Source organism: Hornefia porci, assembly GCF_001940235.1.
GTDB classification, from domain to species: domain Bacteria; phylum Bacillota; class Clostridia; order Peptostreptococcales; family Anaerovoracaceae; genus Aminicella; species Aminicella porci.
In genome coordinates, this window is record NZ_MJIE01000001.1 from 2,475,934 (window position 1) to 2,591,276 (window position 115,343).

A 115,343-nucleotide genomic window follows, 5' to 3' on the forward strand; every position below is an offset into this window, starting at 1 on the left:
TGTTCTCCAAGTTCTGAACCATCTGGACTGCTCCCCAGCGGTCGAAAGCTATCTCGCGAATATTGAAGCGCTCGCCGAGGCGTTCGATGAATTTCTCGATATAACCATAATGGATGACGTTGCCTTCGGTAGTCTGCAGCACGCCTTCCTTCTCCCAAGTATCGTAGGGCACATGATCGCGTCTCACGCGAAGATCCAGCGTATCCTCTGGCACCCAGAAGTACGGGAGGATCACATACTTGTCGTCTTCATCCCGTGGCGGGAACACCAGCACAAAGGATGTAATATCCGTAGTGGAGGACAGGTCAAGACCGCCATAGCAGACACGGCCTTCGAGGTCGTCCTCATTGACCGAAAAGGCGCAGGCGTCCCATTTATCCATTGGCATCCAGCGGACAGCCTGCTTTACCCATTGATTAAGGCGCAGCTGCCTAAAGGAATTCTCTTCACCGGGGTTTTGCTTTGCCGATTCGCAGGCCGCTTCCACCTTGTCGATACCGACCGTGATACCGAGAGATGGGTTTGCCTTTTTCCACACCTCCGGATCAGTCCAGTCCTCGTCAGGTTCCGCACCGTAAATGACCGGATAGAAGGTTGGATCGACCTTCCTGCCGTCGAGGATGTCCTGCGCTTTCTGGTGGACTTCATAGCAGATGGTGTTTGTATCATTTCCAGCAGTGGTAATCAGGAAATATAGCGGCTGCATTCTGGCATCGCCGGAGCCCTTTGTCATTACATCAAAGAGTTTCCTGTTCGGCTGGGTGTGCAGCTCATCGAATACCACGCCGTGGATATTAAAGCCGTGCTTACTGTAGGCCTCAGCGGAGAGCACCTGATAGAAGCTGTTGGTAGGCTCATAGATGATCCGTTTCTGGGAGGCCAGTATTTTGACGCGCCGATTAAGCGCCGGACACATCCTCACCATATCCGCAGCAACATCAAAAACGATGGTGGCCTGCTGTCTATCTGCAGCGCAGCCGTAGACCTCGGCACGTTCCTCACCGTCACCGCAGCAAAGGAGCAGGGCGACAGCGGCAGCCAGCTCTGACTTTCCCATCTTCTTTGGAATTTCGATGTAGGCCGTATTGAACTGACGGTAACCATTCGGCTTCAAGACACCGAACAGGTCGCGGATGATCCGTTCCTGCCAGTCGATGAGCTCGAAGGGCTTTCCTGCCCACGTGCCTTTGGTGTGGGTGAGCTGCTCGATGAACATCACCGCGAAGTCCGCCATCTGCTTGCTGTAGTGAGAAGTCTCTGCCATGAAGCGGGTCGGCTTATAGTTTTTCAGTTTTCGCATTGGCACGGTGGCCGCCTCCTTTCAGGGCAAAATAAAAGACCGCTTAAGCGATCCGGTATCAGTACGAGAGAAAGAGCCTTCTGGCTCAGTCTCCCGGAATATTCATATTCAGGGTTTAATGTTTAGTTGTGGTTCTCCAGCAGGATGCAAAGCGCCATCTCTGCTTCTTTGCAGGTGGGATGAATGTCCCAGCCTCTGTCGTAGTTGCAAACGGTCTCGCCGTCAATCTTGATCATGAGCTTGCTGATCCTGCCTCCGTTAATGCCGTAGGTCTCACTTGGCTCGTCGTAGTGTTTTACCCAGTAGTGACACTTGGTGTATTTTTCCTTGTCCTTGGCATCCGGGATGCCGATAACTCCTTCGCTCCACATTTTCCTTACGCCTCCTTTACCGTCATCTTGAAAGCCGGGATGAGGGCGTGCTCGTCGCTTCCGAAGTGGGTGTAGTGCTCCTTGACCTTTACAATTCCGTCCAGTGTGCAGCCGAGCTCCTCAAACTTTGCAATGGTCTCGATAAGGCTTGAGAAGGTGGAGCTGATGGTGAATTCCTTCACTCCGAGCTTCCGGCAATCTGCAAGGATCGCTTCGATGTCGTAATCCCAGATGACTTCGGCGAAGTTCGGCAGGTCGTTTCCGGCTTCCTTGCTGTAAAGGTAGGCCTGTCCCAGCGTCCAATGGCATCCGATCTCTTCCCAGCGCATTCCGGGCTTTGCGTTTTCTATGGCTTCGATTGTGTACTTCATGGTGGTTCCTCCTTGTGGTTGTTTTCCCTTTTGGTATGTACATATATCACTCTGAACGCCTGTAATAGCAAGCTATTTATCGAAATATATGTGACAATCCTGCGGGAAGTTTTGAGGCCTAAATTGTGTAGTTTATGCCTCGCCGGTCAGAATGAAATTCACGTATTCTTTCCGGTGATCCTCAAGGTATAAAACCAGCTCGTAGAAGTCTCTCTCATAGGCCAGCCGCTGCACCGTGTTTACATCGAACATATTGGTAAGACCAGTGTCCCGGATAGCAAGGATCTGCTCCTTTACCTTTTCATCCATCTCAGTCCACCACCTTCCGCACACGGTCGATGCCGTAGATGACATTCAGACCGGAGCCGTTGTCCCAGTTCACCATTAGGCTGCCGGTATCGTCGACTCCCGTAACGGTTCCCTTGGTGCCGATAGGCGGAGCCTGCACATCGTCCATCTGGAGAAGCTCCACGCGGGTGCCTGCCGGGTAGCGGGAGCGGAGCGCTTCAAGCTGCTCTTTTGTGATCATTCGCATGCTGCCACCTCCTTTTCCGGTGCGCCGTTCTTCCAACTGGAGTTGCCGGAGAGATTCTTAAGGAGAATCTTGCGCTCTGCTTTATACTCGTTTCCGATGAAGCCAAGTCGCAGGAGGAAGCAGCGGAATGCGTACTTCTCGTTGTCGACTTCCTTCTCGGTGGCGCTGATGCGCTTCAAATCCCGGCTCATTTTGCCAAGGGCTGCAATGAAGTGGGTGTAGGCCTTGACCTCTTCCGGCTCCGGCATCTCAGTAAACCAAGGGAAGCTGACCGTATCCTCTGTGACCTCGATGCCAAGGTCGTCAATGCCGAGAGCCTTTTTGATGAGGCTTTCCTTGGCTGTGAGGAGGTTGGTGAGGTTTCCGACCGCCACCTTGTCGAGCGGGAGGCTGACGGTAAGGCCAGTGGCTTCATCGTCGCTTTCGACCTCTTCGGTATCCTCCGGTGTGAAGCCATCCGCGATCAGGTTGTGGATGATGCGTTCCAGCTTGTCTGCGTCCTCGCAGGTTACGCTGCCTTCCTTGTCGACCGTGATGTCGCCGATCTCGTAAGCGCAGGTCGGCATACGCATGTAGATTGCCTTGTCGCCGGTGAGGTTTTCAATGGCTGCGACCAATGCTTTTCTGTCGTTTCCGGTTACGTTGTAATTTGCTTTCATGAGTGTGTTCCTCCTTTGAAAATGTGGTTGTTGCTGTGCCTTTCGGCATGTATATACATCACTCTGAAAGCCTTATTTATCAAGCGATTTTCGACATTTTCTGAGGTAGAAAATCGCCGAAGAATCCGGGCAGAAATTGTGTACTATACACCCGCCGTCGGAGAGGTCTCGACTTCCTTTGCCAGAGCGGAATAGAGGAGCTTTTCGCCGTTCCTTATTACATACACATTTTCCTCATCGCCGGTATCCTCCACGTAACGGCGAAGGATGACAGAGGCGTATTTCGGATCGAGCTCCATCATGTAGCAGATACGGTTTAACTGCTCACAGACCATCAGTGTGGAACCGGAGCCACCGAAGGTATCAATAACTACAGAATTCTCCTGAGAGGAGTTCTGGATGGGATAGCCCAGAAGATCGAGCGGCTTGCTGGTCGGGTGATCCTTATTGCGCTTTGGCTTATCGTAGTTCCAGATGGTGGTCTGCTTGCGGTCGGAATACCACGGGTGCTTGCCGTTTTGCAAAAAGCCGTAGAGCACAGGCTCATGTTGCCATTGATAATCGGAGCGACCGAGCACGAGGCTGTTCTTTACCCAGATACACACACCGGCGAGATGGAAGCCTGCGTCAATGAATGCCTTTCGGAACGTGAGCCCTTCGGTATCCGCATGGAAGCAGTAAGCGGCTCCGCCTTTTTCAAGGTGGTCAGCCATGTTCTTAAAAGCTGCCAGCAGGAACTTGTAAAATTCCTCGCCCTTGAGCGAATCGTTCTGGATCGTAAGGCCGTCCGAGGCTTTGAAGGAAACGCCATATGGAGGATCGGTCAGAACAAGGTTTGCCTTCTTGCCGTCCATGAGCTTTTCCACATCCTCCGGCGAGGTGGCATCTCCACACATGACTCTATGCCTGCCGACCGTCCAGATGTCGCCGGGCTCCACGAAGGACGCCTTCTCAAGGGCAGCGGTGAGGTCAAAATCATCATCGGTGATGTCCTTCTCATTCCCGGTGCCGAGCAGTTTATCCAGCTCATCGGCATCAAAGCCGAGGAGAGATAGGTCAAAGGACTGATCCTGCAGGTCAGATAATTCGACCGACAGCATTTCCTCATCCCAGCCTGCATTGAGCGCCAGCTGATTGTCTGCAAGGATATACGCACGCTTTTGTGCTTCCGTCAGGTTCTCGGCAAAGACGCAGGGCACGGTTTCATATCCTTCCTCGCGGGCAGCCGTAATGCGACCGTGGCCGACGAGGATGTTATAATCTGCGTCAATGACCGCAGGACTCACAAAGCCGAACTCCCTGAGAGAAGCTCGGAGCTGTGCGATCTGCTCCTTGCTATGTGTCCGGGCATTCCGGGCATAGGGCACCAGTTTATCAATAGGTACCTGTTCCAATTTCTGTGTGTTCATTTACATATTCCTCCTGCTTCGAAGCAGCTGCTCCATCACGCTGTCCTGCGGGCTGCCCTCAAAGGGCTCGGTGCAGTTTTGCTTCACAATGTCATAAATCTCGTACCAGAGCAGGTTGGCCTGCTTCTGAAAGTTCATTAAAAGCTGTGTGAATGGACTCGCAATGGCAGCGCCGGTGGTCGGGTGCTTTCCGAGCATGCCGTATTTGCTGACCGCTTCGGAGCACTGAATGTACCGGGCAAAGGCCTCAGAGTAGCTTTCGAGCAGGCGCTTGTTTACCAGCCTCTCGCAGCCACGTTCCTTGAGCCACAGCCATGTTTCCTTATAGATTTCATCTGCGCCGAGGGGCTTGCCGTCCTTCTGCAGAGCAGAGAGGTAATCGTCCGGACTTGGCATATCCATGCCTTCCAGCTCTACGCCGTCACCGATGTCGTCAACATCGAAGTCGGTCATGTCTTCTGTGAAGTCCGGCAGCTCCATACGCTTTGCAGGTGCGCCTTTCATAATTTTGTCGGCGAGGGCGTCCGGCTTGGAGCCAGCTTTGACACGCCGCCCGCCGCGATAGGTTCCGTCTTTCGCCATGTCGATCACTTCCATTTCTGTGGTGCAGGGTTTAATACCCTGTTTGAATTGCAATTTTTGCGTAAAAGACCCCGCGCCGTTTTCCGGGGAAAAGGGTCGTAGAGATTTTGACCGCCCTACCGGTCGCCGCGCTCGCGGTGAATCTTCTCGTGACACGAACGACAAAGACTCATGAGGTTGGACTCGTCATTCGATCCTCCCTCAGCAAGCGGCACGATGTGGTGGACTTCCTCGACCGCGACGTAGCGTCCTTCCTTTAAGCACTGTTCACAAAGCGGGTGCTTGTGGACGTAGCGGTCACGGATTCGTTTCCAAGCTCTGCCGTAGCGTTTGCCGGGAGAGTAGCTGCGCTGGAACTTCTCATAGTGCTGTTCCATAACCTTGGCGTGCTCCTCGCAATAAACGCCGTCCGTCAGGTGTGGGCATCCGGGATAGCGGCACGGTCGTTTAGGTTTTCTTGGCATAAGCCGTGCCTCCTTTCAGGGCATAAAGAAAGCCCTGCAGGATGATCCCGCAAGGCTCGTGGGCTGCGCGTGCAGCTGTATCTTTATTCTTTTCGCTGATTATATACTACCATATTGGGCGGGTGGACATCTTAGGACAAAGCAGGACATTTCGGGCGCATTTCAAATTACAATCGGATCATCTGGGAGCGTCACATGAAGGAGCGCCTTGCCGTGCCAGCGACGAATGGTGCGGGCGTCTGCACAAAGCTCCATTCCGATCTGCTCCCACGTATAGTTGTGGATATACCGGTACTTCAAAACCATGCGCTCGTCGGTATCCGGAACTGCCTCAATAACCTCCCGTATCTGTTTCTTAAGGTCAGAGAGCAATTCCAGCTCACTGGCGATTTTCTTTTCCAGCGTCCAGAGCTTCTCAAGCGTTCGGACAAAGGGTGCTTCCGTATTACGCGATGTCTGCACGCGGTCTTTATCATATTGGATAGCCGACACGCTGCCTGCCATTTCGCGCAGGTTTTGTGCTTCCATCGTGTCGGACTTGATTCTCTGATCAAGGCGGTAGGCCTGATGCAGGTATTCTTTTATGGTCATAGGCTTTTTGCCTCCTCTCGTAGTTTTTGTATGAGATACTCGCCGTCAACACTCGTTAAGGCCTTGTACCAGCCGGAGCGGAAGAAGCGTTCACACTCCATTGCATCCGACATGGCGGACTGATTACTGGGCTTCTTTTTCAGGCGCTTCAGGGCGTCCCGGTAATCCTTCACGGCCTGCAGCACGATGGCGTTTGCGAGATTTTCATAAGGATCAAGCATCAGGTCACCTCAAGGTCTGCCTTGACCGCATCAATCAGCGCGGTCTGCGTCATTTTCTTTTTGGATAGCGCCTTTACGATCCTCTCGTCGATAGTGCCCTTGGTGATGATGTGCTGGATCACCACAGTCCGGGATTCTTGGCCTTGCCGCCAGAGACGTGCGTTTGTCTGCTGATAGAGCTCCAGCGACCATGTGAGACCGAACCATACAAGGGTGGAGCCTCCGGCCTGCAGGTTTAAGCCGTGACCGGCAGAGGCCGGATGGATGACTGCTACAGGAATCTTTCCCGCATTCCAGTCAGCAATATCGCGGCTGGTCTTGATTTCCCGGACATTGAAGCGGTTCTTGATGCGGGAAAGGTCGTGCCGGAACCAGTAGGCTACAAGAAGCGGCTTTTCATTGGCGGCCTCGATGATATCCTCCAAAGCGTCCAGCTTCCGGTCGTGAAACTCGATAATCTCACCGGTGTCGGCATATATGGCACCGTTCGCAAGCTGGGAGAGCTTCCCGGTAAGCGAGGCTGCATTGGCAGCAGTCACTTCACCGTCAGGGAGCTGCAAGATGAGCTCCTGCTTCAAATCCTCATAGCGGCTACGCTCGGAATCGGATAGCTGGACTTCATATTCGGTCGATACCAGCTCCGGCATCTTCAGATGGTCGGTGGATTTCATAGAAATCGTGATATCCGAGATTTTCCGATATATGGCATCCTCCGCATAGGGCAGCGGTTTGTAGGAATAGATGATCTCACCGTTCCGCTTGTCCGGCTTGAAATAATTAGTCCGGTACTGTGTGATAAAGCGTCCGAGGCGCTCGCCCATATCCAGCACTTTGAACTCTGCCCACAGATCCATGAGACCGTTGGAAGAAGGTGTTCCGGTGAGGCCGATAATGCGATGGAGCTTTGGTCTAACCTTCATCAGGGACTTGAAGCGTTTGGATTTATGATTTTTGAAGGACGACAGCTCGTCGATAATCACCATATCGAAGTCGAAGGGAAAGCCGGACTCGTCAATGAGCCACTGCAGGTTTTCTCGGTTGATGATCGTGATATCCGCTTGCTGCAGTAGGGCTTCTTTTCGCTCCTTAGGTGTCCCGACTGCGACCGCATAGGTCAGACCTCTAAGGTGGCTCCATTTCTGGATCTCCGCTGGCCATGTGTCGCGGGCGACTCTCAAAGGAGCCACTACAAGAACACGGTGGACTTCAAAGCTGTCAAACAACAGGTCAGATACTGCCGTCAGGCTGATGATCGTCTTACCAAGTCCCATATCTAAAAGGACAGCAGCCACGGGATGCTTTTTGATATAACGGATGGCGTAGTCCTGATAATCATGAGGATTGAAGTTCATGAATCATTCCTCCAATCTGCTCCGGGTCGTCAATGACATAGACTCGGTAGCCAAGTTCCCGAAGCAGCCTGTGGCGTGAGAGCTGGAGCGGGCGTGGCTTTTTGCCGGGAGCCTTCAGCTCTGCGAAACCGATATGGCCGTCAGGTAATAAGATCAGACGGTCGGGCATTCCTGCGAAAGAGGGACACACCAGCTTAAGCGCAATCCCACCGGACTTTTTCACCGCCGTCGTTAACTTGTTTTCTATCTGTTTCTCGTTCATAGGTAACCTCCGTCAGGTGCGAATTTCCGGCGATGTGCAAGGTGTATCAATGGTATTTACAGAACTTTTTCTTAGAGCATTTTTTATAGGCCTAAGAGAGTTTTTATATAAGACCTTGATACACCTTGTCATCGGTACGGATTACTGGAGAAAATCTTCCTCTGCGCCGCTGTCTTCACGAATCTTTAAGCCCTTGAAATAGCGCTTCCGGTTCAGCGTCAGCCGTTCAAATCCGGCCTTCTCCAGAGCAAAGTAGAAATCTGCCGTGCTGCGCACATACTCATTGCAGTCCAGCGAGTAGTTGCGGTATGCCTGATAGAGAGCCGAGGAGCTTTCCTTATAGGAATCATCCACCTCGCACTTTTCGTCTAAGAAATGCCCGAACCAGTCATTCTGGCTGCGATATTCCTCGATGGCCTTAGTCACGCAGTCCGGCACCGGGATCTGGTAGCCGAGCGCAATGACTTTCTTTGCACCCTCGATGATCCATGAGAGAATGCTTTCACCCGCGTTCTCATACAGATACTCTCCGTAATTCTTGATGTCGGCCTTGCCCTCAATCTTGGCATTGAACGGGATCACGATAAGCCTGCGCCAGATACCGTCATCGGAAGCGGAGACGCGAGGCAGGTGGTTCGTATACAGCACCAGAGTATGGCAGGGCTTGAAGGAAAACGGGTCTTTATACTTTTTCTCCGCGAACACATCGTCCGTGGAGCAGAGCTGCTTGACCGTGGAGTCGTTGAGCCTTGCGCCTTCCTGCATTTCTGCAGCGATCAGCAGGCGCTTGCCCTTGACCTCAGCCATTTCAGGTTTGATGTTTCTGCGGCAGCCGACGGTCAGGGTGTCTGCGGAGATGTTTCCGCTGTAAAGACCAAGCACGCGGGAGATGGCATTCCAGAAGGTGGACTTGCCGTTGCGGCCATCACCATATGCGATGATGAGGGCTTCCACGAATACTTTCCCGATTGCAGCAAGGCCGCAGATCATCTGAACATAATCGATGAGCTGCTGATCCTTCTGAAAAATGAGATTCAGGTTGTCCAGCCAGAGCTGGGTTCCCTTGACGCCGGGTGAGACCGAGGTAATTTTCGTAATGAAGTCATCTGCGGAATGTTCACGGGCACCGGCACAGCCTAAGCGAAGGTCATAGGTCGCTTCCGGTGTACAGAGCAGGAAGCAGTCCGCATCCAGATCCCTTGGCGAGATTTCCAACATCGGATGGGATTCCTTGAGGGTTGAAGTGATGTTCTTGGAATCACGCCTGCGGATAGCAAAGCTCTGATAGGCTTTTGCGGCAAGGAACTCCTGATAGGTCTTCATCTGTTCATCGTTCATGAGCTGTTCGGCCTTGGTCTTTGATGTATTGTCGAGGATTTCCTGAGCTCCGCAGTTTTTGAGCTTCTGCAGCGCTTCACACATGAGCCGGTTCGACTCGTTCAGCTGCCTGCGGGTAAGCTCATGGGCGACAGCCTGAGCGCCGGGTTCCGTTTCCTGCCAGTAATGGTCGCTGTAGCGGATGAAGTGGGTGGCCGGTGAGTAGCGCAGCTCGTTCGCAAAATACTTAGAGAGCACTTCGGCCTGTCCGACGTCGGAGAAGTCCTCCGGCATATAGCTATTCTCGTCGTTATAGATTTCCGGAGGAACGTATCCGTCCTCGCGGCTGATTTTTGAATAAAAGCGCTGGGCACTATGCCAGATTGTGGAGAGCTCACTGTTGTCGAGAGGCGGCACGCAGGTTGCGGCCTTCTCCAGAAAGCTCTGGTAGGCCTTTTCTGTGTCGCCGTACTTCTTGATGACGATTCCAGCGAAGCGGGACATGGTAGCGTTACGGCTTCCTTCAGGGATCACGACATCCTTTTCATGGCCGCCGGGCAGGTCAGCATCGAACTCGACATCATTCAAAAATTCCGTGAGGTTCATGCGTCCGGGATAGAGCTCCACATCCGGTTCCTGCGTCCCGAAAAAGAAACGCGCCGCATCCAGAGCCTTGGTATCGAAATACGGGAATATGGAATTGACCAGCTTCTTCATGTCGCTGTACAGGGTGGCGTCCGTCACGCGATCAATGGGAAACAGAACATGGAACTTCGGTCTTGCGGGCTTCCCGTTTTTCTCACGCTGATTAAAACGGCTGTAGTGGATTGCGATGCTGACACCGGGAAAGGCCTCAAGCACATCTGCCGGTGTTACCCAGTCCTTTGAATCTTCTGAGTGGTCATTGTCACAATCTACGGGCAGGCAGTCGGCTGAGAGGAAGTTGTCGTTGTTGCGGTAGTGGTTTTTGTATTCCGCGCACACATAGTCGTGGCCGACAGCAGCTTTCAGTGAGTCTACGTCCATGACTATGGTCTTGTGCGGATAGGAGCAGTTTCCGGGATTGCCGGTAAAGTCTGCACTATACAGGGTAAGCATCAGTCATACACCTCCTCCGATTCTTCCTTCAGCACCTTTGTGATAAATTTCAGTGCGCGGATCATGGTTTCCAGCTCACAATCGCCTCCGAGGGTTACTTCAAAACCGTTGCAGCCGTAGCGATCCATGATGGGCTGTACTTGGATATCTGTGCAGCCTTCGTCCTCGATACGGAAATACGTGCGACCGCCATGACCGGTGTCGCCTCCCTTATAGCCGGTTGTCCCGGCCTCGACCTGAAGGATATTTGCACTAACAACGTCGCGGGTGTAAGTGGTGATCTCCGTGCCGTCATAGAGCTTTCTGCGTCTTTCTGTTACTTCATACATAGCGTTCAACCTCCTGACATTCTTCTGTGAAATAGCGCAAGCGATAGTCCTTCCACTTGGCGCGTTTGATTTCTGCTTCCATCCCGGATGAAATACGGCTTCCGAATACCCAGACCTCCGCACACTTGCTCATGAGGGCATTTCCAAAGAACAAGCCGAGCTCACGCTCATCCGGATTGTCATCATCAAGGAACTGCGGAAACAGAAGGTGTGGTGCGATGGGGATATATCCCTTGTCTACGGCAAAGCGGCTGTAACGTCTGGCGTTCTTCACATTGCCTTCCACATTTCCGGAAAACGGAGAGCAGATGTAGACGATAGGACGAAAGGCGCGTAGGGATTGCTTTTCGTTTTCTGCAATCCGGGATAACGCTTCACCGGCAGTTGGGTCAGGATAGCCCTCGCTGTTTTGATAATCGTTACTCACTGGGGAGTCCTCCTTTCCGGGCAGACTTAAAGGCGTCCACCTCCAATTTCCACTGGAGATGAACGCCTGATTTGAGCGGACGATTTTAATCTTTTTTGTAGAAGGGCGTGATGTAACCGTCGGCGCGGAGCTTCAGACCTTTTGCCCACGGTGGAGTCCTGCCCATCTGATCACAGAGCGCATCAAGGGACATGCGCGGATCAGCTTCGATTACAAGCTCATCGTGGATATGCATAACGATGCTGCAGCAACGCAGGGTTTTCATGGCATAGCAGAGAATGTCGCGGGAGGTGGCCTGCACGATGTTTTCCACGAATTTCGGGCCGTATGAATCGAGCCGTTCCCATTTTTTCGTGCTGCCGATGCCTTCGTAGGTGATGCATTCGCCGCCGAACTTATTAGTTCCGACTTTCGGTTTCACGTAGGCGAGGTTCCGCCCGGAGGGGAGAGTGATAAAGAGTATTCCGGAGCGACAGGAGAAGGTAAGCCCGTAGCTTGAGGTCATATGCTTATACTTCACGGCCTCCATAACAGCACGATCAACGTCCCACCAGAATTTCACGATATTCGGATTTGTTTGTCGCCATGCATCGACCAGCGGAGGAAGCTCATCTTCAGTCAAGCCCATCTCGATAGCACCCATCGCTTTGAGGGCACCGACCGAGCCGCCATAACCGAGAGCAAGTTCTGCGATTTTGCCTTTTTGACGTAGATGGCCATTGATACCATGCTTCTCGACCGGAACATGGAACATCTGTGATGCACTGGCGCAATAGATATCGCCGCCATTCTCGAACACCTTCTGCCTCCACATTTCACCGGCATACCAAGCGATGACGCGGGCTTCAATAGCAGAGAAGTCTGAAACATAAAGCTGCATGCCGTCTTTCGGAATGAAGGCCGTCCGGATCAGCTGAGAGAGCGTGTCCGGGACATCCTCATATAAGAGCTTTACAGCCTCGAAATCTCCTGATTTTACAAGAGCGCGTGCATCAGCCAGATCCTCCAGATGGTTCTGAGGGAGGTTTTGTAATTGAATGAGTCTGCCTGCCCAGCGCCCGGTGCGGTTGGCTCCGTAAAACATGAACATGCCGCGAGCCCTGCCATCGTCACAAACTGCCCGTTCCATCGTCTGATATTTTTTTACGGAGGACTTGGCAAGCTGCTGGCGGAGTTCCAGAACGGTCTGCAGCTCCGGAGGTGCAGTTTTGATAAGTTCTGCCACGACCTTCTTTCCGAGGCTGTCTGTTGCGAGGCCGTTGCCCTTGAGCCACTGTTTCATTTGCTGGACGGAGTTTGGATTGTCGAGAGCCGTCATATCCTTCATGGCAGCCGTCAACTCCGAGCGGGAGCGGGTGTCCATTTCGATGGCTTCCTGCACCAGATCCATGTCGAGACGGACACCACGGTCGTTGATTTCCTGATCGATGTGGTATTCATCCCAGACATCATCCGACACCGGAAACTTGGCAAGACGATCCTTGATGCCGATTTCGGTCTCCACATCGCGGATGTTGTATTTTTTGAAGGCTTCCCACTTATCCGGCGCATGGAAAGGGCGGTTCCTTGTTCGACCGCCATTTGTTTTCGTTGGAGCACAGGGCACGGAGAAGTATTTTATCAGGTCTTTTCCATCTGTGAGTTTCTGCTTCTCAAGACCGAGGACAGCACCGACGCCTTCCAAGGAAAGCGGCAGACCCATTGTGGCCGCCCACACCATAGAGCAGCGCCAGCTCTCCGGATTTAGGAATCGGGCGCAGTCAATCGAGAGAGGGTGGTTGTCATGGAAGGGGTCAAGGCTCATTCCCAGATCACGGAGATATCGGGATAGGCAGATCCGTTCAAAGTTTGCATTGAAAGCCCATTTGATGACGGAATCATCAGTCAGGCCGTCTATGATTTCCTGCGGCAGGCGTTCTCCCTGCGCAAGGTCGATGACAGCCACGTCGGAGCCATCGGCGCTGTAGCCGAACAGCAGGATTTCAAAGTCCGGCGATTCGGCATATTTATAAACGCCGCACTTGGGCAGATTCACGCTGCTGTAGGTTTCAATATCGATACTGAGTGTTTGCATAGATTTCACCTCAATTCAAACAAGCGGCTTAAGATTGCTCCTAAGCCGCCTGCCGTTTATGATTTACTCCAAGGACTTCATGCGCTTCTCGTGGTATTCACGTTCATGTTCGGCCTGTTCCTTTTCGCGCTTCATGCGTTCCTCGTGGTACTTGAGGTCACGGGCGGCAGATTCCTCCTCACGCTTCTCACGCTTGCGGTCATTGAAGAAACTCTGGATGGACGAGATCAGGAACACGATGCTGAATACCAGCCAAGTGGCGATCAGCGCAGTAATCAGGATTGTCTGTAAGGTAGTCACTGTCATAATCGCACCTCCATCAATTCAGGAAGTCTTCATCGTCATCGCTGGCGAAGTCAGACTCTGCACTTGCCTTGCCGCCGAGAGGCTCACCGTCACGTATCTTCTGCAGGTTGTTGAGCCCGCAGGCGATTCCCTTGTTGCCGGAGCTGTTGAAGGCGTAAAAGGTGATGCTGGCACGGCCATACACACCGGAGTACACCTCGGAACGGTTGAGGATCGGGTTCAGGTCTGCATCCACGATGCCGGGAGCAGAGGTGGCATTGGCATTCACGAAGTAGGCGTTCTTGTAGGCCTCGTCATCCGGACGTTCAGCGTCGCCGTCACGAAGAGGAGTTTTCAGAACAGAGAGCGCCGGTACAGACTTGCCGTTGCCCTTGAGCTTAGCTTCGCCCTCCTTGTAGGCAGCTTCGATGGCGGCCTCGATCTTGGCGATGGTCTTGGTATCGGACTTCGGGATGATAAGGCTCACGCTGTACTTGGGAGTGCCGCCGTTGATGGATTTCGGCTCCCAGACATTTGCATAGCTCCAGCGGGTGTCGACACCGGTGATAACCTTCATGGGATTGCTGATTTTTACATTCTTACTCATTGTCGTTTTCCTCCATAAAATCATTTTTGGCTGTGTTCATGGCCGGGCGCTTGTCGCTATCCGGCACAAGTGTGGGTTTGCCCTGTGGCTTTTCGATATAAGCCGTCAGGAGTTCATCAAAGCGGGACTTGCCGAGGAGCTTCTGCATGGCGGTGACGCCGAGCAGCTTTTTCTCATACGGGTCGAAGCCTGCTTTCTCGACCGTTTCAATGACAGCGGCCTCATTGCTGTATCTTCGGTTGGCACGTCCTTCGACGAGCTTGAAGCCAGTCCACTCCTTACCGGAGAGAGCTTGCTGCAGGGCATATTCCTTGATGTCGGATGCCCAGCTGACCAGCTCATCCACTTTGCCGAGGATAACCTCGATCTCGGTGTCCGTGAGCAGTGGCGGGAGCTTGAAATCATGCTGCGCGAGTTTCAGGTTAGCTTCGGCTCTGGCTCGGCACTCGTTCTTGGCCTTGCAGAAGCCGCACCATTCACCACACAGGAAATTCCCATCTCCGGCGAAGGCCAATTCTGCGGTGGGCTTCAATACTTCGTCTGCCCAGCGGTAGAGCGCGTCTTTGCTGATCTCGAACGTGCTGATGTTTTGCCGTCTCGGCTGGTAGATGGTCATGGAAACCTGATCGATGTCGTAGATGCCATCGAAAAGCTCCAAAGCGCCGAGCGCGTAACACTGCATCTGCGGGTTTTCATCTGCTGAGACCAGAACGCCGAGACCGTGTTTGTAATCGATGATCCTGAGTGTGCCGTCTGCAATGATGATGCAGTCGGCTGTTCCGAAGCCCTGTTCTACCCAGCGGGAGAAGTCCACACGCTGCTCGATCAGGACGACCGGGTCGCTGCATGTTTCCTTGGCGGCTTCGACCTGCTCCAGAACGTATTCGGCATAGCCGCTGGCGCAGTCCTCCATCTCTTCGGAATACCATTTGAGGCTTTTGGTCGGGTCTTCTGCGGGAAGTCCAAGAGCGGACTTGATCTTGAATTCGCCAAGCGCATGGGCGTCGGTACCTTCCGCAGCGTAGTCGCTTCCTTTATCCTCATAGGTTTCGCAGAGCCTTGCTGATGGCGGGCAGTGCAGCCACCTATCGGATGAAGATGCGGAGAGGATCGCGTGTGCTTTAGCTGCCATTGCCGATTACCTCCGCGTCCTTCAACAGGGCTTCATAATTTGCCGGGTCTACGGCTGAGAGCTTTGCGGCACCGTACTTCTGGAGCAGGGTACGAACCTCTGCGGTATGACCGGCACGGGACTTCTCGGCAAGGACGGCTCTTACATCCTCCAGCTTGATCTCCGGCTTGGGTTCCTCCTTCTTAGCAGCACTTTTAAAATTTTGCTGCTTAGAATTGTCGTCTCCAGAAAACTGCTGGTAGAGCCAGTCGGCTGCGGCATTAATAGAAGCAGCAGCGGTGCGGAGCTCTTCGATGGTTTGTGCCATTTCTGCCATCTTTGACATTTTCTTTTCCTCCTTCCTCGGATTGGCTTGCGGCAAGTACCCGGAGGTTCCTTGCCAGTCTGGCGGATACGTGATTGATGGAATTCAGGAGTTTGATCTCCTCATTCACGTTGCCGCCGGTGTCTGCATAACTGCGGTACATCTTGTTCACCTCGCTTTCTAAAGGCTGTGTTCTCTTGCCTTCACCTTCCACTGGAGATGAACTGTCGATTTGAGCGGAGGATTTTATTAAAAATTTCCGACCACCATCCGAAGGAGGAACAGTGGCCGGAAAGGGGGTGTATTTTACTTGTTTTCTTCCTTATGAAGTTCTGTGTAATAGCGCTTCATTTGGTCAGCGAACGTGCGCTGCGGGCGACCGAGTGTCTCTGCAATTTTACGATCAGAAATCTTCGGATTGTTGAGTCGCATCTGGATAATGCGGTCTGCATCAGGATCAAGTTCGCGGAACCGGGCAATGAGGTGTTTGAGCAAATCGCGGTCAGCAATAATATCTTCTATAGAAGGTCTGCTGTCCGGAATGTAATCTCCAAGAGTGCCGTTGCCGTCCGGAAGCGGCTCGTCGAGAGAAGTGGTATCGGGAGCGTGGTATTCGCACAGGTCGCACTGCCCGTCGCATTTCCAGAGATAGCGTTTGGTGCACATGCAACGTCCATGATATTGCTCGCGTTTTTGTGTTGCCCAGATATCTGGGTAGAGGGCGCGATACTGCTCCTCTGTGATAGGGGTGAGTGTGACCTTGAAGGGATTCTCCGGGTCACGAAGTGGAAAGTAGCGTTCTTTTGCCATGATTTTGTCCTCCTTTGGCATTGATTTGCTTTGAGCCAAGGGAGAAAAATCTCAGACAGAAGAGCTTGTTCATAATCTGTCTATGGAAATTCGAACGATTATGTGTTATACTGTTTTAGTGGGGTTTGTTGGGAGTTGTAGGCTACCCATCTTCCCCCGGAAATCGACCGTGCTTCTCTCTTGGCTTATAAGCTCAGTGAGAAGTAGGAACAGTCGATATTCATGTAGTCGATTGAGTCGAATGAGTCGATTCAGTCGGAATTTCAGACAAAGAAGGAAAATCAATGCCAAACAAGGAACCATATAGACTTTGTGGCGGGACTTTCTTCGTGCTGGTATCCAATGCAAGGAAGCCCATGCCCAGCAAAGATGAGTTATATAAAGGAACTGTTAGTGGGTTGTCGGAACCGGAAGCGCTGCTGTCGCTTGCGAAGACGCTGATCCCGGATATCCCACAGCCATTACAGACTGAAATGAAGTCACTTAAGGACAACACCCGTGATTTCAAAGCATGTATCCGAAACGGCGGTACGTTTTATCGCTTTGGTGATGCGGCAGTACTGAAGACCTTTGATGATCGGGTCAAAAATCAATACGAGATTCCACTGGCGGCAATGGTCGAGTTTATGGATGGATTTCTTGACGTACGTACAAGTACAAAAAAAGACGAGTACCTTATAAAAGGCCTCGTCGAGTTATTAGATGCAGATACGACTATTGATGGTAAAGAGATATTTTATGTCCGTGAAGATGGTGGCACCATGACGAAGGATCAGATCCTTTCGGCAAAGGAACTCTGCGTGCCGTCCTTTTTACTTGGACTGTGGCATTACGCTTTAACTGTTGTTAAAGATAATACCGTAGGACAGAAAACATATGATGAGTTCTGTCCGAAGCGGGGTGGTTCCGAGCGTGTTTATACAAAGATGCTTGGAGAGAACAGTAGCCGAGATATTAAACCTACATATTGCGACTCGCCAGCATTAGATGATCTCAACTGGAGGTCAGCACCTGAAGAGAGGATTTATGAAGATACAGAACCGGAGATTGATGAATCTGCGTTTCAAGATCAGACAGCAGCTCCGGGCACGGTAGTTAATAATAATCCGTTCTTCCTCAATATTTCAGGAGGTACAAATACGGTATACGGCCATGTAGACAAGGTCGAAATAAAAAATGGAAGGAGTGAAGTAGATGAGTGATGGGATCATTCCTTCAAAGGCGCAAATGCCCGCTTCTGGTGCTCCGTCCAGAATTGATATAAATGGTGGTCAGAATACCGTTTACGGACAGATTGGCACAGTTCAGGACAATAGGAGCAATGTCCTGATTGCCGGTGGGCAGCATCAACAAGGTATGCCGTTGCGGACAAGCTGGGAATATGAATATTACAATTTGTTCGTTATCGGCGGTGAGACATTTTATCAGTTTTCTCAGGGTGATTTTGTGGTACCCAAGGAAGATGCTTTGACGCGATTTGTCTCAGAGGATATAGCTGAGGAGATACAAAAGCTTGATAAAGCAGCTATGGATAGGGTACAAGGATTTTTTTGTATCTTTGCTCCGAGAAATGCCGACTATGCAGAGCCCGGAAATAACCAGAACGCTCTGCTTGGTGTAATCACAGGGATTCAGCGTCAGGATGAGGGATTCAAAATAATGTATCAAACACTGAACCCAATCCCACAGACAACAATACATAGTTTGAGTAATGTACTTTGCATAGAAGGAAAACCGACCATAAGCGAGCTTGACACCACGCACTGGTCGGTAAAAAAGGTGAATTTAGTAGAAACTCTCAAGGCTGCCGGTATCAGCTGCTGGCTGCCGGGATAACAAATAATCGTAGCAATAGTCAAGAGACATTTGGAGGTTATACGATGAGTAACGAAGTTGAAATCAATGCAACTGAAAAATGGGTAAATTTGGAAGATATAGCTGAGCACTTGAGTGTCAGTCAAGATACTGTCCGTACATGGATCAAAGAGGGCAAACTTCCTTTTTATCGTGCCGGGAAAAGATATAAATTCAAAATCTCCGAAGTAGATGAATGGGTTAGGAACGGTAAGATTACAGAATAAGCACCGAGGAGGCGGACGGGTATGAGCGAGAAAATGAAATCGGTGATCAGAAAGATCACATTAAACGGAGCTACCTTCGATAACGAAGTGATAGAGCCGACATATGTAAATTTCTTTTACGGAAGAAATGGTGTGGGAAAATCAACAGTCGCCAGAACAATAGAGGGCGACGATGGAGTGGTATGGCAGGACGGTCGTTCTGCATCTGATTATGATGTCCTTGTTTACAGTCAGGACTTCATCAATCGTAATTTTGAAACATACGGTGACCTTAAAGGTGTATTCACGGTTAGTGAGCCCAATATCAAGATCCAGAAACAGGTGGAAGAAAAGACTGCTAAGAAGGATGAATTGGATAGACAAGCTGGTGAATATACAGAACAGAGCGGTCAGAAAGTAACAGCTCAGCAAAATGCAGAGGATACTTTCCAGAAAGCATGCTGGGATAAGACCAGAGATATTTGCGGGAAATTTCCTGATGCCGTAAAAGGCACAGGCCGAAAGAATTTGTTTGCAAGTGCGGTTCTCGCCGTAAAGACACCGGCAGAGCAAGATCTCGATAAGTTAGCAGAGCTGTATCGTGTTGCTTACGATTCACAGGCACGTACTTACAGCCAATTCTCAAGGATATCGGCAGCTCCGACTTATGGCAGGCTTCCCGGAAATGACCTGATGGATAAGGTTGTGGTGAGTAGCAGCAAGACACCTTTTGCAAATTTCATTAAGGCGTTGAATGCGTCAGACTGGGTACGCCAAGGACATCAACACTATTCTAAAGAGGCTGCAGGAAAGTGCCCGTATTGTCAGCAGAAACTTCCTGCAAATTTTGAAGCTGAGATTGCTGCGTGCTTTGATGAGCAGTATCAGCAGGATATCAGTGAGCTTACCCGGTTCCAGTCTACATATACGCGGGAGACCTCGGCAATCATCGATAAGCTGAAAGCAAACCTGAGTGATCCTATGCCTGCACTGGATCTGACTGACTACCAGAGCAAGCTGTCTTTGCTGGAGAGCAATATAAAGATCAATGAGCAGCGAATTGCTGAAAAAGTAAAAGAGCCGACATCCGTGGTTTCCCTTGAGGACATCGACTCTCTTCTCATTGAGATCGGACAGATCATAGATGAGATAAATAAAAAGATAAAGGCCAATAATGATGTTGTTGGAGCCCAGCAGCAGAAGAAGGAAGAGTGCAAGACCGCCGTATGGGCGCACATTGCTTTCATTCTTCAGTCCGATATTACGAGCTACAAGACAAGTCTTGCCCAGCTCAAGAAGGATGCAGAGGATCTGAAAAACAAGGCGTCTCAGGCTCGTAAGGATTCACGGGCACTCGCGGAAGAAATCGCCGAGTTGAACAAGCAGACTGTAAATACCAAAGCTGCAATCGACAGTATTAATGCCCTGCTTCGAGATTCTGGTTTTCAAGGCTTCAGTCTCCGTGAAAAGGCCGGAGTAGCAAATGTCTATGAGGTTATTCGTGAGGACGGATCTGTTGCAGAAAACCTGAGCGAGGGCGAGCGTAACTTTATAGCATTCTTGTATTTTTACAATCTTGTTAGGGGCAGTCAGAGTAGCGAGGTAGTGAAAGACAAGGTCGTGGTTATTGACGATCCCGTTTCCAGTATGGACTCCAGCGCGCTGTTTATTGTTGGCGCAATTGTCCGGGAGCTTATTACCATCTGCAACAATAATGCACAGATCGTCGATGATAAGATCACCGGCACGTATATCAAACAGATATTTATCCTGACGCATAATGTCTACTTCCATCGCGAGGTGACATACCATCAGGTTGAGAAATACAGAAGCGTTTCCTTCTATGTTATTCAGAAGGTACATAACGTTTCGACCATTGGCGCTCCTAAGACACGCCAGAATCCAAACATTCCATCTGAGTTGGAGAACTACAATCCGGTGCAAAACTCCTATGCAGCACTTTGGAATGAGCTCAAGGAGATAGATTCTCCGATATCGCTTCTTAACGTTATGCGAAGGATTCTGGAATACTACTTCATGCAAATGTACGGCTACGAAGGGGACGATCTGAGGAAGCTGGTGCTTGATGATCATAAAGAAGACTTCATCATCCCTCCGGAGAAGGAGGGCGACAAGCCGGACAACATGAAGTTCAATCTGGCGTCTGCGATGCTTTCCTATATCAGCAATCCGACAGGCATCAACGACGGACTGAATCTGACGGAGGATTACGCGGAAGTGTCTCAGTATAGAGAGACCTTCAAACAGATCTTCTATGCTCTGCATCAAGAGCAGCATTACAACATGATGATGGGCATAAAAGAATAGAGTCCGTATTTTGGGACAGCTAAAAGATCATAATGAAGATAACGATAGAAAAGCGAGGTAATCTGCAATGGCAGCTAATACAGTGATCGACGCGATGTGGGATGATTCCCCGGTCGATGTTTCAACAGAAGTAAACTTTATCTGGTCTATTGCCAACAAGCTGAGAGGCACATACCAGAGTGATAAATATAAGGATGTTATCATTCCGATGACGATCATCCGTAGATTTGAGTGCGCCTTGGCTCCGACAAAGGATAAGGTCGTAGCACAGTTCAAGGCTAATCCGAACTTCCCGGCAAAGGCGATGTATCGCGTGTCCGGGTTCCAGTTCTACAACACCAGCGAATATACGCTGGAGGAGCTGTGTAATGATTCGGATCACCTTGCATCTAATTTCAAATCTTATATTCAGGGATTCTCCACAAATGTTCAGGAAATAATTCTGTCCGCTGAGAAAGGTCTGGACTTCAATAAACAGATCGACAAGATGGATAAGAACAATCGTCTCCTGTCGGTTGTGAAGGCTTTCTCGGAACTCGATCTGAATCCGCGTACTATCGATAATGTAAAGATGGGATATATCTTCGAGGAGCTTATCAGGAAGTTTTCTGAAAATGCCGAAGCCGGTGATCATTACACTGGACGCGATATTATCAAGACGATGGTAAATATCCTACTGGCCGAAGGCTGCGATGACATTTTCGATGACGGGAAGGTAATTACAATTTTGGATCAAGCTTGTGGTACGGGAGGAATGCTCTCCACGGGATACAACTTCATTAAGCGCTATAATCCTTCGGCCGATGTGCGTCTCTTTGGGCAGGAAATCAATCCGGAGTCCTATGCTATGTGTCTTGCAGAAATGCTCATCAAAGGACAGAACGCAGAGAATATCTGCTATCAGGACACGATGGTTGCAGACCGTTTCGCAGGCACAAAGATGCGCTTTGTTATAGAAAATCCGCCCTTTGGAACTGCGTGGGGCGGCAAGGACGCAGCAGAAGGCGTAGAGGATGCTGTCAATACAGAATACCAGAAAGGATTTAATGGCCGTTGGGGTGCAGGACTGCCGGGCTCCGGTGATATGCAAATGTTGTTTCTTCAGTCTGCTATAGACAAGATGGATGACAACTACGGGCGAGCTGCTATTGTTGAGAATGGTAGTCCTATGTTCAACGGACAAACAGCATCAGGCGAAAGCCAAATCAGACGATGGATGCTGCAGAATGATTTAATTGAAGCTATAATCGCCCTCCCAAACGATTTGTTTTACAACACTGGTATTGCCACTTATATCTGGGTGCTTTCCAAGAATAAGCGTGCCGAGCGTAAGGGAAAAATCCAGTTGATAGATGCCACTCAAATCTATCACAAGTTGCGTAAGGCGCTGGGTGATAAGAAAAATGAGATTTCTCCTGAAGACCGAGCCGCTATTACAAAACTGTACGCTGATTTCGAAGAAAATGAGTTGTGCAAGATTTATAACAACGAAGAGTTTATTTACCGTGAGTATACGGTAATGCAGCCGCTCCAAAGAAGTTATGCTATTACCGAGGAGCGCATCGAGTCAATGCTTTCAAAAGGGGCTCTTTCTTCTCTGTATGATGAATCAAAGGTGAGTGAGTTGGAAGAAACTGAGGAACTTTCCGGCAAAGACCAGAAGAAGCTGGAGAATTTCCAGAACAACAAACCGGTCTACGATGCCATAATTGAAACACTTCGTGCTGCAGTATCCGATAGCATCTACAATTCGCCGTCGGCTTTTATGCCTGTGCTGACAAAGGTGCTGGCGTTAGTTACTTCAGACAAGAAGCTTCTTGAGAAGATTGCAGACGGTCTATCTGTCATGGATAAGAATGCGGAGATTCAGCGTGACAAGAAAGGCAATGTACTCTTTGACAAGGAAACCAAGGATACGGAAATCGTGAAATATGAGGAACGCATAGAGGATTACATGGCTCGCGAGGTGCTACCTTATGTACCGGATGCTGTAGCTTTCTTTGAAGAAGACCTCAGCAAGAAGAAGCCTGTAATTAAGACTGGCGCTGAAATTCCATTTACACGCTATTTCTACAAGTATCAGCAGCCGACTGCCAGTGAAGAACTTGAGAGCCACTTTATGGAGTTGGAACTTTCTGTTTCTGAACACGTGGCAAAGCTGTTTGATTAAGGTGGTGCGACTATGGAAAATATGAAGTATAGCGGGATTAAAAGCATAGGACTGATACCGTCTGATTGGCACACCGAACGAATTAAAAACATTTTGAGTTTACGCAGTGAGAAGAATAGCGGAGATCGGGAGCTCTTATCTGTTTATCTCGATAAAGGTGTTATTTCTTATAGCGACTCTACAGGAATGCAAGTACATAAGCCAAGTGCAGATTTATCAAATTATCAAAATGTCCATGTTGGTGATTTCGTTATGAACAATCAGCAGGCATGGCGTGGATCGGTAGGAGTTTCCAAATATGATGGGATAATCAGTCCTGCATATTTTGTGTTTGATTTGAGTGACAATTGCGATCCGGATTATATGAATTTTCTTTTAAGGGACGGATCGATGGTTCAACAATACGAAACTTCTTCCAGAGGTGTCGGAACTATCCAAAGGAATCTTTATGTATTGTGGTTCATGGAATCAATAGTGCCTATTCCTCCAATTACAACACAAAAAAGAATCGGAGCTTTTCTTGTAGATAAGTGTATGAAGATTGACGCTGTTGCAGCGGACATCCAATCTCAGATTGATGTTCTGGAGCAGTACAAACGTTCCGTTATTACTGAAACAGTTACAAAAGGATTGAATCCCAATGCAGAGATGAAGGACAGTGGAATTCAGTGGATTGGAGAGATGCCTATGCACTGGGATTGCATTCGTGGAAAGTACATCCTTCAATACCTGCAGAAACTGGTCAAAAAGGATGACGGCGTTATTACCTGCTTTAGAGATGGAGAAGTGACGCTTCGAAGCAATCGACGTGAGGACGGTTTTACGATGTCAGATAAAGAAATCGGTTATCAAGGCATCGATATTGGAGACCTTGTCGTACATGGTATGGACGGCTTCGCCGGTGCAATCGGCATTTCCGATTCTCGTGGCAAAGCGTCTCCGGTTCTCAATGTTCTCGGAACCGACCAGAACAAACGATATATTATGTACTACCTGAGAAGTATGGCTTATAGTGACGTGTTCCTTGCTTTGGCAACGGGAATAAGAGTTCGGTCATGCGATTTGCGGTGGAACAAGCTGGCGGAGCTGATGTATCCGGTGCCTCCTATAGAGGAGCAGGAAAAAATCGTAGAGCACATTGATTCGGTAATAAAGAAGACTGATGAAGTTATCGCCGATAAGAAAGAACAGCTCGAAACAATTGAGGAATACAAGAAGTCACTAATCTATGAGTATGTGACTGGTAAGAAAGAGGTGCCGGTAGCATGAAAGTAGAATATTCATACTATGGTGATATGCCGAGTTTGATTATAAAGGGCACCGATTTTGTAAAGGCGCTCAAGGATAGAGAAGAACTAAATCTATTGGAAATTGCGGTTGATGGGTTCTGCGCAAAATTCAGCGTAGTTTCTCATTTTGACGAGAGAGTAAATGATGCTATCAAACTGTGGTTGGATAAGACCGGTAATGTAATTTATACAATCAAAGAGCGCTGGCTTGGTAGAACACTAATGGATAGCTGGTGTGAGGTTTATGTTCTGAACGGGACACGCCTTGTTGAGGTCGTGTTCAGCGATGACAACGGCAGAAACTTTACACTAAGAGACACGAAGGAGGCGGGCATAGATGATTGATAATCCTTCAAGTGAAATATTAAAACAAGAGCAGAAAGAGCGTATCGAAGCCTATGCAGAGCGTCTGGCTGGCCACGCCTCTATTCTGTCAGAAAAAGAATATCAGCATTTCATTATGGAACGGCTGAACAAGGACAACGGCTATGTGATCCGAAAAGCGGTGAGCTATGACCGTCTCTTTGCCGTTGACCGGGAGATGCTGTTCAAGTTTCTAAATGCCACACAGCCTGACGAAATGGCTGCACTTCGGAAAATCTACAAGGATGATCTGGAAGATACGATTGTCAGCCTGATTAACACCGAGGAGACAAAAGCTCGCGGGAGCCTTCTTAATGTACTGAAACATGGTATTGAGATTTCCAACATGAAGCTGGAGCTCATGTATACCAAACCTGCCACGGACTTTAACAAAGACCTGCTGGCCAAGTATGAGCAGAACATCTTCTCTGTGATGGAAGAGGTCTGGGCAAGCGATGATGAGAGGATTGATCTTGTAATATTCCTAAACGGCCTCGCCATCATGTCCTTTGAGCTAAAGTGCAATGCCGCAGGACAGGCTGCTGAAGATGCAATCTTCCAGTATCGCACCCAGAGAAATCCCAAGACGAGACTCTTCCTGTTTAAGGCGGGTGTGCTCGTTAACTTTGCAATGGATCTGAACGAGGTCTATATGACCACAAAGCTTACAGGTGAGGACACCTTCTTCCTGCCGTTTAATATGGGCAATGGCGAAGGCGTAAATGCAGGTAAAGGCAATCCGGTATTTGAAGATCGGTACAGCGTTTCGTATATGTGGGAGGATATCCTGAAGAAGGATACTGTTCTCGACCTGATCTCAAAATTTATCTTTATTGAAACAAAGGAAGAAACTGACGAACTCACTGGAAAGACGAAGAGAAAGGAAAGCATCATCTTCCCGCGTTACCATCAGCTCGATGTAATCAGGAAAGTGCTGGCCGACGTTCGAGAGAATCGTACAGCGCAGAATTACTTGATCCAGCACTCGGCAGGTTCCGGCAAGACAAATTCGATTGCATGGCTTGCACACAGACTCTCCTCCCTGCACGATGCCGATAATAAGATCATCTTCGATAATATAGTCATCGTTACAGACCGTGTCGTTGTAGACCGTCAGCTGCAGGCAGCAGTCATGGGCTTGGAACATAAGGCCGGTCTTATTCGCGTTATGGACGATAAGTGCAATTCTGCCGATCTGGCGACAGCGCTGAAAGGTAATACAAAAATCATAGCTACGACTATTCAGAAGTTCCCTTACATTGTGGACAGTGTAGCAAACCTGAAAAAGAAGCACTTTGCGGTAATCATTGACGAAGCGCATTCATCGACCGCTGGTAAGGATATGGCGGCTGTGACAAAATCCCTTGGCTCCGATTACAGCATTTCCGAAGACATCGTTGAGGATGTCGAGGATGTAATCACAAAGGAAATCGGAAAGAATGGAAAGCAGCCAAACGTATCTATGTTTGCATTTACTGCCACGCCGAAGCCGACGACGCTTCAGCTGTTCGGTCGCGTTAATACAAAAGGCCAGCGTGAGGCATTCCACATCTACTCTATGAAACAGGCAATTGAAGAAGGCTTTATTCTGGATGTTCTATCGAATTATACGACATACGATACCTTCTATCGTATAAACAAGGAAATCGAAGAAGATCCTCGTTGCAAGACCGTGGACGCCAAGAGACAGATTGCCAGATTCGTGGAACTACATGACACGAATATCTCACAGCGTATTGAGGTTATCGTAGAGCATTTCAGGCAGAGTGTGATGACCGAGCTCGGCGGCATGGCCAAGGCAATGGTTGTTACGGCTTCTCGTCAGGGCGCGGTGAAATATCGTCAGGCGCTTGAAAGCTATATTACCAAGAAAGGCTATACAGATATTCACGCACTGGTGGCGTTTTCCGGTAAGGTAAAGCTGCCGGATGATGAGCAGGAATACAGTGAGCCTTCAATGAACGGTTTTCCGGAGGATAGACTTACAAAAGAATTCGATAAGGACGAGTACAATGTTTTGCTGGTAGCTAATAAATACCAGACTGGTTTTGACCAGCCGAAACTCTGCGCGATGTATGTCCTGAAAAAACTCAAAGGAGTATCAGCTGTGCAGACGCTTTCAAGATTAAACCGTATCTGCCCGCCGTTTGAGAAGCATACCTTTGTATTGGACTTCGTAAATACATATGACGACATCAAGGCTGCGTTTGCGCCGTACTACACGACGACGCTGCTCTCGAACTCTGTGACACCGACTGCCATTTATGATTTGGAAGCAAAGCTCGATGCTTATGCTGTACTCGATCCTGATGATATCGACAAGGCAAACGAACTGCTTTACAAGCCGAAGGTCACTGGGAAGGATAAGCAGAAGCTGACATTCTATTTTAACAAGACAAAGAATCTTATTGAGAAATACGAGCTGGTGAAGCAGGCTGAAATCGTCGCTATGATGCGTCACTTTGTACGTTTTTATGAGTTCCTGCTTCAGGCTTCCTGCTTTGAGGATGTTGATTTGCACAAGAAGTATAATTTTGTTCTTTACGTATTAGCGTATATCAACATCAAGCATCCCGGCGGTGGTTACGATTTGGACGGCAAGATAAAAGCAACAAACTTCGTGCAGAAAAAAGCCGAAGAACACGTCAAGTCCGATCTGGTTGCTCAGCCGGTTATGAAGCTTCCGACAGCAGAGAGCTTTAATTTGACGGAGGCAAAGGAAGAACGGTTGTCCCAGATTATAGCGGAGATCAATTCACGGACAGGTAAGTCCTATGATAATGACGTGGCCGTTAAAGCGATGCTGCAGATTCGGGACATAATGCTGAAATCAGAAAAACTGAAGACCAGTGCAAAAAACAATAGTGAGAAGGATTTCGAGTTCTCTTATTTCGATAACATCGATGATGCATTGATTGAAGGGCTTGATCAGAATCAGGACTTTTTCTCGCTCCTGCTCGGCAATGATGAGATAAAGCGTGAGGTGCTTGGCATCTTCGCAGAGGAAATATATAACAGCCTGCGTAAGGCATAAAGGAGGCAGCGGCAATGTTTGACAAATTCCGTCTGAAGGACGTACTCGTTGATTATAAGTTGGACTTTGTATCAAACGAGTGGGCAAATGAAAAATACAAATGGGAAGCCATCAAAGGCTTTCAGGATAATTGGGATGTGAACGCAGAGGATTTCGCAGGAATGCTTCATCGATCTCTGGATAAGACATTCAATCTGCTTGCATCCATGAATAATTTCCCGCGCCGGATGATTGAGGGATTTGCCAAGACCGCGCCGGAGGAAGTACGCGCGATGTTCATTGCGCTCTATGATGAGAGCAAGGATGTGTATGACCGCATTAAGGGCTTTAAGGATCAGGCCTCTATCATGCTTGAAAAGTATGGGAACGGTGCAGCACAGCACTACCAGTATGAAAATGCTATCAGTGTGTATTTGTGGCTCCGTTATCCGGACAAGCACTATATCTACAAATATGGTGAAGTAAAAACAGCTGCGGATGAGCTGGGGAGCGATTACACATTTAAGAAAGGCGCTTACGCAGAGAATATCAGAAATGCCATAAAGCTTTATGATGAAATCTGTGACGAGCTGAAACTGGATACAGAACTTGTGAATCTATTCCGTTCTCAGTTGACAGATACTTGTTACCCAGATCCGGAGTTAAAAACTCTGGCATTGGACGTTGGTTTTTATATCAGTCGTTACTACTCGCAGAAGAGTAGTGATGAAACACCCGTCCTTCCGGGAGAATGGTTCCCTGAAGATTATGAGCCCGGTCTAACGGTGGATGACTGGATTGCGCTTCTCGGCGATAAAGACGTGTTTACAGAGAATAGTCTGGAAATCATGCGCCGGATGAAAGATTACGGTGGACAGGCCACATGCACCCAGCTTTCCATCAAGTATGGCGAGACGAAGAATTTCTATAACAGCGGATCGGTAGCTTTGGCAAGAAGAATTGTTGAGAAAACTGGCTGCCCTGTTATGGAACGCAACAGTGAAAATGCCCGCTGGTGGACAGTTCTGTATGTTGGCAAGAGTGCTGGAAAGGATGAAGAAGGTAGCTATATTTGGAAATTAAGAAACGAGCTGGCTGAGGCACTTGATAAGATCGATTTGTCTCAGGTTCAACTTTATGCTGTTCCCGAAGGTGGAGATGATGATCACCACTACTGGTGGCTCAATGCCAATCCGAAGATCTGGAGCTTTTCCGGAATCGCTGTGGGTGAGGTTCAGGATTACACGCTCTACAACGAGAACGGAAACAAACGCAGAATATTCCAGAACTTCCTTGACGCTAAGCCCGGCGATATGGTTATCGGTTATGAATCATATCCGGTGAAGCAGATTGTAGCGATTGCCAAAATAAGCGCAGAGCAGGACGGCGAAAAACTGTATTTTGAGAAGACGGAAGGTCTCACATCTCCAATTGATTATCAGACACTTAAAGCGTGTCCGGAGTTGGAAAAAATGGAATACTTCGTCAATCCGCAGGGCAGCCTGTTCAAGTTAACGAAGGGTGAATTTGATTTCATTATGGATATGATCCGTGATGAGAATCCGCTGGCTCCGGAAAAGGCTATTGATACTTACACGAAGGATGACTTCCTCGAAGAAGTTTATATGACCGAGGGACGCTATGATCAGCTTGTTGCTGTCCTCAGAAATAAGAAAAATATTATCCTTCAGGGAGCTCCGGGTGTTGGTAAGACTTTTGCTGCGAAACGCCTCGCATACTCCATGATGGGAGAAAAAGACGAGGGTCGAATTGAATTTGTGCAGTTCCATCAGAACTATTCTTACGAGGATTTTATGATGGGCTATAAGCCGGTCGAGGATGGCTTTGAGCTGAAGAATGGTATTTTCTATCGATTCTGCCAGAAGGCAGCCAATCAGCCAGACAAGGATTACTTCTTTATCATTGATGAGATCAACCGTGGAAACATGAGTAAGATTTTCGGTGAACTCCTTATGCTTATCGAAAAGGATTATAGGGGTGTCAAGGCCACTCTTGCCTATAACGGGCTTCCGTTTGCAGTGCCGGAGAACCTCTATATTATCGGCATGATGAATACAGCAGACCGCAGCCTTGCGATGATAGATTATGCCCTGCGTCGTAGATTCAGCTTTTTGGAAATGGAACCGGGCTTTGATTCTGACGGATTCATTCAGTACCAGAAGAGCCTGAACAATGAGACTTTCAATGAACTTGTAGAGAAGGTCAAAGAGCTGAATAAGAAGATTGCGTCAGACAAATCGCTCGGAAAGGGCTTCTGCATTGGACACAGTTATTTCTGCGGTCACGATACTTGCACAGAAGAATGGCTGCATTCCATCGTAGATTTCGATATTCTTCCGATGCTCAGTGAATACTGGTTTGACGATACGGCGGAGCTGCAGCGCTGGGAAAACATCCTTCATGGAGTATTTCAATGACAAAGGATAAGAGCATATTCATCAAGAATATCTACTACATGCTCTCTTATGCCTTCACCACATTGCAGCAGTCGGATGACGATAAGATCGCCACGGAGGAATTTGAGAACATGCATAACCTGTTCGCGGCGATTCTCTCAAAAGGAATCGGGCGGCAGCTAAAGCAGGGGCTTTACCGGGAATACATGAACCGGAAGGAAGACCTGCCCGTCATGCGCGGCAAAATCGATATGCCGGGCACGATAAAAAACAAAATTGAAAAGAAGCAGCGCCTTACCTGTGAGTTTGACGAACTTTCGGAAAACAATCTTCTGAACCAGATACTGAAAACCACGGTCATGATCTTACTGCGCCATTCTGAAGTGGATGCGGAGCACAAAAATGATCTGAAAAAAGAGATGCTTTTCTTTTCCAATGTGGACGAGATTGAGCCTCTGGGGATCAAGTGGTCATCCATTCGGTTCCAGCGCAATAATCAGAGCTATCGGGTGCTTCTCAGTATTTGCCAGCTTGTGATTGAAGGGATGCTGCTGACGACAGATGACGGTGAATACAAACTGGCCTCCTTCGTGGATGACCAGAGAATGAATCGGCTATATGAGAAGTTCATCCTTGAGTATTACATCAAAGAGCATCCGGAAATAAAAGCAAGCGCCTCACAGATACCGTGGGCACTTGACGATGGTGTAGGCACGCTTCTTCCAGTAATGCAGAGCGACATCATGCTCGAAAGTAAGTCGGGAGATACGGTGCTCATCATCGATGCGAAATACTATACGCATACACTGGCGGAGAACCGTTTTAACGCCAGAATGCTTCATTCCGCCAATCTGTACCAGATCTTCACCTATGTCAAAAACAAGGATACTGATATGGGTGACGGAGAACATGCAGTGTCAGGTATGCTCCTATATGCAAAGACTGATGAGGAGCTGCAGCCGGACAACAGCTATCAGATGAGCGGAAACAAGATCAGCGTCCGGACGCTGGACTTGAATCAGGAGTTCCCGGAGATCGCAAAGCAGCTCGATGACATAGTGGCAGAGCATTTTGAATAGCAGAAAGAGTGAGTAACGAATGTACCAATTTGATGAGCCTCTTATCAGAGGCACAATGCTAAAAAGGAAAAGTCAGTTTACCGCTGTCGTTCAGATTGACGGCGAGGAGCTGATCGCGCATATACCGACCACTAACAGGATCGGTGACGTGGAGAATAAGAATCTGCCCTGTCTGCTTTCCTATCATCCAGATCCGAAACGCAAGCTGCATTATGACATTGAGGCCGTGCTGCTGTCGGACGATGATAACTGGGTAGGCATCAATCAGATCCTCTCCAACAGGCTGGTGGAGCATTTCTTCCGGGAGCATGAACTTGATAAAATTGTGGCGGAGTATGACGATATACAGAGAGAGGTCAAGCTCGGTATTTCCAAGCTGGACTTCAAGGTCGGAGATACATACCTTGAGGTAAAAACGCCGCTCACTACCATCAATGTGAAATATGGAAAGACCATCAAGACGCTGCCGCCGAAGCCGTTCTCATCGACAGACCGGATGGTGAAGCATGTGAACGAGCTGGCCGGTTCTCTTTCGGAACACGAGAGAGCAATCTTCCTGCAGGTGTATCAGTATCGCATCACCGAACGCAAGGAACGACTGCGCTCGACGCATTATGAGGAGGTCTCTGAGACGATCCACAGGGCTGCCGAACAGGGCGTGGAGTTCTGGGAAATCCAGATGGACTTTCGATCTGAGGGCGTGAGTCTTTATAGCGTGGAAAGAAGCACAGATTTATAGGAGGCAGCAGTATGCAGCACGAATGTAAGATAACAGTTCTGGAGACGAAGGTATTCCCGGATCTGCAGGAGAAGTATCTGGCTGATCCGAAGTCCGGTGCCTGTCCTTTCTTTAAGGCAGGAGATGAATTTATCTTGAAAAGAACGCCGCAGCAGGATGACTTTTATCATCTGATGGACGGCAAATTCTGCGGTGAAGCATGGGATGCCATCAGCCGGTATGTCTATACGGCCTTACAGGGCGGCTCGATAATGAAGAGCTGGACAAACGATGACCGTATGATGATCGCTTGCTGTAATGATGGTACCCGGCCTGTCATCTTCAAGATCGAGCGGATCGACATCCCGGAGACTGACAAAGAACGGGAGTGGCTGGAAAAACAGAACTTTAAGAATACAGTAGATGATGCCTATACGGGGTGAGGACATAACATGCAGATAATCACTTATCAGGAAAAATACAAACAGCAGGTCATTGACCTGATTCTGCACATACAGAACTACGAGGCGAAGATCAATCTTTCGCTTGAAGAACAGCCTGACCTGCTGGACATCCCGACCTGTTATGAAAAGGATGGCGGAGAGTTCTGGCTGGCCGTTGAGGATGATACGCTCATTGGCACCTTGGCGCTGATGAATAAAGGAAACGGTAATGCGGTTCTTAAGAAGGGCTTTGTTAGAGCGGACTATAGAAAACAAGGTATTCTTGGAAAGCTTTATGCGACGCTTCAGGAGTTCGCAAAGGAGCAGGGACTGACTACCTTTGTTTTTGATACTCCGTCCGTGGCCACGAACTGTCACAGCTTTTTTGAGAAGCGTGGCTATCGGCGAATAACAAAAGATGAGCTTCCTTTCCCGTATGAATACCCAGACAGGGATTCGTATCTGTACATGATGCAGATATAGAGTCGAGTGGATGGGAAATCACAGCTTTTCGGACATATTCCCTCAGAGCGATGAGTGGAGACGATTGGAAAATATGTGCGGCTGCATATATATAGTAGGGACAAGCACATCGACCTGTTTCCGAGAACGTCCGCGGCCCGTAAAATGGCTATTTTGAGGTCAAAAAAGCCGTAGATTTATTTCCGAGAACGAACGGGCTGATTTTCCGAGGATTTGACATCCATCTGGAGCAATCGAGCCATGTCGAGACTGTCTGTTTGCTCACAAAAGTACAGAAGTAAATAGTGAGAAAAGGCTTGAAATAAAGGATTTTTGAGTGCTTCGGAATAAAATAACGGAGCCTCAAAATTCCACTTCTTTGAGTGTTAGGAAACATATCAACGGTTAAATTCTCATAGGGTTGAGTTGACGGAATGAAAATGGGATAGTTGGGTTGATAGGATTGATGTGAAGAATAGACCTGTTTGGGGTCTTATTTTTTTTGACTTTGAGTAGGAGCGTGCGAGAGTAGAACTGATTGAAAAAATGGTGCAAAAAACAAATTTACTATTAGAATTGTTCCATCAAAGATATTAAGTGGTTCGGTGTAGAAAAATATAAAAGCGATGGTTGAGAAAACCAGCCAATCCATGCTTTTTGCCACCGTTTAACAATGCTTAATAAAAATCAAAAAATCCAAAGTTTGTAGAATTGAGTTTACAAACTTTTAGTTGCTTCCATATCGACAGCTTGATGTCATGTGACTGACCATCATTGATAAGTTCATCATATTATTGCTGTACTTCTCAATGAACCTCTTGATTTTACATTTGCCATCAGGTATAATGTGATTGCGAACTTGCATAATAATATAGACAAGTTATCAATGGAGGCTGCTATGGAGATTAAAAGAGATTCCTATCTGAAGCAGTTGATAGGCTACGCATGGGACGGACAGGTGAAGGTTATTACCGGGGTGCGCCGGTGCGGAAAGTCTTATTTGCTGCGTACACTGTATAAAAACTACCTATTGGAAAACGGCGTAAAAGAAGATCATATTATCGTCATCGAGCTTGACCTTGCGAAGGACATCCGCTATCGGAACCCATTGGAACTGACAGCATATGTGAAGGAACGCATTGGTGATAAGGAAGGGCAGTTTTATCTGTTCGTGGACGAAATTCAGATGTCAGACGAGGTTCCAAACCCCTATAACCCAAGTGGAAAGCCCATCACTTTTTACGACGCGCTCAATGATCTGAAAACTCTCTCCAACCTTGACGTCTATGTAACCGGAAGCAATTCACGGATGCTGTCCAGCGATATTCTGACCGAATTTCGCGGTCGTAGTGACGAGGTGCGCGTACACCCGCTTTCTTTTGCGGAGTATTATGCCGCAGTCGGAGGCGATAAAGCGGATGCCTTTGACAACTATGCCTTTTACGGCGGGATGCCGCTTATTCTCTCAAGGCCGGATGATGAGGCACGGATGGCTTATCTGAAAGCACTGTTTACAGAGGTCTATATCAAAGACATTGTGGAGCGGAAAAAGATCACCCGCATAGATGTACTGTCTGATATCCTTGACCTGCTCTGTTCCTCTGTGGGGTCACTTACCAACCCGAACAACGTGGCAAATGCGATCAACTCCATGCAGAAGCTGAAGAGCAAGGATCAGATCGCCCCAAATACCGTGAAATCCTATATGGCCCATCTGGAGGACGCCTTTCTTTTCAGTGAGTGTAAACGCTATGATGTGAAGGGCAAGAGTTATTTTGAATATCCAAACAAGTACTATTGCGAGGATATCGGACTTCGGAACGCCAGGATAGGATTCCGGCAGCAGGAAATGACGCACATCATGGAGAACATCATCTATAATGAACTGGTCATTCGTCGTGCCAGCGTGGATATTGGAATCGTATATTCCAACGATAAAGATGAAAAAGGAAAACAAAAACGGATCGCAAGGGAGATTGACTTTGTTGTCTCCAAAGGCGGCAAAAAGGTGTATATCCAGTCTGCCTATGCCATGGAGAATCCAGAAAAAATCAATACCGAGATGAGGCCGTTTTCCCTGACTGGCGACTCATTCCCGAAAATCGTGGTGCGTCACGATGTCAGAAAACGGTGGTATGACGATAACGGCGTGCTGAACATAGGAGTCATTGATTTTCTCCTTGATGACAGCTTGTTTTGAATAATCGCACCTTTGCCTCTTGTTCAAAGCTGGCGTATGCTAAAAGTCACTAAAAGAACAGGAGGGAAACGATGATCTTCTTTACAGCAGATACGCATTTCGGCCATGCCAACATTATTCGTATGTGCGGGCGACCATATTCAGATATTGAGGAGATGAACGAGGCATTTATTACGTTATGGAACAGTCGTGTGAGCGGCGGCGATACCGTGTACATCGTTGGAGATATGTTCTTTCGCTGCACCGATCCGGAGTCGATTTTGCAGCGGCTCAAGGGAAAGAAGCGGCTGCTTCTCGGCAACCATGACGGCTCCTGGACGGGAAAGGTGGACCTTTCCCGGTATTTTTCCAGCGTGGATACCCTGCTCGAAATCTCTGATGGCAAGCACGGTCTGACCCTGTGCCACTATCCGCTTCTCACATGGAAGCACGCAAAGCGGTCCTATATGATCCACGGGCACATCCATAACGATACCAGCGCAGATTACTGGCCGCTGCTCTGCAGGCGTGAACGGGTGCTGAACGCCGGTGTGGACATTAACGGGTATCAGCCGGTTACGTTTGACGAGCTGCTGGCGAACAACCAACAATGGAAGAAGGAGAACGGGGGTGAATGGGAATGACGTATCTGACAGGTGATACCCACGGCAACTTTACACGTATCGAGGCATTTTGCCACCAGATGGAGACAAAAAGATCGGACACGATGATTATCCTGGGTGACGCCGGTTTCAATTATTACCTTGGGAAAAAGGACATCCGGGCAAAGGAATATGCCAGCAGATTTCCCATCACGCTGTTCTGTATCCACGGCAATCATGAGGCACGCCCTCAAACCATTCCCTCTTATCAGGAAGGCGAGTATTACGGTGGAAAAGTTCTTTACGAAGAAGATTTCCCGAACCTTCTTTTTGCAATAGACGGTGAAACCTATGAGTTTGACGATTATCAGTGCGTCGTGATAGGCGGGGCCTACAGTGTGGATAAGTATTATCGGCTTAGCAAAGGGTGGCGCTGGTGGCCGGACGAACAGCCTGACGAGGAAATAAAGCGCAAAGTAGAAGCAAAACTGGATATGATGAGCAACAGGATCGACATTGTTTTGAGCCACACCTGTCCCCTGAAATATGAGCCTAAAGAAGCCTTCCTCCCCAGCCTCGATCAAAGCACGGTGGATAAGAGCACGGAGATATGGCTTGGAGAAATCGAGGCAAGGCTCGATTACAGGAAGTGGTACTGCGGCCACTACCACACACGCAAAAGCGTTGAAAAAGTGCAGTTCATGTTTGAGGATTTCGATGTGATTTCTGTTAAGACACTGAAACCTCAAATTTAACGTATATATGAATCCTGCTAAATTACGTACATAATAAGGCTTCCAGATCAATGCATAGCCCTATAGTGCCTGAAATACTGGCTTTGCGCAATATTTTGTATTCGAAACCCTTGATTTAGCACTACATATCTGGTACACTTATTACGTAATTAACGTATATATTCGAGGTACCAAAATGAGCATTCCGCAATCGATCAAGGAGAAAAAGCCTGCACAATTCGGAGCGGTGGAGATCCGCCGATTCGGTGACGACAAATATTATGTCTACCAGATCTCATCCAAATGGGATCCCGAAAAGAACCGTCCGAAGAAGGTAACTGGCAAAAGCATTGGCAAGATCACCGAGGCTGACGGGTTCATCCCTAATGCCAACGGACTGAGGCTGATGGCAAAGATGCACATCGCCCCTGATGTGGCACCAGTAGTAAAGAACTATGGCGCATATGAGTTGATGCAGCAGCTCTCTCCTGATCTCAGTGATCAGATCAAGACATTCTTCCCGAACATGTTCCGGGAGATAAGAACGATCTCACTGATCAGACTCGTGGACAGGGTCTCGTCTGCAAAGATGATCCAGCCGGTTTTCCTTGACTCATATATGAGTGACATTTGCGGGGACATCGCAGCATCTGAGACATCCGTGCGCAGATTCGTTTCTAAGCTTGGCACCATGCAGGATACCATCGATGCATTCATGAGGTCCCGTGTCATGCCGAGCACGACTCTGCTGTTTGACGGCACTTCGATCTTCTCAAGGTCGCAGGACTCGCTGGCGGTCAAAGGATACAATCCTGATCACAGCCGGAACACTCAGGCTCGCATGCTGTATGTTTTTGAGAAGGATACTCACATGCCGGTCTTCTACCGCATTCTTCAGGGATCGATAGTTGACAAGACGGCATTCATCGATACGGTAAAGGCGTCCGGGTGCAGGGACTGCATCATCATTGCAGATAAGGGTTTCTACTCAAAGAGGAACCTTTCTGTGCTGATGGAGGCTGGGATGAAATATATCCTGCCTCTGCAGGACAACACCGTGAATGTTGAAAATTCCTTCTATGAAGACAAAGACGACAACAAATTCGATGATGTGTTTTCCTACAACCACAGGCCTGTCTGGTACCGAAAGAAATCCAGCGGTAACAAGGGCAACTTCATATACACGTTCCGTGACGACATACGCAAGGCAGAGCTTGTCGAACGCTATGTGGTCAAGGCTGAGAATGACTACGGCGAAGAAGACCGTAAGCCAAAAGATGTCCTCAAGCAGATCCGTATGGGATACTTCTCATTCTGCAGCAATCTCGACGTGGAGCCGCAGGAGATATATCTTGCGTACAAGCAGCGCTGGGATATTGAGCAGTGCTTCGATTACCTGAAGAACAGCGTCATCTGTTCTGCATCTCATGCACGCACAGATGATTACTTCCGTGGCTGGGCGTTCCTGAACCATATAAGCCTGTTGTATTATTATGGCTTGCTCAATGCACTCAGAAGCACCGGGCTTGACGAACGCTATTCAGCCGAGGATGTCCTGAAGCTGGTAAAGAACATCTACAAAGTCGATGCCGGCGATGCCGAAGGGTACCGCGTTTCAGCTATCCAGAAGAAGACTCATCGTGTGCTGAACACACTCGGAGTCGACCTATTACGTGAAAACTAATGTTTCAGTGTTAAGAACAAAAAGTGCCACATGTAACAGATTGGCTGGTTTTCAGATGAGGATCAGCCAGTTTTTATCTTCTACAGTAAAGATTTTAATAGTTATGAAAGTGTGTGACGATCTGGCAGAGCCAAACTGCTGCACTTGAAGCTGTAAAAAAATATGGCTCTTCATCAGCATGTGTGGGTGACTGAAGTGCCGTGACCCTTGAAAACAATTGAAAAAGCATACAATTTCCTGTAGGATATTTTTTGCAACAAAAATCTCTTACGTAAAGGAATCTGTATGCTTACCAAAACAATACTCAAAAAAGCACTGAATGTCAAGCACACTGCCATCGATAATGTAACTTTTGGTTCGGACGATTCGATTATCGTCCGTGTCCGCCCGACGAAGGGCGAACAATGCCGCTGCGGCAAATGCGGCCGGAAAGCTCCGAGATATGATGCCGGCAGCGGGATCAGGCGCTGGCGGACCTGTGACATGAACACGCATAAAACGTATCTGGAGTCAGAGGTCTATCGGGTCAACTGCCCCGAGCATGGTGTTGTTGCCTGTGCTGTTCCATGGGCCAGGCACGACTCGGCATTCACATACGATTTCGAGCATATGACTGCATGGGTCGCGGTGAACTGTTCCCGTAAGGTAACGGCTGAGTTCATGCGGATCTCATGGAACACTGTCGGTCCGATCATCAGTCGGATCCGGCAAGATGCGGACTTCGATCCAAAGAGCCGTTTCGATGGACTGGTGAACATCGGCGTCGATGAGACCAGCTACAAGAAGGGCCACAAATATATTACGGTCATTGTGAACCATGATACCGGCAAGGTCATCTGGGTTCACGAAGGACATGGAAAAGGTGTCTTCTCCCTGTTCTTCAAGCAGCTGACAAAGGAGCAGAGAGCTTCTATACAGCTTGTTTCCGGCGACGGCGCCAAATGGATCCAGTCCTGTATAGATGAATACTGTCCCGATGCCGAACGCTGCATTGATCCCTTCCATGTTGTCCAGTGGGCCATGGAAGCTCTGGACAAAGTCCGCGCTGCCGCCTGGAACGATGCCCGTAAGAAGGTCTCTTCTGAGACGAAGCGCAAACCGGGAAGGCCATCCGGGGATACGCCAAAGCCGGATACCACAGCGAAGGACATCAAATCCAGTAATTTCGCTCTTGGAAAGGCTCTGGAGAACCTGACCGAGAAGCAACGGGCGAAGCTTGAACTGATTGCCAGGAAAGACAACCGCCTGTACCGGGCATACTTTCTGAAGGAAGAACTGCGGCTGGTGTTCCATTACGGATTGGATGCAGGGAAGGAACAACTGAATCGCTTCATCAAGTGGGCACAGCACTGCAGGATCCCGGAGTTCGTGGAACTGCAGCGAAAGATCCGCCGGCACTACGATGCAATTCTGGCAACTCTGGAGCACAAGCTGTCCAATGCGCGCATTGAGGCAGTCAACAACAAGATCAAGCTGACGATCCGTATGGCTTACGGATTCAGAAACATTGACAACATGATGGACATGATCATGCTGCGATGCTCAGATATCGAGGTGAGTCTGCCGTGGAAAGGTCAGATTCTGACCCACACATGTTGTTGATGCCTCATATATGCTTAGTGCAACAGCCCCTTCCTTCGTTTTAATCTTCTTTAAAGAATTCTTTTTCCAGCCCTCTGACCAATCCAGCCACATCAGCGCATTGAACTGTTCCTCAGGGAACAGAGACAATAAAGAGATCATGTTGACAAGATGGGTTGCTGAGAGTAGTATAATGATAGGTGGGATATCCCACATATAGCTTGGAGGTGAATACTATGGAGGCGATCAAAGACTATACGGTGCATATCGATAGTAAGAAGAGAGTTACGCTTAGAGGTGCACAGTACCAATATTATAATGTCAAGGAATACAAGAACGGATGCATCATGTTGGAACCGCGGGAATTGACTGTTCCGGAGGGTATTTCGCAAGAGACTATAAGAGACATGGACAGGGCAATTGAAAACTTCAAAAAAGGGAAGGTTTCCACTGCTATTGATCTTTCTGATTTCTAGGAAGGGATACCCGAATGGGATACGCAATACGAATGGGAATTCCAGAAATGGAAGAGTTATGGAATTCTTTACAAAAGCAATATAGGGATGGTTCCATTAATAAAAAGGATAGGGAGCTGTATAAGAAATGGGGTAATGCATTAAAGAAATTGTCAGAGGACCCTATGTATCCCAGTCTTAGATCTCATGAAATAGAGGATTTATCAAGACGCTATGGAATGAAGGTCTGGCAGTCCTATCTGGAAAACAAAAAAGTGGGGCAAGAAGAATGTATTGGGTTTATGGACCAGATCGTCAGGAGATAACGATCATTGGTCTTGAGCCTCATCCTGAGAATACTAAAAATGGAGCATATGACAGGATAAAACTGTCAGGGCTGTGACATTTAAATTGTGTAACAGCTTTTGCAATAGAAGCGAAAAGTTGTTTAATTGCGAGCACTGACCGATATGGCCGGCGCTTTTTTCATGTCTTTCAGCACATCTATTATGCTGGGAGGCAGAATGCGGGCAATTGGATGGGAAGACTATGGACAACTTTACAGATATTGTCCATTGATGGAATGCTGTGAAACATTGTTTATTGACGCGGTTCATATCATTTGCTAATATTCCTATATGGACAAATGCCCATATTTTATAAGGAAGCAAGTCGAAGTTATATCATTGAGTTTCCTTCCAGAACGCTCCCTGGTCTGGAAAAATTTTTTATAAGGAAAGCACGAAAACAGAATCATGAAATTAGATCAGATGAATCACAACCGGAATTTTACCAGGCGCCTGCTGAATGATTGTACCGAAGCACTCATAGATTTATTACAGAAAAAGTCCCTTGAAGAGATCACGGTTGGTGAACTGTGCGCAAAGGCAAATTATCCCCGTTCAACATTCTATAACTATTTCGAGGATATCTACGTTTTGATGGATTATTGCTGGGAATCCATCACTGAGTCCATGCAGATTACGGATTTTCAGAGCATCAGGCATGATGAACGGACCCTGGTATTATTCAGCCGTGTCTACGATTACATAGATTCGCACCGCGACAGCATTGAAAAGCTTTTGAAACATAATGTTACTGACGGGGCAATGCTCCAGTCTCTGGACAGATATATCCGCAAGCTGGTTTACCGAATGGTAACGGAATGTCCTCTTTCCTATAAATTTCCGCTGCCCAATGACTTTGTTGCCCGACATTACAGCAATACCGTCCAGATGATTCTGTCCGCCTGTTTGCTAGATGATCAGATATCTAAAGCCGAGGCAGCTTCTTACATAGATTATCTGCTCGGAACACTTGAAAAGGAGAACACACACGAATGATTATTTATTTCAGTGCCACAGGCAATTCCAAATATGTTGCGGAGCAACTGGCAGAGGATAGAGAACGACTTATTTTTATTCCGGATGCCGTCGATCAGGGAAACTATGTATTTACGGTTGAACCAGATGAAAGAGTGGGTATTATTTCTCCGACTTGCTGTTGGACGCTTCCTGGCATAGTTGAGGATTTCCTGAAAAAGATGGAAGCTTGTCATTGAACGTGATAAGATTACAACAGAAAATGCGAATCTTACGCATGGACACGGAAACCTGAATCTGAAAACATTCAAGCCGTTTGCAAAGAATCCGCCGATAGCAAAAGTGTTCCGAGAAATCGGACTTGCTGATGAACTGGGAAGCGGCATGCGTAACAGCTATAAGTACACGAAGTTGTATTCCGGCGGAGAGCCTGTCTTCACGGAGGCAGATGTCTTTACGACGATTATTCCTCTATCCGAGGTTGCAACGGCTACGGTCGGTCCGACTAACTCAGGTACCCCACAAGATACCCCTTAAGTCGCCCCACAAGATACCCCTCAAGATTTGGAACAAAGGCTGTCACAGTTGACTGAATTTTGTAGTATGCCGCGGAGTAAACGCGAGATGATGGATTATGTTGGCCTTACGGACAGTAAAAATTTCAGAGAGATATCTTGTTCCTTTACTTGAGGCAAGAAAAATAGAAATGACGATACCGGATAAGCCGAACAGTAAGAACCAGAAATATAAAAAAGTGAACATTGAAGATTAAAAAGCAATCATTGGAGACAGAAACCATATATTGAACAGGGGAAGCATGTTGAAGCCGTAGCTCTGATGTCACGGGCGAGAGCGAAGTGAGACCGGCGGCACGTCTCATGCAAAGCCTGCCCGCGAGGAACAAGTATGATTTAGAGGTAAAGAAGATATGAATGAATTTTATAACAAGCTACAAAAGCAATTGGAGCGGATGACTGAAAAGGAAAAGGACTCGTGGATTCTGTCGCAGGCAAAGATACTTCCTGATTGGAAACAGGAGGATTTTTACAAAAGTATCTGCGGAACTAAAAAGATTATCAGTATGCCGGAACAAGACGATATTAAGACATTTTGCGAAAAGGTTAAAAACGGAGATATTTTTGTAGAGTATGAAACTCATTATGTTGAGTTTGATGATTATGGTCATTTCCACGACGACTGGGAGCATGATTTTTACGACCCGGAACATGCCATGAGTTTTATCTCATCTGTTATCAGCGGCTGCCATGACTTATGTGTTCTGGAAGAGTATGAAGATGCATTCAAAATACTGGATGATATCATAAGGCTCGAGTTTGTCATTGTTGATCACCCTGATACGGATGATACCTGTGCAGACGAATATATGGATTTGGACATGGCAATTCATGAGCGGATACTGGAACTTAACAGAGATGATCTTCTAAAGGATTATATTAAGTCGTGCAGAGAACACTCGAAAAACCAAGATTATGTAGCAGAGAAAATTGTTGATGCCTTTGAGATGACACTGTTTAGGAATTGCAAGACAGACTACTGCATTACGATTACTGAAAAGGACCCTCTTTTGACAGAATTAAAGATGAGGTTGGAAGAAGAACAGAAACGACTTGAAAAAGAGTTCTGCGAAAAGAGTAAGCAGGATAAATACTACTGGGATGAATTCAGAGACAGGGAGCGTATTCGGCACATAAGTACGCTGGTTGAGTACTTTTCGATTTGCGATAAATGGAAGTAATACAATGAGATTTTCATATCCGGCTATTTCACAACAAAAGAAGGAAAGGACCATTCCGTCATTTCCCCCGATCCGGAAGGCAGCTGCACCTGTGGAGACGACATGAATGACGCCTTGTACATGACAGGCGATGTTCGCACCTTCACATTATTCAGTTATGAGAAAAAAGGAGAAATTATAATAAGGCAAAAAACCTTTCCGCTCCAGAATGGCTTAACGAATCCGCTACGGCTGCGGAAAAGGATTGTCATCACAGGGCAGCCCTTCCTTTGTTAAGCTGTAAACATTTTGTTAATTTTAACGACAATGCGTTGATACCAGGTATGATTTTGCATATACTGTAACCAGAACCTGCTCAGTTAAGCCGATGGAAAGAAGGCGACATGGTGGGCAGACACTGAGTTGTTGAGTTATGCGGAGTATTACGAGTTATACGGAGTATCAGGATCAGCATATGAGGGAAAGAAAATTCAGCGTCCCCTCCGGCGCGATGACGTTTATTTTGCTAATGGGAATTGTCAGTCTGTTTTCGGACATGACTCACGAAGGGGCCCGGAGCATTCTGGGAGAGTATCTGAATCTGACCGGCGCATCGGCGGCAACCATCGGCTTTGTTTCCGGCGTCGGTGAGCTGTGCGGATACTCGCTGCGGCTGCTCTCCGGTTTCCTTGCGGACAAAAGCCGGCGCTACTGGACGCTGGTGATTTTCGGTTATACTCTGCAGGTGCTTGCGATTCCGGCTCTGGCGCTGGTTCCGGAGAACGGCTGGATTCTCGCCTGCGGGCTGGTGATTCTGGAGCGCATCGGCAAGGCGGTGAAGAAACCGGCGAAAAACACACTGGTGAGTTTCGCGGCCAGCGAGGTGGGAACCGGGAAGGGTTTCGCGTATCAGGAATTCCTGGATCAGCTCGGCGCATTCCTGGGCCCGGTGATTTTATTTGTCATTACGCTGATCAAGGGGACGGGAGAACTTTTTTCCGCCTATCGCCTGTGTTTTGCCGCTCTTGGGATTCCGGCGGCTGTCACGGTCGCACTCGTTCTTTTTGCACAAAGGAAATACCCCCATCCGGAGGTCTTTGAAAAGGATGAAGAGGAACAGACTGAGTTCCGCTTCCGCCCGGCTTTTGTGCTCTACATGGCTGCGATCTGTCTGTTTGCGTTCGGTTTCGCGGACTTTACGCTGATTACTCTTCATGCAGCCCGGACGCACGCTTTTCCCACGGCGACCCTGAGTCTTCTGTATGCGGGAGCGATGGCGGTAGACGCATTCGCTGCCCTGTTCTTCGGCTGGCTGTTTGACAAAATCGGTCTGCGCGCGCTGATCCTTTCGACCCTGTGCAGTGCATTCTTTGCGGCGTTTATCTTTCTGAGCGCGAATCCCTGGTCGATGGCGTTCGGGATTTTTCTCTGGGGCATCGGCATGGGCGCGCAGGAAAGCATCATGAAGGCCGCCGCCAGCAAAATCATTCCCAAGTCCATGCGTTCCACCGGTTTCGGCATTTTCGAGACAGGCTTCGGCATCGCCTGGTTCCTGGGCAGCTGGCTGCTTGGCGCCCTGTACGACATCGCACCGCTGTATCTGGCCGCAGTCTCCGCCGCCGCCCAGCTTCTGGCCGTTGTGTTCTATCTGCTCTGCATCCGCCAGAGCGCTGCCATGAAGCAATAACCTTCATCAATTTACTGCCACGAGGAGACAGCATCCACCAATCTATGACTACGAAGCGATAACATTCACCAATCCGCCACCGTGAAACTGCATCATTCACCAATCTACGACCGCAAATCGATATCGCAATAAGACGATTTGATTTTAGGCACAAAGCATATTACATAGCGCTTCGCGCTGATAGCTTAGCCAGAGAACGTTTCGTTGATTTTCCGATGAGTTTACGACGATTTTCCGAACAGGCGACTTTTTGAACGAATATATGGTAAATAAATACCATGTAAAAGCTCCGGCACGGTAAACCCTTGTATTCTAATTGCCAATTATTTGAAAATAACGTATAATATGAATAGATCTCCTTTAAAGGGTATCGGTTGAGTGAGTTTAAAACTGCGGTAAATCAGAGCAGGGCGGAGATAATATTGAGAATTGTGGATAAGCATGTTATGTCGTTATGGGCAAAAAAAGAGGAGAAAAATGGGATTTTTTTCTGGCTGCCTCTGATGGTCCATCTGAAAGATACTATGGATGTGTCCAGATGGCTTTTTGAACACTGGCTCAGTGATAGTCAGCGGGAACTGTGCAGAAAAGGCCTCAAAGGCATGGGAAACAGGGAGGCAGTAACCCCTGACCTTGCAAGTGATCTAGCCTCATTTCTGGGAGGGATACACGACCTTGGAAAAGCCACTCCGGCATTTCAGACAAAAAAAGGGTTCAGCAATTCAAAAACACTTGATGATGAACTGAAGGAAAAGCTGGAAAGAGCAGGACTTTCAGGAATATCCACCGTCAATCTGCGGTATGCGGGTTGTTCTCCACATTCTCTCGCTGGAGAATATCTTCTGAAAAAATTCGGGATTGGTGACGATATAGGCTCTATTATCGGAGGACATCACGGAAAACCAGTCGACAGTCTCCGGGATATATTGAATCAGAGTGAATATGAAGCAAATTATTTTCAGTCCAATGATTTACGAAGTTCGGTCCGTGCTTTGTGGTTAGCCGCTCAGAAGGAGACATTTGAATGGGCGCTGCGTGAAAACGGCTTTTCTGATAAAGATGATCTTCCGAAGATCCCGGAACCCGTGCAGGTTATATATGAAGGCCTTATTATCATGGCCGACTGGATAGCGAGCAACTCCGATTATTTTCCGTTGATAAATATAGATAGAGAAATAACGGAAAATCCTGAAAACCGCCTTCGGATGGGTATAAGTAAATGGGCTGGGGATACTCCTCTTCAAACAGACTCATATCCGGGGAAAGATCAGCTATTTATTGATAGATTTGGATTTGCCCCAAGAGAGTTTCAGAAGGCAGTATACGAAACAACAGAATCGATCAGAAAGCCCGGAATCATGATTCTGGAAGCGCCTATGGGAGAGGGAAAGACGGAAGCTGCTCTTGCGGTGACAGAACTGATGATGACAAAGACAGGATGTAGCGGACTATTCTTTGGGCTCCCCACCCAGGCAACATCTAACGGAATGTTCAGCAGAATTGAAGAATGGCTAGGCAGTCTCGCAAAGTATCATGATGCCTTTCAATCTCTCAGACTTTCCCACGGAAAAGCGGCTTTGAACGAAGATATGAACAGGCTCCGGAAGCATGCGGACCAGGTCAATACCGACGGATCACACGACGAGAATGTTTATATTAACGAGTGGTTCTCCGGAAGAAAAAAGGCCATGCTAGATGATTTTGTCGTAGGAACTGTAGACGGATTTCTACTTTTGGCGCTTAAGCAGAAGCATCTTGCATTGAGACATCTCGGATTCAGTAAAAAGGTAGTGATTGTTGATGAAGTGCACGCATATGATGCTTACATGCAGCAGTACCTGGAAGAAGCAATTAGATGGATGGGTGTGTATGGAGTTCCTGTGATACTCGTTTCGGCAACTCTTCCGCCTGAGAAACGTGAAGCATTCATTGAAACATATCTTAGGGGAACGGGAATGAAAAAAAGTGATATGAGATTTCCCGAAGTTTCTGCAAACAGTTATCCGCTCATAACCTACACCGACGGACAGAATGTTCTGGTAAAGGATGATTTCAGGGAAGGAGAAAACAAGGAAATTCATATCAGGAAACTGGACAATGATGACCTTCTTGAAACGGTCTCGAATCTCCTGGCAGAGGGAGGAGTTGTCGGGATAGTAGTCAACACGGTAAAAAGAGCCCAGGAAATTGGAAAGAAATGTAAGGACAGATTCGGTAGCAATACCGTGGAAATACTCCATTCGTCTTACATAGCGGCGGATAGAGTGAGAAAAGAATCAGATCTAATAAATGAGATAGGGAAGAACGGAAAACGTCCTGAAATGAAGATAGTCATTGGAACGCAGGTAATAGAGCAGTCCCTCGATATCGACTTCGACGTGATGGTTTCAGATCTGTGCCCTGTAGACCTTCTGCTTCAGCGGGCTGGAAGACTTCATAGGCACGATATTGACCGCCCGGAGAAACTGAAAGAACCTGTTCTTTATGTAATGGGAACGAATCAGGAATTTAAGTTCGCCCGCGGATCAGAAATGGTTTACGGAAAGTATTTCCTGATACGTACTCAGCATTTTCTGCCGGATACCATCCGGGTTCCATCCGATATCCCGGTCTTGATACAGGAAGTTTACGGGGATGAGGACCTGAAGTTGGACGGTTCTCTAAAGGAAAAATACGAAGAAGCAAAGAGAAAGCAGCAAATCGAAATAGAGGAAAAGAAAAGCAAGGCTCAACAATTCAAGATAGATCATCCGAATCCGAACAAGACTTTAATTGGATGGCTCAGAGAAATGGATATTTCAGAGACCGAAGAAACAGCGGCGGCACAGGTCAGGGACATCCAGGAGACCATAGAAGTGATAGCGGTAAAGAAGACTGGAAACGGGTACGGGACATTTAAAGATAACGTGGATGTCTCAGGAAGGATCTCCGAAACAAGAATATCAAAAGACCTTGCCGGACAGACCATTCGCATCCCAGGCCACATCATAAGAAAGCAGGGAATATCCCATGAGATAAAGTGGCTCGAGGATTATAACAGGAAAAGTCTTTCCGAGTGGCAGAAAGAACCGTGGCTCAAAGGGGAGCTCGGAATTATCTTCGATGAGGATGGGACGTTTGATCTGAATGGAACAGAACTTAAATATGATAACGAGTACGGACTTAGAGAGGTCAAAGAGGTAATAGATGAAAAGATTTAATCTTGTAAGCGAGCCGTGGATAGCGGTGATGGAAAAGGAAAGCGACGAGATAAGGGAAATATCTCTGTCGGAACTCTTTATAAATACGGGGAAATACAGATGCCTTTCAGGGGAAATGGAGATCCAGAATTTTGCGGTAATGAGAATGATCCTCGCCGTGATCCATACCGTTTTCTCAAGGTTCGATGTCAACGGAGATCCACTTTCCGGTATTTCTCTGGATGACAGATATGTTCAGACTGAAAATGTGAATGAAGATGATATTGAAGAATACGCAGAGGCGGCCAAGGGAAATTGGTTCAAACTGTATTCAATGGATTTCTTCCCCGAAATAGTAAATGAGTATCTTGAAAAGCAGAAGGACAGGTTCTTCCTCTTCAGTGACAAGAATCCCTTCTATCAGGTGGATCCGGAAGAAATGAAAGTGCTCATAAAAGAATGCAATAATGATGATTCGACTTCCGTGATGGGGAAAAACCTGAACAGGACAATATCTGAAAGCGAACACGTCAAGGCGTTCTTCGCTCCTGTGATCGGGGAAGTGATTGGAAAGAAAACCGACAATACATCGACAAAGGATCTGATGTCTGAATCAGAATTCGCAAGATGGCTTATAACATATCAGGAATATGCCGGAACAGGAGACAAGGCAAGCCTTGTCAGAGAGGTAAACGGCGTAAAGCAGAGCACAGCAAGCGGATGGCTATACGAGATAGGAGGAGTTTATCTGAAGGGAAAGGATCTTCACGAAACGCTCGTTCTGAACTACATCCCGGTGATACCTGTGGAAGGATTCATCGGATACATCCAGAGGCCATGCTGGGAGAAAAGCGGCATTGATAACGTCAGAAAAATATGTGATGAGATATTCATAGATAATTATGCCGAACTGTACACGAACTGGAGCAGAGCGCTCAGCATAAAGCCTGACATGGATATGGATGGTCCGGTATCGGTCAGTGCCATCAAGCTGCCAGGAATAACCAAAAATAGCAGATCGATAGAACCTATGACCGTATGGAAATATCACGATTCTGGGAAATACAAAGGCGTGTTCCGTCCAGCAAGACACAAGGCGGAAAAGTCGCTGTGGAGGTCGTTCGGAGCGGTTGTGCTGCCTTCATTTTCTGACGGTAAGGAAAAGCACATTCGGCCGAGGATATTTGACCAGTACGAGCTTCTGTCACAGGCAAGCGGCGAACGGTGGACGGATATAGAAGGAATTGGTCTTATTGATAACGGGCAGCAGGCTTCGCTGACACCTGTGGATGAAGTTTATGATAGCTTCCAGGTCAATGACCTTATACTGACAGACCAAGCTACTGACGGATGGATAACGAGAATAGCCGATGCGGTGGAAACCACCAAAGCAGCTATATCCGAATACGAACTTTATTTCAGGCACATCTATGAGATAAGAGGACTCAAGGATGATATCTGTAGAAAAAGGGCGGTGGACAGGGCCGAAGAAATCTACAGTCAGTTGGACCTAGAATTCAAGTCCTGGCTTGCTTCCATAGAGCCGGGAATGAGTAAAGACGATAAAATCGGGGACTGGTATTCATACCTGAAAAAGATACTGACAGCGGAGGCGGAGTTCGTATTTGAAAATTGCTCTACAAGAGATATGAAAGGCATCAAGAAAAACGGCAGAACAATGAACATCACTACAGAATACAACCTGTTTATACGAAAACTGAACAAGATCTTGTGAGGAGGCGAAACATGAAAGATAATAAACCGACCGTTTATCAGGTCGTCAGGAACTTTATCTCCGCCCTGGATAAGCAGAGTGAAAATAAGAACGTATCCGGGATACTGGCTGTGCTGAGGAATTCCCTTGGAAAAGAATATGAGGATGCTTCTAATGTGTGGCCTGTGATCATTCCCTTTATGCCGGATGAGTTCATGGGGAGCGGCACTCCAACTTACGAGGAAAAAGCCATCTACAACACTTTGCAGCTGTATGCCCTCGGGCAGCAGGGCTCCTCAAAGGTGGAAAACGACAAGGATACTAGAAACATGGGAGCCTCTCTATCGGCGCTGAGGACCGATGATTCCGCATCACTGGACAGAAGGTTCAGTGCCATGATAAATTCCTCATCCTATAACGAATTTTTCCAGCACATGAAACACCTTTTCAAATTGGGAAAGTCCAAGGGAAATTTCAAAGTGAATTACCCGAAACTTGCCGAGGACCTTTTCTGGTATCAGATGGGTAATAACAGGCAGGTCAGTTTGAACTGGGCCAGAGACTACTACAGGAGCAGAGCTAAGAATACAGATAGAGGAAATTCAGAAGATAAAACTAATAACGAAGAGTAATAAGGAGACAATTTTATGAACACTAACAGAAACGAGAACCGCTTTTTCCTTGATATTCACGCTATCCAGATCCTTCCGCCGTCAAACGTCAACAGGGATGATACCGGAAGCCCTAAGACAGCAGTTTACGGAGGAGTTACCAGGGCAAGGGTAAGTTCTCAGTCCTGGAAGAGGGCAATGAGAACTTACTTTCTAGATGAAATGGGAAAGGACATGGGAGTAAGGACAGTACATGTTACTAAATATGTAGCTGATTTTATCATGGAGAAGGATCCTTCTATAAGCGAAGAAAAAGCATTCAAAATGGCAGAGAATATACTTAAACTCGCAGGACTCTCCCTCACAAAAGGCGTTACAAAGGCTCTGTTCTTTATCGGAAGCAAGCAGGCGGAGAACCTGGCTGAAGCGGCAATCTCAGGAGAAAAAGACAAAGATAAGTTGTCTCGGATGCTCAGCAGCGAACCGGCGATAGATATTGCACTTTTCGGAAGGATGGTTGCAGACAGCAAGACACTGAACGAGGATGCGGCCGCTCAAGTGGCGCATGCCATTTCTACTCACGGCGTACAAACGGAGTTCGATTACTACAATGCGGTGGATGATCTGAGACCGGAAGACCAGTCCGGAGCTGCCATGCTTGGAAACATAGAATTCAATTCTTCTACTTTGTATAGATATGCCAACGTAGCAGTTCATAACCTCATGGACCAGCTTGGAGACAAGGAAAAGGCCATCGACACGGCAAAGCTGTTCATCGAAGCGTTCGCTAATTCTATGCCGACAGGAAAGTCGAATACATTCGCAAATCAGACTCTTCCGCAACTTCTGATGGTAAACATTCGTCAGGACAGGCCTGTAAGCCTGGTGACTGCGTTCGAAAATCCTGTAAAAACCAAGGGCGGTAATGCGGAACCATCCATTGTGCGTCTTCTGGAAGAGGAAAAGAAAGTGGAAAAATTCGTAAGAAAGCCTGTATGCTCTCTTATCGTGACGATGGATGATGATATCTCTCTTCCTGAATGGGCTGAAGAAGAAGGCAACTTGTACGACCTTCTGGATGAGTTCGGGAAAAGAGCAGAGGAACTTCTTTAGAAAGAAGGTAAAATACATGAAGGCCATAATACTTAAGATTTCCGGGCCGCTTCAGGCCTGGGGAACTGATTCCCATTTTAATACGAGGCATACGGATGATCACCCGTCAAAAAGCGGAGTGATTGGAATGATAGCTGCTGGTCTTGGATGCGGCAGGAATGACGATGAAACATTAAAAAAGCTGAACGAGCTGAAATTTGCCGTAAGAGTAGATCAACCTGGACAGATATTAAGGGACTATCATACGGTGAAAAAAGATAAGCCTGATGGGAGATCTGGTCACACATATGTCACTAACAGATACTGCCTTGAGGATGCAGTGTTTCTGGTAGCTTTGAGCAGCGATGATGATGAATTGATAAAAACTGTGGAGAATGCCGTGAAAATACCGTATTTTCAGCCGTTCCTGGGACGGAGAGCTCTTCCTCCAACAGCGGATCTTTTCCAGGGAATCATTGACGGAGATCCGATAACTGCCTTGAAGAAATATCCATGGCAGGCTGCTGAATGGTATAAGAGGAAGCCTCACAAGAAGATCCATATTTACGCTGACGCAGTCCTGCTGTCAGATGCTCCTTCTCGCATCAGAAATGATGAAGCGAGTTCCTTTTCCCAGAGAAGAGGAAGGAAGTTTAATCCAAGAAGAGAAGCACACATCGTTATAGATGCTTTTTCAGAAGGGGCGAACGCTCCGGATAGCAGGGAAGAACATGATGCTTTTGCCGCCATAGGAGAGGAATGATATGTATTTATCTCAAGTCGAAATAGATGTTCTGAACAGAAGAAAAATAAAGGATCTGACCCACTTGGGTGCATATCATAACTGGGTGGAGATGAGCTTTCCGGATGAGGTCGGTCAGGAAATCCGAACACGAAAATTGTGGAGAATAGATAGGATCAGAGATCACATTTATCTGCTCATAGTCAGTGAGGATAAACCGGATCTTGGTGCCATGGAAAAGTATGGCGTTCCTGGAAGTGCTGAAACCAAATGCTATGATAAATTCCTCGGTTCGATAAGCGAGGGAAGGCTTTACAGATTCAGGGTTACTCTTAACCCGGTGAGGGCTGTTTCCCAGGGAGAAGGGAAAAGAGGAAGGCTCATGCCTGAAATCACGGCGGAACAGCAGCTTGCCTTTCTGGAGTCCAGAGCCGAGAGACTGGGCTTCAAGCTGATGCCTGAGGAATATCAGATCGTGGAGAGAAGTTGGGAGCCGTTCAGGAAAAAAGGACAGAGATTGATGCGTCTGAGCAAAGCGACGTATGAAGGAATACTGAAAGTGACAGATGAGGAACTGTTTTACAATACTCTGACAAAAGGAATAGGAAAGAAAAAAGCATATGGCTTTGGATTGATGACTGTTATACCTTTATAAAATGAGGATTGAAGAAAAATGGCCTATGCAAAGACAAAACTGCCGCAGTTGCCAAGGGCATCCGACAGGGTAACCTTTATATACGTTGAACATGCGAGGATAAATAGAAACGATGGTGCGGTCACAGTGGCTGAAAACAGAGGAATAGTGCGTATTCCGGCTGCTATGATAGGTATTCTTCTGCTGGGACCGGGCACTGATATTAGCCACAGGGCAATGGAACTCCTGGGAGATACGGGGACAAGTGTTGCCTGGGTGGGTGAGCATGGTATACGTCAGTATGCTCACGGAAGAAGCCTTTCGCGCACATCCAGATTCCTTGAAAAGCAGGCAAAGCTTGTCAGTAATACTCGTACTCGGCTCCAAGTGGCGAGGTCGATGTATCAAATGCGATTTCCAGAGGAAGATGTCTCTGAACTGACAATGCAGCAGCTCAGAGCAAAGGAAGGAGCGCGTATTCGTAGATTATATCGGAGAATATCTCAAGAGTATGGTGTGCGATGGGACGGTAGAAAATATGATCCGGAAGATTACCAGGGTGGCGATCCAGTCAACCAGGCACTATCCTCTGCAAATGTTGCTCTATACGGTCTGGCTTACAGTGCTGTGTCGGCTTTGGGAATGGCTTCCGGACTGGGGTTCGTGCACACAGGACATGATCTTTCTTTTGTCTATGATATTGCGGACCTTTATAAAGCGGAGATTACGATTCCTATCGCATTCCGGATCGCGTCAGAGTATGAACCAGGAGACGATGTTGGAAGAATTGCTCGTCAAAACGTTCGTGATGCTTTTTCCGACGGTAAAACTTTTGCACGAATAGTACGCGATATTCAATTCTTAATCGGCATCGGCGCCCAGGAAGATGAGCAAATTATTGTTGATCCGTTGAACCTCTGGGATGACAAAGAGGGAACGATAAAATACGGGGTCAATTACAGTGAGGTCTGAAAATGCCTTTTACAGTAATTACTTTGAAAAAAGTCCCGAATTCACTCCGTGGTGATTTGACGAGATGGATGCAGGAAATCGCCACTGGAGTCTATGTGGGCAATTTTAATTCAAGAGTCAGAGAGGCTCTATGGCAAAGGATTACAGACACTGTTGGAGACGGAGAGGCAACTATGAGTTTTGCCTTCCGAAACGAAATTGGCTATTCATTCCAGACGATCAACGCGGAAAGACGGGTAGTTGATTATGATGGAATTCCGCTGGTCCTGTTACCGTCTAAAGAGAGTGAGACGCAAGGAAAAGATAAAACTGCCGGATTCAGCAATGCAAGTAAGATACATAGAGCAAGACGTGTTGTCAGACCGGAAGCAGAGCATCAGCAAACAGAGCTTGTTTTTCTGGATATTGAAACTACGGGACTTGACGTTGAAAAAGATAAGATAATTGAAATCGGGGCAATTAAGTTAATGGGAGAAGAGGAGGAGGTGTTTCACGAACTTATCAAGATAAAAGAAAAAATTCCAAACACAATTGAAAAACTAACAGGTATAACTAGCTCTGAACTTTCTTCAGATGGTGTGGAACTCGAGCGATGCATTGCAGAATTCAGAGAGTTTATCGGGAAGTCAGAACTGATCGGTTATAACATAAGATTCGATATCACATTTCTTAACAAGGCTCTTTCAAATGCTTCTCTTCCGCCAATACATAATAAGACTTCTGATCTGATGCGTGAAGCAAAAAAACGCAACATGTTCCAGACAAATTACAAACTGGACACCACACTGAAGGAATATGGGATAGATAAGGTGGTACGACACAGGGCACTGGAAGATGCGAAATTGATAAATCAGTTATACAATGCGATGAACGAAAAGAATTAGTCGGATCGTAATAAACTGACGCCGCGGAAAGTGAATAAAAACAGGTCGATGACTGGTGAAAAGCCGGTATTTTTAAAGGATTTTTTGCTGTGGTTCCCGCGTGAGCGGGGGTGATCCTATCCTGACGGAATGATTACGGCAAGCAACAGAGTGGTTCCCGCGTGAGCGGGGGTGATCCTGACGCGTCCTGCAAGATCATCCTCATGCCATCGTGGTTCCCGCGTGAGCGGGGGTGATCCCAAAACAGTGGTCGATCACCGGTACAACTTTGCGTGGTTCCCGCGTGAGCGGGGGTGATCCTGGCAAAGACGTTGCCGGCGTTGGATATCTGCAGTGGTTCCCGCGTGAGCGGGGGTGATCCTCCGTCGCGAAGGCAATGAAGATGAAGTACAAGGTGGTTCCCGCGTGAGCGGGGGTGATCCTCAAAATTGGAACCATCAAAGGCAGACACGATAGTGGTTCCCGCGTGAGCGGGGGTGATCCTGGGTTGATAAGCACTACATCACCTATGTGGATGTGGTTCCCGCGTGAGCGGGGGTGATCCTGCGATGATTGGATTCCCCCTGCGATCTGGGAGTGGTTCCCGCGTGAGCGGGGGTGATCCCGGCGGATCGAAGTCTTATAAGGTCTATTTCAGGTGGTTCCCGCGTGAGCGAGGGTGATCCTCAAGTCTGTGGAGTAGTACCATTTAAATGCAGTCGTTAAATCCACAAAAAGATGATAATATATCATCAGGGAGGTGGAGACATGAAATACGATAAGGAATTCAAACTGCAGGCTCTTGAACTGGCCGATGAAATCGGCGTCAAGGCAGCTGCGGAGCAACTCGGCATCAAGTATTACACACTTGCCGACTGGCGTCGCCAGCGCAAAGCTCACGGCGAAGAATCTTTCGTTGGCAGTGGTAACAAAATGATACCGCTCAGCGAAAAGGATCGTCGCATTAAGGAACTCGAAGCGGAGCTTCGGGAAACCAGGCGAGCTAACGATATACTCAAGGAGGCCCTCGGTTTTTCGCACAAAGCCGGAAGAAGTGAGAGCCCGGAAACGCTTTGAGTTCATTCGTGAATACAGCAGCAGATGGCCTGTAAGCGTTATGTGCGATGTCCTGAACGTGAGCGAGACCGGTTATTACAGATTCAAAAGGAATCTCGGTAAGCCCGGCAAGGACGCTGTTCTTTCGGCAGTTATGCAGGAAATACTCGATGAGAATATATACAACGATAACTATGGTGTGGATCGAATGCAGATAGCACTTGGAAATCGCGGTTACAAGGCTGGTAAGCGCAGGACAGCCAGAATCATGAAGGAAAATGGTTGGCTCCATGAACGTAAGCGCCGTCCGAAAGGCTTAACTGGGGCAACTACTGAAATACAGGGGAAGGAAAACCTGATCAAACAGGATTTCAGGTCAGATCAGCCGTATCAGAAGTTGCTTACCGATATATCTCAGATAGCATGCCGTGACGGCAAACTATACATATCTCCAATAATGGATTGCTTCAACGGAGAAATACTTTCTCTGGTAATGCGAAGCAATATGTGCAAGGAACTGTGCATTGATACATTCAATGCAGCAGCCAAAAGGTTTCCTTTGAACGGAGCCATACTCCATTCAGATCGCGGAAGCCGGTATACAAGTGAAGCATTCCGTGAAGAACTCAATAATGCCGGTGCTCTGCAGAGCCTCAGCGGCGTGAACCATTGCTTTGATAACGCCAGGATGGAAAGCTTCTTCGCTACTCTCAAGAAGGAACTCCTCTACAGGATTCCAACATACAAGATGAAGATGGAAGAAGTTAAAACAATCATCTTCAGGTATGTCTTTATCTACTACAACCGGATAAGGATATACACTTCAAATCCGGATGGTCTTCCGCCGGCAGCTTACAGGAGACGTCTGGAACAATCGTTAGCAGAAGCTGCATAATTTTGTGGGTTTAAAGACTGCACAAATATTGACAATTCCACATATTCGGATGGAATCATCTCCCTACAAATGCCCGTTTCACCGGCTTCTGCATTGGAATGTTGGGTGATCAGATTTTTCTGCTCTCCGTCCTTTGCATGAAGGATAGCTGGCGAGCAGGCATACCCGACAAGGATAAAACGGAGCTGGTCACAAGCGGTATTTACCGATTCAGCCGCAATCCGGAATTTCTCGGTTTTGATATGATGTATTTCGGCGTTTTGCTGATGTACTGCAATCTGCTGACAGGGTTCTTTACGGCATTTGCCGTGGTGACGCTGCATTTGCAGATCTTGCAGGAGGAAAAGTACCTTGCCGGTGTATTCGGTAAGGAATATCGGGAATACCGGAAGCGGGTGTTTCGGTATCTCGGAAGAAAGCGTTCATGATTGATGGAGGGCAAGAATCATGCGTATAGAGCATATTGCAATGTATGTGAATGACTTAGAGAAAGCAAAGAATTTCTTTGTTCATTATTTCAATGCGGCGGCGAATGAGGGCTACCATAACAAGGTAACTGATTTTCGTTCTTATTTCCTCTCATTTGATGATGGTGCAAGGCTGGAACTCATGACCAAGCCGCAGATGAACTGACGAAGAGACTACGTGATGACGGATACCCTGTTGCCAGCGAGCCAAGAATGACCGGTGACGGTTACTATGAAAGCTGTATAATTGGAATTGAGGGTAATCAGATCGAGCTTACCGAATAAGCAGATTCTAACTTATGAGAGGTGGTGATTTTCATGCCGCAAATGAACAAAGGCGGAAAATACATTTTCGGGATGTCTCTCATCCGTGAGGATGGGAGTGTGCAGTTCCCCACGCAGGCCGTGACGGAGTATCGCATTGCCGAGGAAGGAAAGGTGTATCTGTTCACCGGCAGCAAAAGCACAGGCGGCTTTTGCGTAACACGTCGGGGACTCCTTCTTCCCTCCAAGCTGGGAAAGATCTTGGAGGAAACACCGGCACTTAGGGACTATACTGAAAAACAGGGAAATTTTATTCCCTATAAAGGTCGGTCATACTGTTGGACAGAGATCACCCAAAGTGGGCAGATTACTTTAACGGAAGGGATGATGGCCTTTCTGAACATAACGCCCGGTATGAAGCTCCTGTCAATCCGCAGCAGCGATATTGCCTTTACCATGGGCGCAAAAGGGCCATTACTGGAAAAGGCAGCGCATTTCGAGGGTGAGATTCCGTTGTTTTCATGACTGTCCAGTGAGTATGCAAATGTCACTTCCTATCTCAGCAAGAAATGTCGAGAAATCCTTTTTGAGAAACAGTAAAATAGCTTTGCAATGAGGAGGTGAACAGCATGAAAGAACAGATTTTGGCGGTACAGAGAATGCAGGATTACTGTTGGGATGACAGCAATCCCCGTATTTAGTTGGAACCTCGTGGCAATCGTGGGTACATCGAGCTCAAAGCGGTCAAACAGAAATAAGGATGTCAAGGGCGGTGTCGAAGATGTACCGCCCTTGACACTTTTTATAGTGCGCCCGGCGAGCGCACGTTCTAAAGGGTGAAAGTCCCGAATCCGCCCGGCAGTGGGAAGGATACAGCCGAAGGCAAGGGTGTCCATCGTGAGGTGGAATCTGAAGGAAGCCGGATGTGGGGAAAATACTAACCCATGGGCAAACCTCTGGCCTGACGAACAGAAATCGCATATGAGGCTCTGTATGAGGATAAGGCCGCTAAACAGGTCAAAGTCCAATTACTGCACGGAATCATGCAGTGTAAATGCGGCAGGTAGATGGAGGAAAAGAACGTGTGAGTACCCGGGGAGGTCTCACCAGCAAGGAGACTTGAAGTAACAACGAATGGTGAGAAGTCAGCCGAAGCCATAGTAGCGGGCCAGTCCGTGAAGGGCCGAATCAATAGGAGTCTTGAGTACGACCGGGAAAGGAGGAACGAACTTGAGCACAGAAAACAAGAAAGAAAGCTGCCTGCAAAGGGATAGCGCGGAACGTAAAGAGTATGCAGGAGCGCGCCGTTCATTCCGCCGGATATGGAAGGAAAGGGACAGTGCAGAGCCGGAACTTCTTGAGGCGATACTGGACAGAAGAAATATGAATAAAGCCTACAAGAGAGTGAAGGCAAACAGGGGAGCGCCGGGTGTCGATGGAATGACCATCGAGGAGGCACTGCCTTACTTGCGGGAGCATAAAGATGAACTCATTGGAAGGATATTACGTGGGAAATATACCCCGTCTCCGGTGAGGAGAGTCGAGATCCCGAAACCAAACGGTGGAATACGAAAGCTTGGTATTCCAACTGTCATTGACCGTATCATCCAACAGGCCATCAGTCAGAAACTCATGCCCATCTACGAGCCGAAGTTTTCGGACGGAAGCTATGGCTACCGGCCGGGACGAAGCGCAAAGGATGCGATAAACAGAGTGAAGGAATATGCGGAGAAAGGATACCGCTATGCGGTTAGTCTTGATCTCAGCAAATACTTTGATACGCTGAATCATGAGCGGCTTCTGAATCTGCTGAGAAAGGATATCGATGATGAGAGAGTCATTCAGATCATCAAAAGGTACCTGAAGAGCGGAGTGATGGTGAACGGTGTGGTTATGGAAACAGAGGAAGGTTCGCCCCAGGGCGGAAACCTTTCTCCGCTTCTGGCCAACATTTATCTGGATGAGTTTGACAAAGAGTTCGAGAAGCGCGGGGTACCATGTGTACGCTACGCAGATGACATTGTATTGCTGTCGAGAAGCGAAAGAGCCGCAAAGCGGCTGCTGGAAACGAGCACTTCATATCTGGAAGGGAAGCTGAAGCTGGCCGTGAACAAAGAGAAGAGCAAAGTTACCAGTGTTTTCGCTATCCGAAATTTTAAGTACCTCGGCTTCGCACTGGGAAGGAACGGAAGCGGAATATACGTTCGCGTTCATGCGAAGTCGTGGAGAAAGATGAAGGCTAAACTGAAAGATCTCTCTTCCCGGAGATGGGTTCAGAGCGTCATTCCGGCATTGCACAGAATCAAGGTGTACATGCGCGGATGGCTAAATTATTACGGCATAGCCGCAATGAAGAACAGCATCGGAAAACTCAATGGATGGCTGTACCACCGAATCCGGATGTGCATCTGGAAGATGTGGAAACGGCCGCGGTCAAAGATGAAGTATCTGATGAGACTGGGAATCCCGAAATACTATGCCTATATGACGGCAAACAGCCGCAGAGGGTATTGGTTTACATCGGCGACCAGCACAGTCAACAGAGCTTTGTCGAAAGAAATACTGGTACACATCGGATTTTATGATCTATCCGAAGCATACCAGCGAATGCACATCAACTATTGAAAGCGCCGTATACGCGAACCGTACGTACGGTGCTGTGAGAGGACGGGGGGGAAAACTCCCCCTCCTACTCGATTATATGGTTTTTCTTAAAAAGTATTGACAAGTAACCACTCGGTAACTATAATATAGTTACCGAGTGGTTACTGCTATAAAGGAGGATGATTATGGCTGGAGATACGAAAGAGCGAATCATGGAAACGGCCTTGGAGCTGTTTGCGGAAAAGGGCTACCTTGGAACATCCATGAACGATATTGCAAAGCAGCTTGGTTTTACAAAGGCTGCTCTGTACAAGCACTACACCAGTAAACAGGAGATTTTGAATCGAATCGTGGAACGGATGAATGAAATGGACTATGAACGGGCAAAGCAGTTTGAAATGCCGGAGGGCAACCTTGCCGAGATCGTGGCAGCTTATCAGAAAACGCCGATTGAAAAGGTTCGTGCGTACAGCAAAGCCCAGTTCCTGCATTGGACGGAGGAAGAATTTTCTTCCCGCTTCCGCAAAATGCTGACGCTGGAGCAGTACCGGGATTCGGAGATGGCACATCTTTATCAGAAATATCTTGCTACCGGCCCTGTGGACTATATGGCAACGATTTTCCGTGGCTTGACGGATTCCGAGGAAAATGCCCGACACCTTGCGCTGGAATTTTACGGGCCAATGTTCCTGCTGTACAGCGTTTCCGACAGCGGAGCCGATCAGGAACAGGTCTTATCTTTGCTGGATGCCCACATTGCCCGCTTCATTCATCAGATGGAATCCATACACAGGAAGGAAGCGAGAACATGAGTGATGGTGGCAAAGAGGAAAAGCAATGGGTACTGTGTCCCGTGTGCGGAGCAAAAACACGGCTGCAACTGCTTCGGGAAACGGAGCTGAAAGCATTTCCGCTGTTTTGCCCCAAATGTAAATGCGAAAGCATTATTGACGCAAAGAACTTTATCATTGAAACCAAAAAGCCAGACGCTAAGACGCAGTGCTGATCACGATTTTCGTGGCTCGGTGCTGCGTCTTTTTCAGGAAGAAAGGACAGTAAATTATGAAAACGATTGGATTGATTGGCGGTATGAGTTGGGAAAGCACCGTCACCTATTATCAACTGATCAACGAAGCCCTCAAAGTAAAGCTGGGTGGATTGCACTCAGCAAAGATTCTTCTCTACAGCGTAGATTTTGCGCAAATCGAACAGTATCAGGCATCCAGTGAGTGGGATAAAAGTGCGGAGGTGCTGACTGATGCGGCAAAGCGACTGGAGTTGGCAGGGGCGGATTTCATCGTGATCTGCTCCAACACCATGCACAAGATCGCACCGCAGTTGCAGCAGGCTTTCCATATCCCCATTCTCCACATTGCAGATGTCACGGCTGACGCTCTGCTGGCGCAGGGTATTCGTAAGGTTGCCCTGCTGGGGACTAAGTACACCATGACGCAGGACTTTTATAAAGCACGGCTCATAGCACGCGGTATGGAAGTCATTGACCCCAATAAACAGGAAATCGAAGCTGTAAACCGTGTGATCTATGAAGAATTGTGCCTCGGCGTAATTTCTGAAGCATCCCGTCGAAAGTACAGCGAGATCATCAAGCGGCTGAAAAAGGATGAAGGGGCGGAAGCGGTGATTCTTGGCTGTACGGAGATTGGACTGCTGATAAAGCCGAAGGATTCTGCGCTTCCCGTATTTGACACAACACGCATCCATGCGGAGGCGGCTGCGACTATGGCGCTTGATGTGAAATAAGGAATTAGGAGATCAAACAATATGAACGCAATCATTTATACTACCAACACCGGCAGCACGGAGCATTATGCCAAGCTGCTGGCACACGAAACAGGGCTTCCCGCCTACTCGCTGGCAGAAGCCAAAAAGAAAGTTTATCCCAGAACAGAGGTCATCTATATGGGCTGGATCATGGCAAGTTCCGTCAAAGGTTATGCCGAGGCAGCCAAACGCTACCATGTGTGTGCCGTCTGTGCCGTGGGTATGGGGCAGACGGGAACGCAGACGGATGTGGTGCGAAAAAAGAATCGCATCCCTGTGAATATCCCGATTTTTACATTGCAAGGCAACTTCGATGTTGCAAAGCTCCACGGCCCATACCGTCTAATGATGGAAATCATGGTCAAGACGGCTGGCAAGGGACTTGCCAACAAGCCTGACCGCACACCGGAGGAAGATGATATGCTGGATATGATGCTCCACAGCGGCAACCGTGTAAGCATCGACAATTTAGGTTCTGTGCTGGATTGGTACAGAACTCGGAACTAACTGAAAGGTGGAATCATTATGAAACTTTATTTTGGAAGCACTGTCACCACTGTTACAACGGTGATGCTCCTTGCTCTGCTGGGCTTTATGGGCTATTCAATTATCAATCGTGCAAATGTCCAGTATTGGGGGCGCAGAAGCCTGTTCCTGTTGGTATTCGGTCTTGTTGTTTGCTGCTTTGCGGCAGCACGGGACGGACTGGACAAAACCATTCAGTGTGCCATTGATGGAAGCTGCGCGCCTGGGCTGTTCCCGCTTGTCAGCTTACCTACCGCCATCGGCTGCATCGGTGCACTGATTATTATCGTTGCCGCGATTGCCACGCCCATCGCCAAAACGCAGCGGGCACGGGAGATCTGGTTCTTTCTGATGTCCGGCGGCGCTGTGCTGAAAATCGTGACGATGGAGATTGCACGAATGATTCTCTAAAGGAGGCGAAAGCCTATGCCGCAAAGGCAGCTTCTCTCCATCCGCAGCAGCCAGGTGCATACGGTGCAGAAGCAGTCATCCTCGGCTGCACGGAAATCGGCCTGCTGATAAAGCCGGAGGATTCCGTGCTGCCCGTATTTGATACGACACGCATCCACGCAGAGGACGCCGTAACCTTGGCACTTAATGGAACTCATCAATCAAGAAAAAATACTGAACGAGAGGTGCAGAATGAAGCCGACCGTCATTGACCCAAAAACAACATCCCGCGCCGAAGCATATGAGCTTTGGATGAATGCGCCGAATCCGATGGTGACCTTCTTCAAAACGTTGGATGTGACGCCGCTTTTTCGGCTCAGCCGCAGGCGTAATCTTAAATTCAATATGCTCCTTTGCTGGTGCATCGGCAAGGCGGCAAGCGGTGTCAAAGAGTTTTATACGCTCCCCGTAGGACGCGAACTACTGCAATATGAAAGCATTGCGGTAAATACCATCGTGAAGAACAAAACCGGAGAAGTCAGCTCATGTGATGTGCCGTTCAACACCAGCCTTGCGCAATTTAATACGGACTACCTGCGTCTAACGCATTTAAATGGTACTACTCCAGTTTCCTTCTCCTGTACGCCGCCCAGAGCATTGTTCTCACGCAAACAGGGGCGATTCTTAACTTTTACATCCCAAAATCCGAAATCGGATAACTCTTTAAGCGGAGGAATATTCCAAGTTCAAATCAAGGCAATATCCTTTTGCCTTGCCAGACAATTGTGCAATTTTTTTTGTTCAAACAATAGACTATTTCGTGAACAGCAATTATAATGGATTCGAGAGAATATCTGATTTTATTGGAGGGAATGAATATGTCAAGTCAGAAAAAGTCCGGGAGCTTTCTGAAAAAGCTCGTATGGGCAGTTGTTATCGTGATTGTTGTTGCAGTGGCCGTTACAGGGTTCAGATATTTAAAGGCATCTGAAGACATAAAGGACGCGACGATTTCTGCGAAACTTGAGAACGCGTCTGATCTAACGACGCAGAAACTGATTTATTCGGGTGTGCTCGAATCATCGTCGGGGCGTATTCCGATCATCAACAAAGATAAGTTCCTTATTGAATACAAGGCCACTGTGAATGCGGGGTTTGATCTTTCAAAAGTGGATGTGTCGCATGATGATTCAACTGTGACAGTAGTCATCCCTCACGCTGAAATACAGACGATTAATATTGAGCCTGAGGACATTGAGTTTCATGACACCAATTTCTCTGTTCTCAGCGCAGACAAAAATGCTACGGTCAAAGCGATCGGGGAAGCGAAAGACGATGTGAGGAAATATGCCGGGAAATCGGGATTGACCGATGCGGCAGATAAAAACGGCGCCCAGCTTGTCAAAGGCCTTTTGCGTGATTCCGTAGGCGATCGGGAAATCAAAGTTGAGTATAAATAGTGTCTGCCCGTTAAGTCCCCGTCGGACTTAATGAGCGCTGCTGACGGCAGTTCGCCAGCAGTGCCGCGGCGCACAAACCGATGGCAGGAGTGTGCGCCGGAAGACACTGTTTGAGGCCTGTGCCCGGGGGTTCGGCCGTTTCCGAGAGACTCGTTTCCGAACCCCGCCGCTGCAGGGTTTGCGGAGGGATCTCCTGAAAACCTCTTGCGGCAGGCCGCTGAAACATCTAAAATCCGAGTTCTTCACCGATAAGGACCACATGAAAATCGGACTCGATAGGTTTCCTGTGTACAATGGTTGTTATGTTACAAATGCGTTCATCTCTATTGCACCCGGGACAGATTCCCGTAGCTGTGGAGGCGCATTCATCTCCGTATTTTATATTGTCCATTGGAGCAGCGTGAAAATGAACCCGCTTGCGTCCAGATTCTTCATCGGGGACGATTTTGTTGACGCCGGCAACGACTATGATCCGATCTGCGCCGTAGCACATGCCTGCGACGCGGTTTCCCACGCCATCCACGTTGATGATCTCTCCCTGCATGGTGATTGCGTTGGCACCAAGTATGAATACATTGCTGGTAAGGTACTCGGCGAGCAGCTGCCGAGCCTCCTCTCGGGTGTCAGCTTTGATGTATCCGTAAGAATCACTGTGGTAGCCGTGCAGGTTGAGTGCGGCGATATTGGGGATCGCACGGCATTTTTTTGCGGACAGATCATCATCAATATCCATTGCATATATTGTGTGCGAATCGCCTACTCCGACTGTCGAACCGTCTGCAATCAGAGAGAGAAGATGCCTTTTGGCAGACATGAGATCATCGAAGTACGCTGCCTGGAAGCCTTTCTTTTTCAGTCGGGTGACCGCATTCTGACCAAGCTGACGATAATGGGTCTTTCGGATTTCCGATACATTATACTGAGCATCTTTTATTTTGAAATTCTTCATGGTCTGATCTCCTTTCCTGTCTATCGGTTTCGGAGTTCTATCGACTGTTTTTTGTAGTGCAGATATACAGCAGCGCCGGCAATTATCCAGACGAGTAAAAGAATGTCACACATTGCGCCCATTGATATCAGGGTTCCCGGGATGATCATCATAATGATCAGAATTGAACATACGAATATCGCGAACGCAATGATCGGTTTTCCGCCTGGGACGCGGAACGGACGTGTAGCATCAGGCTGTTTTCTGCGGAAGACCAGACAGGAGAGTGCCATAAACAGCCATGCGACTAGAAACGCAAGTCCGCCGAGGGTGATCAGTGGAGCAAGCAAACCTTTGCCCATGAAAACGCCGATGGTCGATATAATGGCGATGAACAAAAGGGAATTGCTATGTGTTTTCTTGGTGGATAAATCGCCGAGTGAATGCTGCATGAAGCCTGATGCAGCAAAGCTTCCGATCAGTTTCGATCCGGCCAGATCGAAGCCGTTGAAGGTTGTAATCACTCCCATTATTGTTCCGATGATCATGATGACTACTAAAAGCTTTGAGCCGGTGGCGTTTTCGTAGGCTGCAACAAGGGGGAGAGCCCCTAGATTAACCTCATCACCGGTAACCATCACAAGGCTGGAACATATTATCACCAATATATAAATCGCGCTCCCGAGCAGTATGGTTCCAACCAAAGCTTTGGCGAGATTGCGCGGGTTGATTTGGCTGTCCGCTTCATCAGCAGCTTTTGGAATTGTATCGAATCCGTTCATGAAGAAAATCATGGAGGAGATTGCGAGCATAATTCCGGAAATCTTCCCGTTGGACGAGAACATCGGATGCAGATTTTCAGGTTTTCCTGCGGCAAAACAACCGATGAAAAAGATCACAAAGGAAATCAGCAGCAGTGTTGTTGCGCAGTTCTGGAAGAGTTTAGAGGACTCCACGCCCTTCATGTTCAGCCACGTCAGCCCCCAGATCATCACCAGTCCTATAATGAGCTCCGGAAGGTACAGTGTATTTCCAAGGATCGTATATAATTTGATTGTCTCAATCTGCGGAAACAGATAAGCGATCATGGAGGAAACGGACAGGGCGACCCAGGGGTACATAGTCAGATAACCGAGGATCAGAAACCACCCTGTGATAAACGACGGCAATCTCCCCATCAGTTTAAACACATACGCGAATTCGCCGCCGACAACCTTGATGCTGGTGCACAATTCCGAGTAGACAAAACCGATTGGTATGACAATTAAAGCCGTAATTATCATAGCACTGATCGCGCCGGCTGTACCGGCGTTCGTGATCCACAGCGGAGCTGATACTACCCAGCCGATGCCGATCATACTGCCGAAGGCTAGAGAAAAGAAATCTTTTCCCGTCATGCCCTTCTTTTTCATTATTAACTCCTTCCCTGTTCGATGAAGGCCGCATAGTAGGCGCCGGAGATATAATCCAGAATCAGATTTGCCGCGACATGACTTGTCAATTCACGGTGATCTGTCATCGGATTGACTTCCACAAAGTCAATTGCGTCTACGACAGGCGCGAGACGGCGGATCATGTCAGACAGTTGAAAGTGATTCAAACCTGCCGGTTCCTGGCCGCCGGAGCCTAAGGCATATGCCATATCCAATGCGTCAATATCGACCGTCATATATACATAGTCAGTACCGTCGGTTACAATTTCTTTGATTTTCTCTGCGGTGGCTGCAGCTCCGTTGGCATAGACCTCCTTCGGTGTGATAATTGTCATACCGCTGTTTTTGATGAAATGATAATGTTCGGGATAATTATAACCTCTGGGACCGATTTCAACGATATTTTTCGGATCATATTTATCCATTTCGGTAGCTCTGCGGATCTCGCTGCTCCCGGAATAACGTCCCTGAACGGGCGATTCCACTTTCAGATCCAGATGGGCGTCAAAATCAATAATTCCGATTTTGCCGTCTGCTTTTTCGTGCATCGCCATGAATCCGGCGTTAGTGATAGAATGATCGCCTCCGAGGATTAGCGGTTTATATCCTTCGTCCATGACTTTTTTTATTTCAGCAGCCATGTCTTTCTGCGCCTGCAAGTTATCATAATGTACAATGTTATCAGTATTTCCGAAGTCCTTCAGATCAATCTTGTCATAGTCCACCAAGTAGTTATTGCAGACATCAAACAGTTTGTTTTCCTCCATCCTGTTCATGATGCCGGACAGCATTTTGCGTATGCTGTCCGGAGCGTAGCGTGCACCGGGCCAGCCTCTTCCGGCTTCAGTGTCGTAGTTCAGTCCGATCATTCCAAATTTCAGTTTATCCATTGTGGTCTCCTTCCAAATTTAACGATTGAATTATTTAATTCGGATCCGACACAATTCTAATATAGCAACTGGTATGCCAAATACCGCAGGACGGATTGGCTCGAAGAAAATTCAACGAAATAATTGTGCAATTTAAATAATTTTGGCGGATATAATTTTCTGAGCCATACCTTGATTTTTCGAGATGATATTGAAATGTCACAAAGCGTGACGTTTAATTCTGTTTACATTTTGTCAAAATATTTTACGTTTTGTCTTGAAAAAAATTATGTCTATTATATTATATAATAAGTTGTGTCTGCTCATTAAGTCCCCGTCGGACTTAACGGGCGCTGACGGCAGTTCGCCAGCAGCGCCGCGGCGCACAGTCCGATGGAAGGGTGTGCCGGCAAAGATCAGTGAGCAGTGCTGCGGTGTATAATCTGATATATATGTGCCGGTGCCGATTAACGGTGGAAAATACTTCAGGGGGATTTGTTATGCAGGAAAATGACAGAGTATTTAAAGGCTTATTCAATAACCTGGATTCGCTTCTTATAGTTGACAAGAACGGAAAGATTCTCTACTACGAGGATTATAACGATGAAATAAATGTGGTCCGGTTTGAAAACGCTGTGGGACGTTCTGTGTTTGAACTGTATCCTTTTTTCCGGCGAAAGGACTTTACTTTGTTCAAGGCTATCGATACCGGCCGGATTATCGTCAATCAACTGCAGTACTTTGAGATAAACGGCGTTCAGCATAAAGCTTTGAATTCTGCTTATCCGTTAATCAATGAAACCGGCGTTATCGGCTGTATGGTAATGTCCACAGAACTGCGAAATTCCTCAGGAACGAAGATTAGCAGACCGGGAACCTCAAAATATAACTTTAACGATATTGTTACGCAGAATCAAACGTTTCTTAAAAGCTTTGACAAGCTCAGACGATTGGCGGCCAGTGAATCGACAATATTGGTCTTTGGAGAAACGGGAACCGGAAAAGAACTGATCTCCCATACAATTCATGCGAATAGTCCGCGCCGGAGCAAACCGTTCATCATACAGAACTGTGCGGCGATTCCGGAAAATCTCATGGAGACAACATTGTTTGGTTCTGTCAAAGGGAGTTATACCGGCGCTACAGATCGTCCGGGCCTGTTTGAAGTCGCTGACGGGGGAACATTGTTTCTTGATGAGATCAATTCAATTCCCTATAACATGCAGGGGAAACTCCTGCGTGTTCTGGAAACTAATACGGTTCGAAGGGTCGGCGATACAGATGACCGGCAGATTGACGTTCGTATAATTGCCTCGACCAATGAAGATATCGCCATGCTGGTGAATAACGGCCGATTCCGCAAGGATTTATGGTTTCGTCTCAATGTCGCCAGTTTCTATGTTCCGCCTCTGCGGGAGCGGATCGAGGATATACCGCTGCTTTGCCGACATTATATTGAATATTTTAATGCCATTCGAAACCACAGAGTTTCCGGAATTGAAAAAAACCTTATGAATTTCTTTATGCAGTATCCGTGGGAAGGAAATATCCGCGAACTTCGTAATGTTATTGATTACGCCTGTAACATTAAGTCCTGCGGTGAAATCACATATGATGATGTTCCGGATTATATGATACATCGCAGTGCATATATGGAGGGGGAAGAAACTTCCGGAAATCAATCGATGCAGGTGTCGATGGGATATCAGCAAGTTCAGCCGGGCAGAAGCCTGACCGATCAGCTGAACGCTTTTGAAAAAGAAATTATTTTAAATGCATATGAGCGGAACCGTTACAGCATTACAAAAACTGCAAAGGAACTGAAGATTTCACGTCAGACGTTGTATAACAAACTAAAAAAATATAGTGTAACATAAGCGCGGAGGACATCGGGGAACATTGCAGCAGAATCAGATTCCGCCGAAGAAATAGGGGAAACGATGTTTAGTATGGGAAATGAGGAAAAACGGGCCGCCTGGAAATTCGTGGTCATCTTTATTCTGATAGCGGCAGCGGGCGGGATTTTCTACAAAGGATATTCGATGTATCAGGAGCAGACGATGGGGCAGATTGTTTCAAAGTATGCTGAAGAGGGCCCGCTGATTTACGGCGCTGACGATAGCGCGCCGCCGCTCCGTTACGTAGACCGGGACGGGCAGTATAAGGGAGTGGTGCCGGATTACATCGGGCTGATTTCCATCGAACTCGGTATCGATATCAGGTGTGTGCCGTACAAATGGGAGGACGCTCTGGATGCGGTGAAGACCGGGAAGAGCGACATGATTGATGTCTTTGTGAACGCAGATCGATCGAAATACATGGTATTCACCAAACCGCTGTATACCCTTCGAACCATTATGGTCACAAGGCGCAGCAGAAATTACACGCTGAATGATATTGACAGTTTGAAGGTAGCGACACAGCGGGGAGATTTTGCCAACGGATATCTGAAGGAACATTATCCGAACGCGAGGCTGGTCTATGTACACGATGTAGGGAAGGCTCTGGAACTGCTGATTGACGGAAAAGTAGACGGAGTGATCGGCGACGAGCCGGTGACACAGTATTATGCGGCGGAATTAGGGATACGTGATCAGATCAGAACCATCAATACGGCGCTTTATGAGGAACCGGTGGTGATCGGTGTCAGTAAGGACAAGGCGGATCTCGTAAAGCCGCTGAATTATGCGATAGACAAAATCAACCGATCCGGACAGCCGGAGAAGATTCAGCAGCTATGGTTCGGGATTTCCACGCCTCTGCTGAAGACCGGGAGCACAGCGACGCAGATTTTTCGATATCTGATGGTGATCCTGCTGCTTGCGGCACTTGCCTTCGGCATCAAGTTCATTGAGAACAGACTGCTGCGGAGACAAGTCCGACTGCGTACCAGAGAGCTTGAAGACAGCCGGAACGAACTGGCGCTGATGTTAAATGAGATGCCGGAGGGCGTACTGGTAATCGACAGAAAAGGCCTGATCCAATCCACGAACGCACCGGCTGCGTCCTTTGTGAAACTAGCTCCGGAGGAACTGCAGGGAATGCATTACGCGGATTATGTGAAGCGACTGGGTACTGAGCAGACGGAGCAGATCATTGAAGCAGTCGAAAAGCATGAAACCGGAACCACGCTCCGGGCGGACAGGGGTCGGACCATACTGGAGTGCAAGCTTCTTGAGCTTGGAACGGAGCGAAAAAAGGATCTCATGATGACCATTGAGGACACTACGGTGGATGTGGTGAAAAATAATCAGCTGCTGCAGTCCTCCAAGATGATCGCGGTGGGACAGCTGGCGGCGGGGATGGCTCACCAGCTCAGGAATCCGCTGGGGATTATCCGCACTCACAGTTATCTGCTGAGTCATAATTTAAGCATAGATCACAGAGGACAGAGATCGCTCCGGTATATAGATGAAAATGTGGAGCGTGCCAGCTCCATTATAGACAATGTTATGAACTTCTGGCGGATAGCCGATACCAGTATATCGGAAATCTGTCTGAAGGAATTCATCGATTCTATTGTGGTCTTGAATGCAGACGAGATCAGGAAAAAAGAACTGACTGTGGAGGTGGACTGCGATGGGGCTCTTAGCGTCAGAAGCAGTCAGGAATCGCTGAAGCATATTCTGATGAATCTCATACAAAATGCGATAGAGGCGGTGGATGAGCAGTCAGGAAGGATTATCGTCAGAGCTCGCAGAGGGAACGATCGCATTCTTCTCATCGACTGTGAAGACAATGGCTGCGGAATTCCGAAAGAAGAACAGGAATTTCTCTATAATCCTTTTTTTACGACCAAACCTCCCGGAGAAGGAACCGGACTGGGGCTGTATATCGTCTATTCTGAAATCGAACGTCTGGGCGGTGAGATCAGCCTGGAATCAGCGGTTGGAAGGGGAAGTGTATTTCATCTCCGCATACCGGATGGGGAATCGCCCGGGCAGAACACCTGTGGTGATCGGAAGGAAGGAACTGCCGTATGAATGAGCGGATGTTTAGTATATTGATCGTGGATGATGAGCCGGATTACAGAGAGACGCTGAGTCTTCTCTTCGAGACGCTTGGATATCGGACGGCGCAGGCCGGCTCTGCGGAGGAAGCGCTGACGCTGCTTGAACAAAGGTTTTTTCCGCTGGTTGTAACGGATATGATGATGGAGGGAATGAGCGGGATCGATCTGCTGAAAATCGTGAAAGCGGATTATTCGGACGAGATTGAAGTCATCATGGTGACGGGATACGGAAGCATTGAAACCGCTGTGGAAACCATGAAGATCGGCGCTTTCGGATATTTTATCAAGAGCCACGATCCGGCGGAACTGCGGCAGGAGATTGAGAAGGCTGTGGAATGTCTTGAGGCCAGGAAAAGGAAACTCATCGACAGCAGTCAGGACAGTTTTGTGATTGGCAGCAGAAATCCGCAGATGGCAAGGATCTGGGCGCTGATAAACAAAGTTGCGGATTCCAACGCAAATGTGCTGATCACCGGTGAAAGCGGAACCGGTAAAGAAATCGTGGCGAAGCGGCTTCACGACCTTAGCAGCCGGAGAGACCGTCCCTTTGTTCCTATTAACTGTCAGAGCATGCCGCCCGGCCTTATTGAGTCGGAACTTTTCGGATATGAGAAGGGAGCGTTCACGGGAGCCGGAGACCGTCATATTGGAAAACTGGAGCAGGGAAGCGGCGGAACCGTGTTTCTGGACGAAATCGGAGACATGAGTATGGATATCCAGGTGAAGCTGCTGCGGACACTGGAAAATCACCAGATAGAACGCATAGGCTCAACACAGTCTGTGGATGTGAATTTCAGAGTGGTAAGCGCCACCAACAAAGATATCCGGAAGGCGGTTGAGGAAGGTAATTTTCGGGAAGATCTGATGTATCGGATCAATACCTTTGAGATTCACATTCCTCCGCTTCGTGACAGGAGAGAAGATATTCCGGATTTTGTCGAATATTTTATCAGAAAGTACGCTGCAGAAACGGGGAAATATATCAGAGGAATGAGTGATGATACGAAAAATTATCTGATGAATTATTCCTATCCCGGTAATATTCGGGAGCTGAAAAACATCGTGGAGAGACTTGTCATTCTGGCGTCGAAAGACGGAATACTGTCTCTGGAGGACGGTCGCCCGGAAAGCGGAGCAGAAGGTACAGAGGGTGGACGGGTAAGTCATATCGAGTCATACAAAGAGGCAAAGAGGGATTTTGAGATACGCTATATCCGGGATGTCCTGAAGAGGGAGGGCGGAAACATCACATGGGCTGCGGAGGCCATGGGGCTGAGCCGCAGGCAGCTTTTCAACAAAATCAAGGAACTGAATATCCGGGTGGACTAGCAGCGGCTGTGAATGACAGAATGATATGTGTCGGGATGCTATGCAGTTTTTTTCAGGGTGGAAAAAAACTGCATAGCATTTTTCTGTTGCGAGTGGTGAATACTCCGGAAGAATCGTATTGCGTTTTGTTCGAAAACGCTGAAAATCACGGATCGACGGAGAGTCCTGCCGACGACTGATAATCATCTGGTACAGGTATTGCAAGTATTACAATAGTATGACAGTATCAATGATTCAGTCAGTTAAGTGAACCTGGCTGCTGAGAGAGGAGGATATTATGAAAGAGAAGAAACTGCTGGAGTTTTACGGCGGAAGGGGAATGTCGCTGCTTCCGTTCGCAATCTTTATTGTGATGATCATCACCACGACATTTATCTGGGCGTCTATTTCAGATGGCGCGCTGTGGGTGCCGGCTTTTTCTGCGCTGATCATTCCATTCTTTTTCGCGAAAGACAAAAAGTATTATTCCGAAGTCATTATCGATGGGATGGCCAGTAAAGACTGTCTGGTTCCGATCGTCTGCTGGATATTTGCAGGCGCGTTTTCCAGGGTGCTGCGCGTGTCCGGGCTGGCTTCGGGCATTGCGGGAATTGCCGCGGGCTTCGGCGTGGGTCCGACCGCGTTTCTGATTATTACATTTGCGGCTTCGGCGTTGTTTGCTACGGCTTCCGGTACAGGCTTCGGAACCATTGCGGCAGGAATGGGAGTTCTTTATCCTGCGGGAGTCGCGCTGGGCTGCAATCATCCGCTGCTGGCGGGAGCCATTATCTCCGGAGCAGCGTTCGGCGACAATCTGGCGCCCATTTCCGACACGACGATATGCTCTGCGACAACGCAGGGAGTCGATGTGCCCGGCGTCGTCAGATCCAGACTGAAATACTGCGTTGCGGCGACAATCATTTCGGTGCCGGTGTTCATCATCGTCAGCATGGTGAAGGGAGCGGATCCGAGCGGGACCGCGGAAAACGCGGCGTATAATCCATGGACGCTGATCATGCTCATTCCGGTGGCGATAACCATCTATATCGCTGTTAAAACCGGTGACATCATCGTCGCCACCACGATCGGAATCGTAATCGGATTCGTCTTCGCAATTCCGGCGGGGCTGATCGATTTCATTCATCTGGACTCGAACTCTGAAATTCCTGCGGTTATAACAGTATCGGGAGAGGGTCTTGACAGAACGGTAGGCGGCGTTCTCTATGACGGCGTTGCAAGTATGATACAGGTCATCGTGCTCTGCCTGTTGCTGTTCGGTTCGATCAATATTATGAGAAGAGGCCGCGGGGATATTCTGATCCTGAATGCGCTTGGGAAAGTTGCAAAGACTGCTACAGGAGCGGAATGGGTTGTTTCGCTGATGGTTATCGTTCTGTCCGGGATCATGGGACTGAACGCGCCGGCGATTCTGGCTGTCGGGGCATCCTTTGCGAAGCCGCTGGGGAAACAGCACGGGATCTCTCCGTACAGGATGGCTAATCTGATGGACGCCCAGTCGAATACGCTGGCATATTGTCTGCCCTGGTCTCCGGCGATGATTTATACGCTGAGTTTCGCCAAGGATTCCGGAGCGCCTCTCACGGGAATTGAAGTAACGCCGATGGTGATATACTGCTTCGCGATGTTTATCGTGATGTGCATTTCCATTATGGCGAAGATAGGCAGAAGGGATCTGATGGATCAGCTGTCGCCGGAAATGAGAGCGGAATACGATCATGAGGATCGCATCGGTGAAATCGTTTAAAAAATTTCCGCACCTGCTGACGCAGTATAACTGTGCCGGCAGGTGCGGTATTTTTTATATGGGTTTATGATTCATAATGTGCCGTTCGTCCGATGATGGTGTCCTGAGCTCCTTTGTCCAGCTCGGTGAAGTAGGCCATGTACCCGGCAACACGCACCATCAGTCCTTTGTGGTGCTCCGGATGGATCTGCGCATCCCGGAGTGTTTTGTTATCCACAACGTTGATCTGAATGTGCTCTCCGCCATATTTGAAGTAGGTCTTGATGACGCCTTCGATTGCAGCGAGACCTTTTTCTCCTTCGACTCCTTTGGGGTCGAAGCGGAGATTGAACAGAGCGCCGTCATGAAACGCCTCCTGTCCCATGGACGCGACTGATTTCACTGTAGCTGTCGGTCCGCTGATATCTCTTCCCATCATCGGAGAGGAGTTGTCACAGAACGGCTCGCCGGCAAGACGTCCGTCCGGAGTTGCACCTGTGACCATTCCGTGAGACACGTTTACTGTCTGCGAATGGACGTTGAAGGAATAGGTGCCGCCTCTGGCATCCTTCCAGGTCTGCACCTCGTCGGCGATAAAGTGCATCATTTCCCGGTAAATCCCGTCTACGTGAGGCAGGTCGTTCCCGTATTTTTCCGGTTTGTTGAGCAGCAGCTGCCGCATCCGCTCTTCGCCTTCGAAGTTGTTGTCAAGCGCCCTGATCAGCTGATCCATCGTGATGTCTTTGTCTCTGTAAACGCACTCCTCGATAGCCTCGATAGAATCCGCCATGTTTGCGGCACCGGTAATGTACAAACCTGCTGTTGAGTACTTGGCACCACCGTCCTGTACGGATTTTCCACTTTCTACGCAGCCCTTTGTCACCATTCCCGCGAAGATGACCGGGAAACGGAGCATATGCATGCTCTGCATAATGTTGTAACCGGTCCGGACCAGACTGTAGTGATGGATAATCTGCTTCTTCAGAGCATCCTTGAATTCTTCAATATCCTTGAATTCCCTCGGGTCTCCGGTCTGGAGTCCCATGAGCTTTCCGGTGGACGGATCTACTCCGTTATGAAGAACGAATTCCAGCATTTTTCCCATATTCACATAACCTGCGTCGGGGGAGCCGTCTGTTGTACCTCCTCCGGGTCCGGGCTGAATGCATCCTACGATTGTCCAGTCCCGCGCCTCCTCAAGAGTGCATCCCTTGCCCAGCGCCATTTTCATGGCGGCGTCATCGTTGAAGAAGCCGGGGTTGGCCTGTCCGTCCTGAATCATTTCACAGCCCTTGCGGATCAGCGCTTCAGGAGAACCCTCCCAGACTCTCACGGCCATGACCGGCTGGGTGGTCTTCAGCTGGTTCGCCACTTCCAGGCAGACATAGGACAATTCGTTGGTCGCGTCTCTGCCGTCCGGAGTCTGACCGCCTACGATCAGAATCTCCCACATCGGATATCCGGCGAAGGAGGTTGCGTACCATTTGTCTCTGACCTCATATACCTCACAGGACTTCAGATACAGGCAGGCCAGCATCTCGAAGGCTTCGTCCTCGGTGATGTTTTTCTCATCGATGACATCTTTTTTGTAGAAGGGCCACATGTACTGATCGAATCTGCCGTATCCGCATGCGGTGGTGCAGACTTCGATATGAAAGTAGACGTGAGCGAACCAGACCATCTGAAGGGCCTGCTGGAAGGTCTGGGGAGGATTTTCCGGCACGACTCTGCAGTTTTCTGCGATTGTCAGAAGTTCTTTTTTTCGTTTCGCATCGGTACATTCGGCTGCCTGGCGCTCTGCTTCATCAGCCATGCGGTGTGCGTAGGTGATCAGACCGTCGCACTGGATGATGCAGGCCTTCCAGAAATCGATTTTTTCCTGATCCTCTTTGCAGGTTCCGGGAGTTTTAGCTATGTTTTCGCGGCATTCCTGCATATACCCCTTCAGTCCTACGGACAGGAGTTTTTCGTGATCGCAGGTTGTTTCTCCGGATACGCCGTTTGTCAGACCCACTGTGATAATATCGTCCGCCATACATTCCCGTATATGTGCAGGGATCGCATCTTTGGACATATCCTCCATGGATTTCCCTTCCCAGTACGGCAGAGTTTCCAGGATGATTTTTTTGTCCTCCGGAGAGATATCGTACGGATCCTTGGATCGTGTGGAAAATTCGTCAATATCACTGATATACCAGGAACTGGACTGGAATTCAGGGTGCAGATTGGCGCCCCTGTATTTGTTGGTCGGGGTCCCGACGATCAGCTCGTCCTCCATAATCAGTGTTGTCATTCGCTCCGCAATATAACGGACGACCTCTGCCCGGAATTCCGGAATCGCGGTTCCCGCAAATTTTTTGTAGGCTTCTGTTGCCAGAACCAGCCTCTCAGATGTGATGCACGGACGGGTATTCCAAAGCTTGTCCCGCATTCTTTGTAATCTTGGATTCAGCATTGTTTTACTCCTTTTCAGGTTCTTCACCCCAGCATCATGCCGCCGTCGGCCAGCACGTTGGAGCCGTTCACATAACTCGCTTCATCAGAACTGAGGAAGTATACGACATTGGCGATTTCATCCGGCTCTGCGGGTCTGCCCAGCGGTCCGAGCGTTACCTGGGAATCGCTGAAATTCTTATAGTCTTCCACTGAGGCCCGGAACATATCTGTATTGACCCAGCCCGGAGATACAGAATTGGCGCGGATGCCGAACTGTCCGTATTCATTCGCGACATTTTTTGTCATACCGATAATCGCCCACTTGCTGGATCCGTATCCGATTTCGTAGGTGTATCCGGTCATCCCCGAGACGGAACCGAAATTGACGATGCTGCCTTTGCCCTGATTTTTCATGATCGGAAGAATATGCTCCATCATCAGGAATGTACCGAACACATTGATCTCATAGATTCTTTTAAAGTTTTCAAAGGAATAGTCGATGGTCGGATTATATTTGCCGATAATCGCAGCGGTGTTTACCAGTGCGTCGATCCGTCCCCGGGCGTTGAGAATTTCGGCGACTGTATCCTTTACCTGCTGTTCGTCAGAAACATCCAGCATATGGGAGCTCACACGCGCCGGGTCGAACCCTTCCCTTCCGACAACCTTTTCTAATGCGCCGGCATTGATATCCAGCATTGCCACATCATAGCCGCTGTCATAAAATTTTTTTACAATCGCGGAGCCGATGCCTCCGGATGCGCCGGTTACAACACATACCTTTCGTTCATTTGTCATGTCGAATCACCCTCTCTTCCGTATTCAGATGCGTGCACAAGCATCATACAGTGGCTGCCGGCGCACACTGCCGCCGCCGGATTGTGCGCCGCAGTACTGCTGACAGCCGCTGCCGGCGCCCGTTAAGTCCGACGGGGACTTGCAGATACTGTTTATACATCTATTCTAAAGAAACAGCACCAGGCAAGCAATAATTTAGTTGCGACAGAAAATAATTTTCTTGTCAAAGTTGCTCTGGGAAATCCAGTAATCTGTGAAAACAGGTCGGGATTATTTTGTTATCCACGATTATACATAGCAATCTAATCAATATTAACAGCAATAAAATCGTAGAACGTAGATTGACAAAATGTTATCATTTGCATAAATATTAACAAAAAAGAGGAATCGTATGTGTAAGGAATCGAGGGCCCTGGTGGGGTCCATTCAGAAATTCTCCACAGAGGACGGGCCGGGAATCCGGACGACAGTGTTTTTCAAAGGCTGTCCGCTGAACTGCAGATGGTGTCATAATCCGGAGCTGATTAATGCGGAGCAGGAGCTCATTCAGCTTCCGAACAGCTGTATCGGATGCGGCTATTGCATACAGATTTGTCCGCAGAAAGCAATTACGCCGGATGAAGACAGCAGGATTGAGATTGACCGGAGGAAATGCGATGGCTGTATGAAATGCGTGGACGGCTGTTATGCTCAGGCACTCAAGCGCGTCGCAGCTCCGATGACAGCGCAGGAGATTTTTCGTCAGGTGCTTCAGGACAAAGAATTCTATGAGCAGACAGGAGGCGGAATGACTCTGAGCGGGGGAGAAATTCTGTCGAATCAGAATATCGTTCGGGAACTGATCAGCCTGGCAGAAAACTCCGGGGTTGGCGTATGTCTCGATACTTCAGGATTCGGCGACGGGGTTTTCCTTCTGGAAATGGCTCTGCGGGATATCGTAACTGATATTCTGTTTGACATTAAAACCGTGGATCCTGCCGCACACAAAGCCTTGACGGGACAGAGCAACGATGTGATTCTCGGAAATCTGCAGATGCTGGCGGAGCATCCCGTGATTCGGGACAAAATACAGATCAGAATGCCTCTTATGGCGGGGGTTAATGACGGAGAAGGGGAGATTGAAGCGGTGATTGTTCTCATGCGCGGCATGGGGCTTCGCCGGGCCACATTGCTTCCCTACCACGACCTCGGGATATCCAAGATGAATAATCTTGGCAGACAGCAGGAACGATTTCAGCCGCCGTCGGAGGAGAGGCTGGATGTAATCCGGACAATGATGGAATCTGAAGGAATTACGACTGATATATTAGGCAGAGTCTGATTTATCATATGCGGGTTAATGTTGCGAAGTTATGAAAAGGAGTGCTGTTATGAGTAAAGACACCGGAAACAATAACTCTCTTCACAGAGGGCTGAAGGGCAGACATCTTCAGATGATCGCCATCGGAGGCTCAATCGGAACCGGTCTGTTCCTGGCAATGGGCGGAACGATCCGTGATGCGGGTCCGGGCGGAGCGATGGTCGCTTACGCGATCATGAGCGTAGTTGTATATTTTATGATGACGGCGTTAGGGGAAATGGCGACGGAATTGCCGATACCGGGCGCATTCACGTCTTACGCGAACCGTTTTGTCGATCCGGCGTGGGGATTTACAAACGGATGGGCGTACTGGTTTGGCAGCTCCATGACAGTGGCCGCAGAGCTGATTGCAGGAGCGATTATTATAAAATACTGGTTTCCGGACGTCAATTCCGCAGTATTTGTCGTCCTGTTCCTGGCAGTTCTGCTGGCGCTAAATCTGTTCTCTGTTAAAGGATTCGGCGAGGCAGAGTTCTGGTTCGCCGGAATCAAGGTTGTGATTACGGTAATTTTCCTGGTGGTCGGCGTACTGATGATCGTCGGTATTATGCACAGCGGCGAGGACGCCGGGTTTCACAACTGGGTGCTGGATGGAGGAAAAGCCGGAAAAGCACCGTTTGTAAACGGAATCGGAGGGATGGTCGGTATTTTCATGGTCGCGGCGTTCTCTTTCTCGAATACGGAGCTCGTCGGACTTTCCGCGGCTGAATCGGAAAATCCGAAGCATGACGTTCCGAAGGCAATCCACAGCGTGTTCTGGAGACTGGTGATCTTCTATCTGGGAACGATCTTTGTTGTGGCGACATTGATCCCATTCACAGAACCGTCTCTGCTGGATGCATCTGAGAGCAATGTGGCAGCGGCGCCTTACACAATCATCTTCCGGAATGCCGGATTTGCCGCTGCGGCGTCTCTGATGAACGCGGTAATTCTCACGTCTGTCCTGTCCTGCGGGAACTCTTCTATGTATGCGGCCTCCAGAACCATGCAGCATATGGCGGAGAAGGGAGACGCCCCGAAGTTTTTCGCGAAGATCAGCAAGAGGGGCGTGCCGGTGAGAGCTGTCCTGCTTACCGCTTTCATTGCAGCGTTCGCTTTTGTTGCATCTTTGCTGGGAGACGGCGTGGCATATACTGCAGCTTACTATCTCTGCGGAATCGCAGGCGTCTACAACTGGCTGACAATCAGTTTCGCTCACTACAGATTCAGGAAAGGCTGGGTCAAGCAGGGACGTTCGCTGGATGAGCTGGACTACAAGTCGCCGCTTTATCCTGCCGGATCGATATTTACAATCGTTGTCTGCGTCATCGTATGCTTCGGTGCCAACTGGTGGGTATTTACGGATTTCAACTGGTTTGATTTCATCACCTGCTATGCCATCATTCCGTTGTCAATTGTAATGTTCTTTGTTTACAAAAAGGTAAAGCATACGAAATGGGTTGCCTATGAGGATATGGATTTTACACCGCCGGAGGGCATCAGCAGGCAGGATATCTCGGCAGTTGACTGATCTGAGAATGTTTATTGCCAGGCGTTTCCGAAACGGAGGGAAATATGCCGCATGAGTTTAAAATAGGAAACGACAGAACTCGCCGGCTCGTTGATCCGGAGCTTGTCGCTAAGATTGACAGGGATTTTGAGCAGGAACTGATGTGTTCACAGATTACGTTTCGCCATGGAGCCGGAAAACTGGGATATGATGAAGAAATGGCGATGCTGGCTGCAAGTGGATTCGGATGGGGAATGCAGTGCGGAGAACGCTGCGGAGCGGTAACAGGTGCGCTGATGTCTCTTGGCTTGAAATTTGGATATCGCGACTTCTCCGAGTTCTCGAATTACGAGGTGCTGAAGGAGAAACAGGCAGAGTTTGACCGCAGATTTAAGGAACAGTTCGGAAGTCTGACATGCGCCGGAATTCTCAAGGCGAATTACGCAGATCCGGATCAGCGGAAAACCATCTACGCCGAGCAGCGGTACCGCGGATGCTCAGTTCTTACGGCGTATGCCTGCCGGCTTTTAGATGAACTTATGGATGACGGGGAGTGAACAAAATATTTTCATTTTCCGGCGTGACCGGTACAGAGCAATCTGTCAGATTTTCTGTATCAGTGCTGCCTGAACGCCGGCTCCCCTGAAATTCATGTCAACGGAAAGCTCGGAGCGGACCTGCTCCACATAGGCGTCCACGATCGGGTCTGTGGTGTATTCCAGATGGATATCATATTTCAGGGGCAGTTTCTCCGGAAAATGAAGTTTGCTCATCAGTCCGAACATGCTGTCAAAGGTGCTGGTGGAATACCGGGTAATCAGGTATTCGCCGGGGTTCAGAGCGATTGAGATGTTCACGGTCAGTTCGTCCTGAAATGCGTTCAGCACATCGTCTGCGTGATAGATTGTGTCTGCTCCCTGACAAAGTCCCAGTATGTCGCTGTTGTAGTTCATTGCCATGAGAATATAAGCCTCTTCATTATGCAGCCGTACGGCTGCATAATATTTATTTCGGAGAATCAGTTCGCCGTCGTTTGAAACGAGGAAATTCAGCCCCGTATACATCGGCTTGGGGACGCCTCCCGAGGTAAGGAGACTGCGCCCGCCCTTCAGAAGAATGTTCGGGTCCCCCTGGTCGCGCAGACCGAGACTGATCGTGCTGTGCGGTTCTATAACGCCCTGGCGCACAATGTAAATCAAACCGGCCACGGAATCGAAGCCGTAGTGCTTTTGTTCACCCGGAAAAAGGCGATTCCGGAGTTCCACCGAGATCCCTCTCTTAAGAAACTTTTGTTCCAGTTCATCACATCGCCCCGGGTCATCGCCGTCCCGGCAGATCAGAACCACCTCTGTGCAGCGGAGCTGGCGCAGGTGATCGAACAGGCTGTATCCTATGGAATCGAAATCGGCGGCGGTAACGGATAATTTCAGATGATGCCGGAAGGCGGAAATCGGCTCTGCGCCTGATGGAATTCTGTCTGTCAGATGGATTCTTTTCGCCAGGGACAGATTGGTATCCTGCCGTATAAGACGGGAACTCAGTCTGCGTGCGGTGTCCAGAATCCGGGAAACCGTGACCGGCTCCAGAACCGGCAGATTATCCGGGCTGATGACGTTATTGCGGTTTGCCGCCCGATGTTCACGGGGCGTATGACCGAACCACCGGACAAATGCGTCCTCGTAATATCGGGACGTGGAAAATCCTACCATATGAGCCACGGTGTTTATCTTTTTGTCGGTTTCCAAAAGATAAATTTCTGACCATTCTGCCCTTGCGAAGGAAAGGAAATCTCTGAAACTGATTCCGCAGTACTGATGGATCAGGTGGGAGAGGTAATAGGAACTGAGATGCTCCATTTCAGCAAGGTCATTCAGCGTGATTTTCAGTTCGTGATTGGCGTATATATAGTTGATCACATGACTGATGCGCTCTTCAATTACAGGGTTGTCGCAGTTGAAATGGACAACTACATCGTCATTAAAGGCGAACAGGTTAAAATGCTGATGCAGAGTGCGGACAACCTCCATGCAATGCTCAATACAGGCGTCGCGGTAATTGATATTTTTCTGCAGGTACGCGATGAGCATCTGAAGCAGGGTGTGCTTCAGATGAGACAGCCGCGGGCTCGGTTCGCTTGACGGATTGGTGCGGAAACAGCCCTTGGGCAGTTCGGGAAAAAACTGTGTGAAAAAAAGATTGCTGATATGAAATACCGCTGTAATGTTTTCGGTGTCCGATTTCATGGTATGCACTTCGTGGCCGGCGTTTGTAAAAATATCTCCTGCGCTGAGTGAATAGGTGCAGTAGCCGTTCCGGAGACTTATGGAGCCATCCAGAACATAGACAATCTCGGTGTCTTTATGATAGTGGATTGGATACCGTGAGATGTTTGCGACCGTAATTGAGATGGGGAAATTATCCTGGTACGATATTGTTTCTTCCAGCATGTGCGCCTCCTGTCGATTGCTGCGGCAGACGGAAAGCTTGTATCGCATTCGGGACGCGCAGGTTCTGCCTCCGACCAGAATGCGGATTTTCTGATTCTATATTAACATTTTATATCGGAGCATTTCAACCGTTTCATGAGTGCTGTCCGTCGGCACTCTAACCGATCCGGTATTTTCGATCGTGCAGAAGAGAAACGGATGCGGGCGGCGGAGATATGAATTCTGCGGCTCATAATATGTGAATGATGCGGCCCGGAGACTGTTGACATTTTGATATAACAAACTATAATGAAAGCGATTGCAACCGGCGGTTGACACATTGCAAAGGCGGTTTGGTGGTCTGCAACTGTATAAGAGACTATCCTTTTCTCATCAGATAAACCATCAGTATAGGCGTGTAAAGCCGGGAGGATGAAGATGATACTGGCAGACAAAATCATGGAACTCAGAAAGAGAGCGGGATGGTCCCAGGAACAGCTGGCAGAGAGACTGGGAGTGAGCCGCCAGTCGGTCTCCAAATGGGAGAGCGCTCAGTCCATTCCGGACATGAGCAAAATTCTGCAGCTGTCCGGGCTGTTCGGCGTGAGTACGGATTATCTGTTAAAGGATGAAATTGAGGAAGCGGACGTGACGTCTGACGCCGGCGTGATGGAATGTGACGGAGAGGAAACATCTCTGAGGAGAGTCACTATGGAAATGGCCGGAAGTTTTCTCGAAGCTAAGACGGCGACGGCGCCGAAGATCGCCTTTGGCGTGATGCTTTGTATCTTATCCCCTGTAGCGCTGATTTTTCTCAGCGGTGCGTCGGAATACGGCATGATCCCCATAGAAGAGGATCGGGCGACGATGACCGGACTCATTCCGACGATTTTATTCATCGCCGCGGGGGTTGCTCTTTTTGTATCCGCCGGAATGAAACTCGGGAAGTATGAATACCTGGAGAAAGAGCCTATCGATACAGTTTACGGAGTCGAAGGCATGGTACGGGACCGGATGAAAAAATGGGAAGATACGTACCGACGCATGATGGTGATCGGCATCGGTCTGTGTGTTATTGCCTGCCTCCCCATTTTTATCGCAGGAGCGATATTCCGGAGCGATGAAGATATGCCTATGATCCTTGCAGTCTGTCTGCTGCTGGTTCTTGTATCGGCAGGAGTCTATCTGATCGTGCGGGCATCCGTCACCTGGAACGGTTATCGCGCACTGCTGGAGGAAGGTGAATATTCCCGTTCCCACAAAAAAATCAATCGTTCTGTTTCCGGGGCGTATTGGGGAATTACGGTTGCGATTTACCTGGGGAGTAGTTTCCTGAGCGGCAGATGGGAGATGACATGGATCATCTGGCCGGTGGCCGGCGTGCTGTATGGAGCCATCGTCGAAATACTCGAGACCAGGAGCCGGAATTCCTGACAGAATATACGAACGTGAGATGACAAAGAGAGGTGATCCTTAGCATCATGCAGCTTCCTGTATCACAACAAGTAAATACTGCCAGTCTGGCACGAATTTTTGACAACAAAAGCGAAAGCTATAAGCTGTTCTGGTTTAAGGCGATTCTGCATCAGGTCGGCCAGGGAAAGGATGAGATTACTTTCCGGACGCTGATTGAGCGTATGATTGTTGACGCGTGGTATATGGTCAGCGAGTACAGACTTAATCTGGGGCCGTCTGATACACTGGAAAAGACCGTAAAATATATCGCAGAGCAGGAGAAATTTCGGCCGACAGAGAGCGAGGACGTTCTTTTGTCATATCTGAGAACCGACGGAGACAGACAGCTAAGGACAAATATGCGGAAACTGTCGCTGAACGTTCCATACCGTCTGCAGGCCCCGCTGATGGAAAGACCGGACGATCGGCTCTGGAGCAGACCGGCCGAAATTGTTGATTATATCAATATGCAGACCGGGATGATATACACCATTTATCGCGAGGGAGCATTGGACAGCAGGATACGGATTGCGCCGGAGTGGATGGACTATTTCCGCAGCAATCTGGGAATCCTTCTCGGCTGGACTGACTATAATCTGATTATTTATCTTCAGCGCAGAAATCCGACGGTGCCCGGCATCGCGAACAAAATTTACCCGCCGCAGGAGCGAAACCTTACCAGGGTCACAAAATATTGGAAGCATATCGTTCGGAATCTTGAGGTTGCCGATATTTATACAGGCGATCGGATGACAACAAAGGATTTATCCATTGATCATTTTGTTCCATGGTCGTATGTTGCCAGTGATGAATTGTGGAATCTTGTCCCTACGACTCGAAGTGTAAACAGCAGCAAAAGCAACAATCTGCCTCGCTGGGAGAAATACTTCGACAGACTCGTACAGACAGAATTTCAGGCATACAGGCTGCTGGCGACAGACAAAACGGCGGAAATGCTGTTTAATTAATGTGCGAAAGAAAATCTGAACAATGAGGAAATACGATATCATCTGTACAGACCGGGGCAGACGCTGGAACATTTCGCGGGACAACTGGAGGAGATCATGCTGCCCGTATACGATTCGGCAAAAAACAGGGGATTTCGGGAATGGATTTATGAGAGATGAACAAGACTACAGATTATTATAACCGTGCCGCGGAAAGTTATTTCCAATCTACAGAGGGCGCAGATTTTACAGAAGCATATGAACGTTTCCTGAAATATGTACCCGAAGGCGGCCGCATTATGGATGCCGGATGCGGGAGCGGTCGGGATGCGGCAGCGTTTAACCGCAAAGGATACCGGGCTGAAGGTATAGACGCTTCGGCAGAACTGGCACGGCTGGCGAAAGAAAATTTCAGGATTAAGGTTACGGTCTGCAACATGGCAAACTGGCGGGCAAATCACCCGTATGACGGAATCTGGTGCTGCGCATCGCTCCTTCATCTTGCAGAACCCGTTTAACCGGAGCAGGCCTGCGGCCGGGGTGTTCTTCGGATTAAACGCGCCGCTAAACCTCCTGTGTGTAAAATGACGGCAGTTAAATTTTAAGGACATTAGGGAGGTATCATCGAATGAATGATGAAAAGAAGCTGGCCGAACTGACCACTGAACAGACCGAGTTTAAGAGAGAAATCGGCGTGTTCGGCGGCGTCAGCATTATCGGCGGAATTATGATCGGATCCGGGATATTCTATCTGGGATCTTATGTTTTACAAAGAACCGGCATGAACAGCGGTCTGGCGCTGATCTGCTGGATTGTCGCGGGAGTCATCTCCCTGTTCGCGGGACTCTGCTATGCGGAGCTTGGATGCGCGATGCCGAAGGCGGGCGGCCGTCTGGTGTATCTGAACGAGGCGTATCACCCGGTGTTCGGCTTCATGGCCGGGTTCACCGACTGGCTGGTGGGAGGCCCCGGTTCTATCGCCGCGGTGTCCATCGCGATGATGACAGTGCTGAAGCCCTTTGTGGGCCTGAGCGATACAGGCGTAAAGATTGCCGCGATCATTCTGATTGTCGGCGCGACTCTGTATAATCTGATCGGAGTGAAGGTTGCGTCGGTGATCCAGGACATCTCTCTGGTCGCCAAGCTGGTTCCGATTCTGATCATCCTGGTCGCCGCCCTGGTCGCGGGCAAGGCGAGCCCGGATCTGTCCCTCGGCTCCGCATCGACATACGCCGCGGAGAATCATACGAGCATCATTGGAATGATGGCGATTGCGATCGTCGCCGCGCTGTGGGCATATGAGGGCTGGAGCAACCTGAATACCGTTACAGAGGAAATCAAGAATCCGAAGAGAAACCTTCCGCTGGCGATTATCATCGGAATCGGCGGAGTAACGGTGCTGTATACTTTGTTCAACTTCGCGATCATGAAGGTTCTGCCTCATGAAACGATCGTGAATATGATTAACAACGAAGACCTGTATCTGGGCACGGCTGTCGCGAAACAGGTACTGGGCAGCGCCGGCGCGGTCGTCGTGTCCGTCGGAATGATTCTGGCGATGTTCGGTTCCATGAACGGAATGATTCTGGCCCAGCCGAGAATGTACTATGCGATGGCAGAGGAGGGACATTTCTTCAAGAGCTTTGCGAAGCTTCATCCCAGGTACAGAATCCCGACAGTGCCGATCATCGTTCAGGGCGTGCTGTCCTGTGTCCTGGTGCTTCTGCGTAACCTGGATCAGCTGACGAATCTGGTCGTTCTCTCCGTGATGCTGTTCAATGTTCTGGTTATCATCGCGGTTCCGATTCTGCGCCGGAAGTATCCTGACATTGAACGCCCGTACAAAGTATGGCTTTACCCGGTATCCGTCGTCGTTGTTGCGGCGATCTTCGTGGGACTGTTCATTCAGGGCGCGATTGAGGATCCGGTAAACGGATTCGCGGGCTTTGCCGTACCGGCTGTCGGCGCGGTGGTATATTACATCTTCGACAGAAAAATCAAAAAGGAAGCGAAGGGAAATGAGTAAGACACTTTTATACAACGCGAAGGTATATGTCGAACGAGGTCATTTTGAGGAAGCCGTCCTGGTTGAGGACGGAATCATCCGGGCTGTCGGCGGGAACAAAGAGCTGCTGGCCGCGGCGGACGCCGAAACGGAAAAGAGGGACTGCGAGGGCAGAACACTGATTCCGGGCCTGAACGATTCTCATATGCATTTTATGCAGTTCGGTGAAACCAGGAACCAGGCGATGATCGAAGGCGTCACGTCGATTGACGAAATGATCCGCATCTGTCGTGAATTTGCGGAGGCGCATCCCGGCCATGTGAAGAGCGGCATGCACGCCATCGGCTGGAATCAGGATCTCTTTACTGACGGCGACCGGATGCCGGACCGCCACGATCTGGACAGAATCAGCACGGATTATCCCATCGTGCTGGAGCGTGTCTGCGGCCACATCGTTTCTGTCAACACGACACTGCTGAACATGCTGCATGTGAAGGAAAATCCGGAGTTCAAAAAAGAGGATTTCGGCGTTGATGAAAATGGAGAGCCCAACGGACTCTTCTACGGCAACGGCACGAATCTCGCGAAAAAGGTTGTGCCGGACTTCTCCCTCGAGGAGCGTCACAGAATCATACTGGAAACCATGGACTACTGCGTTTCCCACGGCCTTACCAGCGTTCAGAGCAACGACGTGGGAACCACATTCATGGACGGTCCCGTTGCCTTTGATCTGTTCCACAAAATCTATAACAGCGGCGAGGGAAAACTGCGTTACCGTCATCAGGTCTGCTTCAACGATCTGAATGAATTCCGCGATTATCTGGAAAACGGCGAGTACGCCCATCGAGAGGAGCTTTACCCGAAGGATTCCTGGCTGACGCTTGGACCGCTGAAGCTGTTCAAGGACGGAAGTCTCGGCGCACGGACGGCGCTGATGACAAACGGGTATGTCGGAGCGCCGGACAACCACGGACTGGAATGGATTGCTTCGGATGACATGGATGAATACTGCAGGCTCGCCGGGGAACACAATCTCCAGGTTGTTACGCACTGCATCGGCGACGAAGCGGTCAAGAGGGCTATCGACAGCTACGAGAAAGCTTTTGTTGACGGCAAAAATGCTCTGAGACACACCGTCATCCATTGTCAGGTGACCAGCGAGGAGTTGCTCGACCGGATCGCAGACGAGGGAATTCTGGTGTTCGCGCAGCCGATCTTCCTGGATTATGATATGCGCATTCTGGAAGAGCTTGTCGGCAAGGAGCTGGCCGCCACCTCCTACGCCTGGGGAAGTCTCCCCCGCAAGGGCGCTCACGTCGCATACGGCACGGACTGCCCGGTGGAGGACTGCAACCCGTTCCCGAACATCTACATGGCGGTTACCAGAAAAAATCTTAACGGCGAACCTGCCGGCGGATTCTACCCCGATGAATGTGTGGATGTGGAGACGGCGGTGGACGCGTATACCGTTGAGAGCGCCTACGGCGAGTTCATGGAAGACATCAAGGGCCGCATTAAAGAGGGCTATTACGCCGACATGGTGCTGCTCGACAGCGACATCTTCACGGTTGATCCCGACAGAATCAAGGATATCCTTCCTGTCATGACGATGGTGGGCGGCCGGATCGTCTTTGAGAAATAGGCGACAAAATTAAACGGGGCTGTGATCCGGATACACTGCTTCAGGCAGATTCCTTCGGGGATACTGTTTCAGGCAGGAGACCGTTTTCCACGGCTCCGTTTTGTGTTATGATAGGGACAGAAGTCCAGAGCGAGAGGGAGAGACGGAACGTATGGGAAACCGGATACTGATAAAAAACGGAAACTGTATGACAATGGATCGGGGACGGCGCTGTGAATGGGTGCTGCTTGAAGAGGACCGGATCGTGAAGCTCGGAGACGGCGACGGATACCGGCAGTATGAAACGGAGGGCGTCCGTCAGATTGACGCCGCGGGAGCGACCGTGCTCCCGGGATTTATCGACAATCATTTTCACCTGATAAACAGTGCGCTGATGGCGAGCTGGGTCAGTCTGGAGGGTGCGGAGAATTTCCCGGACATGGGAGAACGGCTCCGCAAAGCCTGTGCGGAAGGGCGGAAGGTGGTTCTTGCGTATAACCTGAGCGTTGAGGAGCTGGCGGAGAACCGTTTTCCCTCGCGTACAGAGCTCGACCGGATCTGTGACGACCGTCCGGTGATCCTGCTTTCGAGAGACGTGCATACAATTGTTCTGAACACGTATGCGATTTTGTATTACAAAATGCCGTTCGCGGCGAATGGCGTCGGGCTGGACGGCAGAAAGATGCCCACGGGGATTTTTCGCGGGCAGGCGGCGGCGCTGCTGGAGGAGCGGATTAATGAGATTTTCACTCCGGAGGATTTCGACGAAGCGACGCAGGCGTTTCTCCCCGCTCTCTTTTGTGAAGGCGTGACGACCATCGCCGCGATGGAAGGCGGCAATCACCTGACGGGACACGGACACAACAGCGAGTGCGACTTCCTTGCGAAAAACGCGGCGTGGTATCCGCTCTCCATCGAACTGTTTTATCAGACAACGGATGTGCGCATGGTGGCGGACAAAGGCCTCCGCCGTATCGGCGGAGCGTTATATATTGACGGAACGTTCGGGACTCACAGCGCGTCTTTGACTACAGATTACGCGGATATGCCGGGCGTCCGGGGGCACAATTTCTTTACGGATGAATACATGCGCTCCTTTGTTGAAGAATGCTGTGAAAACGGGCTGCAGATCGGTTTCGACGCAATCGGCGACGCTGCCATAGACTCTGTGCTGGACGCCCTCGAGTATGCGGCGCGAACCCGGAATGTGAAGGCGATGCGGCACCGGATCGAGCACGCCGAGCTGATCCGGACTGATCAGATGGAGAAGGCGGCCCGGCTGGGCGTGGTGCTCTGTATGCAGCCCGGTTATGAGGCGAGATGGGGCTTTCCGGGAGGAATGTATGAGGAGCGGCTGGGTGGACGCTACGGAGAGACGAACCGTTTTCGCGAAATTCTGGATCACGGGATCACGATCTGCGGGGGCTCTGACCACAGCGTATGTGAAATCAGTCCGATGGCCGCGATTTCGAGCGCGGTCAGTCATCCTGTGCCGGAGAACAGTATAACGAGGCAGGAGGCGCTGGAGATGTACACGATCAACGGAGCGTATGCTTTGTTCCTGGAGAAGGAAAAGGGCAGCATCACGGAGGGAAAGACGGCCGATCTGATTATTCTGGACCGGAACCTGGACGAGGTGAGGGATTCGGATCTGGCCGAGGTCAGGGTGAATCTCACGATAAAAAACGGCGAGATCATCTATGAAAGGACAGACGCATGCTGACGGTTTCGTTTATGGACAATCCCATACTGCGGCTGGACGGCAGACCCCTCGACGACAAAGTCAGCCAGAAGACCATCGCGCTGCTGGCTCTGCTGATGATGCGCGAGAACAAAACCATGCGCAGAGCGGAGCTCATCGACATCCTGTGGCCGGACAGCAGCGAGGATGCGGGGAAATACAATCTGCGGTTCAATCTGTGGCAGCTGCGGAAGGCGCTGGGCGAACGCGACGACAAAACGCTGGTCCTGGGCAGCCGCGCTGACTGCCGCATCAATCCGGATTATGAGTACGTCTGTGACATTGAAATCGTCGAACGCTGCCGGCTTGCAGAAGCTTCGTACAGTACTGCGAGCGGCACCCCGGGCGCGGATCGGATAAACAGCGAGGACAGTACTGCAAGCAGCGCTTCGACGAGATGTGCGGGCCCGTACAGTTCTGCGAGCGGTGATTTGGAGAAATCCGGAGGCGACGAGCTCGAGACGGTCCTGGATATGTTCCGCAGAGATTTCCTGTCGGACTACTATTTTCGCGGCTGCAGCGAGCTGAACGACATGATCGTGATGGAACGATACAGGCTGGAAAACCAGTATCTTCGACTGATGCGTGCGTATGTCCGGCGAACTTTTGAGGAAGGAAATTACCCGAAAAGTCTGGCAGCCGCAGAGAAAGCCCTCGAGATGGATCCCTATGATGAAGACATCACATATATTCAGCTCAGCATTCTGTTGAACCGGGGGAACTTCAGCGAAGCAGGGAAACAGTACCAACGTTTTCGCATGAAGCTCATGGCCGATATCGGCGTGGAGCCGTCCGAGGCGCTGAAGGAGCTGTTCCGCGATTTTACGCTTCCGGATCCGGAGCATCCCGAGCCTGTGGAATTCCTGTTCACTTCCGTTTCGGTTCCTCAGTACTTCTGGCTGACGGATCTGCTGCGGGCGATGTATGAGAAGGATGATTTCCGACTGACGGATTATGCGACGCAGGCACAGCTTGAGGATTTCGCATATATGCAGTACCGGCTGCGGCACGACAGCACAGTGCCGACGAAGACAGCGGTGACGACAACGAGCGCGACGACGGGCAGAATGACCAAGACGTTCGCACCCCCGATAGAGCGTATCTTAGATGAATTGCTTACAGTTATTGACGCCGTTTGTGGTTCAGGCGTTCCGGTGAACTTTTCCCTGACGCCCGGATCGGAAATCTCCGAGTCTCTGTATGGAATCACTCAAATCCTGGCCGCAAGGAACGGAGACAAATTCCATTTTAAACGAGCAGACGCTGCGGCAGGCACAAAGGACGGGCCGATGCGATGAACCTGAGAACCGGAACACCGCGGCGGGAAAAGGATGAGCTGAAATGAAGTGGACAGATGTGAAAGAAATTGTGGATGAGGTGAAGCCCGTACTTAAAGCAACTTCTGATGCGGTTTGCCTATTAGATCGGTACGGAAATATTCTTTACGAAAATCCTTTGTATGAGATCATGCTGAAGAGGGGGAATGCAGAGATCGTAGCAGATGCGAAGGATATTTATGTTGATGGGAAAAAAGCGGGACGTGTCGTCGTATATCATGATATTTCAGAAGTTAATCGTTTAAAAAGAGAACTGGAGAGGCTGAACCAGAAATTAAGAAAAGTCGAGGCGCGGTATACGTTTAAAGATATTATCGGAACAGATGCGGCAATGCAGGAGGCGGTTAATACCGCAAAGACAGCTGCGATGACGCCTGCTACGATCATGCTTCGCGGCGAAAGCGGTACTGGAAAGGAAATCTTTGCAAATGCCATACACAATACCAGCCCGAGACGGAATGAAAAATTCGTCAAAATCAACTGTTCTTCCATTCCGGATGAACTTCTGGAGAGTGAATTGTTCGGATATAGGGAAGGAGCTTTTACCGGCGCACAGAGAGGCGGAAAGAAAGGACTTTTTCAGGAGGCTGATAAGGGGAGTTTATTTCTGGATGAGATCGGAGATGTTTCTCCGCGCATGCAGGTAAAAATTCTCAGGGCACTTCAGGAGAGAGAAATCATGCCGGTGGGTTCAACGGAAGAAATTCCGATTGACGTAAGAATCATCTGTGCAACGAACAAGCCTTTGGAAGAGATGATAGAGGAAGGGACGTTTCGGGAGGACTTGTATTATCGACTGAATGTCTTCCCCATCAGGATTCCGCCGTTGCGCGACCGTAAGGAAGATATCGAAGAGCTTTCCATGTATCTTCTGAATCAATATAATGACTACTATGGAAGAAAAGTTACATCGATTGATGCAGGGGCGATAGCGCTGCTGAAGAAAGAAAAGTGGCCGGGAAATGTCAGAGAACTTCAGAATGTACTTTCACGGGCGCTGATCAATCTTTCGGAGGAGGAACAAAGACTGTCAGAAGAGGACATTCGGTCGGCAATCAATGGCGAGGAAATGAGGCCTAAGAGAGGTATGTCCTGTGAAATTGCATCGGATACGGTTCCGGAGAATCTTGGCGAAGCGATGGCAAAGATGGAGAGAGCGTGTATCCGGCGAGCGATAGAAAAAAATGGAGGCGACAAAAACAAGGCGGCAGCGCAGCTGGGCATTCCACTTCGCACGCTGTATTACAAATGCCGTAAACTGGACATTTGATCTGCAATATATTGCAAGGATGCAATATATTGCTGCAATAAATTGCAAAAAATCCGGAAACGAATAAGTAAAAACTGCGGAAGGTATTCTAAAACGGACGTTTCTGTTTTTGGCATGGGGATTGCTTTGTACATGTAATAAGAAAACGCTGTCCTCGTTGAAGAAAGGAATACCATGGATAATAATAAAGTATTAGATGAATTCGTAAGAAATTATTACGCACAGATGGCTGAGGGAGTGTACGGAACACCGATTTCTCTTGATCCGGAGGATACGGCTCTGATCCTGATCGATGTTCAGACCTGCGTTACGGAAGAATATTTTGTTGAGGGCTTCAAAGCGATGGGAATGGATGTGGAGCCTCTTATGCCGGCGCTGGATCAGTTAGGTGAGAATATCGGAGAGACGCTTGCAAACATTGAAAGAGTGCTGAACAAATGCAGAGAAAAGGGGATTCGGCCGATTCATATTAAAATAGAATCACTTCTTCCGGATGCAGCGGATACAGGAAGACTGCACAAAGATGCGGGCATGCTCTATCCGCCGGGAACACCCGGTACGGATTTCTGTAAAGAAGCAATGCCGCTGGAAGGAGAACTTGTCTTGAAGAAGACATGTTCCGGATCTGTTGTTGGAACGCCGATCGATCGCATTCTTCGTAATCTGCATATTGACAAGCTGATTGTTGTAGGCTTCTATACAGATCAGTGTGTAAGCACGGCAATCCGGGACTTCAGGGATCTTGGATATCAGGTGGATATGATCGAAGATGCGATGAATGCAATGAGTAAAGAAAGGCACGATAAGGCACTTCAGGCCATTCAGAACATTTATGCAGGCTCGGAAACAACGGAGGAACTGCTGACGCGACTGGAAGAACTGAAATAAGGAATGTTTGCTATGACAAAGGATATCATACGAAAATTCATGCCGAAGGTGATCGAATACAGACGACACTTTCATCAATTTCCCGAACTGAGTTTTGAGGAATTTGAAACGTCGGATTTTATAGCCGAGCAGCTGAAAAAATTGGGTTACAGCGTGCGGACAAATATTGGCGGAACCGGAGTGCTGGCGGTATTGGAGACGGGCGTACCGGGGCCTGTAATCGCATTTCGGGCCGATATGGATGCGCTTCCGGTTTTGGAGGAGAGCGGACTCGATTTTGATTCAAAAAGAGTCGGCGTAATGCATGCATGCGGACATGACGGGCATATGGCAGTGCTTCTGGGAACTGCAATGGTTCTGATGGAACTCCGAGAGCATCTGACGGGCACAATAAAACTGATCTTTCAGCCGGGCGAGGAGGCGAATGGAGGCGCAAAATGTATTATAAACGACGGTGCGTTGAAAAACCCTGACGTTCAGGAAATATATGCGCTTCATATGATGCCGGATGTTCCGACCGGAAGTATTGCGGTCAAGTCGGGATACATGTCGGCAACAGATGATGAGTTTTATATTAAAGTGAAAGGAATGGGAGCGCATTCATCAGAGCCGCAAGAAGGAATTAATGCGATTACTATTGCGTCACAGATTGTCATGAGCCTGAACAGTATTCAGGGAAGCAGTATGAGTCCGTTCGAGGTTGGAACGTTTTCAATATGTAAGATAAATGGCGGAGACGCGATCAACGTGATTCCTGAATATGTTGAAATGAGTGGAATGATCCGCTGTATTGAAAAAAGCAGTAAAATGATGCTCCGTGAAAGAATGGCTGCGATTGTGGAAAATACGGCAAAAGGATTCGGAGGTTCAGCGGAGGTGGATTTTATCCAGGGATTTCCGGCAGTAAATAACGATCCGATGCTGACGGTGAATATTATCAATGCAGCAGAGCGTGTATTGAAAAGCCGGGATGATATAATTATGATTGAGCGTCCTCATATGGGGTCAGAGGATTTCGCTTATTATCAGGAGGAAATCCCCGGTGCGATTTTTATGCTGGGATGCAGACAGGAGAACGCGGAAACAGGAGCCTTGCACAGTGCAGGATTGAATATCAATGAGGATTCACTGCAATATGGGATCGGCATATTCAGCGAGATTGCATTGGAGGTTTGCGGTGTGGTAAGATAGGGAATATGAGGTGACAAATCATGATTGAAATCAGACTTGAAGAATACCGCAGGCGCGCTGCCGCCTACGACGGAGAAAAACTGACGGGGGTGTGCGAATACCAAAGGCATTTTGGCGACTGGATTATTACACACACGGAAACCGACCCCGCTTATGGTGGACAGGGGATTGCAAGACGCCTTGTAGAGTGCGTTCTGAACAAAGCAGAATCGGAGGGCGGTTCCGTGACGACCACCTGCGGCTACGCCAGAAAAGTCATGGCGGAAAGAACAAAATAAGCCATAGCTATGGAGCGCGGAGTATTCTTTTGTTGTGTTCTGAAATGACAAAACCATAACTCGGCATGGTTTCGCAGCTCCAGACCTGCGGGAACCGTCTGCTGAACCTGCCGAGCCCCGTAATCCTGTCAATTTCAAAAATTTTTCAAAGCTCACAGGTCTGTTCGGGCAAATAAATCTATCGAGAGGTATGAACCCGTCTGGCTTCAGTGTCCTGTGGGGATGATGTTTCCGGATGTTGCCACATTTTTGAAAAAACCAAAAATGTGGCAACTCTAACCACTGTCTAACTCGAAATCTCTTGCCAGCCCAACATATCATACTATTCTGAACGGATGTTCGTGTGCCTGTACGCATTCGCTATTTCCTATCACTACTCATGCGCCTCAAAACATTCACTATTCTGGACCGCTCGTGTGTTTCCGCGATGCTGCGCTCTCCGATAGCCTGACGGCAGAGAACTCGTAAGCTCGTAATTGAGTTGAGAAGAAAAATATCTGCAAAACCGCTTGACAAATGATATCAAAATGATATCATTAAGATACAAGGTGTACGTTCGGCAGATGCAAGAGAGAAACCGATGAGAAATCCGGTCGGTCGTGGTCGGTCGGCATGACCGCACACAGCCGGGCTCCAATGGTTAGATTTTGGGAGGACATTGAAATGAAAGAAACTATTTTGACAACGAAAAAACGGGGAATGACGGTTCTGATTTTGGTAATTGTGCTTTATTTTGCGGCGGCGATGCTGTTCTTACGCACAATGGAATTCGGGGGAAGCATTCTGGTCGGCGCGCTGTGCGTGGTATGGTTTTTCCTCGGCTGGATACTGCTGCTCGGACTGAAGATACTGAAGCCGCAGGAGGCGCTGGTTCTGACGCTGTTCGGCAAATATGTCGGAACACTTCGCGGAGAGGGCTTTTACTTTGTGAATCCCTTCTGCACAGGCGTGAACCCGGCGGCGAGGACCAGACTCAGTCAGAGCGGCGATGCCGGAGAAGGCGGAAAGTCTGCTTTTTTCAAGGGGAACAAAGAAAAACCGGATGCGGCTGAACTGGCCAGCAAGAAGATTTCGCTGAAGGTCATGACGCTGAACAACAATGTACAGAAAATCAACGACTGCCTGGGAAATCCGGTTGAGATCGGAATCGCAGTGATGTGGAGAGTAACAGATACGGCGAAAGCGGTTTTCAATGTGGATAATTACAAAGAATACCTGTCGCTTCAGTGTGACAGCGCACTGAGGAACATTGTCCGGAATTATCCGTATGATGTTGCGCCCGGAGTCGATACGACCGGAGACGGCGTTGCGGATGAGGGAAGCCTTCGGGGGTCCAGTGAGATCGTCGCGGCCAGGATTCGGGATGAAATTCAGGAGAAGGTGAACGAAGCCGGTCTGGAGATTATTGACGCAAGAATTACTTATCTCGCTTATGCGACAGAGATTGCGGCGGCTATGCTGCAGAGACAGCAGGCTGCGGCAATCGTGGATGCCCGCACTATGATTGTGGAAGGTGCGGTCGGTATGGTGGAGATGGCTCTGGATCGGCTGAATGAAAAAGAAATTGTTGAACTCGACGAGGAGCGTAAGGCGGCAATGGTCTCCAATCTCATGGTTGTTCTCTGCGGCAATCATGAGGCGCAGCCGATTGTAAATACAGGAAGTCTGTATTAAGGGTGGTCGGCGTATTTTACCCGGGCCGGCGCTTCGGGAACATGGCCGGCCCCATGGTTCATAGAGAGAAGAAGCGACAGAAGACAGAAGGCGAAGCAGGATGAAGAAGAAACAGGTGCCGTTACGGCTCTCGGAAAAACTGTATAATGATATTGTGTCCTGGGCGGAGGATGATTTCCGGTCGGTGAACGGACAGATTGAATACCTGTTGACAGAGTGTGTGAAACAGCGCAAAAAGGACGGAAAATATGTGGGTGAGGAGATTGATGTTCCTCCGAAGCTGGATCTGAGGTGAGCCTGCGAGGTCTCCTGTCAGGAAGTTTATGCCTGACAGGGGATTTTTTTAGTGCGCCCGGCGAGCGCACGTTCTAAAGGGTGAAAGTCCCGAATCCGCCCGGCAGTGGGAAGGATACAGCCGAAGGCAAGGGTGTCCATCGTGAGGTGGAATCTGAAGGAAGCCGGATGTGGGGAAAATACTAACCCATGGGCAAACCTCTGGCCTGACGAACAGAAATCGCATATGAGGCTCTGTATGAGGATAAGGCTGCTAAACAGGTCAAAGTCCAATTACTGCACGGAATCATGCAGTGTAAATGCGGCAGGTAGATGGAGGAAAAGAACGTGTGAGTACCCGGGGAGGTCTCACCAGCAAGGAGACTTGTAGTAACAACGAATGGTGAGAAGTCAGCCGAAGCCATAGTAGCGGGCCAGTCCGTGAAGGGCCGAATCAATAGGAGTCTTGAGTACGACCGGGAAAGGAGGAACGAACTTGAGCACAGAAAACAAGAAAGAAAGCTGCCTGCAAAGGGATAGCGCGGAACGTAAAGAGTATGCAGGAGCGCGCCGTTCATTCCGCCGGATATGGAAGGAAAGGGACAGTGCAGAGCCGGGACTTCTTGAGGCGATACTGGACAGAAGAAATATGAATAAAGCCTACAAGAGAGTGAAGGCAAACAAGGGAGCGCCGGGTGTCGATGGAATGACCATCGAGGAGGCACTGCCTTACTTGCGGGAGCATAAAGATGAACTCATTGGAAGGATATTACGTGGGAAATATACCCCGTCTCCGGTGAGGAGAGTCGAGATCCCGAAACCAAACGGTGGAATACGAAAGCTTGGTATTCCAACTGTCATTGACCGTATCATCCAACAGGCCATCAGTCAGAAACTCATGCCCATCTACGAGCCGAAGTTTTCGGACGGAAGCTATGGCTACCGGCCGGGACGAAGCGCAAAGGATGCGATAAACAGCCTGCAAATAAAAAGTCAAGGCGAAAGTGAAGAACATTGAAAATTTTATACAGGTTGAAAATTAGGTATCAAAACAAGACCACCACCATACTCGTGCTGGTCTGAAAGGGTGTTTATGAAGCTATTCTGAATCCGGAAGAGATAAAAGATATTCTTTCACTCGTCCATAGTAGATTCGTAGAAACTTGTTGGCACCTGCTGTCATGTAGACATAGTAGGGTTTACCCTGAGCTCGTTTCTTATCCAGGAACTGATATACCGGATCATCTTGCGGCATATTCTTGATAAGAGCATCCATTATTTGAAACAGGGTTCTTCGTAGAGCTGCAGATCCACGCTTTGAGGCAGGAACGCTCTTTTGTGCATAGGACCCTGATTCATTTACGCCGGGATCTACGCCGGCAAATGCAGTGATAGCTCCCTTGTGAGTGAAACGTGTGACATCACCGATTTCAGCCATGAGTTGTGGACCGAGCGCTGGCCCAACACCTTTCATATCCATGACGACAGGGTATTCCGGGAGCTTAGATGCAGTATCATTCATGAGCGTGCGAAGTTTCTCGACGGTTGCAGAGGCGTTGTTGAGCTGTTCAATCGCCTGCCTGATGATAAGTTTTGTTATTTCATCCTTTGGAAGTACAGGAAAAAGCTCCTTTGCTTTTCCGTAGATTTCTTCAGTTTTTGCCTGACTGAAGTTATACTTCTTTCTTTTGCACCACTTCTGATAGTGGTCAATAAAGGCATTAAGAGACATCTTGCGAACACAGTCAGCATGCCAGTAAGTGGATGCAAAATCAACCCATTTCTGGCTGCCGTCACTACGCGCGGGGCTGTCAAAGTAAGTGTTAACGCCAGGATAGGTTTGATCAAGGATGCCGATGAGATTATTCTTCATAGCCGTCCTGTGCTTCATGTAGAAGCCAAACTGACGGTTCATGATTTTAAGCTGATTGCGTAATTCATCCATAACACTATACTGTTTCAGATTTTGCCACTTGTCAAGCGCATAGCGTGCAATCTTAACGGCATCCGCCTTATCGGATTTTACTTTACGCAGGGAGTCGTTATCAAAATCCTTGATCAGTTTGGGATTGACGGCGCTGACGAAGAGGTTGGCCTTGGAGAGCTGATGTGCAAGGACTTCGTAATAACGTCCTGTATGCTCCATTACAATCCGAGATTCACCTTCAATAGAATTGATCAGATCAATAAGTGAGTTGATATCACTGGTTGTGTGTTTGATTTCAAAAGGTGTAGAGACAATTTCACCAAATGGTCTCATGATTGCAACCATGCTTTTACCTTTAGAAACATCGATACCTACTGCGTTCATAATTTTGTCACTCCTTAAGATTATTGCAATGGATAAGTACCAGTTTTACTCATTGCCTATTCAATCTACTGTGGTGTGACACGAATTCACCTATGGCGATTCAACCTGCATAAAACGAACGCTGCGAATGAGGAACTGGTTATCAGTCTGTTTAACGGACGCGAAGTCCAAGAGAGGTAGACGATATACCGATTGCTCCATCATTATACAGCTTAAGCAACAAGATGGATAATTCCTTACTGGCTGTAAGGACTATTAACCATAAATATATTGTAGTAGAGTGAAGGAATATGCGGAGAAAGGATACCGCTATGCGGTTAGTCTTGATCTCAGCAAATACTTTGATACGCTGAATCATGAGCGGCTTCTGAATCTGCTGAGAAAGGATATCGATGATGAGAGAGTCATTCAGATCATCAAAAGGTACCTGAAGAGCGGAGTGATGGTGAACGGTGTGGTTATGGAAACAGAGGAAGGTTCGCCCCAGGGCGGAAACCTTTCTCCGCTTCTGGCCAACATTTATCTGGATGAGTTTGACAAAGAGTTCGAGAAGCGCGGGGTACCATGTGTACGCTACGCAGATGACATTGTATTGCTGTCGAGAAGCGAAAGAGCCGCAAAGCGGCTGCTGGAAACGAGCACTTCATATCTGGAAGGGAAGCTGAAGCTGACCGTGAACAAAGAGAAGAGCAAAGTTACCAGTGTTTTCGCTATCCGAAATTTTAAGTACCTCGGCTTCGCACGGGGAAGGAACGGAAGCGGAATATACGTTCGCGTTCATGCGAAGTCGTGGAGAAAGATGAAGGCTAAACTGAAAGATCTCTCTTCCCGGAGATGGGTTCAGAGCGTCATTCCGGCATTGCACAGAATCAAGGTGTACATGCGCGGATGGCTAAATTATTACGGCATAGCCGCAATGAAGAACAGCATCGGAAAACTCAATGGATGGCTGTACCACCGAATCCGGATGTGCATCTGGAAGATGTGGAAACGGCCGCGGTCAAAGATGAAGTATCTGATGAGACTGGGAATCCCGAAATACTATGCCTATATGACGGCAAACAGCCGCAGAGGGTATTGGTTTACATCGGCGACCAGCACAGTCAACAGAGCTTTGTCGAAAGAAATACTGGTACACATCGGATTTTATGATCTATCCGAAGCATACCAGCGAATGCACATCAACTATTGAAAGCGCCGTATACGCGAACCGTACGTACGGTGCTGTGAGAGGACGGGGGAAAACTCCCCCTCCTACTCGATTCCTGTTCTGGCCCAAATCCGGGACAGGGCTTGAATAACCGACGCAATCCTGTAAACTGGTAGTAGAAGGCCCGGGAGATGACGATAGGGCCGGGAGATGACGATAGGGCCCGGGAGATGACGATAGGGCCCGGGAGATGACGATAGGGCCCGGGGGATGACGGCAGGGCCGGGTTTTGTACGATGGAGTGAAAAGAAGTGAAAAGCAATGAAAAATAATTACGGGATTGACCGCGTGATAGAGCCGGCCGGGACAGTGCCGGTCAGCGCGTGGAAAATCGACAACAGCCCCGCGCTCAGGCCCGGGGAGGCCAGAGTGCGTCTGCGGCGGGTGCACATCGACTGGGACAGCTTCCGGCAGATATGTTCCAGCTGTGCTTATGATGACGAGAGAGTAAGGGCAAAGATTCTGTACTTTGTGCAGCGGCGCGGAAAACTGCATAATCCCTTCACAAACAGCGGAGGTACTTTTTCGGGTACAATTGATGAAATATATGACGGTACGGAGCTGCCGGACGGAATCGGCTGCGGCGATGAGATCTGCTGCCAGTCCTCGCTGGCCGGAATTCCTCTGAAAATCCGGCGAATCGACGAGGTGGACTACGATTACGGGCAGATCGTCTGCGACGGAACCGCGATTATTTTTCCGACGACTAATATTCTCCGGACTGTACATGACCTGTCGATGAACTATACACTGGCCGCCCTCAACATCGGAGAAGATCTGTACCGGATCAGCCGGATGATACGGGAGCGCAGAATGTCGAGGATTCTGATCATCGGCCGCGATATTCATACAGTAATGTACTATGCGGAGGCGATCCGGAGAACGGCCGGAGACGGCTGCGGCGTCACGGTTGTGGCGCACAAAAATAAACGGAGCGGAATTTCGGAAAATGAGATACGGAGCATGCTGATTCCGATGGTGCGGCATCTGTATTTCCTGGATCTGTCGGAGCCTCACAACGCGTTCGGATACTTGCTGAAGAAGGAATTCAAATCGGGTTTCATGGACGCGGTGCTGGTCACGGACAATGTTTACGGCGCAGAGACGCTGGCGGCGCTGTCCGTGCGCTCCCACGGGCTGCTGTATTTCGACCTGATGCGGAATAATTCCAGCAACGCCATGCTGGTGGCGGAGGGGCTGGGAAAGGTGGTGTCCATCGCGGCTTCCGACAACAGCGCGGAGAATTATGACCGGTTCACGCTGGGACTCCTTCGCGGAATGAAGCAGAGGCTGGAGAAGCTGAACGCCTTTTATCGTCAGAGAAACGGCAGAACGGTTCTTTGTGACAGCGAGCTCAGTGACAAAACCCTGGAGAAAGCGGCCGGGCTGGAGGAATACATCTTTGAAAGCGAGGTTTCCCGGAATCTGCTCCGGAACGTTCTGAACGTGGCGTGTTTCGACTGCAATGTGATCATTCAGGGTGAGACCGGCGTGGGAAAGGAGAAGATCCTTTCTCTGATCCATCAGAATTCAGAGCGGCGGGACGGGCCCTGCGTCCGGATCAACTGTTCGACCATTCCGGAGGGGCTTGCGGAGTCGGAGTTTTTCGGCTACGAGGAGGGAGCCTTTACCGGGGCGGTCAGCGGAGGGAAAAAAGGGTTTTTCGAGATGGCGGACGGTGGCATTTTGTTCCTGGATGAGATCGGGACCCTACCGCTTTCCATGCAGTCCAAGCTTCTGCGGGTGATTCAGGAGAATCAGTTTTACCGGGTTGGCGGCACGCAGCAGCAGGATGTGAATGTCCGGCTGATCTGTGCCAGCAATGCAGCTCTGAAGGAGCTGGTGGACGAGGGGGCGTTCCGCGAGGATCTCTACTACCGCCTGAATATCTGCACCATCGAGGTGCCGCCGCTTCGGGAGCGGAGATCGGACATTGTCAGGCTCGCATCTCACTTTGTGGAGGAGTGGAATCAGCGTTACCGCATCAGCAAGCATCTCACGTCCGACGCCTATGTGTCGCTTACCTCCTACCCGTGGCCGGGGAACGTGCGGGAGCTCGAGAACGTCATGCATCGTCTCGTCATCAATACCAGGGGCGCGTTTATCAGCGGCGGAGACGTGGACGAGATGCTGAACGCGGAGGAATACCGGGCGGTGGTGACAAAGCTTCGGCGGGAGCAGCTGGAGGACGCCGGCGACAGTGTGAATTATTATGAAATCATGGATGCGCAGGAGAAGAGGCTGATCGAGTATGCTCTGACAAAGGGCGGTACGACCCGCCGGGCGGCGGAAATTATCGGACTGTCCCATTCGACTTTTGCACGAAAAAAACAGAAACACGGCCTGTAAGACTTTGTGCGGGATACAACAAAGAAGAACCCGCCGCAAAAAACCGCCGCGGTCCGGCAAAATACGCCGTTCCGCGACGGGACGCCAGGCTCCCGCCGATTATGGAGGAAGCCTTTTCTGTCAGATTTTGTGCGATACGCACCAGTCGTCCGCTGCAGCGGGCATCTGTGCGGCAGAACCCTATACCAGTTCTCCCGCGTCGGCTTTAGCCTGTTCCTCCGGCGTCATCTTTGTGACCGTGACGCCGACGGCAGCCAGCACGAGAGTAGAGAGCATCATCGCGTAGTTGAAGATCAGATAAGGCATATAAGTGTATGCTGTGATTCCAAGCGTTGCGGCCATGAACATACCGCAGGTATTCCACGGAACCGCGCAGGAGGATACTGTTCCCGCGGATTCCAGCGCGTTGGAAAGGCATTTCGGGTGAATTCCCGCCTTGCGGTACGCAGGCGCAAACATTCTTCCCGGAATCAGGATGGAAATGTACTGCTCCGGCATGACGACGTTGGAGAGCACGCAGGTGAGCTCGGTCGCCGCGACCAGTCCGAATCCGCTCTTGACCTTCTTTGTGATAACCTGAATGATTGCAGACAGCTGTCCGGTGCCTTCCATGATGCCGCCGAACATCATGGCGATGACGGTCATCAGGATGGAGGAAGACATGTTCATCAGACCTCCGGTGGACAGTAGATTGTTCAGCTGTTTGATATCCGTGTTGCAGACAAAGCCGTTCCGCGCGATGTTCAGGATGTCGCCCAGATTGGCGCCGACATGATCCACCTTCAGAGTGTCCGGATCAAAGATAGACAGATCCTGCTGGAAGATCGGAGCCAGAATTGCGCCTGTGATCAGTCCCAGTGTGATTCCCGGAATCGCGGGGATCTTCAGTGCGATCGCTCCGATGACGACGATTGGCGGAATCAGAAGCAGCGGATTGATGTTGAAGGTATCCTTAAGCCCGTTTGCCAGAACTTCAGCCTGTGAGGTGTCCACATTTCCGGTGGACGCATGGGTGAACCCGTATACGCCGAAGAAAATGAGGGCGACAGAGTAGGCAAGGATGGTTGATTTCATCATGTATTTGACGTGAGTGAATACATCGGTGCCTGCCATGGCTGGAGCCAGGTTGGTTGTATCCGACAGGGGCGAAAGCTTGTCGCCGAAATAGGCGCCGGACAGAATCGCTCCGGCGGTCGGCCCCGGAGGCATACCCAGTCCGTGGGCGATGCCCATCAGCGCGAGTCCCATGGTTCCCGCGGTTCCCCAGGACGTTCCGGTTGCCAGTGATGTGATCGAGCAGATCAGCAGAGCGGCGACCAGGAAGATCGACGGGGACAGAAGCTTGAGTCCGTAGTAGATCATGGTCGGGATCGTTCCGCTCAGAAGCCAGACGCCGATCATCATTCCGACGATGCACAGAATGAGAATAGCCTGCATTGCCTTGGAGATTCCGGAGATCATCATCTCCTCAATCTGATTCCATTTATACCCGAGGGACAGCGAAACCAGCGCCGCCACGATTACGCCGATAAACATCGGGACATGCGGGTCTACATGGAAATAGGCAATGCCGACAGACATCACCAGTACCAGAGCTCCGAAGGAGATCAGCGACTGCCATACAGTCGGCGCCTTCGGCGTCTTCATTGTTGTTTCTTTTTCCATTTTGATAATTCCTCCTCATTGATGAATAATGAAAACATAACGCTAATATTAATAAGCACGGTCCGTGCCAACCGGAAAAAAGTCTTTACGCAAATCATTATGAATCATTGGAATCGACTGAAAAATCAACAAATCATCAGCGGCCCCGGAGTGGTTCCGGCTGAAGAAATCTGTCTGTGAAGGCAGGCTGTCTGCCCCAAATCAGAGCCAGAACTGTCTGGCTTGTCCCGATTACGGGACAAAACGGAAAGGGGGACAGACCTTTGCTGCCGCCGACCGGGAGCAGCGGAATAATCGCGGACTGCCTGCGGCCTTCGGGCGGGTTAGCCCTTTATCCGCGAGCGGACCTGTGGTATAGTATAAGTCAGAAAAATGTGTACACAGCACGAAGGAGGAATTATGCTGACTGATGAAATCAGAGCGGAGCTGTTCCGCCTGCAGGATCCGGCGTACCGGGATTTTCAGAGCCACCTGATCCCGACAGTGGCTCCGGAGCGCATGATCGGAGTGAGGACGCCGGAGCTTCGGAAATTCGCGAAGGAACTCGGGAAACGGACGGATACGGATGAATTTCTCGAAAATCTCCCGCACCGATATTTCGATGAGGATCAGCTGCACGCTTTTCTTTTGTCAGAGATGAAGGATTACGGAGAATGTCTTGCGGCGGTGGAAAGGTTTCTTCCCTTTGTCAATAACTGGGCGACCTGTGACCAGATGTCGCCGCGGGTATTCAGGAAACACCGGACAGAGCTGCTTCAGCCGATACGGGACTGGCTGGCGTCGGAGCAGCCTTACACGGTGAGATTCGGCGTCGGGATGCTGATGGAGCATTATCTGGACGGGGACTTCGATCCCACGTATCCGGAGATGGCGGCGCGGCTCCGGTCGGAGGAATATTATGTGAATATGATGATTGCCTGGTATTTTGCCACGGCTCTGGCCAAGCAGTATGAAGCGGTTCTGCCGTTTCTGGAGGAACAGAGACTCGATGTCTGGACGCATAACAAAGCGATACAGAAAGCGATAGAGAGCAGGAGGATCACGCCGGAGCAGAAAGCGTATCTGCGCGGGCTGAAGATAAAACGGCAGAAGTAGGCTGCAGGTCCGGCCTCAGGAAACGCCGGTCTGCATCCGCGCCGCGGACGGGGAAGCCAGGAGAGCGGAGAATAAACACGAGAAAGAAAGAGAAAGAAAGAAAAATAAGAAAGAGAGAAGAGAGAAAGAAAGGATTTGCGATGTCTGGCGATAATAAAGAGAAGAACAAGGTGAAGGCGCGTCTGCTGATTCTGACAAAGATGTTTTATAAGCAGACGGACGAGAATAACGCTATGACCACACGGGAGATTATCGATTACCTTGCGAGGCACGGGGTGCCCGCCAACGAAAAAACGCTTCGGGGGGATATCGCTCTCCTGCAGGAGCTGGGCGTTGATATTGTAAAGGTTGTGAGCCGTCCGAACAGGTATTTCTGGGGAGACCGCCGGTTTGAACTGCCGGAGCTGAAGCTGCTCATTGACGCGGTGGCTTCTTCCCGTTTCATTACGGCGAAGAAGAGCAAAGAGCTGGGAACCAAGCTTTGTTCTCTGGCGAGTGAGAACCAGCAGCGGGAGCTGAAGCGGCACATCTACGCCACCAATCGTGTCAAGTCCGATAATGAAACGATTTATTACATGGTGGACACGATCAATCACGCCATCAATGAGGGCAGGAGAATCCGGTTTCAGTACATCGAGTATACGCCGGAGCTGAAGCCTGTCCTGAGAAATGACGGAGAGGTTTACGAGCTGAGCCCCTACGCGCTCTTCTGGAATGAAGACTACTATTACGCGGTGGGCTGGTCTGACAAGCACGGGAACGTTTCCGCGTTCCGGGTCGATCGGATGAAATCTCCTGAGATGACAGAGGAGCCGGCAGCGGCGCCGCCGAAAAGCTTCAGCCTGGATGATTATTCCAGACGTATCTTCGAGATGTATGATGGCGAGCCGGTGAAGGTGCGCCTGGAGTGCCGGGACAGTCTGGCGAAGTACATCGTGGATCGCTTTGGAACCGAACTGAAGACAAGAGCTCTGCCGGGGAATCGCTTCGTCGTGGACGTGGAGGTTTCCCTCAGCCCGACATTCTATGCATGGGTGTTCCGGTTCGGCGGAGAGATTCGGATTTTGTCACCCCAGAAGGCGGTAATGCATCTGGCGGAGATGGCGCAGCGCATGGTTGAGCTGTCTAGCAGGGAATAGGTCTGCGACAAAAGGATAAATCTGACATTCTCTCGAACAAAGGAAAATTTGGAGTTGTTTGACATATGACAGTGGAAGGCAGAAACATCAGCAGGTTCAATACATCCGGCGCGGAGCTTGAAGAGGGGCTCCGCACGGCGTTTGTCGACGGCATGCAGCAGTCGAATCTCGCGTACAGACCACAGTTCGTTTCAAATGATTATCAGTCTGGAAGAAAGGTCCTCACAACGATCGAGGACGCACTGTTAGACTGCGAGGAATTCAGCTTCAGCGTCGCTTTTGTCACGATGGGCGGAATTGAACCGCTGCTGCAGACCTTCAGGGAGCTGGAGCAGAGAGGCGTCCGGGGACGGATTCTGACCACTGATTACCTCAATTTCAGTGAGCCCGGGGCGTTGGATAAGCTTGCCGGATTTTCCAATATTGAAGTCAGAATGTTTCAGTCGGACGGAACCGCACAGGGGTTTCATACGAAAGGGTACGTGTTTCGAAACAGAGAACTGTACCGGATTTTAGTCGGAAGCTCCAATATGACCCTTTCCGCTCTCACGAAAAACAAAGAGTGGAACACGAAGCTGGTGTCAACTGACCGGGGAGAATTTACACAGGATATCCTTTCTGAATTTGAGCGTCTGTGGAACGACCGGAACAGAACTAGAGAATACCGGGAATTTATCGGACATTACAGAATCCGATATGAGGAAGCCCGCAGACAGCGAAAAATTGCGCTCCAGTCGAATCCGATCGATTTCGAACAGGCGACACTGACGCCGAACAAAATGCAGGTCGGAGTGATTGAGAATGTACGTGAACTCATCAGACAGCACAAACGACGGGCGCTGCTGATTTCCGCGACAGGAACCGGAAAGACCTATGCATCGGCATTTGCTCTGAGGGATCAGAATCCCTCGAGGGTACTCTTTGTGGTTCACCGGGAACAGATTGCCAAACAATCCTTGCAGAGCTACAGAAGAGTCTTCGGCAACAAAGTAAACATGGGCCTGCTTTCCGGAAGCTGCAGAGACTACGATGCGGATTTTTTGTTCTCGACGATGCAGATGATGGCAAAGCCGGAGATTATGGAACGGTTTCCGCCGGATCACTTCGATTGCCTTGTGATTGACGAGGCCCATAAATCCGGCGCGGAAAGCTATCAGAAAATTATTGATTACTATAAACCGGGATTCTGCCTGGGAATGACGGCAAGTCCCGAGCGAACGGACGGATACGATGTCTATCGTCTGTTTGACAATAACATCGCGTATGAAATCCGTCTCCGTCAGGCGATGGAAGAGGATCTGCTCTGTCCGTTCCATTATTTCGGTATTACGGATTTGGAAATAAACGGGGAAGAGATTGACGACAAAAGCAGATTCAATCTCATCACATGCGATGACCGAGTGGATTATGTTCTGCGCCAGGCGCAGTTCTACGGATATAGCGGAGAGCGTATAAAGGGCCTGGTGTTCTGCAGCCGGAAGGATGTTGCACAGGAGCTTTCGAGGAAGTTTAATGAGCGCTGCTTTGAAGGACGTCGACTGAAAACCGCGTTCCTGTCGGGAGAAGATACGCAGGAACAAAGGGAAGAATGTATCAGACGTCTGTCGGGCCCCTCCGGAGAAGATCAGCTGGATTATATCTTCACGGTCGATATTTTCAATGAAGGAATCGATATCCCTGAAGTGAATCAGATTATCATGCTGCGTCCGACGGAAAGTCCTGTTATCTTTGTTCAGCAGCTGGGACGCGGACTGAGAAAGGCGGAGAACAAGGAATATGTTGTGGTGCTCGACTTCATCGCGAATTATTCCCGGAACTACTTGATTCCGATGGCGCTGTCGGGAGATCGGACATATAATAAAGATGCGGTCCGGAAGTATGTTCTGGAAGGGACAAATGTTATTCCGGGAGCGTCAACGATTCATTTTGATGAAATCGCCAGGCGAAAAATCTTTGAATCGATCGACAGCTTCACTGCCGGGAAAAGGCTGATTGTTTCGAAATACCGCGCGTTTCGCCAGAAGCTGGGGCGCGTTCCGACAATACTGGATTTCTACCATTACGGGGAAATCGATCCGATGCTGATTCTGAGCAATTACGGAACATATGACCGCCTGATAAGTGCGATGGAGAAAAAGGATTTCGGATTTACAAACGCGGAGCAGGAGAGTCTGCAGTTCGTTTCTGACTTTCTCGTGAACGGAAAGCGTCCGCATGAATTGCTGATTCTGGAGGCGCTGTGCGAGGACGGTTCGGTGAGTGAACGTATTATTCGGGACTGGCTGGGGACTCGTCGGGAGCCTTTCAGGAAACAGGATTATGATTCGGCACTGAACGTGATGAGCATGGAATTTACGAACGCGCAGTCATACAGAAGGAAGTATGGCGAGGTGGAGTTCTTTGATGCGGAGGAGATGGCGAAGGGACGCAGGATACGGTCGGAGGAGTTCAGGAAGGCGTTGAACAAGCCGGAATACCGGGAGCAGATGCAGGACCTTGTTTCCTTTGGACTGGAGCGTTACCGGGACAAATACGCGACCCATGACGAAGATAATTTTGTCCTGTATGAAAAATATTCCAGAAAGGATGTGTGCAGGCTGCTGAACTGGGAGCATGAAACCAGTGCGACGGTGTTCGGATATACGATCCGTGAAAACTCGTGTCCTATCTTTGTGACCTATAACAAAGCGGCAGATATTTCCTCCGGGATCAATTATGATGACGGCTTTCAGGACGAAGAGAATTTCAGCTGGATGACACGGCATAATGTCAGGCTGGACAGCAAAGAGGCGCAGGATATTATAAATTGTGAGAACGACGGGCTGCGAATCTATCTCTTTGTTAAAAAGAGTGATGACGAGGGAACCGATTTCTATTATATGGGAAGGATGAAACCGACGCACTGGCGCGAAACGGTGCAGAAGGTGGATGAGAACGGGAAAACGGAGCCGATTGTCAATTTCCGCTTTGCGATGGAGCATCGCGTCAGAAATGACATTTATCGATATTTCAGGGAAGATCGCTGAAAACTGTGCGGCAATAGACGAGAAAATATAAGAAGATACAAGGATATACAAGGAGACAGCATGAAATCAATTGAGGTTGTGGCGGCAATCATTCGCAGAAACGGCAGAATCCTGGCGACACAGAGAGGCTATGGAGAGTTTAAGGACGGATGGGAATTCCCCGGCGGAAAAACAGAACGCGGAGAAACTCCGCAGCAGGCTCTCATCCGGGAGATAAAGGAAGAACTGAAATCGGAGATCCGGGTTGGGGAGAAGCTGTGCACAGTTGAATACGACTATCCGAAATTTCATCTGATTATGCACTGCTTCTGGTGTGACTTACTTGATGGCGAGCCGGTTTTGCTGGAGCATGAGGCGGCCAGATGGCTGACCGCGGATGAGTTGAATTCTGTCGACTGGCTGCCGGCGGATGTTCAGGTGGTCGAGGCGATTCTAGCGGACAGCGCGAGCATATCCTGATACTGCTTCAGGGAACGCCGTATCCGGTTCTATTTCGGAGATGAAGCTGCAGAATGTGATTCCTATCATATTTTTATAAGATTTAGTGTGACCGTGAGTTATGATGACTGGAACAGGATTTCCGGCTTCGGCAAAAACGAGAAGCAGACTTGGGAGCCTATAAAATTTTTTTTTTATTTTACGGCTGTTCAGAACGAACGTTTTGTGCTATACTGGATTGAGTTATAAGTCAAGTAATTGAGACGCACAGCGGAGAAGAATATGCTGAAGAATAATATAGAAATGGATGTAAAAATGAGATGTATCGAGAAGTCCACCACTCAGGCGAAGATCGCTGAGAACATCGGTACATCGCCGTCATATGTGAATAAGATCGTCCGCAGCAAAGAACAGATCATGAACAAGACCTTCCTGGCAATGATGGAGGATCTGGGCTTTGACGTGGAACTGCATTATGTGGAGAGGGAAGATAAGAAATGAAGCAGGTCAAGGATAAAGAGTATGAACATTTTCAGCAATACCTCTACAATCAAGCGCATGGCTATATCTGGACGCCCGACACGCTGGAGCTGATCTGCAGCTGGAATGACGGGGATCTGGAACGGATAGGAAAGCAGATTCTGGAAATGGCGGTCAGGCTCCGGAAGAGTGAGGTGGACTTGCTGAAGGACTTCTTGCATGAGGCGATCTTCATTCCAAAAGGGGCGGAGCCACCGGAAAGGGATATCATCGAGAAACCGGAACTGCGTGTTTACACGGATGACTTCGGAACCAGAAAGGGCGATAACTGTCTGGTGGCTGATTTCGGCGGGAAGGTTGTCGGTGCGGTTTGGACACGGATCATGAATGATTATGGCCATGTAGATGATGAAACGCCGTCCTTTGCTATTTCGCTATTCAAGGAATACCGGGGACAGGGCATCGGCTCACAGCTGATGGTGAGGATGTTGGAACTGCTGAAGTGGCAGGGGTATGAGAAGGCTTCCCTGGCGAAACAGAAAGCGAACTATGCTGTGAAGATGTATGAGGATGTCGGGTTCAAGACTGTGGACGAGAATGCCGAAGAATATATTATGGTGTGCGAGTTGTAGAAAAAAGGCAGATGCTTGATTTGGACGGCTACTAAAGAAAAAGTGTTTGAGGTCACAATTTGTGACCTCAAAGATGGAGGTGCAAATGGCAAAAAAGGGACAGGAGCAGACGACGGATATTATTCCTGCGATAGCGGAAACTAAAGATATAAAGAGTCTGATTTATGTTGTTCGTGGGCAGCAGGTGATGTTGGACAGTGATCTTGCGATGCTCTATCAAGTTGAAACAAAAGTTTTCAATCAGGCTGTGACCAGAAATATAGATCGTTTTCCAGAAAATTTCAGATTTCAGCTGACAAAAGAGGAATTTGATGCTTTGAGGTCACAGATTGCAACCTCAAACGGAAGAGGCGGCAGAAGATATAGACCGTACATGTTCACGGAGCAGGGCATAGCCATGTTGTCCGGTGTTCTTCGGAGTGATGTGGCAATTCAGGTGTCGATCCGGATAATGAATACCTTCGTTGAAATGCGGCGTTTCATCGCTAATAATGCACTGCTTTTTGAAAAAGTCAGCAATATAGAATTGAAGCAGCTGGAATACCAGAAAAGCACAGATGAGAAATTTGACAAAGTTTTCCAGTATATTGAGGATCATGCTGAATCAGAGCAAAAGGTGTTCTTTGATGGTCAGATATATGATGCCTTCAGCTTGATTACAACTATAATACAGAAAGCACAGAAGGAAATCATCCTTATTGACGGATATGTTGATGTGGATACTTTGAACATTCTGGCGAAGAAGAATACCGGCGTTGACGTAAAGATTTATACATTTGCGAGCGCACAGCTTACAAATAGGGATGCGGCTAACTTTAATGCACAGTATCCTACATTGACTGTAAAAAAGACGCAGGTGTTCCATGACAGGTTCATTATTCTGGATGGAAAGACGGCTTACCATGTAGGGGCATCCATAAAGGATGCAGGAAAGAAGTGCTTTGGAATTTCGCTGATGGAGGATCCGGGCGTAGTGACAGATTTGCTGAATCGGCTGAAGACGGTATGAATGATACGGATATGTGAAGTCGGTTTTCAGAAGGGAATGAAATTTTTTAAGAAAATCTGATTGTCCCTATTGACAATACGCTGACGAGGCCCATAAATCCGGCGCGGAAAGCTATCAGAAAATTATCGATTACTATAAACCGGGATTCTGCCTGGGAATGACGGCAAGTCCCGAGCGAACGGACGGATACGATGTCTATCGTCTGTTTGACAATAACATCGCGTATGAAATCCGTCTCCGTCAGGCGATGGAAGAGGATCTGCTCTGTCCGTTCCATTATTTCGGTATTACGGATTTGGAAATAAACGGGGAAGAGATTGACAACAAAAGCAGATTCAATCTCATCACATGCGATGACCGAGTGGATTATGTTCTGCGCCAGGCGCAGTTCTACGGATATAGCGGAGAGCGTGTAAAGGGCCTGGTGTTCTGCAGCCGGAAGGATGCTGCACAGGAGCTTTCGAGGAAGTTTAATGAGCGCTGCTTTGAAGGACGTCGACTGAAAACCGCGTTCCTGTCGGGAGAAGATACGCAGGAACGGCAGAATCCTGGCGACACAGAGAGGCTATGGAGAGTTTAAGGACGGATGGGAATTCCCCGGCGGAAAAACAGAACGCGGTGAAACCCCGCAGCAGGCTCTCATCCGGGAGATAAAGGAAGAACTGAAATCGGAGATCCGGGTTGGGGAGAAGCTGTGCACAGTTGAATACGACTATCCGAAATTTCATCTGACCATGCACTGCTTCTGGTGTGATTTGCTTGATGGCGAACCGGTTCTGCTGGAGCATGAGGCGGCCAGATGGCTGACCGCGGATGAGTTGAATTCTGTCGACTGGCTGCCGGCGGATGTTCAGGTGGTCGAGGCGATTCTGGCGGACAGCGCGAGCATATCCTGATACTGCTTCAGGGAATGCCGAATCCGGTTCTATTTCGGAGATGAAGCGGCAGAATGTGATTCCTATCGTATTTTTATAAGATTTAGTGTGATCGTGAGTTATGATGACTGGAACAGGATTTCCCGCTTCGGCAAAAACGAGAAGCAGAAGACAGGGATAGTTGATATTTTTGCCGATAATGTGGTATGCTATACAGTAGATAAGTGTGTTTTTTTGATCTGATTTATGACGGAGGACAGCAGATGCGATACCTTTCGGTTGCAGAGACAGCAAAAAAATGGGATGTGTCGGAGCGTAGTGTTAGAAACTATTGTGCCCAGGGACGTGTGAATGGAGCGTTTCTTACCGGCAAGACCTGGAATATTCCCGAAAATGCAGAAAAAACAGAGCGCATCAACAAGAGAAAAGAAGAACCGATTACTCTCTTGAGTATTCTGAAAGAGCAGAAGGCGAGCAAATACTCCGGCGGAATTTACCATAAGACACAGATTGATTTGACATACAATTCCAACCATATCGAAGGCAGCTGTCTGACTCACGATCAGACCAGGTATATTTTTGAAACCAACACGATCAGCATAGAAAATGAAGTTCTCAATGTTGATGATGTGATTGAAACAGCAAATCATTTCCGTTGCATTGATATGATTATTGATAACGCGAAAGCCTCTTTGACAGAGAAGTGTATCAAAGAGCTTCATCTGATTTTAAAGAACGGAACCAGCGATTCCAGAAAAGACTGGTTCGCAGTTGGCGACTACAAAAAACTTCCAAACGAGGTTGGTGGTATGGATACTGCCCTTCCGGAAGAAGTTGCCGATAAGATGAAAGCGTTACTGACAGAATATAATGCCAGGGAAGAAAAGACTTTAGAGGATATTCTGGACTTTCATGTAAAGTTTGAGCGAATCCATCCGTTCCAGGACGGTAACGGCCGTGTGGGCAGATTGATTATGTTCAAGGAATGCCTGAAATACAATATTGTTCCTTTCATTATTGAGGATAATCTGAAGATGTTCTATTACCGGGGATTGAAAGAGTGGAATAATGAAAAAGGCTACCTGGCAGACACTTGTCTGACCGCACAGGATAAATATAAAACATATTTGGACTATTTCAGGATCGCTTATTAAGAAGGAAGATTTCCGAAGTGTTAAAGGCTCATTCCAAAGTGTCAATTTGACACTTTGGGAAATGAGATATTTTTGTGCGCTCGCCGGACACAAAAAAAACGGAGGCCTGCCGCGGGAAACATTTCGCCAATGTTTCCCGCGGCAGTCTCCATTTTGATTCCATGAAGTCCGCCGTTCAGGACGCGTGCTTTTCTTCCTGTTCGGCCCTTTTTTTGTTGGCGTGGAAATAGAAGCTGATGCTGAAGATGAAGCCTCCCCACAGGAGTCCGCATCCGATAATCATCATGGTAATTGCTGCGCTACTCATACAGTGCCACCTCCTTTGTGGTCAGCGGATCAAGGGTCGCATAGCCCTCGCGGCTCTTCGCGTTGTTCAGCACGATGGCGCCGATGACGACGATCAGCA

At 48.9% G+C, this 115,343-nt stretch carries 110 protein-coding genes, 1 pseudogene and 1 CRISPR repeat array (2 of these 112 only partly in view); of the genes and pseudogenes, 79 read left to right on the plus strand and 32 right to left on the minus strand.

Going from position 1 to position 115,343, the window contains the following annotated elements; translation table 11 throughout:
- The 22 genes from BHK98_RS11430 to BHK98_RS11535 all read right to left on the minus strand — a co-directional run.
- Window positions 1-1,300, minus strand: partial view of a terminase large subunit gene (locus BHK98_RS11430; protein WP_075714350.1) — the 5' portion only. 302 nt of this gene lie to the left of the window's left edge; 1,300 of the gene's 1,602 nt are visible here — the first part of the coding sequence; its start codon is at window positions 1,298-1,300; the stop codon falls past the left edge of the window.
- Window positions 1,301-1,422: 122 nt separating this feature from the next.
- Complete coding sequence (locus tag BHK98_RS11435) at window positions 1,423-1,671, minus strand: DUF7678 domain-containing protein (protein ID WP_031475233.1); 249 nt, start codon at window positions 1,669-1,671, stop codon at window positions 1,423-1,425.
- A gap of 5 nt (window positions 1,672-1,676) precedes the next feature.
- On the minus strand, window positions 1,677-2,042 hold the full coding sequence (locus BHK98_RS11440; RefSeq protein ID WP_075714352.1) for a DUF7698 family protein: 366 nt from the start codon (window positions 2,040-2,042) through the stop codon (window positions 1,677-1,679).
- A gap of 132 nt (window positions 2,043-2,174) precedes the next feature.
- Window positions 2,175-2,351 carry a DUF5049 domain-containing protein gene (locus BHK98_RS11445; protein WP_075714354.1) on the minus strand — a complete coding sequence of 59 codons (177 nt, stop codon included), beginning with the start codon at window positions 2,349-2,351 and terminating at the stop codon, window positions 2,175-2,177.
- Between the two features lies 1 nt (window position 2,352).
- Window positions 2,353-2,577, minus strand: coding sequence for a DUF4314 domain-containing protein (locus tag BHK98_RS11450; RefSeq protein ID WP_009242864.1), 225 nt, complete (start codon window positions 2,575-2,577; stop codon window positions 2,353-2,355).
- Window positions 2,568-3,236 carry a virulence protein gene (locus BHK98_RS11455; protein WP_075714356.1) on the minus strand — a complete coding sequence of 223 codons (669 nt, stop codon included), beginning with the start codon at window positions 3,234-3,236 and terminating at the stop codon, window positions 2,568-2,570. The genes BHK98_RS11450 and BHK98_RS11455 overlap by 10 nt, the downstream gene beginning before the upstream one ends.
- Before the next feature lie 143 nt (window positions 3,237-3,379).
- Entirely contained in the window at window positions 3,380-4,645 is a 1,266-nt protein-coding gene (locus BHK98_RS11460; protein ID WP_075714358.1) for a DNA methyltransferase, read from the minus strand.
- Window positions 4,646-5,227, minus strand: a complete 582-nt coding sequence (locus tag BHK98_RS11465) for a P27 family phage terminase small subunit (RefSeq protein WP_009242861.1) — start codon at window positions 5,225-5,227, stop codon at window positions 4,646-4,648. It abuts the gene before it with no gap.
- A gap of 116 nt (window positions 5,228-5,343) precedes the next feature.
- Entirely contained in the window at window positions 5,344-5,691 is a 348-nt protein-coding gene (locus BHK98_RS11470; RefSeq protein ID WP_075714360.1) for an HNH endonuclease, read from the minus strand.
- Window positions 5,692-5,853: 162 nt separating this feature from the next.
- A complete protein-coding gene (locus BHK98_RS11475) occupies window positions 5,854-6,282 on the minus strand; it encodes an RNA polymerase sigma factor sigma-70 region 4 domain-containing protein (RefSeq protein ID WP_075714362.1) in 429 nt (142 codons plus the stop codon).
- Complete coding sequence (locus BHK98_RS11480; RefSeq protein WP_075714364.1) at window positions 6,279-6,503, minus strand: hypothetical protein; 225 nt, start codon at window positions 6,501-6,503, stop codon at window positions 6,279-6,281. The genes BHK98_RS11475 and BHK98_RS11480 overlap by 4 nt, the downstream gene beginning before the upstream one ends.
- Window positions 6,503-7,855, minus strand: coding sequence for a DEAD/DEAH box helicase (locus tag BHK98_RS11485; protein WP_075714366.1), 1,353 nt, complete (start codon window positions 7,853-7,855; stop codon window positions 6,503-6,505). Before BHK98_RS11485 ends, BHK98_RS11480 begins: the two co-directional genes overlap by 1 nt.
- On the minus strand, window positions 7,836-8,117 hold the full coding sequence (locus BHK98_RS11490; RefSeq protein WP_075714368.1) for a VRR-NUC domain-containing protein: 282 nt from the start codon (window positions 8,115-8,117) through the stop codon (window positions 7,836-7,838). The genes BHK98_RS11485 and BHK98_RS11490 overlap by 20 nt, the downstream gene beginning before the upstream one ends.
- A gap of 141 nt (window positions 8,118-8,258) precedes the next feature.
- Window positions 8,259-10,532, minus strand: coding sequence for a phage/plasmid primase, P4 family (locus BHK98_RS11495; protein WP_075714370.1), 2,274 nt, complete (start codon window positions 10,530-10,532; stop codon window positions 8,259-8,261).
- Complete coding sequence (locus BHK98_RS11500; protein ID WP_075714372.1) at window positions 10,532-10,861, minus strand: hypothetical protein; 330 nt, start codon at window positions 10,859-10,861, stop codon at window positions 10,532-10,534. Before BHK98_RS11500 ends, BHK98_RS11495 begins: the two co-directional genes overlap by 1 nt.
- Entirely contained in the window at window positions 10,854-11,288 is a 435-nt protein-coding gene (locus BHK98_RS11505) for a DUF7768 domain-containing protein (RefSeq protein ID WP_075714374.1), read from the minus strand. Before BHK98_RS11505 ends, BHK98_RS11500 begins: the two co-directional genes overlap by 8 nt.
- An 85-nt stretch (window positions 11,289-11,373) precedes the next feature.
- Complete coding sequence (locus tag BHK98_RS11510) at window positions 11,374-13,323, minus strand: DNA polymerase (protein ID WP_465250950.1); 1,950 nt, start codon at window positions 13,321-13,323, stop codon at window positions 11,374-11,376.
- Between the two features lie 102 nt (window positions 13,324-13,425).
- Window positions 13,426-13,668 (minus strand): hypothetical protein, encoded by a 243-nt coding sequence (locus BHK98_RS11515; protein WP_075714378.1) that lies wholly within the window; start codon window positions 13,666-13,668, stop codon window positions 13,426-13,428.
- Between the two features lie 13 nt (window positions 13,669-13,681).
- Window positions 13,682-14,254: a DUF2815 family protein gene (locus BHK98_RS11520; RefSeq protein WP_075714380.1), complete on the minus strand. Its 573-nt coding sequence runs from the start codon at window positions 14,252-14,254 to the stop codon at window positions 13,682-13,684.
- Window positions 14,247-15,386 carry a DUF2800 domain-containing protein gene (locus BHK98_RS11525; protein ID WP_075714382.1) on the minus strand — a complete coding sequence of 380 codons (1,140 nt, stop codon included), beginning with the start codon at window positions 15,384-15,386 and terminating at the stop codon, window positions 14,247-14,249. The genes BHK98_RS11520 and BHK98_RS11525 overlap by 8 nt, the downstream gene beginning before the upstream one ends.
- On the minus strand, window positions 15,376-15,711 hold the full coding sequence (locus BHK98_RS11530; RefSeq protein ID WP_075714384.1) for a DNA ligase: 336 nt from the start codon (window positions 15,709-15,711) through the stop codon (window positions 15,376-15,378). Before BHK98_RS11530 ends, BHK98_RS11525 begins: the two co-directional genes overlap by 11 nt.
- Before the next feature lie 285 nt (window positions 15,712-15,996).
- Window positions 15,997-16,500, minus strand: coding sequence for a sigma-70 family RNA polymerase sigma factor (locus BHK98_RS11535; protein ID WP_075714386.1), 504 nt, complete (start codon window positions 16,498-16,500; stop codon window positions 15,997-15,999).
- Between the two features lie 284 nt (window positions 16,501-16,784).
- Here BHK98_RS11535 and BHK98_RS11540 point away from each other — a divergent pair, with 284 nt between their 5' ends.
- From BHK98_RS11540 to BHK98_RS11775, 46 genes are all read left to right on the plus strand, one after another.
- On the plus strand, window positions 16,785-17,702 hold the full coding sequence (locus BHK98_RS11540; protein ID WP_075714388.1) for a hypothetical protein: 918 nt from the start codon (window positions 16,785-16,787) through the stop codon (window positions 17,700-17,702).
- Complete coding sequence (locus BHK98_RS11545; protein WP_075714390.1) at window positions 17,695-18,336, plus strand: hypothetical protein; 642 nt, start codon at window positions 17,695-17,697, stop codon at window positions 18,334-18,336. Before BHK98_RS11540 ends, BHK98_RS11545 begins: the two co-directional genes overlap by 8 nt.
- A 44-nt stretch (window positions 18,337-18,380) precedes the next feature.
- Entirely contained in the window at window positions 18,381-18,581 is a 201-nt protein-coding gene (locus BHK98_RS11550) for a helix-turn-helix domain-containing protein (protein WP_075714392.1), read from the plus strand.
- Window positions 18,582-18,602: 21 nt separating this feature from the next.
- Entirely contained in the window at window positions 18,603-20,888 is a 2,286-nt protein-coding gene (locus BHK98_RS11555) for an AAA family ATPase (protein ID WP_075714394.1), read from the plus strand.
- 67 nt (window positions 20,889-20,955) lie between these two features.
- Window positions 20,956-23,058 (plus strand): type I restriction-modification system subunit M, encoded by a 2,103-nt coding sequence (locus tag BHK98_RS11560; protein ID WP_075714396.1) that lies wholly within the window; start codon window positions 20,956-20,958, stop codon window positions 23,056-23,058.
- 12 nt (window positions 23,059-23,070) lie between these two features.
- Window positions 23,071-24,327, plus strand: a complete 1,257-nt coding sequence (locus tag BHK98_RS11565; RefSeq protein WP_075714398.1) for a restriction endonuclease subunit S — start codon at window positions 23,071-23,073, stop codon at window positions 24,325-24,327.
- Complete coding sequence (locus BHK98_RS11570) at window positions 24,324-24,692, plus strand: hypothetical protein (RefSeq protein ID WP_075714400.1); 369 nt, start codon at window positions 24,324-24,326, stop codon at window positions 24,690-24,692. Before BHK98_RS11565 ends, BHK98_RS11570 begins: the two co-directional genes overlap by 4 nt.
- The gene (locus tag BHK98_RS11575) at window positions 24,685-27,744 is read left to right on the plus strand and encodes a type I restriction endonuclease subunit R (RefSeq protein WP_192846825.1); all 3,060 of its coding nucleotides are present in this window, start codon (window positions 24,685-24,687) and stop codon (window positions 27,742-27,744) included. The genes BHK98_RS11570 and BHK98_RS11575 overlap by 8 nt, the downstream gene beginning before the upstream one ends.
- A gap of 14 nt (window positions 27,745-27,758) precedes the next feature.
- Window positions 27,759-30,161, plus strand: a complete 2,403-nt coding sequence (locus BHK98_RS11580; RefSeq protein WP_075714402.1) for an AAA family ATPase — start codon at window positions 27,759-27,761, stop codon at window positions 30,159-30,161.
- Window positions 30,158-31,219 (plus strand): 5-methylcytosine-specific restriction endonuclease system specificity protein McrC, encoded by a 1,062-nt coding sequence (mcrC, locus tag BHK98_RS11585; RefSeq protein ID WP_075714404.1) that lies wholly within the window; start codon window positions 30,158-30,160, stop codon window positions 31,217-31,219. The genes BHK98_RS11580 and mcrC overlap by 4 nt, the downstream gene beginning before the upstream one ends.
- A 55-nt stretch (window positions 31,220-31,274) precedes the next feature.
- A complete protein-coding gene (locus tag BHK98_RS11590; RefSeq protein ID WP_158024498.1) occupies window positions 31,275-31,958 on the plus strand; it encodes a DNA/RNA nuclease SfsA in 684 nt (227 codons plus the stop codon).
- Between the two features lie 11 nt (window positions 31,959-31,969).
- The gene (locus tag BHK98_RS11595) at window positions 31,970-32,380 is read left to right on the plus strand and encodes a TIGR04076 family protein (protein ID WP_075714407.1); all 411 of its coding nucleotides are present in this window, start codon (window positions 31,970-31,972) and stop codon (window positions 32,378-32,380) included.
- Window positions 32,381-32,389: 9 nt separating this feature from the next.
- Window positions 32,390-32,863: a GNAT family N-acetyltransferase gene (locus tag BHK98_RS11600; protein WP_075714408.1), complete on the plus strand. Its 474-nt coding sequence runs from the start codon at window positions 32,390-32,392 to the stop codon at window positions 32,861-32,863.
- Between the two features lie 877 nt (window positions 32,864-33,740).
- Window positions 33,741-35,042 (plus strand): ATP-binding protein, encoded by a 1,302-nt coding sequence (locus tag BHK98_RS11605; protein ID WP_075714409.1) that lies wholly within the window; start codon window positions 33,741-33,743, stop codon window positions 35,040-35,042.
- Between the two features lie 71 nt (window positions 35,043-35,113).
- Window positions 35,114-35,665, plus strand: a complete 552-nt coding sequence (locus BHK98_RS11610) for a metallophosphoesterase (protein WP_075714410.1) — start codon at window positions 35,114-35,116, stop codon at window positions 35,663-35,665.
- Window positions 35,656-36,378 (plus strand): metallophosphoesterase family protein, encoded by a 723-nt coding sequence (locus BHK98_RS11615; protein ID WP_342718821.1) that lies wholly within the window; start codon window positions 35,656-35,658, stop codon window positions 36,376-36,378. The genes BHK98_RS11610 and BHK98_RS11615 overlap by 10 nt, the downstream gene beginning before the upstream one ends.
- A gap of 175 nt (window positions 36,379-36,553) precedes the next feature.
- Window positions 36,554-38,041, plus strand: coding sequence for a transposase (locus BHK98_RS11620; RefSeq protein WP_075712257.1), 1,488 nt, complete (start codon window positions 36,554-36,556; stop codon window positions 38,039-38,041).
- Between the two features lie 285 nt (window positions 38,042-38,326).
- Entirely contained in the window at window positions 38,327-39,643 is a 1,317-nt protein-coding gene (locus BHK98_RS11625) for an ISL3 family transposase (protein WP_075714411.1), read from the plus strand.
- Between the two features lie 215 nt (window positions 39,644-39,858).
- Window positions 39,859-40,098: a hypothetical protein gene (locus BHK98_RS11630; protein ID WP_075714412.1), complete on the plus strand. Its 240-nt coding sequence runs from the start codon at window positions 39,859-39,861 to the stop codon at window positions 40,096-40,098.
- Window positions 40,099-40,112: 14 nt separating this feature from the next.
- Window positions 40,113-40,403, plus strand: coding sequence for a hypothetical protein (locus BHK98_RS11635; RefSeq protein ID WP_245796885.1), 291 nt, complete (start codon window positions 40,113-40,115; stop codon window positions 40,401-40,403).
- A gap of 429 nt (window positions 40,404-40,832) precedes the next feature.
- Complete coding sequence (locus BHK98_RS11640; RefSeq protein WP_075714413.1) at window positions 40,833-41,420, plus strand: TetR/AcrR family transcriptional regulator; 588 nt, start codon at window positions 40,833-40,835, stop codon at window positions 41,418-41,420.
- A complete protein-coding gene (locus BHK98_RS11645; RefSeq protein ID WP_075714414.1) occupies window positions 41,417-41,638 on the plus strand; it encodes a flavodoxin domain-containing protein in 222 nt (73 codons plus the stop codon). The genes BHK98_RS11640 and BHK98_RS11645 overlap by 4 nt, the downstream gene beginning before the upstream one ends.
- A gap of 395 nt (window positions 41,639-42,033) precedes the next feature.
- Complete coding sequence (locus tag BHK98_RS14095; protein ID WP_417448548.1) at window positions 42,034-42,171, plus strand: Fic family protein; 138 nt, start codon at window positions 42,034-42,036, stop codon at window positions 42,169-42,171.
- Window positions 42,172-42,327: 156 nt separating this feature from the next.
- Window positions 42,328-43,155: a hypothetical protein gene (locus BHK98_RS11655; protein WP_075714415.1), complete on the plus strand. Its 828-nt coding sequence runs from the start codon at window positions 42,328-42,330 to the stop codon at window positions 43,153-43,155.
- A gap of 454 nt (window positions 43,156-43,609) precedes the next feature.
- Entirely contained in the window at window positions 43,610-44,821 is a 1,212-nt protein-coding gene (locus tag BHK98_RS11660) for an MFS transporter (protein ID WP_075715178.1), read from the plus strand.
- 374 nt (window positions 44,822-45,195) lie between these two features.
- On the plus strand, window positions 45,196-48,021 hold the full coding sequence (gene cas3 / locus BHK98_RS11665) for a CRISPR-associated helicase Cas3' (RefSeq protein WP_245796887.1): 2,826 nt from the start codon (window positions 45,196-45,198) through the stop codon (window positions 48,019-48,021).
- Window positions 48,008-49,735, plus strand: a complete 1,728-nt coding sequence (locus tag BHK98_RS11670; protein ID WP_075714416.1) for a type I-E CRISPR-associated protein Cse1/CasA — start codon at window positions 48,008-48,010, stop codon at window positions 49,733-49,735. Before cas3 ends, BHK98_RS11670 begins: the two co-directional genes overlap by 14 nt.
- 11 nt (window positions 49,736-49,746) lie before the next feature.
- On the plus strand, window positions 49,747-50,346 hold the full coding sequence (gene casB / locus BHK98_RS11675) for a type I-E CRISPR-associated protein Cse2/CasB (protein WP_075714417.1): 600 nt from the start codon (window positions 49,747-49,749) through the stop codon (window positions 50,344-50,346).
- A gap of 15 nt (window positions 50,347-50,361) precedes the next feature.
- Window positions 50,362-51,438, plus strand: a complete 1,077-nt coding sequence (cas7e, locus tag BHK98_RS11680; protein ID WP_075714418.1) for a type I-E CRISPR-associated protein Cas7/Cse4/CasC — start codon at window positions 50,362-50,364, stop codon at window positions 51,436-51,438.
- Between the two features lie 16 nt (window positions 51,439-51,454).
- Window positions 51,455-52,180, plus strand: coding sequence for a type I-E CRISPR-associated protein Cas5/CasD (cas5e, locus tag BHK98_RS11685; protein WP_075714420.1), 726 nt, complete (start codon window positions 51,455-51,457; stop codon window positions 52,178-52,180).
- Window position 52,181: 1 nt separating this feature from the next.
- Window positions 52,182-52,814, plus strand: coding sequence for a type I-E CRISPR-associated protein Cas6/Cse3/CasE (gene cas6e, locus BHK98_RS11690; RefSeq protein WP_075714422.1), 633 nt, complete (start codon window positions 52,182-52,184; stop codon window positions 52,812-52,814).
- An 18-nt stretch (window positions 52,815-52,832) separates the two neighbouring features.
- Window positions 52,833-53,765, plus strand: coding sequence for a type I-E CRISPR-associated endonuclease Cas1e (cas1e, locus tag BHK98_RS11695; protein WP_075714424.1), 933 nt, complete (start codon window positions 52,833-52,835; stop codon window positions 53,763-53,765).
- Between the two features lie 2 nt (window positions 53,766-53,767).
- Window positions 53,768-54,649, plus strand: a complete 882-nt coding sequence (gene cas2e / locus BHK98_RS11700) for a type I-E CRISPR-associated endoribonuclease Cas2e (protein WP_075714426.1) — start codon at window positions 53,768-53,770, stop codon at window positions 54,647-54,649.
- Between the two features lie 89 nt (window positions 54,650-54,738).
- A CRISPR array of direct repeats spans window positions 54,739-55,315; the repeat unit is 29 nt; unit sequence GTGGTTCCCGCGTGAGCGGGGGTGATCCT.
- Window positions 55,316-55,396: 81 nt separating this feature from the next.
- Window positions 55,397-55,705, plus strand: coding sequence for a transposase (locus BHK98_RS11705; protein ID WP_075714428.1), 309 nt, complete (start codon window positions 55,397-55,399; stop codon window positions 55,703-55,705).
- Window positions 55,683-56,579, plus strand: a complete 897-nt coding sequence (locus BHK98_RS11710) for an IS3 family transposase (RefSeq protein ID WP_143404587.1) — start codon at window positions 55,683-55,685, stop codon at window positions 56,577-56,579. The genes BHK98_RS11705 and BHK98_RS11710 overlap by 23 nt, the downstream gene beginning before the upstream one ends.
- Window positions 56,580-56,677: 98 nt before the next feature.
- Window positions 56,678-57,007 carry a methyltransferase family protein gene (locus BHK98_RS11715; RefSeq protein WP_083628270.1) on the plus strand — a complete coding sequence of 110 codons (330 nt, stop codon included), beginning with the start codon at window positions 56,678-56,680 and terminating at the stop codon, window positions 57,005-57,007.
- Window positions 57,008-57,026: 19 nt separating this feature from the next.
- Window positions 57,027-57,212: a VOC family protein gene (locus tag BHK98_RS14220; protein WP_465250951.1), complete on the plus strand. Its 186-nt coding sequence runs from the start codon at window positions 57,027-57,029 to the stop codon at window positions 57,210-57,212.
- Window positions 57,213-57,373: 161 nt separating this feature from the next.
- Window positions 57,374-57,835: a hypothetical protein gene (locus BHK98_RS11725; protein WP_465250952.1), complete on the plus strand. Its 462-nt coding sequence runs from the start codon at window positions 57,374-57,376 to the stop codon at window positions 57,833-57,835.
- 705 nt (window positions 57,836-58,540) lie between these two features.
- Window positions 58,541-59,935: a group II intron reverse transcriptase/maturase gene (gene ltrA / locus BHK98_RS11735; RefSeq protein ID WP_075714435.1), complete on the plus strand. Its 1,395-nt coding sequence runs from the start codon at window positions 58,541-58,543 to the stop codon at window positions 59,933-59,935.
- A 164-nt stretch (window positions 59,936-60,099) separates the two neighbouring features.
- Window positions 60,100-60,726, plus strand: coding sequence for a TetR/AcrR family transcriptional regulator (locus BHK98_RS11740; protein WP_075714437.1), 627 nt, complete (start codon window positions 60,100-60,102; stop codon window positions 60,724-60,726).
- Complete coding sequence (locus tag BHK98_RS11745; RefSeq protein ID WP_075714439.1) at window positions 60,723-60,920, plus strand: cysteine-rich KTR domain-containing protein; 198 nt, start codon at window positions 60,723-60,725, stop codon at window positions 60,918-60,920. Before BHK98_RS11740 ends, BHK98_RS11745 begins: the two co-directional genes overlap by 4 nt.
- A gap of 56 nt (window positions 60,921-60,976) precedes the next feature.
- Window positions 60,977-61,675, plus strand: a complete 699-nt coding sequence (locus BHK98_RS11750) for an aspartate/glutamate racemase family protein (RefSeq protein ID WP_075714441.1) — start codon at window positions 60,977-60,979, stop codon at window positions 61,673-61,675.
- A 21-nt stretch (window positions 61,676-61,696) separates the two neighbouring features.
- Window positions 61,697-62,203 carry a hypothetical protein gene (locus BHK98_RS11755; protein WP_075714443.1) on the plus strand — a complete coding sequence of 169 codons (507 nt, stop codon included), beginning with the start codon at window positions 61,697-61,699 and terminating at the stop codon, window positions 62,201-62,203.
- An 18-nt stretch (window positions 62,204-62,221) separates the two neighbouring features.
- Entirely contained in the window at window positions 62,222-62,632 is a 411-nt protein-coding gene (locus tag BHK98_RS13875) for a hypothetical protein (RefSeq protein WP_075714445.1), read from the plus strand.
- A 231-nt stretch (window positions 62,633-62,863) separates the two neighbouring features.
- Complete coding sequence (locus BHK98_RS13885) at window positions 62,864-63,448, plus strand: CatA-like O-acetyltransferase (protein ID WP_245796889.1); 585 nt, start codon at window positions 62,864-62,866, stop codon at window positions 63,446-63,448.
- Window positions 63,449-63,489: 41 nt separating this feature from the next.
- On the plus strand, window positions 63,490-64,071 hold the full coding sequence (locus tag BHK98_RS11775) for a DUF4230 domain-containing protein (RefSeq protein ID WP_075714447.1): 582 nt from the start codon (window positions 63,490-63,492) through the stop codon (window positions 64,069-64,071).
- 226 nt (window positions 64,072-64,297) lie between these two features.
- On the opposite strand, the gene BHK98_RS11780 is transcribed toward BHK98_RS11775, so the two are convergent.
- The 3 genes from BHK98_RS11780 to BHK98_RS11790 are packed head-to-tail and all read right to left on the minus strand — an operon-like array spanning window position 64,298 to window position 67,322.
- Window positions 64,298-65,020, minus strand: coding sequence for a lactate utilization protein (locus BHK98_RS11780; protein WP_083628273.1), 723 nt, complete (start codon window positions 65,018-65,020; stop codon window positions 64,298-64,300).
- A 20-nt stretch (window positions 65,021-65,040) separates the two neighbouring features.
- Window positions 65,041-66,411, minus strand: coding sequence for an APC family permease (locus BHK98_RS11785; protein ID WP_075714449.1), 1,371 nt, complete (start codon window positions 66,409-66,411; stop codon window positions 65,041-65,043).
- 2 nt (window positions 66,412-66,413) lie between these two features.
- Window positions 66,414-67,322: an arginase family protein gene (locus BHK98_RS11790; protein WP_075714451.1), complete on the minus strand. Its 909-nt coding sequence runs from the start codon at window positions 67,320-67,322 to the stop codon at window positions 66,414-66,416.
- 803 nt (window positions 67,323-68,125) lie between these two features.
- Between BHK98_RS11790 and BHK98_RS11795 the strand changes: the two genes are divergently transcribed.
- The 4 genes from BHK98_RS11795 to BHK98_RS11810 all read left to right on the plus strand — a co-directional run bounded on the left by BHK98_RS11795 (window position 68,126) and on the right by BHK98_RS11810 (window position 74,386).
- A complete protein-coding gene (locus tag BHK98_RS11795) occupies window positions 68,126-69,178 on the plus strand; it encodes a sigma-54 interaction domain-containing protein (protein ID WP_245796924.1) in 1,053 nt (350 codons plus the stop codon).
- A gap of 72 nt (window positions 69,179-69,250) precedes the next feature.
- On the plus strand, window positions 69,251-71,284 hold the full coding sequence (locus BHK98_RS11800) for an ATP-binding protein (RefSeq protein WP_075714453.1): 2,034 nt from the start codon (window positions 69,251-69,253) through the stop codon (window positions 71,282-71,284).
- A gap of 8 nt (window positions 71,285-71,292) precedes the next feature.
- Window positions 71,293-72,642, plus strand: a complete 1,350-nt coding sequence (locus tag BHK98_RS11805) for a sigma-54-dependent transcriptional regulator (protein WP_075715186.1) — start codon at window positions 71,293-71,295, stop codon at window positions 72,640-72,642.
- 277 nt (window positions 72,643-72,919) lie between these two features.
- Complete coding sequence (locus BHK98_RS11810) at window positions 72,920-74,386, plus strand: Na+/H+ antiporter NhaC family protein (protein ID WP_075714455.1); 1,467 nt, start codon at window positions 72,920-72,922, stop codon at window positions 74,384-74,386.
- 64 nt (window positions 74,387-74,450) lie between these two features.
- Here the strand turns inward: BHK98_RS11810 and BHK98_RS11815 are convergent, their stop codons facing one another.
- Entirely contained in the window at window positions 74,451-76,820 is a 2,370-nt protein-coding gene (locus BHK98_RS11815; protein ID WP_075714457.1) for a glycyl radical protein, read from the minus strand.
- Window positions 76,821-76,843: 23 nt separating this feature from the next.
- Complete coding sequence (locus tag BHK98_RS11820; protein ID WP_075714459.1) at window positions 76,844-77,599, minus strand: SDR family NAD(P)-dependent oxidoreductase; 756 nt, start codon at window positions 77,597-77,599, stop codon at window positions 76,844-76,846.
- A 391-nt stretch (window positions 77,600-77,990) separates the two neighbouring features.
- Here BHK98_RS11820 and BHK98_RS11825 point away from each other — a divergent pair, with 391 nt between their 5' ends.
- The 3 genes from BHK98_RS11825 to BHK98_RS11835 are packed head-to-tail and all read left to right on the plus strand — an operon-like array spanning window position 77,991 to window position 81,005.
- Window positions 77,991-78,920 (plus strand): glycyl-radical enzyme activating protein, encoded by a 930-nt coding sequence (locus BHK98_RS11825; protein WP_075714461.1) that lies wholly within the window; start codon window positions 77,991-77,993, stop codon window positions 78,918-78,920.
- 49 nt (window positions 78,921-78,969) lie between these two features.
- On the plus strand, window positions 78,970-80,469 hold the full coding sequence (locus BHK98_RS11830; RefSeq protein WP_075714463.1) for an amino acid permease: 1,500 nt from the start codon (window positions 78,970-78,972) through the stop codon (window positions 80,467-80,469).
- Window positions 80,470-80,513: 44 nt separating this feature from the next.
- The gene (locus tag BHK98_RS11835) at window positions 80,514-81,005 is read left to right on the plus strand and encodes a C-GCAxxG-C-C family protein (protein ID WP_075714465.1); all 492 of its coding nucleotides are present in this window, start codon (window positions 80,514-80,516) and stop codon (window positions 81,003-81,005) included.
- Window positions 81,006-81,050: 45 nt separating this feature from the next.
- Here the strand turns inward: BHK98_RS11835 and BHK98_RS11840 are convergent, their stop codons facing one another.
- A complete protein-coding gene (locus BHK98_RS11840) occupies window positions 81,051-82,895 on the minus strand; it encodes an AraC family transcriptional regulator (protein WP_075714467.1) in 1,845 nt (614 codons plus the stop codon).
- 417 nt (window positions 82,896-83,312) lie between these two features.
- On the opposite strand from BHK98_RS11840, the gene BHK98_RS11845 reads away from it, so the two are divergent.
- The 14 genes from BHK98_RS11845 (at window position 83,313) to BHK98_RS11915 (ending at window position 98,572) form a co-directional block, all read left to right on the plus strand.
- On the plus strand, window positions 83,313-84,308 hold the full coding sequence (locus BHK98_RS11845; RefSeq protein ID WP_075714469.1) for a helix-turn-helix domain-containing protein: 996 nt from the start codon (window positions 83,313-83,315) through the stop codon (window positions 84,306-84,308).
- Window positions 84,309-84,355: 47 nt separating this feature from the next.
- Entirely contained in the window at window positions 84,356-85,297 is a 942-nt protein-coding gene (locus BHK98_RS13250; RefSeq protein ID WP_083628283.1) for an HNH endonuclease domain-containing protein, read from the plus strand.
- A gap of 155 nt (window positions 85,298-85,452) precedes the next feature.
- Window positions 85,453-85,794, plus strand: a complete 342-nt coding sequence (locus tag BHK98_RS11855) for a class I SAM-dependent methyltransferase (protein ID WP_075714471.1) — start codon at window positions 85,453-85,455, stop codon at window positions 85,792-85,794.
- A 110-nt stretch (window positions 85,795-85,904) separates the two neighbouring features.
- Window positions 85,905-87,302 carry an APC family permease gene (locus BHK98_RS11860; protein ID WP_075714473.1) on the plus strand — a complete coding sequence of 466 codons (1,398 nt, stop codon included), beginning with the start codon at window positions 85,905-85,907 and terminating at the stop codon, window positions 87,300-87,302.
- The gene (locus tag BHK98_RS11865) at window positions 87,295-88,923 is read left to right on the plus strand and encodes an amidohydrolase (protein WP_075714475.1); all 1,629 of its coding nucleotides are present in this window, start codon (window positions 87,295-87,297) and stop codon (window positions 88,921-88,923) included. Before BHK98_RS11860 ends, BHK98_RS11865 begins: the two co-directional genes overlap by 8 nt.
- 151 nt (window positions 88,924-89,074) lie before the next feature.
- Window positions 89,075-90,625 (plus strand): amidohydrolase, encoded by a 1,551-nt coding sequence (locus BHK98_RS11870; protein WP_075714477.1) that lies wholly within the window; start codon window positions 89,075-89,077, stop codon window positions 90,623-90,625.
- An 11-nt stretch (window positions 90,626-90,636) separates the two neighbouring features.
- Window positions 90,637-91,941 carry an AfsR/SARP family transcriptional regulator gene (locus tag BHK98_RS11875; protein ID WP_206779523.1) on the plus strand — a complete coding sequence of 435 codons (1,305 nt, stop codon included), beginning with the start codon at window positions 90,637-90,639 and terminating at the stop codon, window positions 91,939-91,941.
- Between the two features lie 43 nt (window positions 91,942-91,984).
- On the plus strand, window positions 91,985-93,250 hold the full coding sequence (locus BHK98_RS11880) for a sigma-54 interaction domain-containing protein (protein ID WP_075714481.1): 1,266 nt from the start codon (window positions 91,985-91,987) through the stop codon (window positions 93,248-93,250).
- 174 nt (window positions 93,251-93,424) lie between these two features.
- Complete coding sequence (locus BHK98_RS11885) at window positions 93,425-94,138, plus strand: cysteine hydrolase family protein (protein ID WP_075714483.1); 714 nt, start codon at window positions 93,425-93,427, stop codon at window positions 94,136-94,138.
- Window positions 94,139-94,150: 12 nt separating this feature from the next.
- The gene (locus BHK98_RS11890; protein ID WP_075714485.1) at window positions 94,151-95,329 is read left to right on the plus strand and encodes a M20 metallopeptidase family protein; all 1,179 of its coding nucleotides are present in this window, start codon (window positions 94,151-94,153) and stop codon (window positions 95,327-95,329) included.
- 20 nt (window positions 95,330-95,349) lie between these two features.
- Window positions 95,350-95,607 carry a GNAT family N-acetyltransferase gene (locus tag BHK98_RS11895; protein ID WP_202816879.1) on the plus strand — a complete coding sequence of 86 codons (258 nt, stop codon included), beginning with the start codon at window positions 95,350-95,352 and terminating at the stop codon, window positions 95,605-95,607.
- 663 nt (window positions 95,608-96,270) lie between these two features.
- Window positions 96,271-97,281: an SPFH domain-containing protein gene (locus BHK98_RS11900; RefSeq protein ID WP_075714487.1), complete on the plus strand. Its 1,011-nt coding sequence runs from the start codon at window positions 96,271-96,273 to the stop codon at window positions 97,279-97,281.
- Between the two features lie 100 nt (window positions 97,282-97,381).
- Entirely contained in the window at window positions 97,382-97,576 is a 195-nt protein-coding gene (locus BHK98_RS11905) for a type II toxin-antitoxin system antitoxin (protein WP_075714489.1), read from the plus strand.
- A 474-nt stretch (window positions 97,577-98,050) separates the two neighbouring features.
- Window positions 98,051-98,572 carry a reverse transcriptase domain-containing protein gene (locus BHK98_RS11915; protein WP_083628287.1) on the plus strand — a complete coding sequence of 174 codons (522 nt, stop codon included), beginning with the start codon at window positions 98,051-98,053 and terminating at the stop codon, window positions 98,570-98,572.
- An 81-nt stretch (window positions 98,573-98,653) separates the two neighbouring features.
- Here BHK98_RS11915 and BHK98_RS11920 read toward each other — a convergent pair whose 3' ends face one another.
- Entirely contained in the window at window positions 98,654-99,865 is a 1,212-nt protein-coding gene (locus tag BHK98_RS11920; RefSeq protein ID WP_075714493.1) for an IS110 family RNA-guided transposase, read from the minus strand.
- Between the two features lie 280 nt (window positions 99,866-100,145).
- Here BHK98_RS11920 and BHK98_RS11925 point away from each other — a divergent pair, with 280 nt between their 5' ends.
- Window positions 100,146-101,057 carry a reverse transcriptase domain-containing protein gene (locus tag BHK98_RS11925; RefSeq protein ID WP_342718833.1) on the plus strand — a complete coding sequence of 304 codons (912 nt, stop codon included), beginning with the start codon at window positions 100,146-100,148 and terminating at the stop codon, window positions 101,055-101,057.
- A gap of 279 nt (window positions 101,058-101,336) precedes the next feature.
- Window positions 101,337-103,424 carry a sigma-54 interaction domain-containing protein gene (locus tag BHK98_RS11930; RefSeq protein ID WP_075714497.1) on the plus strand — a complete coding sequence of 696 codons (2,088 nt, stop codon included), beginning with the start codon at window positions 101,337-101,339 and terminating at the stop codon, window positions 103,422-103,424.
- 180 nt (window positions 103,425-103,604) lie between these two features.
- Here BHK98_RS11930 and nhaC read toward each other — a convergent pair whose 3' ends face one another.
- Window positions 103,605-105,089: a Na+/H+ antiporter NhaC gene (nhaC, locus tag BHK98_RS11935; protein WP_075714499.1), complete on the minus strand. Its 1,485-nt coding sequence runs from the start codon at window positions 105,087-105,089 to the stop codon at window positions 103,605-103,607.
- A gap of 399 nt (window positions 105,090-105,488) precedes the next feature.
- Between nhaC and BHK98_RS11940 the strand changes: the two genes are divergently transcribed.
- The 10 genes and pseudogenes from BHK98_RS11940 (at window position 105,489) to BHK98_RS11985 (ending at window position 114,937) form a co-directional block, all read left to right on the plus strand.
- A complete protein-coding gene (locus BHK98_RS11940; RefSeq protein ID WP_075714501.1) occupies window positions 105,489-106,184 on the plus strand; it encodes a DNA alkylation repair protein in 696 nt (231 codons plus the stop codon).
- Window positions 106,185-106,324: 140 nt separating this feature from the next.
- Window positions 106,325-107,323, plus strand: a complete 999-nt coding sequence (locus tag BHK98_RS11945; RefSeq protein WP_083628290.1) for a helix-turn-helix transcriptional regulator — start codon at window positions 106,325-106,327, stop codon at window positions 107,321-107,323.
- Window positions 107,324-107,388: 65 nt separating this feature from the next.
- Window positions 107,389-110,349, plus strand: coding sequence for a DEAD/DEAH box helicase (locus tag BHK98_RS11950; RefSeq protein WP_075714503.1), 2,961 nt, complete (start codon window positions 107,389-107,391; stop codon window positions 110,347-110,349).
- A gap of 60 nt (window positions 110,350-110,409) precedes the next feature.
- Window positions 110,410-110,808 (plus strand): (deoxy)nucleoside triphosphate pyrophosphohydrolase, encoded by a 399-nt coding sequence (locus BHK98_RS11955; protein ID WP_075714505.1) that lies wholly within the window; start codon window positions 110,410-110,412, stop codon window positions 110,806-110,808.
- Between the two features lie 261 nt (window positions 110,809-111,069).
- Window positions 111,070-111,288 carry a helix-turn-helix domain-containing protein gene (locus tag BHK98_RS11960; RefSeq protein ID WP_075714507.1) on the plus strand — a complete coding sequence of 73 codons (219 nt, stop codon included), beginning with the start codon at window positions 111,070-111,072 and terminating at the stop codon, window positions 111,286-111,288.
- Window positions 111,285-111,899 carry a GNAT family N-acetyltransferase gene (locus BHK98_RS11965; RefSeq protein WP_083628292.1) on the plus strand — a complete coding sequence of 205 codons (615 nt, stop codon included), beginning with the start codon at window positions 111,285-111,287 and terminating at the stop codon, window positions 111,897-111,899. The genes BHK98_RS11960 and BHK98_RS11965 overlap by 4 nt, the downstream gene beginning before the upstream one ends.
- A gap of 85 nt (window positions 111,900-111,984) precedes the next feature.
- Complete coding sequence (locus BHK98_RS11970) at window positions 111,985-112,908, plus strand: ORF6N domain-containing protein (protein WP_075714509.1); 924 nt, start codon at window positions 111,985-111,987, stop codon at window positions 112,906-112,908.
- A gap of 94 nt (window positions 112,909-113,002) precedes the next feature.
- A pseudogene (locus BHK98_RS11975) lies at window positions 113,003-113,488 on the plus strand (DEAD/DEAH box helicase); the annotation flags it as partial.
- Window positions 113,457-113,804 (plus strand): (deoxy)nucleoside triphosphate pyrophosphohydrolase, encoded by a 348-nt coding sequence (locus tag BHK98_RS11980; RefSeq protein WP_465250959.1) that lies wholly within the window; start codon window positions 113,457-113,459, stop codon window positions 113,802-113,804. The pseudogene BHK98_RS11975 and the gene BHK98_RS11980, both read left to right, overlap by 32 nt.
- 242 nt (window positions 113,805-114,046) lie before the next feature.
- A complete protein-coding gene (locus BHK98_RS11985; protein WP_075714514.1) occupies window positions 114,047-114,937 on the plus strand; it encodes a Fic family protein in 891 nt (296 codons plus the stop codon).
- Between the two features lie 175 nt (window positions 114,938-115,112).
- On the opposite strand, the gene BHK98_RS13415 is transcribed toward BHK98_RS11985, so the two are convergent.
- Together BHK98_RS13415 and BHK98_RS11990 are read right to left on the minus strand one after the other, a co-directional pair.
- Entirely contained in the window at window positions 115,113-115,244 is a 132-nt protein-coding gene (locus tag BHK98_RS13415) for a MetS family NSS transporter small subunit (RefSeq protein WP_143404588.1), read from the minus strand.
- On the minus strand, window positions 115,237-115,343 hold the 3' portion of the coding sequence (locus BHK98_RS11990; protein ID WP_075714516.1) for a sodium-dependent transporter. The gene runs 1,408 nt beyond the window's last position; 107 of the gene's 1,515 nt are visible here — the last part of the coding sequence; the start codon falls outside the window, past its right edge; it ends in the stop codon at window positions 115,237-115,239. The genes BHK98_RS13415 and BHK98_RS11990 overlap by 8 nt, the downstream gene beginning before the upstream one ends.

What these genes read in the sequence shown, in the direction of transcription:
- BHK98_RS11540 (WP_075714388.1), top strand. Translation starts at nt 16,785, where the DNA reads ATGCCAAACAAGGAACCATATAGACTTTGTGGCGGGACTTTCTTCGTG.
- cas1e (WP_075714424.1), top strand. Translation starts at nt 52,833, where the DNA reads ATGGCCTATGCAAAGACAAAACTGCCGCAGTTGCCAAGGGCATCCGAC.
- BHK98_RS11785 (WP_075714449.1), bottom strand. Translation starts at nt 66,411, where the DNA reads ATGAAAAAGAAGGGCATGACGGGAAAAGATTTCTTTTCTCTAGCCTTC.
- BHK98_RS11725 (WP_465250952.1), top strand. Translation starts at nt 57,374, where the DNA reads ATGAACAAAGGCGGAAAATACATTTTCGGGATGTCTCTCATCCGTGAG.
- BHK98_RS11480 (WP_075714364.1), bottom strand. Translation starts at nt 6,503, where the DNA reads ATGCTTGATCCTTATGAAAATCTCGCAAACGCCATCGTGCTGCAGGCC.
- BHK98_RS11640 (WP_075714413.1), top strand. Translation starts at nt 40,833, where the DNA reads ATGAAATTAGATCAGATGAATCACAACCGGAATTTTACCAGGCGCCTG.
- BHK98_RS11515 (WP_075714378.1), bottom strand. Translation starts at nt 13,668, where the DNA reads ATGACAGTGACTACCTTACAGACAATCCTGATTACTGCGCTGATCGCC.
- BHK98_RS11920 (WP_075714493.1), bottom strand. Translation starts at nt 99,865, where the DNA reads ATGAACGCAGTAGGTATCGATGTTTCTAAAGGTAAAAGCATGGTTGCA.
- BHK98_RS11570 (WP_075714400.1), top strand. Translation starts at nt 24,324, where the DNA reads ATGAAAGTAGAATATTCATACTATGGTGATATGCCGAGTTTGATTATA.
- BHK98_RS11500 (WP_075714372.1), bottom strand. Translation starts at nt 10,861, where the DNA reads ATGTATGAAGTAACAGAAAGACGCAGAAAGCTCTATGACGGCACGGAG.
- BHK98_RS11605 (WP_075714409.1), top strand. Translation starts at nt 33,741, where the DNA reads ATGGAGATTAAAAGAGATTCCTATCTGAAGCAGTTGATAGGCTACGCA.
- BHK98_RS11460 (WP_075714358.1), bottom strand. Translation starts at nt 4,645, where the DNA reads ATGAACACACAGAAATTGGAACAGGTACCTATTGATAAACTGGTGCCC.
- BHK98_RS11780 (WP_083628273.1), bottom strand. Translation starts at nt 65,020, where the DNA reads ATGAAGAATTTCAAAATAAAAGATGCTCAGTATAATGTATCGGAAATC.
- nhaC (WP_075714499.1), bottom strand. Translation starts at nt 105,089, where the DNA reads ATGGAAAAAGAAACAACAATGAAGACGCCGAAGGCGCCGACTGTATGG.
- BHK98_RS11435 (WP_031475233.1), bottom strand. Translation starts at nt 1,671, where the DNA reads ATGTGGAGCGAAGGAGTTATCGGCATCCCGGATGCCAAGGACAAGGAA.
- BHK98_RS11795 (WP_245796924.1), top strand. Translation starts at nt 68,126, where the DNA reads ATGTCCACAGAACTGCGAAATTCCTCAGGAACGAAGATTAGCAGACCG.
- BHK98_RS11600 (WP_075714408.1), top strand. Translation starts at nt 32,390, where the DNA reads ATGCAGATAATCACTTATCAGGAAAAATACAAACAGCAGGTCATTGAC.
- BHK98_RS11445 (WP_075714354.1), bottom strand. Translation starts at nt 2,351, where the DNA reads ATGGATGAAAAGGTAAAGGAGCAGATCCTTGCTATCCGGGACACTGGT.
- BHK98_RS11580 (WP_075714402.1), top strand. Translation starts at nt 27,759, where the DNA reads ATGTTTGACAAATTCCGTCTGAAGGACGTACTCGTTGATTATAAGTTG.
- casB (WP_075714417.1), top strand. Translation starts at nt 49,747, where the DNA reads ATGAAAGATAATAAACCGACCGTTTATCAGGTCGTCAGGAACTTTATC.
- BHK98_RS11670 (WP_075714416.1), top strand. Translation starts at nt 48,008, where the DNA reads ATGAAAAGATTTAATCTTGTAAGCGAGCCGTGGATAGCGGTGATGGAA.
- BHK98_RS11930 (WP_075714497.1), top strand. Translation starts at nt 101,337, where the DNA reads ATGAAAAATAATTACGGGATTGACCGCGTGATAGAGCCGGCCGGGACA.
- mcrC (WP_075714404.1), top strand. Translation starts at nt 30,158, where the DNA reads ATGACAAAGGATAAGAGCATATTCATCAAGAATATCTACTACATGCTC.
- BHK98_RS11825 (WP_075714461.1), top strand. Translation starts at nt 77,991, where the DNA reads ATGTGTAAGGAATCGAGGGCCCTGGTGGGGTCCATTCAGAAATTCTCC.
- BHK98_RS11620 (WP_075712257.1), top strand. Translation starts at nt 36,554, where the DNA reads ATGAGCATTCCGCAATCGATCAAGGAGAAAAAGCCTGCACAATTCGGA.
- BHK98_RS11945 (WP_083628290.1), top strand. Translation starts at nt 106,325, where the DNA reads ATGTCTGGCGATAATAAAGAGAAGAACAAGGTGAAGGCGCGTCTGCTG.
- BHK98_RS11880 (WP_075714481.1), top strand. Translation starts at nt 91,985, where the DNA reads ATGAAGTGGACAGATGTGAAAGAAATTGTGGATGAGGTGAAGCCCGTA.
- BHK98_RS11950 (WP_075714503.1), top strand. Translation starts at nt 107,389, where the DNA reads ATGACAGTGGAAGGCAGAAACATCAGCAGGTTCAATACATCCGGCGCG.
- BHK98_RS14095 (WP_417448548.1), top strand. Translation starts at nt 42,034, where the DNA reads ATGTTGGCCTTACGGACAGTAAAAATTTCAGAGAGATATCTTGTTCCT.
- BHK98_RS11955 (WP_075714505.1), top strand. Translation starts at nt 110,410, where the DNA reads ATGAAATCAATTGAGGTTGTGGCGGCAATCATTCGCAGAAACGGCAGA.
- BHK98_RS11900 (WP_075714487.1), top strand. Translation starts at nt 96,271, where the DNA reads ATGAAAGAAACTATTTTGACAACGAAAAAACGGGGAATGACGGTTCTG.
- BHK98_RS11520 (WP_075714380.1), bottom strand. Translation starts at nt 14,254, where the DNA reads ATGAGTAAGAATGTAAAAATCAGCAATCCCATGAAGGTTATCACCGGT.
- BHK98_RS11495 (WP_075714370.1), bottom strand. Translation starts at nt 10,532, where the DNA reads ATGCTTACCCTGTATAGTGCAGACTTTACCGGCAATCCCGGAAACTGC.
- BHK98_RS11755 (WP_075714443.1), top strand. Translation starts at nt 61,697, where the DNA reads ATGAACGCAATCATTTATACTACCAACACCGGCAGCACGGAGCATTAT.
- BHK98_RS13250 (WP_083628283.1), top strand. Translation starts at nt 84,356, where the DNA reads ATGCAGCTTCCTGTATCACAACAAGTAAATACTGCCAGTCTGGCACGA.
- BHK98_RS11820 (WP_075714459.1), bottom strand. Translation starts at nt 77,599, where the DNA reads ATGACAAATGAACGAAAGGTATGTGTTGTAACCGGCGCATCCGGAGGC.
- BHK98_RS11940 (WP_075714501.1), top strand. Translation starts at nt 105,489, where the DNA reads ATGCTGACTGATGAAATCAGAGCGGAGCTGTTCCGCCTGCAGGATCCG.
- BHK98_RS11645 (WP_075714414.1), top strand. Translation starts at nt 41,417, where the DNA reads ATGATTATTTATTTCAGTGCCACAGGCAATTCCAAATATGTTGCGGAG.
- BHK98_RS11870 (WP_075714477.1), top strand. Translation starts at nt 89,075, where the DNA reads ATGGGAAACCGGATACTGATAAAAAACGGAAACTGTATGACAATGGAT.
- BHK98_RS11745 (WP_075714439.1), top strand. Translation starts at nt 60,723, where the DNA reads ATGAGTGATGGTGGCAAAGAGGAAAAGCAATGGGTACTGTGTCCCGTG.
- cas6e (WP_075714422.1), top strand. Translation starts at nt 52,182, where the DNA reads ATGTATTTATCTCAAGTCGAAATAGATGTTCTGAACAGAAGAAAAATA.
- BHK98_RS11565 (WP_075714398.1), top strand. Translation starts at nt 23,071, where the DNA reads ATGGAAAATATGAAGTATAGCGGGATTAAAAGCATAGGACTGATACCG.
- BHK98_RS11550 (WP_075714392.1), top strand. Translation starts at nt 18,381, where the DNA reads ATGAGTAACGAAGTTGAAATCAATGCAACTGAAAAATGGGTAAATTTG.
- BHK98_RS11905 (WP_075714489.1), top strand. Translation starts at nt 97,382, where the DNA reads ATGAAGAAGAAACAGGTGCCGTTACGGCTCTCGGAAAAACTGTATAAT.
- BHK98_RS11490 (WP_075714368.1), bottom strand. Translation starts at nt 8,117, where the DNA reads ATGAACGAGAAACAGATAGAAAACAAGTTAACGACGGCGGTGAAAAAG.
- BHK98_RS11465 (WP_009242861.1), bottom strand. Translation starts at nt 5,227, where the DNA reads ATGGCGAAAGACGGAACCTATCGCGGCGGGCGGCGTGTCAAAGCTGGC.
- BHK98_RS13885 (WP_245796889.1), top strand. Translation starts at nt 62,864, where the DNA reads ATGAAGCCGACCGTCATTGACCCAAAAACAACATCCCGCGCCGAAGCA.
- BHK98_RS11895 (WP_202816879.1), top strand. Translation starts at nt 95,350, where the DNA reads ATGATTGAAATCAGACTTGAAGAATACCGCAGGCGCGCTGCCGCCTAC.
- BHK98_RS11875 (WP_206779523.1), top strand. Translation starts at nt 90,637, where the DNA reads ATGGACAATCCCATACTGCGGCTGGACGGCAGACCCCTCGACGACAAA.
- BHK98_RS11855 (WP_075714471.1), top strand. Translation starts at nt 85,453, where the DNA reads ATGAACAAGACTACAGATTATTATAACCGTGCCGCGGAAAGTTATTTC.
- BHK98_RS11810 (WP_075714455.1), top strand. Translation starts at nt 72,920, where the DNA reads ATGAAAGAGAAGAAACTGCTGGAGTTTTACGGCGGAAGGGGAATGTCG.
- BHK98_RS11840 (WP_075714467.1), bottom strand. Translation starts at nt 82,895, where the DNA reads ATGCTGGAAGAAACAATATCGTACCAGGATAATTTCCCCATCTCAATT.
- BHK98_RS11455 (WP_075714356.1), bottom strand. Translation starts at nt 3,236, where the DNA reads ATGAAAGCAAATTACAACGTAACCGGAAACGACAGAAAAGCATTGGTC.
- BHK98_RS11535 (WP_075714386.1), bottom strand. Translation starts at nt 16,500, where the DNA reads ATGGCAAAAGAACGCTACTTTCCACTTCGTGACCCGGAGAATCCCTTC.
- BHK98_RS11885 (WP_075714483.1), top strand. Translation starts at nt 93,425, where the DNA reads ATGGATAATAATAAAGTATTAGATGAATTCGTAAGAAATTATTACGCA.
- BHK98_RS11790 (WP_075714451.1), bottom strand. Translation starts at nt 67,322, where the DNA reads ATGGATAAACTGAAATTTGGAATGATCGGACTGAACTACGACACTGAA.
- BHK98_RS11845 (WP_075714469.1), top strand. Translation starts at nt 83,313, where the DNA reads ATGATACTGGCAGACAAAATCATGGAACTCAGAAAGAGAGCGGGATGG.
- BHK98_RS11860 (WP_075714473.1), top strand. Translation starts at nt 85,905, where the DNA reads ATGAATGATGAAAAGAAGCTGGCCGAACTGACCACTGAACAGACCGAG.
- BHK98_RS11575 (WP_192846825.1), top strand. Translation starts at nt 24,685, where the DNA reads ATGATTGATAATCCTTCAAGTGAAATATTAAAACAAGAGCAGAAAGAG.
- BHK98_RS11470 (WP_075714360.1), bottom strand. Translation starts at nt 5,691, where the DNA reads ATGCCAAGAAAACCTAAACGACCGTGCCGCTATCCCGGATGCCCACAC.
- BHK98_RS11555 (WP_075714394.1), top strand. Translation starts at nt 18,603, where the DNA reads ATGAGCGAGAAAATGAAATCGGTGATCAGAAAGATCACATTAAACGGA.
- BHK98_RS11750 (WP_075714441.1), top strand. Translation starts at nt 60,977, where the DNA reads ATGAAAACGATTGGATTGATTGGCGGTATGAGTTGGGAAAGCACCGTC.
- BHK98_RS11965 (WP_083628292.1), top strand. Translation starts at nt 111,285, where the DNA reads ATGAAGCAGGTCAAGGATAAAGAGTATGAACATTTTCAGCAATACCTC.
- BHK98_RS11655 (WP_075714415.1), top strand. Translation starts at nt 42,328, where the DNA reads ATGAATGAATTTTATAACAAGCTACAAAAGCAATTGGAGCGGATGACT.
- BHK98_RS13415 (WP_143404588.1), bottom strand. Translation starts at nt 115,244, where the DNA reads ATGAGTAGCGCAGCAATTACCATGATGATTATCGGATGCGGACTCCTG.
- cas2e (WP_075714426.1), top strand. Translation starts at nt 53,768, where the DNA reads ATGCCTTTTACAGTAATTACTTTGAAAAAAGTCCCGAATTCACTCCGT.
- BHK98_RS11775 (WP_075714447.1), top strand. Translation starts at nt 63,490, where the DNA reads ATGTCAAGTCAGAAAAAGTCCGGGAGCTTTCTGAAAAAGCTCGTATGG.
- BHK98_RS11595 (WP_075714407.1), top strand. Translation starts at nt 31,970, where the DNA reads ATGCAGCACGAATGTAAGATAACAGTTCTGGAGACGAAGGTATTCCCG.
- BHK98_RS11450 (WP_009242864.1), bottom strand. Translation starts at nt 2,577, where the DNA reads ATGCGAATGATCACAAAAGAGCAGCTTGAAGCGCTCCGCTCCCGCTAC.
- BHK98_RS11590 (WP_158024498.1), top strand. Translation starts at nt 31,275, where the DNA reads ATGCTAAAAAGGAAAAGTCAGTTTACCGCTGTCGTTCAGATTGACGGC.
- BHK98_RS11635 (WP_245796885.1), top strand. Translation starts at nt 40,113, where the DNA reads ATGGGATACGCAATACGAATGGGAATTCCAGAAATGGAAGAGTTATGG.
- BHK98_RS11545 (WP_075714390.1), top strand. Translation starts at nt 17,695, where the DNA reads ATGAGTGATGGGATCATTCCTTCAAAGGCGCAAATGCCCGCTTCTGGT.
- BHK98_RS11835 (WP_075714465.1), top strand. Translation starts at nt 80,514, where the DNA reads ATGCCGCATGAGTTTAAAATAGGAAACGACAGAACTCGCCGGCTCGTT.
- BHK98_RS11560 (WP_075714396.1), top strand. Translation starts at nt 20,956, where the DNA reads ATGGCAGCTAATACAGTGATCGACGCGATGTGGGATGATTCCCCGGTC.
- BHK98_RS11890 (WP_075714485.1), top strand. Translation starts at nt 94,151, where the DNA reads ATGACAAAGGATATCATACGAAAATTCATGCCGAAGGTGATCGAATAC.
- BHK98_RS11960 (WP_075714507.1), top strand. Translation starts at nt 111,070, where the DNA reads ATGCTGAAGAATAATATAGAAATGGATGTAAAAATGAGATGTATCGAG.
- BHK98_RS11985 (WP_075714514.1), top strand. Translation starts at nt 114,047, where the DNA reads ATGCGATACCTTTCGGTTGCAGAGACAGCAAAAAAATGGGATGTGTCG.
- cas5e (WP_075714420.1), top strand. Translation starts at nt 51,455, where the DNA reads ATGAAGGCCATAATACTTAAGATTTCCGGGCCGCTTCAGGCCTGGGGA.
- BHK98_RS11530 (WP_075714384.1), bottom strand. Translation starts at nt 15,711, where the DNA reads ATGTCAAAGATGGCAGAAATGGCACAAACCATCGAAGAGCTCCGCACC.
- BHK98_RS11475 (WP_075714362.1), bottom strand. Translation starts at nt 6,282, where the DNA reads ATGACCATAAAAGAATACCTGCATCAGGCCTACCGCCTTGATCAGAGA.
- BHK98_RS11610 (WP_075714410.1), top strand. Translation starts at nt 35,114, where the DNA reads ATGATCTTCTTTACAGCAGATACGCATTTCGGCCATGCCAACATTATT.
- BHK98_RS11525 (WP_075714382.1), bottom strand. Translation starts at nt 15,386, where the DNA reads ATGGCAGCTAAAGCACACGCGATCCTCTCCGCATCTTCATCCGATAGG.
- BHK98_RS11625 (WP_075714411.1), top strand. Translation starts at nt 38,327, where the DNA reads ATGCTTACCAAAACAATACTCAAAAAAGCACTGAATGTCAAGCACACT.
- BHK98_RS11800 (WP_075714453.1), top strand. Translation starts at nt 69,251, where the DNA reads ATGGGAAATGAGGAAAAACGGGCCGCCTGGAAATTCGTGGTCATCTTT.
- BHK98_RS11485 (WP_075714366.1), bottom strand. Translation starts at nt 7,855, where the DNA reads ATGAACTTCAATCCTCATGATTATCAGGACTACGCCATCCGTTATATC.
- BHK98_RS11440 (WP_075714352.1), bottom strand. Translation starts at nt 2,042, where the DNA reads ATGAAGTACACAATCGAAGCCATAGAAAACGCAAAGCCCGGAATGCGC.
- BHK98_RS11660 (WP_075715178.1), top strand. Translation starts at nt 43,610, where the DNA reads ATGAGGGAAAGAAAATTCAGCGTCCCCTCCGGCGCGATGACGTTTATT.
- BHK98_RS11865 (WP_075714475.1), top strand. Translation starts at nt 87,295, where the DNA reads ATGAGTAAGACACTTTTATACAACGCGAAGGTATATGTCGAACGAGGT.
- BHK98_RS11805 (WP_075715186.1), top strand. Translation starts at nt 71,293, where the DNA reads ATGTTTAGTATATTGATCGTGGATGATGAGCCGGATTACAGAGAGACG.
- BHK98_RS14220 (WP_465250951.1), top strand. Translation starts at nt 57,027, where the DNA reads ATGCGTATAGAGCATATTGCAATGTATGTGAATGACTTAGAGAAAGCA.
- BHK98_RS11970 (WP_075714509.1), top strand. Translation starts at nt 111,985, where the DNA reads ATGGCAAAAAAGGGACAGGAGCAGACGACGGATATTATTCCTGCGATA.
- BHK98_RS13875 (WP_075714445.1), top strand. Translation starts at nt 62,222, where the DNA reads ATGAAACTTTATTTTGGAAGCACTGTCACCACTGTTACAACGGTGATG.
- BHK98_RS11705 (WP_075714428.1), top strand. Translation starts at nt 55,397, where the DNA reads ATGAAATACGATAAGGAATTCAAACTGCAGGCTCTTGAACTGGCCGAT.
- BHK98_RS11715 (WP_083628270.1), top strand. Translation starts at nt 56,678, where the DNA reads ATGTTGGGTGATCAGATTTTTCTGCTCTCCGTCCTTTGCATGAAGGAT.
- BHK98_RS11615 (WP_342718821.1), top strand. Translation starts at nt 35,656, where the DNA reads ATGGGAATGACGTATCTGACAGGTGATACCCACGGCAACTTTACACGT.
- BHK98_RS11630 (WP_075714412.1), top strand. Translation starts at nt 39,859, where the DNA reads ATGGAGGCGATCAAAGACTATACGGTGCATATCGATAGTAAGAAGAGA.
- BHK98_RS11740 (WP_075714437.1), top strand. Translation starts at nt 60,100, where the DNA reads ATGGCTGGAGATACGAAAGAGCGAATCATGGAAACGGCCTTGGAGCTG.
- cas7e (WP_075714418.1), top strand. Translation starts at nt 50,362, where the DNA reads ATGAACACTAACAGAAACGAGAACCGCTTTTTCCTTGATATTCACGCT.
- BHK98_RS11830 (WP_075714463.1), top strand. Translation starts at nt 78,970, where the DNA reads ATGAGTAAAGACACCGGAAACAATAACTCTCTTCACAGAGGGCTGAAG.
- BHK98_RS11815 (WP_075714457.1), bottom strand. Translation starts at nt 76,820, where the DNA reads ATGCTGAATCCAAGATTACAAAGAATGCGGGACAAGCTTTGGAATACC.